Source organism: Pseudonocardia sp. ZF1 (assembly GCF_056835605.1).
Map to the genome: position 1 here is coordinate 3,464,891 of NZ_JAJNBY010000001.1, position 115,343 is coordinate 3,580,233.

Sequence of the window (115,343 nt, forward strand, 5' to 3'; positions counted from 1 at the left end):
CGCGCAGGTGGTCGACGGTGCGCGCGGCGGTCGGCAACCGCGGGACCGCGACCGGGGACAGCCGCGCGGCACGGCGGCCGAGCGCGAAGCCGCGCAGGTCGGGCAGCCGGACCAGGTACTCCTCACCGACGAGCAGGTTCAGCACCCGGTAGGTGGTCGCCGGGGGCAGCCGCAGCGCCGCCGAGATCTCCTTGGCGGTGACCCCGGGTCCGGCCGCGACGACCTCCTCGAGCACCGCGAGCGCGGTCCGCACGGCACGTGGCTGGCGTCCGCTGATCGGCGCCGGGTCCACCGTCACCGGGCCCGCCCCCAGACGTCGGAGGCGACGGTCTCGTCGTAGACGCCCAGGCCGTGCAGCCGCCCGCGGCGGCGCAGCACGACGGCCCACACCGCACCGGCCCCGAGCGCCGCGGCGAGCGCGATCCCGGTGGCCGGGGCGGCGACGACGAACGCGACCAGGGCCGCGACCAGCGACGGGACGGCCACCACCGCGGTCGCGACCGCGGCCGGGGTCAGCTCGCCGATGCGGCGCAGGAACGCCGGCGCGGCCAGGCAGACCAGCACGTAGCCGACGAGGAACCCGACCGTCGCGACGCCGAGCAGCGCGGCGAGCACCGTCCCGACGGGGACGCCCAGCGCGACCGGGACGGCGACCGCGAGCGTCGCCGCGGGCGCCCTGAGCCCGACGGCGACGTGCGGGGTCCGGAACCGGCGGTGGGTACGCCCCAGCGGGCGGGGCACGACGCCGTCGCGGGCCAGGGCGAACAGCACCCGCGACAGTGCGGTGGTTGTCGCGACCGCGCAGGCGAGGAAGGACAGGACGAGCGCGGCGTCGAGCAGCGGGGGGATCCAGGACCAGCCGCGGGCGACGGCGAGCACCTGCACCGGCTGGGTCTGCCCGGCGAGCCCGCCCGGGACGGCGGCGAACCCGGCGACCTGCACCGCGGCCGCGAAGACTTAGAGCACCGCGGTCACCGCCGCGGTCGCCGTGACCGCGCGCGGCACCGACCGGAACGGGCGCCGGGCCTCGGCCCCGAGCGAGGTCGCCACCTCGAACCCGATGAACGCCGCGAGCGCGGGCACCACGCCCGCGGCGACCGCTCCCGGGCCGGCGGGCGGGACGGGCGCGCCGGGGCCGGGCAGCGGGCCGCCGACGAGCAGCACCACGAACACCCCGACCAGCACCGCGACCGCGACCGCCTCCACCAGCAGCACCACCCGGGCCGCGGGGCGGACCCCGCGCACGACCAGCGCGGTCACCACCGCGCCGACCGCGACGGCGAGCAGTGCCGACGCGAGCGGCCCGGTCGCCCACGGCCCGCACAGCGGGCCGAGGTAGGCCACGGCACCCGCGATCGCCGCGCCGCACAGCAGCAGGTACCCGGCCAGCGTCGCGATCCCGGCCGCGAACGCCGGTCCGGCGCCGAGGCCCTGCGCGGTCAGCGTGTAGATCCCCCCGGGTGCCGCCATCCGGCGGGTGAACCGGGCGACCGAGGCGGCGACGAGCAGCGCGAGCACACCGGCGACGACGAACGACCACACCGTCCCCGCCCGGCCATTCCCGCGACGATCACCGGGGTGGCCGCCATCGCCGCCGAGGGTGCCGAGCCGGCGATCGACTGCGCCGCGACGTCGGCCGGGCCCACCCGTCGCCGGGCCAGACCGTGCACCGGTGACCGGTCACGCAACGACGTCACGACGCCCCCTCCCGCCCTCACCGGTGATCCTCGCCCGCGGACACTAGCTCCCCGTGTCGACGCCATGACCAGCGACGACGGGTCGAACGAGAAACACTCCGGCGCCGTTCCCGCAGCGCGAGAACACCACCGCCGGTGATTCGCACCACACGGGATCCGGCGTTGTGCACGGTCCGTGGCACCGGCCACCGTCCCGGCACCCGACGTCCGCCTCGACCGCCAGGAGGAACCGTGAGCGCACCCGCGCCCCGCCCGTCACCACCGTCGCCGTCCCCGGAGCCCGCGGACCGGCACCGTCTGCGCGGGACGCTGGGCGCCGGGTCGATCGTGTTCATGGTGGTCGCCGCGGCCGCGCCGCTGACCGTCGTCGCCGGGACGGTGCCGCTGGGACTGGCCGCGGGCAACGGCGCCGCGTTCCCGATGACCTTCGTGCTGTACGCGGTGGTGCTGCTGCTGTTCGCGGTGGGCTTCTGCGCGATGTCGCGGCACGTGCCGGGTGCCGGCGCGTTCTACGCCTACGTCGCCCGCGGGCTCGGCGCCGCGCCGGGCCTGGGCTCGGCCTTCCTCGCGCTGGTCACCTACACCGCGGTGCAGGCCGCGGTGTACGGCTACCTGGGCGCGACCGTCGACGCGCTGGTGCAGCACTACGGCGGGCCCGCCCTGCCCTGGTACCTCTACGCGGCCCTGGCGCTCGTCGTCGCCGGGGTGCTCGGCTACCGCCACATCGAGCTGTCCGGCAGGGTCCTGGGCACGCTGCTGGTCGCCGAGGTCGCGATCGTGCTGGTGTTCGACGCCGTCGTCGCCGCGACCGGCGGGCTCGGCCCCGGCCGCTCGACGGCGCTGTTCGTGCCGTCGCAGTTCCTGTCCGGCTCGCTCGGCATCGCGATCATGTTCGCGATCGCGTCGTTCATCGGGTTCGAGGCCACCGCGGTGTTCCGCGACGAGGCCCGCGACCCCGGGCGCACCATCCCCCGCGCCACCTACCTGGCCCTCGTGCTGATCGGCGCGTTCTACACGCTGTCGTCGTGGGCGGTCGTCTCCGCCTGGGGCGACGACGGCGCCGTGGCCCGCGCGACCGAGGACCCCGGGAACATGATCGTCGCGACGATCACCGCGGTGCTCGGCCCCGTCGGCGGCGACCTGGCCCAGGTCCTGCTGGTCACCAGCCTGTTCGCGGCGCTGCTGTCGTTCCACAACGTGCTCTCGCGCTACCTGTTCGCCCTCGGCAACGCCGGCTCGATGCCCGCCGCGCTGGGCCGCAGCCACGCCCGGCACGCCTCGCCGCACGCCGCCTCGGCGGCCCAGTCGGGCACCGCGCTGGCGCTGATCGCGGTGTTCGCGGTGACCGGGATGGACCCGGTGACCCAGGTGTTCGCCTGGATGGCCGGGACCGCGACCCTCGGGGTGCTCGCCCTGATGGCGCTGACCTGCGCCGCGGTGCTCGTGTTCTTCCGCCGCTCGCGCGTCGACACCCGGTTCTGGCACACCGCCCTGGCCCCGGCGCTGGGGCTGGCCGGTCTGCTGGTCTGCCTGTGGCTGACCGTCGCGAACTTCCCGACGCTCATCGGCGGCTCCCCCGCGCTGGCCACCGCCATCGGCGGGGTCCTGGTCGCCGCGTTCGTGCTCGGGACGGTCCTGACCCGGTTCACGGGTGACCGCCCCGGGACCTTGCCCTCGCCCGACGCGCCCGGAACCGTCACCGGGCACGACACCGGGCACGACACCGCCGGAACCGACCTCCAGGAGGAGACCCGATGACCGCCGTCCAGGAGCCGCGCACCACCGCGAGCCACCCGCTGGCCCCGACCACGGAGGCCGAGGTGACCGTCGTCCGCGAGGTCCTCGCCGCGGCCGGGCTGCTCACCGAGCACGTCCGCTTCGCGTTCTTCGCCCCCGAGGAGCCGCCCAAGTCCGAGGTCCTCGCCCACCCCGAGGGCGCCGACGCCGAGCGCAGCTTCCGCGCGGTGCTGCTGGACCTGGGCACCGGGCGCTCCCACGACACGGTCGTCTCGGTCACCCGTCGTGAGCTGGTGTCCTGCCGCGAGCTGGAGCCCGAGCGGGAGGGGCAGCCGCCGATCATCGACTCGGAGTTCGAGTTCATCGAGGACGTCCTGAACGCCTCGCCGGACTGGCTCGCCGCGCTGGAGAAGCGCGGGCTGGAGCCCGCCTCGGTGCGCGCCGTGCCGCTGTCGGCCGGCGTCTACGACATCCCCGGGGAGAAGGGCCGCCGCCTCGCCCGCGCCTTCGGGTTCCGCCAGGACCACGAGGCCGACCACGCCTGGGCACATCCCGTCGACGGGCTCGTCGCCTACGTCGACCTCACCGCCCGCACGGTCGACCGGGTGATCGACACCGGCGTCGTGCCGGTGCCCGCGACCAGCGGGAACTTCGACGACCCGGCCGTACAGGGCGAGCACATGACCTCGCTCAAGCCGATCGAGATCACGCAGCCCGAGGGGCGCTCGTTCACCGTCACCGACGGCCGGGTCCGCTGGGGCAAGTGGGACCTGCGGGTCGGGTTCAACGAGCGCGAGGGCCTGACCCTGCACCAGATCGCCTTCGACGAGCGCCCGATCTGCTACCGCGCCTCGGTCGCGGAGATGGTCGTGCCCTATGCCGACCCGGCGCCGGTGCGGTTCTGGCAGAACTACTTCGACTGCGGCGAGTACATGTTCGCCCGCTACGCCGACTCCCTGCAGCTGGGCTGCGACTGCCTCGGCGACATCCACTACCTCGACGCGAAGGTCGCCGACGACCTGGGCAACCCGCGCACGATCAGCAACGCCATCTGCATGCACGAGGAGGACCACGGCGTCCTCTGGAAGCACACCGACATCTTCACCGGCGCCCGTGAGGTGCGCCGCCAGCGTCGCCTGGTGATCTCGTTCTTCACCCCGATCGGCAACTACGACTACGGCTTCTACTGGTACCTCTACCTCGACGGCACCATCGAGCTGGAGTGCAAGGCGACCGGCATCGTGTTCACCTCCGGCACGCCCGGCGAGTACGCCACCGAGGTCGCGCCCGGCCTGGGCGCGCCGTTCCACCAGCATCTGTTCTCCGCGCGGCTGGACATGACCGTCGACGGCACGGCCAACGCCGTCGAGGAGGTCGAGGCGGTCCGCGTGCCGATGGGCGAGGGCAACGCCCACGGCAACGCGTTCGCCCGCTCGGCCACCCGGCTGACCCGTGAGTCGCAGGCCCAGCGCGACGCCGACCCGGGGTCCGGGCGGGTCTGGCACGTGGTGAACACCGAGAGGACCAACGCCCTGGGACGGCCGGTCGGCTACGTCCTGCACCCGCACGGGCAGCCCACCCTGCTGGCGGACCCGGCGTCGTCGATCCACGCGCGGGCGACGTTCGCCTAGAAGGCGCTGTGGGTGACCCGCTACGACCCGGCGCAGCGCTACCCGGCCGGTGACTTCGTCAACCAGAACCCGGGTGGGGACGGGCTGCCGTCCTGGGTGGCCGCGGACCGCGACCTCGACGGCCAGGACGTCGTGCTGTGGCACACCTTCGGGCTGACCCACTTCCCGCGGCCGGAGGACTGGCCGGTCATGCCGGTCGACTACACCGGCTTCGTCCTGAAGCCGGCCGGCTTCTTCGATCGCAACCCGGCGCTGGACGTGCCACCGGTGGAGTCGAGCAACTGCCACTGAACGGATCACCACTGAGGGCAGGCTCTGCGGGGGCGACCCCGCGGAGCCGCCTCAGCGGGTCGGGGCGAACGGCCGCAGCGCGTCGGGGACCCGGCCGGTCACGATGTTCTCCGCCACCAGCCGGCCGGTGAGCGGGCCCAGCACCATGCCCCACATCCCCAGCCCGCCCGCGACGAACACCCGCGGTGAACGGGTCGGCCCGGCCAACGGGAGTCCGTCCGGGGTGCACGGCCGGGAACCGACCCACTCGTCGGCCCGGTCGGTGAGATCGGCACCCCGCAGGAACGGCTCCACCGCGCGGGTGATCGCGGCGATCCGGCGCGGGTCGAGCGGCTCCTGGGGTGCCCGGAACTCCATCATCCCCGCGATCCGCAGCCGGTCCCCCAGCGGTGTCATGGCCACCCGCTGGGCCGGGAGAGACACCGGCCCCTCAGGCAGCTCGGTCACCGGTACGGCGAAGCTGTACCCGCGCCCGGCCTGCACCGGGGTCCGCACGCCGAACGGCCGGGACAGCCCGGTGCCGAGCGCGCCGGTGGCGAGCACGACCGCGTCGAACCGGGTCTCGTCGGGCCGGCCCTCCTGGGTCCAGCGGACCGTGACCGCACCGCCGTCGTCGTGCACACCGGTGACGCCGGCGCCCTCCCGCAGCAGCGCACCGCCGGAGGTGACCGCACCGGCCAGGCCGGCCAGGCACCGGGGCGGGTCCACGAACCGCTGGTCGTGCAGGGCGACCGCGCCGGCCACCCGGTCGGAGAGCATCGGGGCCCGGGACCGGGCCTCGTCGCCGTCGAGCACGTCGTGTCCGACCTTCTGACCGGTCTCGGCCATCGCCGCCAGCTCCGCGAGCAGCTCGCCGCGCCCCGCGAGGTCGTCGAAGCAGACCAGGAACTCCCCGGCCGGGCGCATCGCGAGATCGGCACCGCCGGCGGCGATCTCGTCGACGGCGTCCAGCGCCAGCTCGTTGACGTCGCGGTAGGCGGCCAACCCCCGCCGGTGCCGGGCCGGCGTGCTGTTCCGGACGAACCCCGCGAGGAAGCGCCACAGTCGCGGGTTCGCCCGCGGCGGCACGTAGACCGGTGACGACGGGTCCAGCGCGGCCCGGATCCCGACGCGCAGCATCGCGGGCCCCGGCAGCGGTGTGGTCAGGGCCGGGGCCAACCAGCCCGCGTTGCCCCAGGACGCCCCCGATCCCGCCGTGCGCTCCTCGAACACCTCGACGTCGATCCCGTCACGCAGCAGGAACCACGCCGTCGACAGGCCGAGCATTCCCGCACCCACCACCGCGACCCGGCGCGGCACCGGCGCCCGTCCACTCTCCATCACTGCTCCTCCTCCATGATCGCAATCCGAGTCTGGGGCCCATCGGGTCGTGCCGGCACGGTCGTCCCGGGCAGCGTCCGGGACCGCGGGCTTGCCGGGATCCGGCAACGTGGAAGCCGTTTATGGCAGCTCGTGGTAGTTCTGCCTGCGGGGAGTCCGGCACATCGCCGCACACCCGCCGTACGAGGAGTGGACGATGAGCGTGACCCGGGTCTGGCTGACCGAGCGAAGCCACCAGGAACTGCATGCCGAGCTGCGGACGTTGCTGCAGCAGCGGAGGGCCGTGGCCGTGGTCGACGGCCGCGAGCACGACAGTCCGGACGGGCCGGGGGCCGAGGAGCGCGACCGCGAGCAACGGATCCGGCGGCTGCAGGAGCTGCTGCACGATCCTGTGGTCGGCGACCGGCCGCCGGACGACGGCGTCGCCGAGCCCGGCATGGCGGTCACCGTGCGCTACGACGACGGCGAGACCGAGACCTTCCTGCTCTCGCACGACGAGAACCGGATCCGCTCCGACGGGACCATGATCTGCTCGCCGGACTCCCCACTCGGCCGCGCGCTGCACGGCGCGCACCAGGGGGACGTCGTCCGGTACCAGCTCCCGGACGGCGGGTCGGCGGAGTGCACGCTGCTCCGCGCCGTGCCCTTCGAGCACTGACCCGACGCATCGTGTACGGGACGGAACGCGCCGGGGCAACAACGGGATCCGGCAGCCGGACGCGCCGGTCTCGGATGCCTGGCTGCGCCGGGTCGCCGACGAGGCCGGGCGCGGGGCGGGCGGCGTCCCGCCCGAGCTGCTCGGCGGCTTCCTGCGGGTACTGGCCGACGCTGCGGCGACCGGCAGACTGCCCTCGGACGCCGAACTGGACGCGGTGCGGCGCAACGGCGGACGGGCCGCCGAGCTGGGGGTCGGCGCGGGGAACGCGGTACAGCTCTACCTGTCTGCCGCCTGGCGGCTGTGGCGGGAGATCCCGCCGACCGCGCACTTCCGGGACGCCGGGACCACGGCGAACGCAGCGGAGGCGGTCATGCGGGCGGTGGACCTGGCGGTGGCCGGGCTCGCCGACGGCTACACCGCGGCCCGCCGGGACCTGGTACGACACGAGGAGACACTGCGCCGTGAGCTGATCGAGGACCTGCTGCGTGGAGACGGTGACGCCGGCGGGCTGGTCGCGCGGGCCGAACCGTTCGGGATGGACCTGGGCCGGCCGCACCAGGTCGCGCTGGCCGCGCCGGACGGCCGCCCGGCGCGGGTGGACGCCGTGCCGGCGTCCCTGGAACGCACCGTCGTGCGCGGGGTCGGGGACCGGGACGTCCTGGTCGCCACCAAGGACGGCCGGATCGTCGTCATCGCCCCGGCGGGCATCGGTGCCGGCAGCCTCGGCGACCTGCTGCACCGCGAGCTGACCCGCACCGGGCGCCCCACCGGTTGGCGGGTCGCGGTGGGGCGCGCACACTCGGGGTCCTACGGGATCGCCCGTTCCTACGAGGAAGCCAGGGAGGCACTGACGACGGCGGGCAGGCTGCAGCTGCCGGCGCAGGTACTGCGGGCCGAGGACATGCTGGTGTACCGGGTGCTGCTGCGGGACCAGCCGGCGATCACCGACCTGGTGCAGACCGTCGCCGTGCCGCTGGCCGGGGCGCGCGGCGGCGCGGCCCCGCTGCTGGACACCCTGGAGGCCTACTTCGCCACCGGCTGCGTGGTCGCCGGGACCGCGCGGCAGCTGCACCTGTCGGTCCGTGCCGTCTCCTACCGCCTGGAGCGGATCGCCGAGCTGACCGGCCACGATCCGGCCGACCCCGCGCAGCGCTTCACGCTGCACGCCGCCGTGCTCGGGGCCCGGCTGCTCGGCTGGCCCGGCCGTGACCTCCCGCCCGGCGACGCGGGCTGAGCCGGGGACGCCGGCCGCGGTCGTCGGCGCGCAGACGCTGCATCCGGACCCGGCCCGCCCGCTCACGCACGCCGAGGCCGGGGCGCTGATCCGGATCGGGCCGGGCACTAGGGTCGCTACCGATCCGATCGCCGATCCACAGGAGGATCCGTGGCACTCGCCGCAGGGGACACCGTCCCCGACGTCCAGCTCATGACCCCGACCGCCGACGGCCCCAAGCCGGTGCAGAGCGCCACCGCCCTGGGCAGCGGCACCGTCGTGCTGTTCGGCGTTCCCGGGGCCTTCACCCCGGCCTGTTCCGACACCCATCTGCCCGGCTTCGTGCTGCGGGCCGACGAGCTGAAGCAGAAGGGCGTCGACACCGTCGTCTGCACCGCGGCCAACGACGCCTTCGTGCTCGGCGCCTGGGCGGACGCCCGCAACGTCGGCGACGCCGTGCTGATGCTGGCCGACGGCAACGCCGAGTTCGCCACCGCCGCCGGACTGGACATGGACGGCTCGAAGTTCGGCCTCGGCACCCGCTCGAAGCGCTACGCCGCGATCATCAAGGACGGCGTGGTGCAGTGGATCGGCGTCGAGGACGTCCCGTCCTCGGTCGAGGTGTCCGGCGTCGAGTCGGTGCTCGCGCAGCTCTGAGGTTCCGGGCCGACCGGCACGCGGGCCTACACTGGCCCGCGTGCCGAAGGTCCTGGGCTCGCTGGCGACGCACCGCGAGCAGGTACGCGAGCGGGTGTTCGACGCCCTGCGCGTGCAGCTCTACGAACGCGGCTTCGACACGGTGACCCTGTCCGGGGTCGCCGCGGCCGCCGGCGTGGGGCGCTCGGCGCTCTACAACCACTTCCCCGACCGCCAGGCCCTGCTCGTCGCGTTCGTCGAGCACGAGGCGGAGCGCTACGTCGCCGAGCTCGACGCCGCGCTCGCCGAGGCCGCGGACCCCCGCGAACGGCTCGCCGCCTTCGCCCGGCTGCAGCTGCGCCGCCTCGCCGAGTTCCACCTCCCGCCGGGCCAGGCGCTGGCCGGTGCCCTGGACCCGGCCGCCTACCGCCGGATCGCCGCGCACGCCGACCCCATCGGGGACCGGCTGGTGGCGGTGCTGCGCGAGGGCGCGGCGCAGGGCTGCATGGTCGACGACGACCCCCGGGTGCTCGCCGCCGTCGTGGCGGGGGCGCTGTCGAGCAGGCGGATCGTCGACGTCGACCCGGCGGAGCTCGACGCCTCGATCGGGACGGCGGTCGCGGCCGTGCTGCGAGCGGTCTCGACGGTTGCGCGCGACTGAGGCTAGCCTTACCCGCGTCGAGGCCCTACCATCGCGATCTGACACGGTGTCAGATCCGGCGCCGTGCCGTCGCACCAGACGTCACGTCACGGGAGGGCCGATGGACGCCACGACCCCCATCACGGGCACGCTGTCCGCCGATCTCCGCCAGGCCACCTGGCCGGTCCACGAGCGGGCGCACCACTGCACCTACTTCGGGGCACTGTTCGACGGCGCCCTCCCGCTGGACGGCTACACCCTGCTCGCCGAGCAGTACATCGCGATCTACACCGCGCTGGAGGAGGCCGGGGACGCGCTGGCCGCCGACCCGGTCGCGGCCCCGTTCGTGATCGACGAGCTGCGCCGGGTGCCCGCGCTGCACGCAGACCTGGACGCCCTCGGCGGGGGTGTCCCCCGGATCCTCCCCGCCACCGCGGCCTACGTCGCCCGGCTGCGCGAGGCGGCGTCGGACCCGGCGTTGTTCGTCGCCCACCACTACGTCCGCTACCTGGGCGACCTGGCGGGCGGCCAGGTCGTCGGCAAGATCCTGCATCGCACCTACGGCATCGAGGGCCCCGGCCGGTTGTTCTACGACTTCAAGGCCCTCGGCAGCCCGTCGGCGTTCCGGACCCGCTACCGCGCACTGCTCGACGACGCGGCCTGGACCCCGGCGCAGCGCGAGCGGCTGCTCGCCGAGGCGGTGCACGCCTTCGAGCTGAACATCGCCGTCCTCACCGAGATGGCCGAGGAGGTCGGGCTCGCGCAGCCGCTGGCGTCCTGAGCGGGGCCGTCACCTGGCGGCGGGATCGTAGCGCATCAGCCCGACCGGGACCCCGGACAGGTCCGCGACGAACGCCAGCTCACCGACACCGGCGATCGTCGTCGGCTCCATCAGCACCCGGCCGCCCGCCGAGACGGCCGCGGCCAGACCGGCCGCCACGTCGTCGACGGCGACGGTGATCTCCACGGGGGCGGCCACGCCACCGTCGAACACCCGCCGGTGCTGCAGGGCCGCGAACGGCCCCGGGTCCCGCCCGCGGTCGGTGTGCACCCGGAAGAACTCCGGCGGGCCCCACGGCTCGAACCGCCAGCCGAGCACGGCCCCGTAGAAGGCGCGGCTCGCGTCGGTGTCGTCGGAGTTGATCGCGATGTGGGCGACCGTGCCGATGGGCGGGGTCGTCGGTGTCGTCGGTGTCGTCATGGATCGGAGTCTGGCCCGGCGGGCACTGGCGCTCCGTCGCCGTCACGACCGATCCTGTCGCGTGTGCGACAGGATCCGCCCGTCCGCAGCTACGCGGTGACCCACCCGGCCGGCACGATCGTGCCCCCGCAGCCGCCGGGCTGGCACCAGGTGCTGCTCACCACCACCGGTGCGATGACCCTCGAGCTGCCCGACGGCTCCTGGTTCGTGCCACCGGGGGCCGCCGTCGAGGTCCCGGCCGGGGTGCCGCACCGGGTCCGGGCGGTCGCGACGGTCCGGCTGCGCACCCTGTACCTGCGCGGGGCCCGGCCCGGTCCGGCGCGAGTGGTCCGGGTGGTCCCCCTGCTGCGCGAGCTGCTGCTGGCCGCGGTCGCCCGCGCGCCGCTGTACCCGGACGGGGACCGGGCCGCCGCGGCCCTGCTGGACCTGACCGAGCGCGAGCTCGCCGCGGCCACGACGATGACCCCGCTGCTGCTGACGCTGCCCACCGACCCGGCGGCGCGCCGGGTCGCGGAGCGCATCCTCGCCGCGCCGGGCGACCCGGCCAGGGTCGACGCGCTGTGCCGGGGCTGCGGGGCCGGCCGGCGGACCGTGGAGCGCTGGTTCCGTGAGGGCACCGGGCTCGGCGTGGCGGCCTGGCGGCGCCGGGCCCGGCTGGTCGCGGCCCTGGCCGAGCTCGCCGACGGCCGTCCGCTCGCCGGTGTGGCGCACGCCGCGGGGTACGCCACACCCAGCGCGTTCGGTGCGATGGTCAAGGCCGAGCTGGGGTCGAGCCCCGGAGCACTCGTACGGGCTCCCTAGACTCGACGCCCGTCCCCCGACCACCGATCCCAGGAGTGTCCCGGTGTCCAGCCCCGGCATCGACCCGGACGAGCTCGCGACCGCGCTGAAGGTACTGGCCGAGGTCGACGAGCTGCCACCCGAACACCCCGACGCCGTGGTCGTCCGACGGGCGACCGCGGGGATCTGGAAGTCGGTGCGGCTGCGGCGCCGCGCCGAGAAGCGGCAGGCCGAGAAGTCCTCCGACGAGGCCGTCACCGCCGCCACCGCGACCGGCGCGGCCGGGCGCATCGACGACGAGACCGCCGGCATCCCGCTGGTGTCGACCACCCCCGGCGCGACCGCGGGGACGCTGCACCGCGCCCGCGGGTGCTACGTCTGCAAGACGCGCTACACCGTCGTCGACGCCTTCTACCACCAGCTGTGCCCGGACTGCGCCGCCGCGCACCGTGCCCACCGCGACGCCCGTACCGACCTGTCCGGGCGCCGCGCGCTGCTCACCGGCGGCCGCGCCAAGATCGGGATGTACATTGCGCTGCGGCTGCTGCGCGACGGTGCCCACCTCACCATCACCACCCGTTTCCCGCGCGACGCCGCGCGCCGCTTCGCCGCGCTGCCCGACTCGGCGCAGTGGCTGCACCGGCTGCGGGTGATCGGGGTGGACCTGCGTGACCCGGGCCAGGTCATCGCCGTCGCCGACGAGGTCGCCGCCGCGGGACCGCTGGACATCCTGGTCAACAACGCCGCGCAGACGGTGCGCCGCTCCCCCGGCTCCTACTCCGCGCTGGAGGCCGCCGAGCACGAGGAGCTGCCAGCGGGCGAGCTGCCGGAGATCGTGTCGTTCACCAGCGGCTCGCGCGAGCACCCGCTCCTGCTGGCCGGGGCGGTCCCGGGCGGGCGCGACCTGGCCGCGCTGGCGACGACGGCCCGGTCGGCGTCGCCGGAGCGGATGGCCGCCGGCACCGCGGTCGACGCGGGCGGGCTGCTGCCCGACACCGCGGCGGTCAACAGCTGGGTCGACCACGTCCAGCACGTGGACCCGCTCGAGCTGCTCGAGGTGCAGCTGTGCAACCAGACGGCGCCGTTCGTGCTGGTGTCGCGGCTGCGCCCGGCGATGGCGGCGTCGAGCGCGCGCAACAAGTACGTCGTGAACGTCTCGGCGATGGAGGGCGTGTTCGGGCGCGGCTACAAGGGCCCCGGGCACCCGCACACCAACATGGCGAAGGCCGCGCTGAACATGCTGACCCGCACCAGCGCGGGCGAGATGTTCGCGACCGACCGGATCCTGATGACCGCGGTGGACACCGGCTGGATCACCGACGAGCGCCCGCACCCGATGAAGCTGCGCCTGGCCGAGGAGGGGTTCCACGCCCCGCTCGACCTCGCCGACGGCGCCGCCCGCGTCTACCACCCGATCGTCGCCGGGGAGGCCGGCGAGGACCTGCACGGAGTGTTCCTGAAGAACTACCGCGTGTCCTCCTGGTAGAGGGGTCTCACCCGGCACTGTCGGGGGTCGCCGCTACCGTGCGGTCCGTGCTGGAGATCCATCGGGCCGAACGCGCCGACACCCTCGTCGAGGCGCTCGCCGGCGTCCTGGCGGCCGGCTCGGACGACCCGTTCGCGGCCGAGACCGTCGCGGTCCCCGAGCGCGGGGTGGAGCGCTGGCTGGCCCAGCGGCTCGCGCACCGGCTCGGTGCGGGGACGGGCGGCGGCGGGGTCTGCGCGAACGTCCGGTTCCCGGCGCCGGCCGCGCTGCTCGGCGGGGTCGTCGCGCACGTCACCGGCACCGACCCGGCGACCGACCCGTGGTCGCCCGGCCGGTCGGTGTGGCCGCTGCTGGAGCTGATCGACGAGGCCGTCGCCGAACCCGGGGACGACCGGTTCACCGCCCTCGCCGCGCACCTGGAGCGTGGTGGGCACGGCCGCCGCTACGCGCTCGCCCGCACGCTGGCCGGGCTGTTCGGCTCCTACGCCACGCACCGTCCCGAGCTGCTGCGCCGCTGGCGCGCCGGGGAGGACGCGGTGCACGCCGACCTGGTGTGGCAGCCGGAGCTGTGGCGCCGCCTGCACGCCGCACTCGGGGTCCCCGGTCCCGCCGAGCGCCTCGACGACGCGGTGGCCCGCCTGCGCGGGGGCGCCGACCCGGGCCCCGAGGTCGGGCCGCGGCTGTCGCTGTTCGGCCCGACCCGGCTGGCCGCCGAGCACCTGACCGTCCTGGAGGCCCTCGCGGCACACCGGGAGGTCCACCTCTGGCTGCCGCACCCGTCGCCGGCGATGTGGGACGCGGTGCGCGCCGCGCGGACACCGGGGGTGCCCTCGCGCGCCGCCGACACCAGTGCCGGGGCCGTGCGTCATCCGCTGCTGCGCTCGCTCGGCCGGGACACCCGGGAGCTGGCCCTGCGGCTCCCCGCGGCCGGGCCCGGCGTGACCGACACCCACCACCCGGCCCCCGCCGGGAGCGGCGCGCCGACCCTGCTGAGCCGCCTGCAGACCGCCCTGCGCGACGACGCCGTGCCGCCCGCCCCGGAGGACCGTCCCCTGCTCGACGCGGACGACCGCAGCGTCGCGCTGCACTCCTGCCACGGCCCGGACCGGCAGGTGGAGGTGCTGCGCGAGGTGCTGCTCGGCCTGCTCGCCGCCGCCCCGGACCTGGAGCCGCGCGACATCATCGTCATGTGCCCGGACATCGAGGTGTTCGCGCCGCTGATCACGGCCTCGTTCGGCCTCGCCCCGGAGGCGGACTCCCCCGACGGCGCGGGCCCCTCCCGCGAGGAGCTCCACCCCGGGCACCGGCTCCGGGTGCGCCTGGCCGACCGGGCCCTGCGCCAGGCGAACCCGCTGCTGGGCACCGTGTCGTCGCTGCTGGAGCTGGCCGGGTCCCGGGTCAGCGCCTCCCAGGTGCTCGACCTGGTCGCCTCCGCCCCCGTGCGCCGCCGCTTCCGCTTCGACGACGACGCGCTGGAGCGGCTGTCCGAGCTGGTCACCGCGGCCGGGGTCCGGTGGGGGCTCGACGCCGCGCACCGGCGGCCCTACCGGCTCGACGGGATCGAGCAGAACACCTGGCGGGCCGGGCTGGACCGGATGCTCGTCGGCGTCGCGATGGCCGAGACGCCGGGCGCCCCGGCCTGGCTGGGCACCGCGCTGCCGCTGGACGAGGTCGACTCCTCCGACGTGGACCTCGTCGGGCGGCTCGCCGAGTTCGTCGACCGGCTCGCGACCGTGCTCGGTGCACTGCGCGGCCCGCAGCCGCTGTCGGTCTGGGTGGACGCGCTCGTCGAGGGGCTGTCCGCACTGACCGACACCACCCCGACCGACGCCTGGCAGGCCGGGCAGGCCCGGGCGGAGCTGGCCGACGTCGTCGCCTCCGCGGGGCCGCAGGCCGCCACCGTCGACCTCGACCTGCCCGACGTGCGCGGCCTGCTCGCCGAGCGGCTGCGCGGGCGGCCCAGCCGGGCGAACTTCCGGACCGGCACGCTGACCGTCGCGACGCTGGTGCCGATGCGGGCCGTCCCGCACAAGGTCGTGTGCCTGCTGGGCTGCGACGACGGGGTGTTCCCCCGCGCCGGCGCCCCCGACGGCGACGACGTGCTGGCCCGCGACCCGGTCGTCGGCGAGCGGGACCCGCGCGGGGAGGACCGCCAGCTGCTGCTCGACGCGCTCTGCTCCGCCACCCGGCACCTGGTCGTGGTGTCCTCCGGCGCCGACGAGCGCACCGGCGCCGACCGGCCGCCGTCGGTGCCGGTCGGGGAGCTGTGCGACGCGATCGACGCCTGCGTGCGGACCCGGACCGGCACGCCCGCGTCGCAGGCCCTGCGGGCCCGGCACCCGCTGCAGCCCTTCGACCGGCGCAACTTCACCTCCGGCGCGCTGCTGGCCGCCGGACCGTTCAGCTTCGACCGGGCCGCGCTGCGCGGCGCCGAGGCCGCGGCCGGGCCGCGCACCGTGACCCCGCTGTTCGGCGCGGACCCGCTGCCTCCGCCGGAGGACCCGCCGGACGGGGTGGTCGAGCTCGACGAGCTGGTCGCCTTCGTCGAGCACCCGGTGCGGGCGTTCCTGCGCCAGCGGGTGCGGGTGCTGCCGCCGGAGGAGAACGTCGAGCCCGACGACGCGCTGCCGGTCGAGCTCGACGGCCTGGCCACCTGGAAGATCGGGGACCGGCTGCTGACCGACCGGCTCGCCGGGGCCGCACCGCAGGCCGTCGCGCGGGCCGAGACGCTGCGCGGTGACCTCCCGCCGGGCGGGATCGGGCACCGGGTGCTCACCGAGGTCGGCGGGCAGGTCGAGCCGCTGGTCGCCGTCGCCGCGGCGGTCGCGACCGGTGAGGCGGGCTCGCAGGACCTCGTCGCGCAGCTCACCGGCACACCCGAGGACGGCCGCGCCGTCGCGGGGACGGTGCCGGGCCTGCACGGCGACGTCGTGGTGCGCGTCGAGTACTCGCGGCTCAAGGCCAAGCACCGGCTGCGGGCGTGGGTCCAGCTGCTCGCGCTCAGCGCCGCGCACCCCGGCCGGTCCTGGACGGCGGTGACCGTCGGGCGCGGCCCCGGCGGCGCCGCCCGCTCGGTGCTCGGCCCGGTCGACCCGGGCCTCGCCCGCCGCACCCTGGCCGACCTGGTCGCGCTGCGCCGTGAGGGCCTGCGGGCACCGCTGCCGCTGCCCACCGACGCCGCCGCCGTCTACGCCCGCAACCGCGCCCGCGGGGTGGTCCCGGCCAACGCGTTCGCCGCTGCGGAGAGCGAGTGGTCGCGCTTCGAGCACGCCGAGGCCCCGCACGTCTACGTCCGGGGGTCCGCGGGCGGCCCGCTGGTCACCCGTCCCGAGCCCGGGTCCGGCGGGGAGCCCACCCGCTTCGGGGAGCTCGCCGTCCGGCTGTGGGCACCGCTGCTCGACCACGAGAGGCAGGACGCGCCGTGACCACCACCAGCGTGTTGTCGGCACCGACCTTCGAGGTCGACGGGCCGCTGCCGTCCGGCACCGTCGTGCTGGAGGCGAGCGCGGGGACGGGGAAGACCTACACGATCGCCGCGCTGGCGACCCGCTACGTCGCCGAGGGCGTCGCGGACCTGGATCGGCTGATGCTGGTCACCTTCGGCCGCGACGCCACCCAGGAGCTGCGCGAGCGGGTCCGGGAGCGGCTGGTGGGCACCGAGCGGGCGCTCGCCGCCGTACTCGCCGGCGCCACCCCGCCGACGCCGGAGGCCGACCCCGTGGTCGCGCACCTGGCCGCCACCGACCCGGCCGAGCTGGAGCGGCGGCGGGCCCGGCTGGCGACGGCGTCGGCGTCGTTCGACGCGGCGACGATCGCCACCACCCACCAGTTCTGCATGCAGATGCTGGCCGGCCTGGGCGTGGCCGGGGACAACGACCCGGACGCCGAGTTCGTCGACCACGTCGACGACGTCGTCACCGAGGTCGTCGACGACTTCTACGTGCGCAAGTACGCCGCCCCGAACGCCGGCCGCCCGGCGTTCGACCGGGCCGCGGCCCTGGCGCTGGCCCGCCGCGCCGTCGGCGACCCGCAGGCCGAGCTGGAGCCCCGCGACGCCGACCCGGCCACCCCGGCCGCCACCCGGTACGGCTTCGCCTCCGCGGTGCGCCGCGAGGTCGACGCCCGCAAGCGGCGCTCGCGCATCTACAGCTACGACGACATGCTCACCCGCCTCGCCGCGGCGCTGCGCGACCCGGTCCGCGGCCCCGCCGCCCGGGACCGGCTGCGGTCGCGGTTCTCGGTGGTGCTCGTCGACGAGTTCCAGGACACCGACCCGCTGCAGTGGGAGATCCTCTCCCTGGCGTTCCACTCCGCCCCCGACACCACGTTGGTGCTCATCGGCGACCCGAAGCAGGCGATCTACGCCTTCCGCGGCGCCGACGTGCACAGCTACCTGCGGGCCGCCGACGCGGCGGCGACCCGGCGCACCCTCTCGACCAACCGCCGCAGCGACGCGGCCCTGCTCACCGCGCTGGACGGGGTGTTCGGCGAGGCCGCCCTCGGGGACTCCGGGATCGTCGTGCACCCGGTCCGGGCCCACCACACCGGGCGGCGGCTGACCGCCCGCCAGGACGCCCCCCTGCGGCTGCGGCTGGTCGACCGGGACCGGCTCGACCTGACCGGGCGCGGGCTGGCCCGGGCCAAGGGCGCCCGCGCCGTGGTGGCGCGCGACGTCGCCGTCGACCTGTCGCAGCTGCTCGACGGCACCGCCCGCTTCGCGGGGGGACGACTGCGCCCCGGGCAGGTCGCGGTGCTGGTGCGCACCAACGCCCAGGGCCTGCTGGTGCGCGACGCCTGCGCCGAGGCCGGGGTGCCCGCCGTGCTCACCGGCTCCACCAGCGTGTTCACCACGCCGGTCGCCGCGGAGTGGCTGACGCTGCTGGAGGCCGTCGAGCAGCCGCAGCGCTCGATGCGGCTGCGCGCCGCAGCGCTGACCCGGTTCGTCGGCCACACCGTCGCCGACCTGTGCGGGCCCGACGCCGAGAGGCTGGTCGACCAGCTCGGCGCGGACCTGCGGGCCTGGCACCAGGTCCTCGCCGAGCGCGGGGTCGCCGCCCTGCAGGAGGCCGTGTTCGCCCGCTACGCCCCGGCCGAGCGCCTGCTGCGCAGCCCCGACGGCGAACGCGACCTCACCGACGTGCGCCACGTCGGCCAGGTTCTGCACTCCGCGGCGCTGGAACGCCACCTGGGCCCGACGGCGCTCACCGAGTGGCTGCGGCACCGGATCGGCGAGGCCGCCCGCGACACCTCCGCCGAGCGGAGCCGGCGGCTGGAGTCCGACGCCGACGCCGTCCAGATCGTGACGGTGCACCGGTCCAAGGGGCTCGAGTTCCCGGTGGTGTACCTGCCGTTCGCGTGGGACCGCTGGGTCGACGACCGGCCCGAGACGCTGCTTTACCACGACACCCCGGCCGGTGCCGACGGCCAGCGCCGGCTGCTCGACGTCGGCGGGTCCACCGGGCCGGACCGCACCCGGCGCACCGCGCTGCACCAGGCCGAGGAGGCGGGCGAGGACCTGCGGCTGCTGTACGTGGCGCTCACCCGCGCCTGCAGCCAGGTCGTCGCCTGGTGGGTCCCGGGGACGACGACCGCGGCGGCGTCGCTGCACCGGGTGCTGTTCGGGCACGCCGGGCCCGGCGCGGAGCCGGAACCGACCGCGAAGGTCCCCGGCGACGCGAACGCGCTGGCGTTCCTGCGGGAGCGGCTCGCCCCGGCCGGCGCGTCGGTGGAGACCCTGCACGACCGCGACCCCGCCGACCGCACCCCGGTCCCGCCCGACGCGGGGCTGGCCGTCGCGACGTTCACCCGCACGCTGGACACCGCGTGGCGGCGCACGTCCTACACCGCGCTGACCGCGGCCGCGCACGCCGCGCACCACCCGCACCCGGCCGTCGACGCCGACCCGGAGCCGGCCGCGACCGCGCCCGGGGTGCTGACCGAGCCCGAGGACGAGGGCATCGTCGACGAGCCCGACCCCGCCCCGCTGCCCGGTGCCGGCCCCAGCGGGGACGCCACGGCGGGTGCAGTCGGCCCCGCGGGGTTCCCCTCCCCCATGGCCGACCTGCCCTCGGGCACCGGGTTCGGCACCCTGGTGCACGCCGTGCTGGAGCACCTCGACACCCGCACGGCCGCCCAGGGCGACGCCGCGCTGCGGGCCGAGGTCGTCGCCCACGTCACCGAGGAGCTGCGCCACCAGCCGGCCGACCTCGATCCCGACGAGCTCGCCGACGCGCTCGTCCCGGTGCTGCGGACCCCGCTCGGGCCGATCGCGTCCGGGCTGGCACTGGCCGACGTCGCGCCGGGCGACCGGCTGTCGGAGCTGGACTTCGAGCTGCCGCTGTGCGGCGGGGACACCCCGACGGGGCGGCTCACCCTGGCCGGGCTGGCCGCCGCCGTCCGCAGGCACCTCGGGCCCGGTGACCCGCTGCACGGCTACGCCGACCTCCTCGACTCCCCCGACCTCGCCGGACAGCAGCTGCGCGGCTACCTGACGGGCAGCATCGACTCGGTGCTGCGGGTCCGTGACGGGGCCGGGGAGCGGTTCCTCGTCGTGGACTACAAGACGAACTGGCTGGGCCCGGTCGGCCCGTCCGGGCGCGACCCGCTGACCGCGGCGCACTACACCGCCGACCGGCTGGCCACGGCGATGGCCGACGCGCACTACCCGCTCCAGGCGCTGCTCTACGCCGTCGCGCTGCACCGCTACCTGCGCTGGCGGCTGCCCGGCTACGACCCGGACACCCACCTCGGCGGGGTCGGCTACCTGTTCCTGCGCGGTATGTGCGGGCCGGACACCCCGGTCACCGGGTCCGGGCCGCTGGCCGCGCCGTGCGGCGTCTTCGCCTGGCGGCCACCCGCCGCCCTGGTCGAGGAGCTGTCGGACCTGCTGGACGGAGGCACCCCGTGACGACGACCGCACCGCGACCGGGGTGCTCGCCGCGTTCAACGAGGCCGAGATCCTCGCGCCGGGCGACGTGCACGTCGCGCGGCGGCTCGCCGCCCTCGGCGGGCGCGGCGACCCGACCGCCGCCGACGACCCGGCCGCCGCCGAGCCCGAACCGGTGGTGCTCGCCGCCGCGCTGGCCGTGCGCGCGATCCGCAACGGGTCGGTCTGCGTGGACCTGGCGAGCGCCGCGGCCACGACCGCGGGCGAGGGCGAAGTCGCCGTCGACGTGTCCGGGCTGCCCTGGCCGGAGCCTGCGACGTGGCGCGCGGCCTGCGCGGACAGCCCGCTGGTCGCCGTCGGCGAGGACGGCCCCGCCGGGCGGCCGCTGCGCCTGCTCGGGAACCTGCTCTACCTGGAGCGCTACTGGCAGGAGGAGGAGCTGGTCCGCCGCGAGTTCACCGCGCGCGCCGGGCCGGTCGCGACCGTCGACCCGGACCGGCTGTGCGCGGCGCTGGACCGGCTGCTCGGCGACCCCGGCGCCGAACGGCAGCGCCTCGCCGCCGCGGTCGCCGCGCTGCGGCCGGTCGCCGTGATCGCCGGCGGCCCCGGCACGGGCAAGACGACGACGGTCGCGGCCCTGCTCGCCGTCCTGCACGACCTGCACCGCGCGACCGCCCCGCCCGGGGCGCCGGGTCTGCGGGTGGCGCTCGCCGCGCCGACCGGGAAGGCCGCGGCCCGGCTGACCCAGTCCGTCGCCGAGGCCCACGGGCGGCTGCCGGAGACCGACCGGGCCGCCGTCGCGGGGGCGACGGCGTCGACGCTGCACCGGCTGCTGGGCTCGCGGGGCACCTCGGGCCGGTTCCGCCACCACCGGGGCAACCGGCTGCCGCACGACGTCGTGGTCGTCGACGAGACGTCGATGGTGTCGCTGACGATGATGGCGCGGCTGCTGGAGGCCGTCCGGCCGGACGCCCGGCTGGTGCTGGTCGGGGACCCGGACCAGCTCGCGTCGGTGGAGGCCGGTGCGGTGCTCGGCGACCTCGCCGCCGCGGGCGGCCGGGCCGAGCCCGCGCTGCAGGACGCGCTGAGCGCCTGCGGGGCGTTCCGCGTGGACCGGCCCGTGCCGGCCTCCGGCGCCGCGGGCACCCCCGCGCCCGCCGAGCCGGGCCCGCCCGCCGTGGTGCGCAACGGGGTGGTGCGGCTGGAGCGCAATTGGCGCTTCGGCGGCACGATCGCGGACTTCGCGGCGGCCGTGCAGGGCGACGACCCCGACGCCGCTGTCGCGCTGCTGCGCCGCGGCGCGGCCGACCTGTCCTTCGTCGACGGCGACGCGGCCGAGCTCGAGCCGCGCCGGCTGGACACGTTCCGCCAGGACGTGACCCGGGCCGCGGTGGACGTGATCGGGGCCGCCGAGGCCGGGGACGCCGAGCAGGCCTTGCGGGTGCTCGACGACCACCGCGTCCTCTGCGCGCACCGCCGCGGCCCGCACGGGGTGACCCGGTGGACCGCGGAGATCGAGCGGTGGATCGAGACCGAGCGTCCCGGCTTCGCCGCCGAGGCCCCCTGGTACCCGGGCCGCCCGCTGCTGGTCACCACGAACGACTACGACCTGGGCCTGTTCAACGGTGACACCGGCGTCGTGGTCCGGGCCGCGTCGGGGCGCCGCGCGGTGTTCGCCCGGGACAACGCCCCGGTCGCGTTCGAACCGGCACGCCTCGGCGGCGTCGGCACCGTCCACGCGATGACGGTGCACCGCAGCCAGGGCAGCCAGTTCAAGCGGATCACCGTGGTGCTGCCGCCCGCGGACTCGCCGCTGATGACCCGCGAGCTGCTCTACACCGCCGTCACCCGGGCCAAGGAGTCCGTGCGGATCATCGGCACCGAGGAGGCGGTACGCGCCGCGATCGGCCGCCCGGCCGGGCGCGCGAGCGGCCTGCAGCAGCGGCTCGGGACCTGAGGTCCCGAGCCGGCGCGGGCACCGTCACGCGGCGGGCGGGGCCTGCTGCTTCTGCCTGCGGCCCGCCTGGACCGACACGAACACGACCAGCGCCAGGCTGATCCACAACGCGTACCTGTCGACGGCGAGCACCACGTCGACGGCGTCCTGTCCGAGGCCGAACCCGAGCCCGGCGACGAGCCCGGTGATCAGCGCGGCGCCGATCGCGTCGAAGAGCAGGAACGTCGCGAGCCGCATCCTCCCCAGTCCGGCGACCGCGAACACCGCGGCGGCCGGGATGCCGGGCAGCGCGGCCGCGACGACGGCGATCGGCATCGCCCAGCGCGGCCAGCTGCGGATCCGGCCGACGAACCGCTTCGCGAGGTCACCGGGCGCCCACAGCGCGACGATCTTCTCGCCCCACCGGCGCCCGGCCAGCCAGAACAGCCAGTCGAACTTGATCATTCCGAACACCCCGGCGGTGATGACGACCCACAGGTCCGCCTCGCCGATGCGGGCGAACGCCGCGCCCGCCCCGACCGCGGAGAGGCTGCCGGTGACCGCGGCGAGCCACACCGGGTGCGACGCCAGCAGGAACGGCCGCAGCGGCATCGTCACCAGCATGAACACGAGCAGGCCGAGCGTGGAGAAGACGAGCACCTTGTCGCCGCGCGACATCGGGTGGTCCCAGGGCATCGCGTCGCGCCAGGCCTGCTTGCCCGCCTCGATCTCCTCCGGGCTGTAGTCGCGCCGCCACCACCGGGTCCGTGCGGGAGCCGCTCCGGGGTCGGCCGGGGCGGATCCGCCCCCGCGGTCCGCGGCGGGCCCACCGTCCCCCGCCGGTGCGGCCGCCCGGGTGTGGTCGCTCGTCATCGTCGTCCCCCTCGTCCGATGGCGTTCCATCGGAACACGACCCTAGGCGGGCCGGGGTCCGGCCGGATCCGCAGCGAGGACGAGATGCCCACCGTCCCCGTCCTCGTCCGGGCGGAGGAGGAAACCGTTCGGCGGCGGGCCGCGGCGCGGCTACGCTCCGGCCCGTGCCGCCGTCCGTCACACCGGCCGACGGGCCGTCGCTCGACGCCCCCGTCACCCTGCGCCCGTTGGTGCGGGCCGACCTGGCCCTCCTGCGGCGCTGGCTGGCCGCGCCGCACGTGCACCGGTGGTGGTTCCACGAGACCACCGACGAGGCGCTCGAACGCGACTTCGGGGCGGGGCTGCGCGGCGAGGAACCGGGCGAGGACCTCGTCGCCGAGCTCGGTGGTGTCCCGGTCGGGCTGGTCCAGCGCGCCCGCTGGCACGACTACCCCGAGGAGGTCGCCGCGATCGCGCCGATCCTGACGATCCCGGACGGTGCGCTGACCGTCGACTACCTCATCGGGCCGGTGGAGCTGACCGGGCGCGGGCTGGGCCCGCGGATCATCGCCGCCGCCGTCGCCGAGGGCTGGGAGCGCTACCCGGAGGCGACGGCGGTGGTCGTCCCGGTCGCGGCGGGCAACCGGGCGTCGTGCCGGGCGCTGGAGAAGGCCGGGTTCCGCCGGGTCGCGACCGGGGAGCTGCCCCCGGACAACCCGGCCGACCCCCCGCTGGCCCACGTGCACCGGCTCGACCGTCCCGCCCGTCTGGGATGATCCCCGCGTGCCTCCCGTGACCAGCGCCGGACTCCTGCTGCACCGGCCCGGGCCGGGCGGCCCGGAGGTGCTGCTCGGCCACATGGGTGGACCGTTCTGGGCCCGCAAGGACGACCACGCCTGGTCGATGCCCAAGGGCGAGCACGGCCCCGACGAGAGCCCGCTCGACGCCGCCCGACGCGAGTTCACCGAGGAGATCGGCGCCCCGCCGCCCGACGGCGAGCCGGTCGGGCTCGGCACGGTCCGCCAGTCCCGCAAGACCGTCACCGCCTTCGCACTGGACGGGTCCGGCTTCACCGGCGCCGACGCCGTCGCCGGCCGTCCCGACGACGGCAGCTGGGTCGAGATGGAGTGGCCGCCCCGCTCCGGGCGCACCCTCCGCTTCCCCGAGCTGGACCGCGCCGCGTGGTTCGACCTCGCCACCGCCCGGGAGAAGATCGTGAAGGGTCAGGTGCCCTTGCTCGACAGGTTGGCCGACCTGCTCGGCGGGTAGTCGACCGCCATGGCGAGCAGCATCAAGGACGACGAGATGTACGAGCGCCTCCGCGAGGAGGGCAACTCCAAGGAGAAGTCCGCGCGGATCGCGAACGCCGCGGCCGCCGAGGGGCGCGGCACCGTCGGCAGGCGCGGCGGCGAGCACGGCGACTACGAGAACCAGACCAAGGACGAGCTCTACGCCCAGGCGCAGAAGGTCGGCATCCCCGGTCGCTCGGACATGACCAAGGACGAGCTGATCCGGGCCCTGCGCGAGCACTGACATCATCGGGGCATGAGCCGCCGTCACGACCACGACGCCGGGGGCGACCCCGGGACCCTCGCCCGCAAGGCGGAGCTGCGCGAGGAGGTCTGGACCGCGCTGACCGAGCAGAAGGCCTCCCGGTTCCCGGGGGCGCGGAACCGGATCTCGAACTTCGTCGGTGCCGAGGCCGCGGCCCGGCGGCTGCGCGAGCTCGACGTGTGGCGCACCGCCCGCACCGTGAAGTCCAACCCGGACTCCGCCCAGCTCCCGGTGCGCCGGTACGCGCTGGAGGACGGCAAGACCGTGTACATGGCCGTCCCGAGGCTGGCCGAGGACGACCCGTTCTTCCTGCTGGACCCCGACCACCTCGCCGACCCGCCCCACCGCGCCGTGTCGATCAAGAACGCCACGCGGTCGGCCCGCCGGGTCGCCGTCGACGAGCTGGAGCCGGTGGACCTCGTCGTCACCGGCTGTGTGGCCGTCGGCGCGGACGGGGCGCGGCTGGGCAAGGGCGGCGGATTCGCCGACCTGGAGTTCGCGCTGGCCCGCGCGGCGGGACTGATCTCCGACGACACCCTCGTCGTCACCACCGTGCACGAGCTGCAGCTGCGCGACGCCGGCGTCATCCCGTGGGCGGACCACGACGCGCCGGTCGACCTGATCGTCACCCCGGACCGCGTCGTCGACTGCCGGGAGCACCGGCGGAACCGCCCCGAGGGGGGCATCGTGTGGGAGTCCCTGACCGAGGACAAGATCGCGGCCATCCCGCTGCTGGGACGGCTGCGCGAGGAGGCACGCGCGTGAGGATCGTCTGCGAGCGCGGGGACATCACCGAGGCCCGGGTCGACGCCGTCGTCAACGCCGCCAACTCCGGTCTGCGTGGTGGGGGCGGCGTCGACGGCGCCATCCACCGGCGTGGCGGGCCCGCGATCCTCGCCGAGTGCGAGCGGCTGCGCGCCGGCGACCTGCCCGACGGGCTCCCCACCGGACAGGCCGTCGCGACGACCGCCGGGAACCTGCCCGCCCGCTGGGTGATCCACACCGTCGGGCCGGTGTACGCGAAGCGGGAGGACCGCTCGGCGCTGCTGGCGAGCGCCTACCGCGAGTCGCTGCGGGTCGCCGACTCCCTCGGCGCCCGGACCGTCGCGTTCCCCGCTGTCTCGGCCGGGGTCTACGGGTGGCCGGTCGCCGACGCCGCCCGGATCGCCGTCGCCACCGTCCGGGAGGTCGCCGAGACGGGCACCGCGGTGACCGAGGTCCGGTTCGTCCTGTTCAGCGACGACGTCCTCGCCGCGTTCGAGACCGCCCTAGGCTGACCCCATGATCACCGTGAACGGCCACACCCCGCAGGTCCACGAGCAGGCCTGGGTGGCGCCCGGCGCCGTGCTCGCCGGCGAGGTGAGCGTCGGTCCGGAGACCGGGATCTGGTACACGTGCGTGATCCGGGCCGACCTCGCCCCGATCACCCTCGGCGCCCGCACCAACGTCCAGGACGGCTCCGTCCTGCACGCCGACCCCGGCTCCCCCGCAACCATCGGCGACGGCGTCACCATCGGCCACCGCGCCGTCGTGCACGGCTGCACCGTCGAGGACGACGTGCTGATCGGCATGGGCGCGGTACTCATGAACGGGGTGCGCGTCGGCGCCGGGTCGCTGATCGCCGCGGGCGCGGTGCTCACCCAGGGCACGGTGGTGCCGCCCGGGTCGCTGGTCGCCGGGGTCCCGGGGAAGGTGCGTCGCGAGCTCGGCGAGGCCGAACGGAACTCGATCCCGCTGTCGGCCGCCGCCTACGTCCACCTGCTGGGCCTGCACCGCGACGCGAACACCTGACACACCCGTCGCCGGTCCCCCGGCCCCCCGGTCACCGGCCCGCCGGGCCACGCGCGGCCCCGCACACCGGTCCGCTCGCCGGGCCGGAGAACGCGCGCCCGATCGCGCGCGCGTTCTCCGGTTCGGCGCGCATGAACGGGACGCGGGACCGGCGCCCGGACCGGCCGCGGGAGCGACGCGTGAACTGAGCAACGCGTCGACCCGGCGACGGACGCGGGATGACCAGAGGACTGCGGCGTCAGCGGCCGGTCAGCCGGGCGGCGAGCGTCGCGACGCCGTCCCCCGTCAGCCGGTCCAGCACGGCCGGGCGCCCACAGGCGGCCAGCAGCACGTCGACGCCGCGTCCCCGGACCTCCGCGCCCTCGCCCCGCGCGAACCCGGCGTCGTCGGCGACGAACCGCAGGCCCGCCAGCCGGCGCCGTGTGGTGAACGCGAGCGGGACCGTCCCGACCACGAAGTCGAGCGCGATGCGCACGTCGACGGGGTCGGGGTCGAACGGCAGCCCGAGCGGGACGGTGACGTCGGCGGTGTGCACGATCGCGTCGGTCATCGGGCCCCGCGCCCCGATGCCGGGCGGGGCGAAGGAGCTGTCGGCCCGCTCCCGCAGCACCGCGACCATCTCGGCGACCGGCCGGCCCGCAGCCCGCCGGGCGTCCCGGTCGACCGCCCGGTCCAGGTTCCCCCGTGCCCGCAGCACCTGCACCAGGAACGACGGCACCGACGTCGTCAGTGCGGACACCAGGTGCCCGGCGACGGTCCGCACGTCCCACCCGGCGCACAGGCTCGGCGCCGCGAGCTGCGCGGCGTCGAGTGAGGAGACGAGGTCGGCGAACCCGCGACGGTACTGGGCGGACACCGCGACGACGGCGGCGTCGGGCAGGTCGGAGGTGGTCACGGCGCTGAGCCTAGGCAGGTCCGACCCGGCCGTGGAAGGCGCGGATGTGCGCCTCGATACGGTCCGCGGCCAGCGTCCCGTCGCCGTCGGCGAGCGCCGCGTGGATCTCCCGATGCTCGGCCCGCAGCCGCTCGCGCAGCGCGGGCCAGTCCCCCTGGGCCTGCATCGCGTCGAGCAGCACCCCGCGTACCGACTCCCGGATCGCCCGGGTCAGCTCCCCCACCAGGCGGTTCCCGGCCGCCGCGGCGATCGCGACGTGGAAGGCGATGTCGGCGTCGCTGAAGGCGGCCGGGTCGAGGTCGTCGTCCATGACGTCCAGCGCGGCCGTCCACTCCAGCAGGTCCGACGCCGAGCGCCGGCGCGCGGCCAGACCGGCGGAGAACCGTTCGAACATGACCCGGGCCGCGGTGACGTCGTCCACCGGGAACGAGTCGACCGCGAGGTGCAGGGCCAGCACCCGGCCGAGTGCCCGCGCCGGGGCGGGCACGACGACCGTCCCGGAGTCCGCGCCGGTGCCCACCTGCGAGCGGATCACACCCTGGGCCTGCAGCACCCGCAGTGCCTCGCGGACCGCCTGGCGGGACGCGCCCAGCGTCGCGGCGAGCTCGCGCTCCGGCGGCAGCCGGTCCCCCGGGCGCCACTCGCCACTCGTCAGGCGCTCCTCGACGTGGGCGAGCACCATCTCGTGGGCGGCGGGAACACGCACGTCGTCCTCCTGCTTGTGTGTGGTCCGACCATACCGCTACCTTGGTCGGACCACACCCTCCGTCCCACCACTTCACCGGAGGCGCCATGCCGATCTCCCGGCCCCGCGTCGGCCTCATGGTCACGTGTCTCAACGACGCCCTGTTCCCGGACACCGGCAGGGCCGTCGTCTCCCTGCTGCGCCGGCTCGGTGTCGACGTCGAGTTCCCCGCCGCGCAGACCTGCTGCGGGCAACCGATGGTCAACACCGGCTACCTCGACGAGGCCGTCCCGCTCGTCCGCAACCACCTCGACGCCTTCGCCGGGTACGACGCGATCCTCGCCCCGTCCGGGTCGTGCGCGGGCTCGGTGCGCCACCAGCACGGCCTGGTCGCCCACCGCTCCGGCGACCCGGGTCTGGTCCGCGGCGTCGAGTCCGCACCGCCGGTGTACGAGCTGAGCGAGTACCTGGTCGACGTGCTCGGCGTCGTCGACGTCGGGGCCTACTTCCCGCACCGCGTCACCTACCACCCGACCTGCCACTCGCTGCGGATGCTGGGGGTCGGCGACCGGCCGACCCGGCTGCTGCGCGCGGTCCGCGGGCTGACCCTGCTCGACCTGCCGGGCTCGGGCGAGTGCTGCGGGTTCGGCGGGACGTTCGCGGTGAAGAACTCCGAGACCTCGATCGCGATGGGCAACGACAAGGCCCGCCACGTCCGCTCGACGGGCGCGGAGGTGCTGGTCGCCGGGGACAACTCCTGCCTGATGCACGTGGGCGGGCTGCTGTCGCGGCAGCGGTCGGGGATGCGCGTGATGCACCTGGCCGAGGTCCTGGCCTCGACCGAGCCGGTGATCGAGGCGCGCGACGAGCGCGCCGCGACCCCGCGCTCGGCGGGCAGCGCGGGGGTGCCGGCATGAGCGGCACGTTCCTCGGCACCCCGGCGTTCCCGGCGGCGGCGCGCGCCGCGCTGGAGGACTCCCAGCTGCGCCGCAACCTGGCCCATGCCACGTCCACCATCCGCACCAAGCGCGGCAGCGTCGTCGGCGAGGTCGACGACTGGGAGCAGCTGCGCCTGGCCGGTGAGGCCATCAAGAACCGGGTGCTGCGGCACCTGCCCGACTACCTGGAGCAGCTGGAACGGTCGCTGACGGCGGCCGGCGCTACCGTGCACTGGGCGCGCGACGCGGCCGAGGCGAACGCGGTCGTCGTCGACATCGCGCGGCGGCACGGCACCGACGAGGTCGTCAAGGTCAAGTCGATGGCCACCCAGGAGATCGACCTGAACTCGGCGCTGGAGGCCGCGGGCATCCACGCCTGGGAGACCGACCTCGCCGAGCTGATCGTGCAGCTCGGGGACGACCTGCCCAGCCACATCCTGGTCCCGGCGATCCACCGCAACCGCGCGGAGATCCGGGAGATCTTCCTGCGCGAGATGGGCCGCGCCGGGCGCGCCGCCCCGGCGGACCTGACCGACGAACCGGCGCGCCTGGCCGCCGCGGCCCGGGAGCACCTGCGGGAGAAGTTCCTGCGGGCGAAGGTGGCGGTGTCGGGGGCGAACTTCGCCGTCGCCGAGACCGGGACGCTCACCGTCGTCGAGTCCGAGGGCAACGGCCGGATGTGCCTGACCCTGCCCGAGGTGCTGGTGTCGGTGGTCGGGATCGAGAAGGTCCTGCCGACCTTCCAGGACCTGGACGTGATGCTACAGCTGCTCCCCCGGTCCTCGACCGGGGAGCGGATGAACCCCTACACCTCCACCTGGACCGGGGTCACCCCCGGCGACGGGCCGCAGGAGGTGCACGTGGTGCTGCTGGACAACGGCCGCACCGACGTGCTCGCCGACCCGACCGGGCGGCAGGCGCTGCGCTGCATCCGCTGCTCGGCCTGTCTGAACGTGTGCCCGGTCTACGAGCGCACCGGCGGACACGCCTACGGCTCGGTCTACCCGGGCCCGATCGGCGCGATCCTCACCCCGCAGCTGCGGGGGGTGGGCACCGACCCGCAGACCGACTCGCTGCCGTACGCCTCCAGCCTGTGCGGGGCGTGTTTCGAGGTCTGCCCGGTCCGCATCGACATCCCCGAGGTGCTGGTGCACCTGCGCGCCGAGGTCGTCGACGCCCACCGGCGGGCGAGCCGGGTGCCGTCGGTGCAGGACGTCGCGATGCGGGCGGCGTCGTGGACGCTGTCCTCGGCCACGCGCACCGGCGCCGCGGAACGTGTCGCCGGGATCGGCGGGAGGCTGGCCGGGCGGCTGGGCCGCACCGCGCCCGGCGGGCGCAGCATCCTCGGCGCGGTGCCCGGCCCGGCGAGCGCCTGGTCGGACTCGCGCGACGTGCCGGTACCGGCAGCCGAGTCCTTCCGGGAGTGGTGGACCAGGACCGACGGCGGGCGGAGCCGGAGCGACAACACCGACGGCGGGCGGAGCCGGAGCGACAACACCGACGGCGGGCGGAGCCGGAGCGACGACACCGACGGCGGGCGCAGGAACGGGGACGGGGCATGAGCGCGCGCGAGGCGATCCTGGCGAAGGCCCGGCGGGCCCTGACCGACGTGCCCGACGTCGAGCCGGTGCTCGACGTCGAGGTGGTCCGGCCGGTCCCCGACCGGTCGCTGCCGCACGCGCAGGTCGTCGACCTGTTCGACGAGCGGGTCGCGGACTACCGCGCCGTCGTCGAGCGGGCGGACCCGGACACCGCGGCGGCGCGGGTCGCCGGTGCCCTGGCCGGCCGGCCCCCGCTCGCGGGCTCCGGCCCGCTGCGGATCCTGGTGCCGCCGGGCTTCCCGGCCGGCCTGGTGCCCGACGACGTCGAGGTCGTCCCGGACGGGCCGGACGTCGCGGTGTCGGAGCTGGACCGCTGCGACGGCGTGCTGTCGACGGCCGCGGTCGGCATCGCCGAGACCGGCACGATCATCCTCGACCACGGTCCGGGCCAGGGCCGGCGCGCCGCGACGCTGGTCCCCGACCTGCACGTCTGCGTGATCCGCGCCGACCAGGTCGTGGCCGGTGTGCCGGAGGCGGTGGCGGCGCTGGACCCGGCGCGGCCGCACACCTGGATCAGCGGGCCGAGCGCGACCAGCGACATCGAGCTGGACCGGGTGGAGGGTGTGCACGGGCCGCGGACACTGCACGTGGTGATCGTCAGCTGACGGTTCCGGCGGGCCGGCGCTGGTGGTGGCGCCGGACGTGCCGCGGCTGCCCCGCGGGGCGGGCGACGCCGTCCGGAGCTAGGCGTCGCCGAGCGTCCGCACCACCACCGTCGCGATGTCCTCCGCCGAGCGCGCGGCCGGGCCCGTGGGCAGCACCATGTGGCTGACGGTGAGCCGGGCGGCGGTCTCGGCGGCGAGCCGGACGTCGTGCTCGCGGGCCCCGGGCCGGACCCGGCGCAGATAGCCCGCGGACCGCTCGGCCGCGGCCGCGATGATCGGACCGGAGTCGGCGCCGAACGCGGACGGGACCGCCGCGTCGCCGCTGAGCAGGGCCTTGATCAGCGGGTTCTCCCCCGCCTCGGTGAGGGCGGCGTCGACCGCGGCGACCCAGGCCGAGTACAGGTCGGACTCTCCGTCGAGGGCGGCCTCGATCCGGTCGAGGAACCGGTCGGTGGCGCGCAGCATCAGGGCCGCGGCGAGGCCGTCACGGTCGCCGAACTCGCTGTAGAGGGTCTGCCTGCTGACCCCGACCCGGCGGGCGAGCTCGGGCATCGACGGGCGTTCCCCCGCGACCGCGAGGCGTTCGGCGACGTCGAGGACCTCACCGCGCAGCTCGTCGCGGGCCCGCCGCGCCATCGTCCGCCGCTCGCTCATGGGAGACATCATGACACGACCCGTCCACCATCTGGACAGTTCTGCCGTATGTGTCTAACTTCGGCGGGGACACCGACGTCGAGGCCCGAGGAGCAATGCCGTGAAGCTGGTGCAGCAGGCGCGTGAGCGCTGGTCGTCCGTCCTCACCCTGCCCGCACCCGACCGGCTCGACGACGCGCTGCTCGCCACCGGCGCCCGGAGCCACCGCCCCGTGCCGTTCGGCCCGGCACCGCACGGGCTGGCCGAGGTCCCCGGTGACGAGGGCATGCCGCTGCTCGGCCACGCGCTGGCCTACATCCGGTTCGGGCACCGCTTCACCCGCGCCCGCACCGAGGCACTCGGCCCGGTGTGGTGGATGCGGTCCCCGGTCGGCCGGGCGATCGTCGTGACCGGCCCGGCCGCGACCCGGGAGGTGCTCACCAACCGGGACAAGGCGTTCTCCCAGGAGGGGTGGCGCGCGACGGTCGACGCGTTCTTCCACCGCGGCCTGATGCTGCTCGACTTCGACGAGCACCGCGCGCACCGGCGGATCATGCAGGAGGCCTTCACCGCTGACCGGATCTCCAGCTACGTCGCCGCGACCACCCCCGTCGTGCGCGAGGTGCTGCCGACCTGGCCGGAGCGGCTGCGGCTCTACCCGGCGCTCAAACGGCTCACCCTGGACGTCGCGCAGGCGGTGTTCATGGACGCCCGCTCCGGGCCGGAGGCCGAGGCGGTGAACCGGGCGTTCGTCGACTGCGTCCGGGCCGCGAACTCCTTCGTCCGCAAGGACCTGCCCGGTACCCGGTGGCGGCGCGGGCTGCGCGGGCGGGTGGTGCTGGAGAACTGGTTCCGGGAGAACCTGGCGGCCAAGCGTGCGGGTGAGGGCACCGACCTGTTCTCCGCGCTGTGCCACGCCCGCACCGACGACGGCGAGACGTTCTCCGACGACGACGTCGTCAACCACATGATCTTCCTGATGATGGCCGCGCACGACACGTCGACCACCACGACGGCGTCGGCGGCGCACCACCTCGCGCGCAACCCGGTCTGGCAGGAGCGCTGCCGCGCCGAGTCCGACGCGCTCGCCGAGCGGATCTCCGACCGCGCCCCGACCGTGGCCGAGCTGCGCGAGCTGACCTCGCTGGACCTGGTGATCCGGGAGGCCCTGCGGCTCGACGCGCCGGTACCGCTGGTCATGCGGACGGCGGTGAAGGACACCGCGGTCGCCGGGCACCACGTGCCTGCGGCGACGCGGGTCGTCGTCGCGCAGGCGGTGAACCACTACGACCGGTCCTGCTGGACCGACCCGGAGCGCTTCGACCCCGAGCGGTTCGGGTCCGGCCGGCGGGAGGACCGCTCCGACCGCGACGCGTGGATCCCGTTCGGCGGTGGTGTGCACAAGTGCATCGGGCTGCATTTCGGGACCTTGGAGGTCACCGCGATCCTGCACGAGATGCTGCGCCGCTACCGGTGGAGCGTCGAGCCCTCCTACCGGCTGCGCTGGGACAACACCTCGCTGCCGGTGCCGGTGGGCGGCATCCCGGTGCGGCTCACCCCGCGCTGACGGCCCACTCGTCGCGGGCGATCCGCACGGCCAGCTCCAGCAGCGCGACGGCCGCGCCGTGCAGCCGCTCCCCCACCGCGCGGTCCGCCTCGCCCGCGGCGACCCGCGCCCAGGTGCCCTCCAGCACGACGCCGAGCTTGAACGCGGCCAGCCCCGCGTACCAGGTGATGCCGGTGGTGTCGCGGCCGCCGGCGTCGGCGTAGGCGGCGACGAGCTCGGCCCGGGTGGGGAGCCCGCCGTACCCGGCGAGCTCGGTCCCGGCGCCGAACCCGACCGGGTCGACCGGCCACGTGACCAGCAGCCAGCCGAGGTCGAGCAGCGGGTCACCGACGGTGCACATCTCCCAGTCGACCAGCGGCCACCCGCGGCCGGGTCCGGTCCAGCAGCACGTTGTTCAGGTGCAGGTCCCCGTGCGCGACGCCCGGTTCCGGCTCGGGCGGCCGGTGCCGGGTCAGCCAGTCCGCGGCGACGGCCACGTCGGGCAGGTCGCCCGGGTCGTAGCCGGGCACCTCGGAGTAGGACGCCAGCTGCCCGGTCCAGCGCGGCACCTGCCGTTCCAGGAACGGGCCGGGGCGGCGCAGCCCGTCGAGCCCGACGGCGGCCGGGTCGAGACGTCCCAGCCGGGCCGCGGCCCGGGCCACGTCGAGCACCGCGCCGTGCCGCAGCGCCGGGGTCGCGGCCTGCTCGGGCGAGACCCGCTCGCCGGGGTTGACGCCGTCCACGTCGGACATCAGGTAGAACGGCCTGCCGAGCACCCCGGCGTCGGTGCACGCGGCGACGAGCTCCGGGTGCGGCACGTCGGTGCCGCGCAGCGCGCCGAGCACCGTGATCTCGCGGGCGATGGTGCGGGCCGACCCCGGCCGCGGGTGCACCGGCGGGGAGCGCAGGACCAGCGGCCTGCCGTCGACGACGGTGCGCAGCACCACGTTCTGGGTGCCGCCGCCGACCGGTTCCAGCTCGCCGGACCAGTCGCCGAGGCCCCGGTCGCGCAGCCAGGCCCCGAGCGCGGCACGGTCGACGACGTCGGCCGGGGACCTCACGTCGACCACGCCATCCCGCCGTCGACCTTGATCGTCGCGCCGGTGGTGTAGCCGGCGTCCGGCCCGGTCAGATAGAGGATGGCACCGACGACCTCGGCGGCCTCCCCCACCCGTCCGGCGGGGACCGTGCCGGCGATCCGCGTGCGGAACTCCTCGGTCCAGTGCTCGGCGATGTCGGTCCGGACCGGACCGGGCATCACCGTGTTGACCCGCACCGACGGCGCGTAGGCGCGGGCGAGCCCGACGGTCAGGGCGTTGAGCCCGGCCTTGGCCAGCGCGTAGGGCAGCTCGCCGGGGCCCGGCATCACCGCCGCGACCGAGGAGACGTTCACGATCGCGCCGCCGCCCGCCGCGGCCATGAGCTCCCCGCAGCGGGCCCCGAGCCGGTAGGCGCCGCGCAGGTTCACGGCGAGGACCTTGTCGAACAGTTCCTCGGTGACCTCGGTGAGCGACCCGTAGAGCGGGGACATGCCGGCGTTGTTGACCAGCACGTCGATCCGGCCGTACTCGGCGAGCACCCGGTCCACCAGGGCGTCGCAGTCCGCCCAGCGGCCCACGTGGCAGCCGACGCCCAGTGCCGGCGTGCCGTGCTCCGCGGTCAGCTCCGCGGCCAGCGCGGTGCACGCCTCGGCCCTGCGGCTGGCGACGACGACCGTGTCGCCGCGGGCCGCGTACGCCGCGCACGCCGCCCGCCCGATCCCCCGGCTCCCGCCGGTGACGACGACGACCCGTCCTCCGTCGCTCGACGCGCTCATCTCAGGACGCCCCGGAGCCCCCGGCGTTCCACTCACGGTCCTTGCGGTCCTCGGACTCGGTGCGCTCCTTGGCGATCTCCAGCGCGCGGGCCGCGGTGGCCTTGTCCGGGTACGGGCCGAGCCGGTCGGCCGACCGGCAGCCCTCGGCGGTCTCCACGGTGCCGTGCTTGAGGCAGTAGAACCATTGCTCGTCACTCATGGGACCACCCTGGCACCGATCCACCCCGCCTGTCTCCCGCCGCGCCGGTCCGGCGATGGCAGGCTGGGGGCATGGCACTGGTGCTCGGGGTGGACTCCTCCACCCAGTCCTGCAAGGTCGTGGTCCGCGACGCCGACACCGGCGAGCTCGTCCGTTCCGGGCGCGCCGCACACCCGGACGGCACGGAGATCGCGCCCCGGCTCTGGTGGGAGGCGCTGGAGGCCGCGATCGACGACGCGGGCGGCCTCGACGGCGTCGCGGCGCTGTCGGTCGCGGGCCAGCAGCACGGCATGGTCTGCCTCGACGAGCGCGGCGAGGTCGTCCGCGACGCACTGCTGTGGAACGACACCCGCTCGGCCGCCGCCGCCGGCGAGCTCGTCGAGGAGTTCGGCGCGCAGCAGTGGGCGGAGACGACCGGCGTCGTCCCGGTGGCCTCGATCACCCTGGCCAAGCTGCGCTGGCTCGCCGCGCACGAGCCCGACCACGCCGCCCGCACCGCGGCGGTGTGCCTGCCGCACGACTGGCTGACCTGGAAGCTCCGCGGTGGCGGGGTCCCCGGCGGCGCGGGTCTCGACGAACTGGTCACCGACCGGTCCGACGCCTCGGGCACCGGCTGGTTCGACGGCGTCGACTACCGCCCCGAGCTGCTGGAACGCTTCTTCGGGTCGACGCCGGCGCTGCCGCGGCTGCTCGGCCCGGCCGAGTCCGTCGACGGGCCGGGCGGGATCCGGGTCGGCGCCGGGGCGGGCGACAACGCGGCCGCCGGGCTGGGTGTCGACGCCGGCGACGACGTCGTCGTCTCGCTGGGCACCTCCGGCACGGTGTTCGCCCGCTCGGAGCGTCGAGCCCAGGACCCCTCCGGGATCGTCGCCGGGTTCTCCGACGCCACCGGCGCCTACCTGCCGCTGGTGTGCACGCTCAACGCCTCCCGGGTGCTGGATGCGACCCGGCGGCTGCTCGGCGTGGACCACGACGAGCTGGGCCGCCTCGCGCTGTCCGCCGAGCCGGGCGCGGGCGGCCTGGTCGTGGTGCCCTACCTGGAGGGCGAGCGGACCCCGAACCTGCCCGACGCCACCGGCGCACTGCACGGCTGGACGCTGGCGTCGGGGACCCGGGAGAACCTGGCCCGGGCCGCGGTCGAGGGCATGCTGTCCGCGCAGCGGGTCGGGCTGGAGGCGCTGCGCGAGCAGGGTGTCACCGTGTCCGGGGTGACCCTGGTCGGCGGGGCGGCCCGCTCCGAGGCGGTCTGCCGGATCGCCGCGCAGGTCTTCGAGGTGCCGGTGCGGGTGCCCGAGCCCGGCGAGTACGTGGCCGACGGCGCCGCCCGCCAGGCCGCGTGGGCGCTGCACGGCGGCGCGACGCCGCCGTCGTGGAGCGCCGGTGCCGAACCGGCACGCTACGAGGCCGACCCGGCACCGGCGGCCTGGGAGCGCTACCGCGAGGCGGCGGGGGCCTTCCTGGACCGGGTCGCGGGATGACCAGCGAGGGCCCGAAGCGGCTCCTGGTCCTCGGCAAGATCACCGACATCCTGGACGCCTTCACCCTGCAGCGCCCCGTGCTCGGGCTGGGCGAGATCCAGCAGGCGACCGGCATCCCGACCTCGACGGTGCAGCGGCTGGTGTCCAACATGGTCGCCGAGGGGCTGCTGGACCGGGTCGGGGACCGGGTCCGGATCGGGATCCGGATGGCCTACTGGGCCGGGGCCGCGGCCCGCGGGGTGGACCTGCTGGAGCTGGCCGGGCCGCTGCTGCGCGAGCTGCGCGACACCACCGGGGAGACCGCGTCGCTGTTCCGGGCCGAGGGCAGGCACCGGGTGTGCGTCGCCGTCGCCGAGACGCGGCACGCACTGCGCCGGGAGATGCACGTCGGCAAGGTAATCCCGCTGCACACCGGCTCGGCGGGCCGGGTCCTGCTCGCCTGGGCCCCCGAGCTGGCCGCGGAGGTGCTGGCCGGCCCGCTGCCGTCGCTGACCGAGTACACCGTGACCGACCCGGAGACGCTGCGCGCGCTGCTGGACGACACCCGCCGCGACGGGTTCGCGATCACCGTCGCCGAGCGCGACGACGGCGGCTCCGGACTGTCCGTGCCGGTGTTCGACCACGCCGGGGAGGTGACCGCGGCGCTCACGGTCAGCGGACCGACCATCCGGTTCGGCCGCTCGGAGTGCGAGAAGTGCGTGGACCTGCTGGTCGGGGCCGCGGAGCGACTGACCCGCACCCTCGGCGGGCGCCCGCCGGGCTGACCCGGCGGCCGGCTCAGCGACCGCAGCCGGGGTCCCGGCCGGTCAGCGCCACGATGCGCTCGATCGGCGTCGCCCCGGGGCCCGGTTCGACGGCGGGCGCGAAAACACCCATGCCCCGCCCCTGCTCCGCCATGGCCGACACCGCGGTGAGCGTGGCGTCGAGGACCTCCGCGGGCCACTGCGGATCGATTCCCACCGCACGGCCGAGGTCCCATCCGTGCACCACGAGCTCACCCAGCACCATCCCGCCGATGACGGCGGCCGGGACCTGTTCGCCCATGGTCACCGTGCCGTCCCAGGCCGCCGGTTCCGACCACACGACCACCAGGTCCTCCCGGGCGGCGTGGAGCCGGACGGGCCAGTCCCCGGTGACCGGAGCGGTCGGTTCGGGTCCGTCGGCCGGTCCGTGCCCGGAGCGCCGCCCCACCTCGGCGAGCACAGGGGTCCAGTACAGGAGGTGGCCGAGCAGGTCCTGCAGGTCCCACTCCGAGCACGGCGTGGGACGGGTCAGCGGGAGCCGGGCCGCGGCCGCGACGAGCGGGACGTGTGCGGCCGCGGCGGCGGCGATGTGACGGTGCATGACGGCGACGCTAGGGCCCGGGCGCGCCCGGGGTCTTGGACGAACGCGACGGTTCCGCCGGATCCCGGCATACTCGCCCACCGTGGACGAGGACCCCCGCCGCCTCCCGCCGGCCCGGGCCCGTCACCAGCGGGTGCGCACCGTGCTCCCACCGGCCGACCTGGCGGGCTTCGTCGAGCGGTTCTGGATCGTCGACTGGCACTACGACCGGCCCTACCGGCAGAAGGTCGTCCCCTACCCGCAGGTGCACCTGACCGTTCAGCCGGGGGCCGCCGCGATGCTGGCCGGGCCGGCGACCCGGTACGTCCACCGCGAGTTGACCGGGACCGGCCGGGTGGTCGGGGCGGCATTGCGGGCGGGCACGGCCCGGGCGCTGGTCGGCGCACCCGTCTCGACCGTCACCGACCGCCGATGCCCGGTCGCCGGAGTCGTCACCGCGGACGTGAACGGGCTGACCGACCACCTGCGCGCGAGGCTCCCCGCCGACGGGCCGGACCGGGCCGCGGCACAGGCACGGGACCTCGTGGCCACCGTGGCCGGGGACCGGTCGCTGGTCCGGGTCGACGATCTGGCCCGCGACACCGCGACCAGCGTCCGTTCGCTGCAACGGCTGTTCCACGACCACGTCGGGGTCGGTCCGAAGTGGGTCATCCGCCGCTACCGGCTGCACGAGGTGACCGAGCTGATGGCGGCGGGCGTGCCGGTCCGGTGGGCCGAGGTCGCCGCCGACCTCGGCTACGCCGACCAGGCCCACCTGAGCCGGGATTTCACCAGGATGTTCGGCGAGCCCCCGACGTCCTACGCGCGGCGCTACTGACCGTCGTCCGTGCGGTCCCGGCGCGGCCCCGCCGTCCACGGGAAGGCCTGGGCGTTCGAGCGGACCCCGCGGGCGGTCGCCGAGCGCATCGGCTCCCCCAGCTCGGCGAGCAGGTCCTCCGACCACGTCACGAGGTCGGCCAGCACCGCGGGGGTCAGCCAGTCCGGGCGCAGCGCGAACAGCAGGTCCTCGCTGGCGGTGTTGCCGCTGGCACCGGGCGCGAACGGGCAGCCGCCCAGCCCACCCAGCGCGCCGTCGAGGACGGTCGCACCGTTCTGCACCGCGGCGAGTGCGTTCGCGACGCCCTGGCCCCAGGTGTCGTGGCCGTGGAAGGCGATGCGACGGCCGTCGGCGACCGCGGCGACGCGCCCGACCAGCGACCCGACCTCGGCCGGGTTCGCCTGACCGAGGGTGTCGCAGACGACGACGTCGCAGGAGCCCGCGGTGCGCGGGTCGGCGACGATCCCGACCACCCGGTCCGGATCGACCGGTCCGTCGAACGGGCAGGTGAACGCCGTCGCGAGACACAGCTGGATGCGTCCGCCCGCGGCACGCGCGTACTCGACGGCCTGCGGCATCGCGTCGAGGGAGACGGCGGTGTCACGGCCGATGTTGGCGTTGTTGTGCGCGTCGGACACCGAGAAGCAGTACTGGACGTTGCGGGCCCCGGCGGCCACCGCCTTCTGCACGTGCCGCGGCGTCGCCACCCACACCCAGCAGCGCTCCAGCTCCTCCGGTGTCAGCGCGGCGACGACGTCGAGGGTGTCCGCCAGCGGCGGCACCAGGTCGCCGCGGGCCAGCGACCCGATCTCCAGCTCCGGCACGCCCGCGCCGAGCAGCGCGCGGACCAGCCCGACCTTGCGGTCGGTGGGCAGCGGCTTGCCGGTGAGCTGGAGCCCGTCGCGCAGCGTGACGTCCCGCAGGACGACCCCGTCGGTGCTCATGCGTCCTCCCCCGATGCGGCCCGGATCGTGTCCGGGGTGTACCCGAGCAGGCCGCCGAGGACGTCGGCGGTGTCGGCGCCCAGGTCCGGCCCGACCGAGCGGACCGGGACCGACCGGCCGTCGAGCACCGGCACGATGCCGGGGAACCCGACCCGTGCGGGTTCGGCGCCGCCGGTGTCGACGTCGAAGTACTGGACCATGTCGCGGGCGCGGAACTGCTCGTCGGCGACGATGTCGGCGGCGGAGTGGATCGGCCCGGCCGGGACGCCGGCCTCCTCCAGCTTCGCGAGGACCTCGTCGCGGGGCAGCGAGCGGGTCCAGGCCTCGATGGCGCCGTCGAGCTCGTCGCGGCGCGCCCAGCGGCCCGCGTTGGAGGCCAGCTCCGGGTCGGCGCCCAGGTCCGCGCGGCCGATGACGGTCATGAACCGGCCGTAGATGGAGTCGCCGTTGCCGGCGATCACGACGCTGCCCCCGTCCGCGCAGACGTAGGCGTTGGACGGGGCGATGCCCTCCATCCGCCCGCCGACGCGGCGCCGCTCGACGCCGTAGGCGAGGTGGTCGGGGACGAGGGACTCCATCATCGAGAACACCGCCTCGTTGAGCGCGACGTCCATGCAGCGCCGGTCCAGCGCGGGCCGGTCCGTGCGGCTCTCGCGCTGGTAGAGACCCATCATCGCGGAGAACGCGCCGTAGAGCCCGGCGATCGAGTCCCCGATCGACACCCCGGTCCGCGACGGCGGCCGGTCGGCCTCCCCGACGAGGGCGCGCAGCCCGCCCATCGCCTCGGCGACGGCGGCGAACCCCGGCCGCGACGACAGCGGCCCGGTCTGCCCGAACGCCGAGATCCGCACGAGCACGACGTCGGGGTTGACGGCGTCGAGCTCGGCCGGGCCCAGCCCCCACTTCTCCAGCGTGCCGGGCCGGAAGTTCTCCAGCACCACGTCGGAGCGGGCGGCCAGGTCCAGCACGGCCTGCTTCCCCGCGGCCGAGCGCATGTCGAGGGTGATGGAGCGCTTGTTGCGGTTCAGCGTCCGGTACAGCATCGAGGTGTCCCCGGCGTAGAGCCGCCAGTTGCGGATCTCGTCGCCGGTACCGGGGCGCTCGACCTTGATCACCTCGGCGCCGAAGTCGGCGAGCAGGCGTCCGGCGGTGGGGGCGGCGATGTAGTTGCCGAGCTCGAGCACCCGGACTCCGGACAGCGGAAGTTGCGACACGACTCTCCCTAGACGACGAGCGACAGCGGCAGGATCACCAGGATCGCGACGACGGAGGCGATGGAGACCCCGACCGAGCAGGTCTTGAGCGTCCCGCGCACGGACTGCCCGAGCAGCGACTGCAGCAGCCAGAACGTGTTCGAGGTGACGTGGACGGCGAACAGCGCACCGGCGCCGGCGGCCAGCGCGATCAGGACCGGGGCCAGACCGATCACCGGGGCGACCGGGGCGAGCACCCCGGCCGCGGTGATCGCCGAGATCGTCACCGACCCGATCGCGACGTGCAGCACGGCGGCGATCAGCCACACCATGAGCAGCGGTGCGGCGGTACTCGCGGAGAAGAAGCGGCCGAGGATCTCGCCGAGGCCCGCCTCGGAGATCGTCGTGGCGAGCGAGCCGCCGACGCCGGTGAGGATCAGGATCTGCCCGCTCTCGCGGAACCCGTCGGAGACCGCGGCCTCGACCATGCCGCGCCCGTGGGCGACCCCGACGACGGCCGTGGTCCCGATCAGCGCGAGCAGCAGCGCGATCACCGGCTCGCCCAGGAACGCGATGACGGGGTGGGTGATCCCGGCCGCGTCGAGGACGGCGCCCGCGGCGATGAGCAGCAGGCCCACCAGCAGCGGCCCGAACAGCACGGCCAGCGGTAGCTCGCGACGCGCGGTGCCGGACACCGCGGTACCGACGGCGGCCGGGACCGCGCCCCCGCCGGGCCCGGCTCCGTCTCCCCCGTGCGTGCCCCCGCCGTCCGGGGAACCGGTACCGGTGGGCCGTCCCCCGGCGCTCCCGGCGCCGGGTGCGGCGGTGTCCGGCGAGTCGGCCTCCGCACCGGCGGGCACGCCCGCGGCGACCGGCTCCTGCTCGTCGCGGGCCGGGTCCCACCAGCCGCGGCGCAGCAGCACGGACATGATCCCGGTCGCGATGAGCACGGTCGGCAAAACGACGACCAGGCCCAGGATCAGCATCTGGCCCAGCGGCACCCCGAGCACACCGGCGAGTGCGACCGCACCGACACCGGGGACCATGAACACGATCCCGCACTCCAGGCCGATCGCGAGCGCGGCCGCCATCCGCGGCAGCCCCTTGTCCCCGATGCGCGGAGCGATCCGACGGGCCAGCGGTGCGGAGATGACCAGCAGCACGTCGACGAAGATCGACTGGAGTGCGGTGGAGACGGTGACGGCGGTGGCGTAGGGCATCCCGCGCGGGCCGCAGGCCGTCAGCAGCGCGGAGACCAGCCGTTCGATGGCGCCCGCGTGGTGCAGCATCGCGCCGGTCAGGACACCGAAGGCGATGAGCAGCCCGACGTCGGCCAGGATGTCGCCGAACCCGCCGGTGACCGCGTCGACCGTCCCCGTCACCCCCAGGCCGGCGGTCAGGCCCAGGTAGACGGCGCCGATGACGAGGGAGATCACCGGGTTGAGCCGGAACCTCACGATCAGCACGACGACGGCGAGCACGGCGACGGCCGTGTTCACCACGATGACGGTGTCCGACACGATGACCCCCCCTGGCATCGACGACGATGTCGTACCCACATCATGAACTCAAACCCACCATGCGGGCAACCCCGCAGGTCAGGCGGCGGCCAGCGCCCCACCGAACCCGATCAGCGCGACCCCGGCGACGACGTCACCGGCGCGGCGCACGCGGCGCCGGGTGAAGAAGGCCCGCGCCCGGTGCACGGCGAGGACCAGGCCGACCCCGTAGACGCCGCCGAGCACCGCCACCGACAGCGCCAGCAGCAGCGCGTCGGCCGTGGTCGTCACCCCGGGCACGAGGAACTGCGGCAGCACCGACAGGTACATGACCAGCACCTTCGGGTTGGTGATGTTCGAGCCGAAGCCGACCAGGAACGACCGCCGCGCCGGCAGCCGCGGACCGCCGTCGGGGACGACGGGGTAGTCCCCGCGGCGCGCGGCCCGCAGCGCCTGCACCCCGAGCACGCAGAGGTAGACCACCCCGGCCCAGCGGATCACGGTGAACGCGGTGTGCGAGCTCGCGACGAGCACACCGAGCCCGAACGCCGCGGCGCCGCCCTGCAGGGCGTTGCCGGTGAACACCCCGGCCAGCGTCGAGAGTCCGCCCGCGCGCCCGCCGACCAGCGAGGCGCGCAGCATCACGAAGGTGTCCGGGCCGGGCATCAGCACCAGCCCGACGACGATCAACAGGTAGGCACCGTAGGACGTCCAGCTCACGAGGGGCCATCGTAGGCTGCTGCCCCGTGAGATCCCGCCGGCGCCGCACGTCCCGGGAGGCGTCCCCGCTTCCGACGGTCGACGGCCTCGCGCCGGCCCGCGTCCGCACCCCGGCGACCGGCGGGTGGGCGACGATGCGCGACCACCTCGTCGACCGGTTCCCGCACGTCGCGGAGCGGATCGACGCACGGCTGGCGGCCGGGGAGATCGTGACCGCGGACGGCCCGGTCACCCCGGCCACGCCGTACACGCCGTCGACGACGCTGTGGCTCTACCGCGACGAGCCCGACGAGGTACCGGTGCCGTTCGGGCTGCCGGTGCTGCACGCGGACGACGACGTGGTGGTCGTCGACAAGCCGCACCTGCTCGCGACGATCCCGCGGGGCAGCCACGTCCGCCAGACCGTGCTGGTGCGGCTGCGCCACGAGCTGGGGCTGCCCGCGCTCAGCCCGGCGCACCGGCTCGACCGCGCCACCGCGGGGGTCCTGCTGCTGGTGGTGCGCCCCGAGCTGCGCGGCGCCTACCAGACGTTGTTCGCCCGCGGCCGGGTCACGAAGACCTACGAGGCGCTCGCCCGGTTCGACCCGGACCTGGAGCTGCCGCGCACCGAGGTGTCGCGGATCGTGAAGCGGCCCGGGGTGTTCGCCGCCGTCACCGAGGACGGCGAGCCGAACGCCGAGACCCGCGTCGAGGTCGCCGGGCTGCGGGGCGAGCGGGCCCTGTACCGGCTGACCCCGCGCACCGGGCGGACCCACCAGCTGCGGGTGCACCTGAACGGGCTCGGCGTGCCGATCCTCGGCGACGACGTCTACCCCGAGCTGCACCGGCGGGCGCCGGAGGACTTCACCCGCCCGCTGCAGCTGCTCTCGCGTGCCCTGGAGTTCGACGACCCGGTGACCGGGGCGCGGCGGCGCTTCGTCAGCGGCCGCACCCTGCAGGCGTGGGACGACCCGGACGGCTGGGCCGCCGGGACGCCGCACGAGTGGTGATCAGCCGACGCTGCGGTCGTCGCCGTCGTCGAGGTGGTGGCCGTTGCGGTGCCCGCCGGGCACCGGCGCGCCGTTGACGGCGCCGTTCAGTGCACCACCGGCCGGTCCGTGCGGGCCGTGGTCCTCCGCGGCGCGGTGGCGGCCCTCGCGCAGACCCCGCTGGTAGCTGGCCAGCCGGTTGCGCACCCGGTCGGGCTGGCGCTCCCGCGACCCGGTCGGCGCGAGGCCGTTCGGGGTGTCCCGCCACGACGGCGGCACCATCGCCTGCCCGGGCAGACGCTGCGGCAGGCCCTGTGCGGTGGTCGGCAGGTCGACGACCCGGTCGGCCCGGATCCGGGCGGCGTCGAACTCGGCGTCGCCCGCGGTGCGCCAGTTGTCGTTCTGCGTGACCGGGAGCGCCGTCGTCTCGGTCGATCCCGGCTCACGGAACCAGGCCGAGGCGACCGCCGCGAAGATCGGCGTGTCGTCCGCGTCGTCCACGGGCACCGGCACCTCCGAGTCGAACGGTCCGAACAGCTCCACCGGCGGGGTCGCCCCCGCCGCGCCGGTGACGGGCAGTGCCTCGGTGGCCGGGGGGTCCTCAGGCGCGGGCGGCGGTGGCGGGGCGCCGTTGCGCGCCGGGCCCGTGGCCGGTGACGGCGGCCCGTACGGCGGGCGCGGGCCCGGGCCGGGCGTACCGGACCCGGACCCGTTCGGTCCGGGACCGGCCGGGCCGGGGGCCTGCGGACGGGCAGCCGGGGCACCGGAGCCGGCGAAGGGGGCCGCGGCCGCGATCCCGCCGGCCGGGCGGGGGGCACGGCGGGGCAGCCCGGCGGAGGCCGCGGGCTCGACCCGTTCGGGGGCGACCGGCGGCCAGCTGCGCTCGGGCTCCGCCGCCGGGTTCTCCCGGGGCGGCCACGGCACGTCTGCCGCCACGGCCGGGGCGGGATCGGGTGCCGGGCGGCGCAGCGACCCCGTCGTCCCAGTCCCGGCCTGCTCGACGGACCCGGCCGGCTGCGGCTCCGCGGCGGGCGCGGCGGACTCGGAGCGGCCACCGCCGAGGACCGAGGACGGCAGGTGGAGCACGGCGATCGGGGCGATCGCGGAGTTCCCGGCGGGGGCGCGGACGCCGAGCCGGGCGCCGATGGCGCGGGCCAGCCGCGCGGCCACGTGCAGGCCGATCTCCTGCGGGGCGACCGGGCCACCGGGCGTCGCCGAGCCCAGCGCGCGGTCCAACTCCTCGACCGGGGTGCGGTGGCGCGGGGACTGGGTGCCCTGCAGCTCGACGACGATCCCGCCGTCGGGACCCCAGCGGGTCAGCAGCTCGATGCGCTCCCCGGCCGGGGTGGCGCTCGCGGCGTGGGCGAGCAGCTCGGCCAGGATCTGGCCCAGGACGGGCTCGGCGGTGGCGTCGACCGAGACGCTCGGGGTCGGCGGGACGATCGTGCGCGAGGCCGCCTCACTCGCGGAGACGACGGTGTTGAGCGCCTGACCGAGCGGGGTCGACGGGGCCGCGAGCCGGGGCCCGCGGGGGGCACCGGCGAGAACGAGGATGTGGTCGCCGTCGCGGGCCCCCCGACGGGCGGCCGCGGCGAGCTCGGCGAGGTCGGCCAGCGCACCCGGGCGCAGCTCACCGGCACGCAGCCGTTCGGTCAGCAGCTGCTGGCGCTCCGAACGGGCCCGCAACCGGTGCGCGATCGCGGCCAGCACCGCGTCCCCGGCCGAGGCACCCGCCGGGCCGGACGGGTGGGGCGGCGGGTCGTCTCGCGCCACGCGATCGTCCTCCGAACCGTTCGGACGGCGCCCGGGATCGGACGCCACGTCAGTACCCGCTCGGGTAGCGGGCGGGACGGTTGCGAAGCCTACTCGTCGGTCCGCCCAGCGCTCGCTCTGATGCGGTGGGCGGTGGATCGTGGACGGGCGGGCGGCGCGACCCCCGCAGGCGGGTCACCGGGGGCACCCGGACGGGCACGACGGGCGGCCGGGCGGCCGCGCCGGAGGGGTCCTCACTCGAACCGCGACGGGTCCCCCGCGCCGTGCCGCACGATCTCCGGCTCGTCGCCGGACAGGTCGACGACGGTGGTCGGCTCGGTGCCGCAGTCCCCGGAGTCGATGACCGCGTCGACCTGGTTCTCCAGCTCCTCCTTGATCTCCCAGCCCTGCGTCATCGGCTCGTCGTGGCCGGGTAGCAGCAGCGTCGAGGACAGCAGCGGCTCCCCCAGCTCGGCGAGCAGCGCCTGGGTGGTGGCGTGGTCGGGGATGCGCACGCCGACGGTCTTCTTCTTCGGGTGCAGCAGCTGCTTGGGCACCTCCTTGGTGGCCGGGAGGATGAAGGTGTAGCTGCCCGGGGTGGACGCCTTCACCGCGCGGAACACGGAGTTGGAGATCTGCACGAACTGCCCGAGCTGCGCGAACTCCGCGCACACGAGGGTGAAGTGGTGCCGGTCGTCGAGCTTGCGGATCTGCCGGATCCGCTCCAGGCCGTCGCGGTTGCCCAGCGAGCAGCCCAGCGCGAAGCACGAGTCGGTCGGGTAGGCGATCAGGCCGCCGGAGCGCACGAGGTCCACGACCTGTCCGATGCTGCGCGGCTGCGGGTTCTGCGGGTGCACGTCGAAGTACCGGGCCATCGCGGCAACGTACCGGCTCGGCGGCCCACCCGGGGAGTTCGACGACCGGGTGGTCTCGGTGCGGCGGGAAACCGTTGCCCGCGACGCGCGGAGGGGGCCAGGATGCGATCCATGCACGTCGTGGAATACCGGCCGGAACGGCACGAGTTCGCCTGGACCTTCGGTGGCGTGCCCCCGGTGCGCCGGGTCGCGCCCGGGACCTGCCTGCGGCTGTGGACCGAGGACGCGTTCTCCGGGCGGCTCACGTCCACCTCGGACCGTCCGAGCGCGGTGCTCGACATGAGCGAGGTGAACCCGCAGACCGGGCCGTTCCACGTCGAGGGCGCCGAGCCGGGCGACACCCTGGCCATCCACCTCGTGGAGCTGACCCCGGCCCGGGACTGGGGTGCCTCCACCCTGATCCCGCTGTTCGGGGCGCTGTCGACGACCGACCGCACGGCGCTGCTGCACGAGCCGCTCCCCGAGCGGACCTGGATCTACCAGCTCGACCGGGCCGCGGGGACGGTGCTGTTCGAGGCGACGAGCGCGGACCTGCGCCTGGAGCTGCCGTGCAACCCGATGCTCGGCACCGTCGGCGTCGCCCCGCCCGGGCGGGAGGTGCGCAGCTCGCTGGTGCCCGACGTGTTCGGCGGGAACATGGACACCCCGGAGATGCGCGCCGGGGCGACCTGCTACCTGCAGGTCAACGTGCCCGGTGCGCTGTTCTCGGTCGGCGACGGCCACTACCGACAGGGCGAGGGCGAGAGCTGCGGCACGGCCGTCGAGGGCGCGATGGACGTCGTGCTGATCGTCGAGCTGATCAAGAACGCCCCGGTCCCGGCGTGGCCGCGGATCGAGACCGACACCCACTACCTCGTCGTCGGGTCCTCCCGTCCGCTGGAGGACGCGTGGCGGGCCAGCCAGGTCGGGATGATCGCCTGGCTGGGCGAGCTGTACGGGCTGGACCGGCTGGACGCCTACCAGCTGCTCACCCAGGCCGCGGAGTCACCGCTGGCCAACGTCGTCGACACCAACTACAGCGCCGTCACCAAGATCGCGAAGGCGCTGCTCCCGGCCGCCGCGGCCTACGGCGGCGTCCACCGTCACCTGTGCGAGCAGGCCCGCTCCCTGTAAGAGAGGCCCTTTCCATGGACATGCTGCTGAACGGACGTGTCGTGCTCGTGACCGGAGGGTCGCGCGGGATCGGGCGCGCGGTCGTCGCCGGGCTGGCGGCGGAGGGCGCGCGGGTCGCGTTCTGCGCCCGCGACGCCGACGGGGTCGCCGCCGCCGAGCAGGAGCTGCGCGCCGCGGGTGCCGGCGAGGTGGCCGGGACCGCCGTCGACGTCGCCGACGGCGAGGCCCTCGGCCGCTGGGTCGCCGACAGCGCCGAGCGGTTCGGGGCGGTGGACGCGGTCGTCGCGAACGTGAGCGCGCTGGCGATCGGCCCGGGCGAGCAGAACTGGCGCTCGAGCTTCGAGGTCGACCTGCTGCACACCGTGCGCCTGGTGGAGGCCGCGCTGCCGCACCTGGAGCGCAGCGACGCCGCCTCGGTCACCGCGGTGTCCAGCGTGTCCGGCCGCGAGATCGACTTCGCCGACGGCTCCTACGGCGTCATGAAGGCCGCGCTCGTGCATTACGTCTCCGGCCTGGCGTTCGACCTCGCGCCGAAGGGCATCCGGGCCAACGCGGTCTCCCCCGGCAACGTCTACTTCCCCGGCGGGGTGTGGGCGAACGTCGAGCAGCACGACCCCGCGCTGTACGCGGACGCGATGGGGCTCAACCCGACCGGCCGGATGGGCACCCCGGAGGAGACCGCCTACGCGGTGGTTTCGCTGGTCAGCCCGCGGGCGAGCCGGATCAGCGGCACCAACCTGGTGGTCGACGGGGCGCTGACCCGCGGGGTGCAGCTCTGACCCCTCACCCCAGCGCCTCGCGCACCACGCGCTCGGCGGGCGCGGTCCCGGCCGGCAGGTCGAACGCCGGCTCGCTCGCGGGCTCCAGCGGTGGCTGGGCGATCACCCGGGGCCGCCGGGCCGCCGGGGACATCGCCTGGGCGCGGTGCACGACGAACGGGTGCACCAGGTAGACGTCGCCGGCCCGGCCGCAGGCGGCGACCTCCGGGCGTCGCGCCGTCGCGGGAACGGCCTCGCCGCAGAACGGCAGCCAGTCCGCACCGGCCGCACCGTGGGGCGCGAGCAGTGGCGCGACGTCGCGGTGGGATCCGGAGCGCAGCAGCGTCGGGGCGTCGTCCGGGCCGACGTCGGAGTAGAGGAACAGCATCAGCAGGGACCGGCCCCGCGAGTCCACCGACAGCCGCGGTCCGCCGTCGGGCCCGGTGAAGGAGGACTCGACGTGCCATCCGTCGTCGCCGGGTGCACGACAGCGGGCGGCCGCCGCCGTCGTGAACGCGCCCGGGACGTGCACCCAGCCCTCACGGACGAACTGCTCGATCATCGCGCCACAGGGTGCCCCGGTGACGCGCTCGCGGCGACCGGTTTCCCGTCGAACCGGACACTCCATCCCGAACCGGTCCCGGGTTAGGGTCACCTCACCTGACCGAAGGAGACCGTCCGTGACGCCGCCCCGGGCCGCGGTGGCCCTCGCCGCCCTGCTCACCCTGTTCCTCGCCGCGTGCTCCGCGCCCGGCTCGGGCCCCACCGACGGCGGGGAGACCCGCACGGTCGCCACCGCGCGCGGCGAGGTCGCGGTCCCGGCCGCGCCGCGGCGGGTCGTCGTGCTGGAGCCGGTGCAGCTCGACACCACCGTCGCCCTCGACGCACCGCCGGTCGGGGCCGGGGTCCTGTCCGAGGGCACCGGGGTGCCCGCCTACCTCGGCGACGCCGGTGCGCAGGTGGCGGTCGTCGGGACCGTCGCCGAGCCCGACCTGGAACGGGTCGCGGCCCAGCGACCCGACCTGATCCTGGGCACCGAGTCCCGGCACGCCGCGCTGTACGACCGGCTGACCGCGATCGCGCCGACGGCGTTCATGGCCTCGCAGGCCGACCCGTGGCAGGACAACGTCCGCTTCGTCGGCCGGGCGCTCGGCCGCGAGGACGACACCGAGCAGCTGCTCACCCGCTACCGGGACCGCTGCGCCGAGGTGGCGCGCACCCACGACACGGCCGGGCGGACCGCGCAGATGATCCGCCCCCGCGACGGTCTGCTCACCCTGTACGGGCCGACGTCGTTCGCGGGCAGCACCCTGGAGTGCGCCGGGTTCACCATCCCGCCCCGGGACTGGGAGAACTCGATCTCGGTGGACCTCTCCCCCGAGCTGGTCCAGCAGGCCCGCGCCGACGAGGTGTTCCTGACCGCGACCGACCCGGCGTCGCCGTCGGCGGTGCCGCCGGCCGTCCAGGCGGTGCGCGCGCAGGTCTTCCCGCGGCTGCACCCGGTCGACCAGTCGGTCTGGATCACCGGCGTCGGGCCGCTCGGCGGGCAGAGGGTGCTCGACGACATCGAGCGGACGCTGGGCCGGTGAGCCCCCTGTCGGGGTCGCCGAACGTCCTGTTCGCCGCCCGGGTGCTCGCCGTCGGCGTGCCCTCCCCCGGGTTCCGGCGGATCGTCCTGGGCGGTCCGGAGCTGTCGCGGTTCGCCCCGCACGGCCGGGACCAGCGGGTCAAGCTGCTGGTCCCGCCGGACGACGGCTATCCCGCCTCGCTCACCTCCGGCCTGCCGGAACGCGAGTGGCGGGCCCGGCTGCGGAAGCTGCCCGCCGGCACGCGGCCGGTGCTGCGCAGCTACACCCCGGCCGCGGTCCGGCCGGGGCGCGGTGAGGTCGACCTCGACGTGTTCCGCCACTCCCGGCCGGGCCCGGCGAGCGCGTGGGCCGCGGTCGCCCGGCCCGGCGACCCCGTCCTGCTCTCCGGGCCGGACGTGCGGCGCGGCAACCCCGGTCACGGCGTGCAGTGGGACCCGGGCCCCGCCACCGAGGTACTGATCACCGGCGACGAGACCGCGCTGCCCGCCGTGCGCGGCATCCTCGCCGCGCTCCCGCCGCACCACCGGGGCCGGGTGCTCGTCGAGGTCGGCGACCCGGCCGACGCCGTCGGGCTCACCGACGTCCATCCGGGGGTGACGGTGGAGGTCTGCCGGCGGCCCGGGCGCCCGCTGCTCGACGCCGTCGCCGACTGGGCCGACGCCCACGGTGCCGCGGCCGCCCGCCTCGGCGAGCACTTCTACGCCTGGAACGCCACCGAGAGCACGCGGGTGGCGCGGGTGCGGGCGCTGCTGCACGAGGCGGGCGTCGCCCCGGACCGGGTCCACGCGCAGGGCTACTGGCACGACCGGCCCCGTCCCGCTGCCCGCTGATCACCCGGCCGTCATCCGGGTGTGGCCCTGCGGCCATGACCGGCGCGCAGCGTTGCCACACGTGGACGAGACCCCGGTCGAGCCTCAGGCCGACGCCCCCGACCCCCTGATCCCGCACCCCGCCGCGGCCGACCCCGGGCACTTCCGGGTCGACGACTCCGACGACGACGACCCGACTCTCGTCGGTCCCGAGGGCAGCCCGGTCGACACCTGGCGCCAGGGCTACCCCTACGACGACCGTCTGTCCCGCCTGGAGTACGAGCGCCAGAAGCGGCTGCTGCAGATCGAGCTGCTGAAGCTGCAGAACTGGGTCAAGGACACCGGCAACCGGATCGTCGTGCTGTTCGAGGGCCGCGACGCCGCGGGCAAGGGCGGGACGATCAAGCGGTTCACCGAGCACCTCAACCCCCGCGGCTGCCGGGTGGTGGCGCTGGAGAAGCCGACCGAGCGCGAGGCGGGCCAGTGGTACTTCCAGCGCTACGTGCAGCATCTGCCCTCGGCCGGGGAGATCGTGCTGTTCGACCGGTCCTGGTACAACCGGGCCGGCGTCGAGCGGGTCATGGGCTTCACCGACCCCCGCTCCTACATGGAGTTCCTGCGGGCCACCCCGGAGCTGGAGCGGATGCTCGTGCGGTCCGGGGTCCACCTGGTGAAGCTGTGGTTCTCGGTGTCACGCGACGAGCAGCGCACCCGCTTCCTGATCCGTCAGGTCGACCCGGTGCGCCAGTGGAAGCTGTCCCCGATGGACCTCGCCTCACTGGACAAGTGGGAGGCCTACACCGAGGCCAAGGAGGCGATGTTCTTCTACACCGACACCAAGGACGCTCCCTGGACGGTGATCAAGAGCAACGACAAGAAGCGCGCACGGCTCGAGGCGATGCGTCACGTCCTGGGCCTGTTCGACTACCCCGGCAAGGACTCCGGGGTGGCGTCCCCGCCGGACCGGCTCATCGTCGGGCCCGCCGCGGAGATGTTCGAGCAGGACGAGGGCCCGAACCGCTTCCCGCCGCTGACCGACAAGCACCACTGACCCGCGGGGGCGACGCTCAGGCGGGCTCGGCTACCAGCGTCATGGTCAGCGAGTGGCCGAGGCCCAGGCCGGGTCCCGCGGCCCGTTCGAGTCCGAGCAGGGTCCCGGCGAGCCGGTCGGCGTCGGCGTCGGCGAGCGGACCCGCCCCCCGGTACGGCTCCAGGGCGCCGTTCCAGCGGTCGGCGAACCCGCGCAGCCAGGACAGCACCTCCTCCGGGGCGCCTCCGGTCGCGGGGGTGAACCGGAGGTCGTCGGGGTCGACCCGGGACGGGTCGCGGACCAGGTCGTTCACCAGGGTCCGGAAGCGCGGCACCGCCGGGTGGAAGGTGCCGGTGGCGGTGTGCCGTCCCACCAGGACCGACCGGTCGACGGCGGTGCGCGACACCAGCCGCGCACCGCTGCCGGCCAGCGCGGCGTCGACGGTGGCGTCGAGTTCGGCGCGGCCGTAGAAGGTCATCGGCTCGGAGATCGCCCCGCCGCCGCCGGCGAAGAAGCTCATCGCGTAGTCCCAGCGCTCGGTGCTCCAGCGGGGCTGCCACTCCACCGAGTACCGGCCGAGGACGTCGACGACGACCGCGGCGCGCCGCCCCCGGGCCGCGACGGCCGTCAGCACCGATCCCAGTGCGGCGACGAGCTCGTCGCGGGTGAGGTGGGAGTACGGCACCCCGCAGGACAGGTAGAGGTCGAACGCGCCGTCGGGCAGCGCGTCGCGCACGTCGCCGAGCACGAACGACGCCGACGGCGAACCGACGGTGTCCCGCGCGGTGGCGACCATCTCCGGATCGACGTCGAGACCGACGTAGCGCAGCCGGTCCTCCGCGACGATCGGCGCGGCGTCCGGTGCCGGGCGGGTGAGGAGGGCGAACCCGTCGGCGGTGCCGGACCCGACGTCGAGCACGGCGACCGGGGACCCGGGCCGCAGGTGCAGCGCGGCCAGCGCACCCGCGATGACCCGCCGGGTGACCGGCTCCTCGGAGCCGACCTTGACGGGGTCCCGTCGCGACGGGGACAGGTAGTGGGCGCTCGCGCCGCGGTAGGACGGGGCCTGCTCGGAACGGCTCACCGTTCCTTCCTACACCGAGAAGATCATTCTCGGCTCACCGCGGGCGGCCGGGGTCGGGCCGGCCGCCCGCGGGAGGTCAGCGGGGACGGCTCAGGCGAGGTCGTCCAGCTCGCCGTTCCTGATCGAGGCCAGGAAGGCGGCCATCTCGGTCGCCGGGAAGGCGAGCACGGTGCCGTGCGGGTCCCGCGAGTTGCGGACCGCCACGGTCCCCCCGGTCACGACGGCGAGCTCGACGCAGTTGCCCTGGTAGCCGCTGCGCACGCTCTTGCGCCACGCCAGCGAATCGATCGCCGCGGGGCCGCTCAGGTGCATCTGTTCCATGCGAATGCTCACCTCATCTGCACGTGCATTCTCCGTTGCGGAGAAGCTAGCAGGGGGCAAGCAGTTCGGTCGTGCAAAACAGGACGGACGCGCCCGGCGGTCGTCCGGCCGCGCCCGAGTGCGCCGCACCGGCCGTGGGCGGTCGGCATCGGACGGTGTCCCCCACTACCGGGGACAGTGGTGCCGTTCGTCGCCCGGGAGCGACGTCGGTGCAGGTCAGCGCTCGGCGCGCAGCTTGCTCAGGGCCTGCTTGGTCTGCTCCGGGCTGAGCGCGTCGACGGTGAGCCGGTCCATCGACCGGCCGTAGCGCTCGACGTCGGCCCGCTTGTCCAGATAGGAGGACCCGGTCATCTCCTCGAGGTAGACCAGGTCGGGCAGCTCGGGCTCCGCGAAGCGCAGCATGGTGAAGGCGTGCTCGGCGCCGTAGCCGGACAGGTCCCAGGGCAGCAGCTGGACGATGACGTTCGGCAGCGACGACAGCTCGACCAGATGGTCGAGCTGGGCGCGGAAGACCGCCTCCCCGCCGACCGGCCGGTGCAGCACGGCCTCGTCGAGCACGGTCCAGAAGGTCGGGGCGTCCTTGCGGTGCAGCACGCGCTGGCGCCGCAGCCGCACCTCCAGGCGCTTCTCGACGTCGGCCCGCTCGGCGGGCGGCAGATCGGTGTGGCCGCCGCTGACGACCGCGCGGGCGTAGTCCTCGGTCTGCAGCAGGCCGGGGACGAACAGCAGCTCGTAGGACGAGATCCGCGACGCCGAGGCCTCCAGACCCACGAAGTCCTCGAACCAGCCGGGGACGACGTCGTTGTACCGCGCCCACCAGCCGCTGGCGTTGCTCTCCTCGGCCATCGACAGCACCTGGTCGCGCTCGGGGCCCTCGGCGACGCCGTACATCGTCAGCAGGTCGGCCACGTCGCGCTGCTTGAACCCGACCTTGCCGGACTCCAGCCTGCTCATCTTCGAGTCCGAGCCGCGGATCGCGTACGCCGCGTCGGCCCGGGAGATGCCCGCGCGCTCCCGCAACCGGCGCAGGTGGGAACCGAGGACGATGCGCCGCGCGGTCGGGCCGCGGTCGGCACCGGGCGGGGTGGGGCTGTTCGGGCTGGGGACCACCGGGACGGGCTCCTGCGGGTTGCGGGGACTGCCGATCGGGTGACCCAGCCTACACAGCGGGTCCGCAGGTCGTCAGCGGTCTCGATCACCGGGCACGTCCGGACGGTGACGGTGCGTGCCCGTCGGGCCGGTCCGCTACGGTGGCCCGCACCGGTGATCGGCGCCACGACGGGCGCCGCCCGGGCACCGACCGACGACCCGGCGCGACGGCGCCGACGACGCAGTGAGGACTCCGCCGATGGCCCAGCCGACCGAGGGTCGCGCTCCCGCGTACATCGACACGACCAAGGCCAGCATCGCCCGGGTCTACGACTACGCGCTCGGTGGGAAGGACAACTACGAGGTCGACCGGGAGACCATCGAACGGGTCCGGCAGGTGGCCCCCGAGGTCAACATGCTCGCGATCGACAACCGGGCGTTCCTCATCCGGGCGGCGCGCTTCATCGCCACCCAGACCTCCATCACCCAGTACCTGGACTGCGGCTCCGGCCTGCCGACCGCGGAGAACACCCACCAGGTGGTGCAGCGGCTGCAGCCCGAGGCCCGGGTCGCCTACGTCGACAACGACCCGACCGTCATCGCGCACGGCCAGGCGCTGCTGGAGGACAACGAGTTCACCCGCTTCTCCGCCGCGGACATCCGCGAGCCGGAGACGGTGCTGGCCGACCCGTCGGTCCAGGGCTTCCTCGACCTGGACCAGCCGCTCGCGCTGTTCCAGGTCGGCACCATCCACCACTTCGACGACGCCGTGGACCCGCAGGCGATCATGGCGCGCTACATCGAGCGGCTCGCCCCCGGCAGCGTCGTCGCGATCGCGCACTTCTTCGACCCGGAGAACGCCGACAGCGAGCTGGCCCGCCGGATGGAGCAGGTCTTCGTCCACAGCCCGATGGGCAGCGGCCGGTTCCGCACGCACGCCGAGATCAGCGGCCTGTTCCCCGGGCTCGAGCTGGTCGACCCGGGCATCGTCCCCTGCTACCGGTGGTGGCCCGACGGCCCGCAGCTGCGCACCGAGGACCCGGTGCAGCGCTGCATCGTCGGCGGGGTCGGCATCAAGCGATGAGTTCGCGGGGCCGCCGCGGTCGGAACGGGTGAGACCCACCGACCCCGGGAGGCCCCCGTGCCCGTCACCCTGGACCGCACCGCCGCGCTCCTGCACGACGCCGTCGACGCCGGGCGCGTGCCGGGGCTGGTCGCCGCCGTCGACGACCCCCGGCACGGCACCGCGGTGCACGTCCTCGGCGACGACGGCGCCGGACACCCGCTGCGCCGCGACACGGTCGTGCGGATCGCCTCGATCACCAAGCCCGTCGTCGCGGTCGCCGCGCTCGCACTCGTCGAGGACGGGATGCTGGACCTCGACGGGCCGGTCGCGGCGTGGCTCCCGGAGCTGGCCGCGCCGCGGGTGCTGCGCCACGAGGCGGCCGAGCTCGACGACACCGTCCCCGCGCGCCGGCCGATCACCCTCTACGACCTGTTGACCTACCGCTGCGGGATCGGAATGCTCCCCCGGCCCGGCGCCGATCTGCCCGTGCAGCGCGCCACCGCCGGGCTCGGCAGCGACGGGCCGCCGGGCAGCTACCCGCTGCCCGACCCCGACACCTGGACCGCACGGCTCGCCGCGGTGCCGCTCGTCGCGCAGCCGGGATCGCGCTGGCTCTACCAGACCAGCGGCGACCTGCTCGGCGTCCTGCTCGCCCGCCGCTGCGGCACCGACCTGCAGACCGTGCTGGCCGAGCGGGTGTTCACCCCGCTCGGCATGCGCGACACCGGTTTCTCGGTACCCGTCGCCGACCGGGACCGGTTCGTCCCGCTGCTGACCGCCGCACCCGGCGGGGGCTTCACCGTGACCGACCCGGTCGACGGCGCGTGGGCGGCCCCGCCGGTGTTCCCGTCCGGGGGCGGCGGCCTGGTCTCCACCCTGGACGACCTGCTCGCGTTCACCCGGGCACTGCGCGGGGGCGGCAGCCCGGTCCTGTCCCCCGGCGCCGTCGCCGAGCTGACCACCGACCGGCTGAGCGCCGCACAGCGGGCCGGCGCCGCACCGTTCCTCGACGACGGCTGCGGCTGGGGCCTGGGCCTGGCCGTCGAGGACGGCGGCCGCCACGGCTGGGACGGCGGCCTGGGCACCGGGTGGCGCTCCGACCCGTCGACCGGGGTGATCTCGCTGCTGCTGACCCAGGTCGCGTGGGACGACCCCGGGGGCCCCGCACTCCTGCGCTCCTTCCGCGCCGCGGCGCACTCCTGAGCGGACCCACCGTGGGCCGGACGCTCGAGGTCGTCGTGCACGGGTCCGCTTCGGCGGCCGAGCACACCCGGTCACACCAATTGCGTGACGGTGCCCGGGGAGCGCATACTCATCGTAATTCAACATCAGTTGAAATGAGGTGGGTGCGATGTCGGAGCGGACGACGTGCTGCGTGGTCGGGGGCGGCCCGGCCGGGATGATGCTGGGGCTGCTGCTGGCCCGGGCCGGGGTCGAGGTGACCGTGCTGGAGAAGCACGGCGACTTCCTGCGGGACTTCCGCGGGGACACCGTGCACCCCACCACCCTGGACCTGCTCGACGACCTGGGGCTGGGCGAGCGGTTCGCCGCGCTGCCGCAGAGCCGGGTCGACGAGGTCGTGATCCCGGATGAGCGGGGCGGTGCGCAGCGGATCGGGGACATGTCCCTGCTGCGCCGGGTCGGGGTGCGTCACCCCTATGTCGCGCTCGTGCCGCAGTGGGACCTGCTGAACCTGCTCGCCGATGTCGCCGCCGACGAGCCCGCCTTCCACCTGCGGCTCGACACCCGGGCCACGTCGCTGGTCCGGGAGAACGGGCGGGTCGTCGGCGTCCGGTACGCGACGACGACCGCGCCCGGCGAGGAGACCACCGGCGAGATCCGGGCCGACCTCACCGTCGCCTGCGACGGCAGGCACTCGGTCCTGCGTGCCGGGTCCGGCCTGCCCGTGACCGAGTACGACGTCCCGTTCGACACCTGGTGGTTCCGGCTGCCGCGGCACCCCGAGGAGCAGCGGGCCACCCTGCGCCCGCGGATCGGGAAGGGGCGCTTCGCGGTGGTGATCCCGCGCGAGGGCTACTACCAGATCGGCTACCTCGCCCCCAAGGGCACCGACGCGCGGCTGCGCGCCGCGGGCGTCGAGGCGTTCCGGGCCGACATCGCCGACCTGATGCCGGAGTACGCCGACCGGGTCGACCGGATCGCGTCGATGGACGAGGTGAAGCACCTCGACGTGAAGCTCAACCGGCTGCGCCGCTGGCACGTCGACGGCCTGCTCTGCATCGGCGACGCCGCGCACGCGATGTCCCCCATCGGCGGCGTCGGGATCAACCTCGCGATCCAGGACGCGGTCGCCGCCGCGACCCTGCTCGCAGCCCCGCTGCAGCGGGGCACCCTCACCGAGCGGGACCTCGGCCGGGTCCGCAACCGCAGGCTGCTCCCGACGGTGCTGGTCCAGGGCCTGCAGCGGATCATGCACCGGAACATCGCCGGCCCGGCGCTGGCGGGACGGCTCGACGGTCCCCCGGCTCCGCTGCTGCGGCTGATGCGCGCGGTCCCGGCCGCCCAGATCGTGCCCGCCTACCTGGTGGGCGTGGGCTTCCGGCCGGAGCGGGCCCCGGACTTCGCCCGTCGCGAGCCCGTCCCGGCCGGCTGAGCCGCGGCTAGGCTCGCCGGGTGCTGCCCCTGGACGCCCTCGACGTCGACCTGCTCGCCGCGCTGCGCGACCGGCCGCGGGCCGGGGTGCTGGAGCTCTCGCGCACCCTGCGGGTCGCCCGCGGGACGGTGCAGGCGCGACTGGACCGGCTGGAGCGTGCCGGGGTCGTCACCGGGTACGGGCCGGACGTCGACCTCCCGGCGGCCGGGTACGGCGTGCAGGCGTTCGTGACGCTGGAGATCGCGCAGGGCGAGCTGGGCGACGTCGCCGCCGAGCTCGCCGCGCTGCCCGCGGTCACCGAGGCGTACGCGACGACCGGCTCGTCGGACGTGATGTGCCGGCTCGCGGCGTCGTCGCACGAGGACCTGCAGGACACCCTGCTCGCGCTCGGCCGCTCACCGCTGGTGGCCCGCTCCACCAGCGTGGTGGTGCTGTCCACCCTGGTCGCGCCGCGCTGGCGGCCGCTGCTGGAGCGCGACCACCGCGAGGGCCCGAGCCGGGCGCCCGCCTACCGGGACTGACCGGACCCGTGGCTCGACGGTGCCGGCGCCCCGCGACGGCCGGGTCAGCCGAGGTGGTGCGCCGCCCGGTGCGCGCCGAGCACGTCCAGGCCGAAGTCCGTCGACGGGTCGCGCCACACCGAGTGCGCGTGGTTGGCGTCGCGCTGGGTGTTGTCCCACTCGATGAGCAGGCGCGGACCCTGCACCCGGTAGTAGTTCGGGGCGCCGTCCTCCAGCGGCCCCGCCCAGGCGAGGTGCACGGCGTCGAGCTCGGCGTCGTCGTCGTAGCGGGAGATCGGCTGCAGCGGCTCGGCGACCCGCTTCAGGTAGGTGCCCAGCAACGCGCGCAGCATCTCGCGACCCCCGGCGTCCAGGTCGGACGCCGGCACGCCGACCGGGGTGCGCGACAGCGCGACGGTCTCCTTCTGCGCGTCGGTGAACGCGGCCCGCTCCTCGATGGCCTCGCTCATGTCGTCGAGCTTGCGCTGCTGCTCGGGGTCGGCGAAGGACTCGGTGCGCCAGATCCCGGCCAGCGGGATCCAGTTGTCGCCCTCCTGCGGCTCGGTGCGGTTCGCGGCGACGAGGTCCGGCGGGGCCTTGTCCAGCAGCACCGCACGCCCGCGCAGCTCGGCGGGCAGCGAGCGGACGAGGTCACGGGCGAGGTCCTCGACCCGTCCGAGCGGGCGGAGCACGGCGTCGCCGAGCAGCTCGGAGGTCGCGGGATCGGCGCCCAGGAAGCACGGGGTCGAGGCGACCACGACACCGTCCACGACGAGGAAGTTGACCGACACGTGGTGCCCACCGAAGCGCCAGCCCCAGGTGCCGGTGTCCCCCGGCTCGCCGAAGACGCGCAGGTGGTACATCTGCGGGTCCCGGCCGCGGGTCCGGTCGAACAGGGTCACGAAGCCCTCGGTGTGGTCGAGGACGTTCTCCAGCCCCATCACGGTCGCGACGGTGACGTAGGCGGCCCGCGACAGCCCGGACGCGACCAGCTTCATCGCAGCGCGCTGCTGCGGCGGGAGCTGGTCGTGGAAGGTGAGCCCGCCGTGGTCGGTGGGGGTGTAGAACCAGCGGCGTCGCTCGGCGTCGGCGTCGCCGTCACCGGTCGGGGCGTGCCCGACGGCGACCTCCCGCTGCGCCGGGTCGAGGGTGTCCAGCCAGGCCGACGCGGCCCCGGCCATCGCGTCCGCCGTCTCCCGGGTGTCCGCCGCACCGATCATCCTGCCGACGGTAGCGACTGCGGGCAGACTCCACCGGGCGAGATGCGCCATACTCGTTGTGCACAATCAATCGAGCCGGAGGCAACGATGCCCACTCCCACCGACGACAACCGCGACCTGCTCACCGTGATCGCCCGGATGCGGGCGAAGCCGGGCAAGGAGGAGGAGCTGAAGGCGGAGCTCGAGAAGCTGATCGAGCCGACGTCGCAGGAGGACGGCTACGTCAACTACGACCTCCACCAGGGCTGGGACGACCCCGCGGTGTTCTTCTTCTACGAGAACTGGGAGTCCGAGGCGAAGCTCGACGCGCACCTGCAGACCCCGCACCTGGTGCACTTCGTCGGGATCATGGGCGACCTGCTCGACGGCGAGCTCGTGATCCAGAAGCTGCGCCGCATCGCCTGAGCTCAGCCCTGCCGGTACCCGGCCGCCAGCTCCGCGAAGGCGGCCGGGTCCACCAGCGAGGTCGTGTCGCCGGGCTCCCGCCCGGCGGTCACGTCGAGCAGCAGCCGTCGCATGATCTTGCCCGAGCGGGTCTTCGGCAGCTCCGCGACGAGCACGACCTCACGGGGCCGGGCGACCGGCCCCATCTCGCGCGCCACGTGTGCCCGCAGCTGGTCGGCGAGGCCCTCGGTCGGGCCGTCGGTGACCGTCACGAACGCGACGACGGCCTGCCCGGTCGTCGCGTCCGGTGCCCCGACCACGCCCGCCTCGGCGACCCGCGGGTGCGACACCAGCGCCGACTCCAGCTCGATCGAGCCGAGCCGGTGCCCGGACACGTTCATGACGTCGTCGATCCGGCCCTGCAGCGTCACGTACCCGTGCTCGTCGACGACGGCGCCGTCGCCCGCCTTGTACCAGCCCTGCTCGGCGTAGTCGGCGAAGTACGACGCGCGGAACCGCTCCGGGTCGCCCCACACGGTCCGTGCCATCGACGGCCACGGCCGGTCGATCACGAGGATGCCGCCCTCGCCGGGGTCGCAGGTCCGCCCGTCGCGGTCGACGACCCGCACCGACAGGCCCGGTAGCGGCCGGGTCGCCGAGCCCGGGACCAGCGGCGTCACCCCGGGCAGCGGCGCGCAGATCGCCGCGCCGGTCTCGGACTGCCACCAGGTGTCGACGATCGGGCAGCGGCCGCCGCCGATCTCGGTGTGGAACCAGCGCCACGCCTCGGGGTTGATCGCCTCACCGACCGTGCCGAGCAGCCGCAGCGACGACAGGTCGTGTGCCGCGGGCACCTGCGGGCCCCACTTCATGTACGTCCGGACCAGGGTTGGCGCGGTGTAGTACACGGTGACGCCGTACCGGGCGATGATCTCGAAGTGCCGGCCCGGCTCGGGGGTGTCCGGGGTGCCCTCGTAGATCACCTGCGTGACGCCGTTGGACAGCGGCCCGTAGACCTCGTAGGTGTGCGCGGTCACCCAGGCGAGGTCGGCGGTGCACCAGTAGACGTCGTCGGGCTTGTGGTCGAAGCAGGCCCACGCCGTCCACGACGCCTGGGTGAGGTAGCCGCCCATGGTGTGCAGCAGGCCCTTGGGCGTCCCGGTGGTGCCGGAGGTGTAGACGAGCATGAGCGGGCTCTCGGCGGGGTGCGCCTGCGCCTCGTGGACCTCGGGCGCGGTGTCGACGACGTCGTGCCACCACACGTCGCGGCCGGGGGTCCAGTCGACCTCCGAGCCGGTCCGCCGGATGACCAGCACGTGCTCCAGCGAGTCCACCCCGGACGCGGCCTCGTCGGCGTTGACCTTGACCGGGACGGCCTTCCCGCGCCGGTACTGGCCGTCGGTGGTGACGAGCAGCTTCGCCGACCCGTCGGTGAGCCGGAACCGCAGTGCCGAGGCGGAGAACCCGCCGAAGACCAGCGAGTGGACCGCCCCGATCCGGGCGCAGGCCAGCATCACGACGACGGTCTCGACCAGCACCGGCAGGTACACGACGACGACGTCGCCGCGCCCCACCCCGAGCGCGGTGAGCGCATGCGCGCAGCGGGCGACCTCGCGCTGCAGGTCGGCGTAGGTGACGGTGCGCCGGTCCCCCGGCTCGCCCTCCCAGTGCAGGGCGACCTTCTCCCCGGCACCGGCCTCGACGTGCCGGTCGACGCAGTTGCGCGCGACGTTCAGCGTGCCGTCGGCGAACCAGGTGACCTCGGGCCAGCGGCTGCCGTCGTAGCCCTGCGCGGGGGCGCGGTCCCACTCCAGGCGCCGGGCCTGCGCGCACCAGAACGCCTCCGGGTCGGCGGCGGCCTCGTCGTAGGCCGCAGCGGTGACGTTGGCGTGCGCGGCGAGCTCGGGCGGGGGCGGGTACATGCCCCGATCCTCGCCGCCGGATCCCCCGCGGCGCAGGTCGTCGTGAGGGGACTCACCGGTGGGCGAAGGCCCGGTGGTGGTCGTCGAGCAGGTCCACGCCGAAGTCGTTCTCCGGGTCGCGCCACACCGAGTGGGCGTGGTCCGCGCCGTCCTGGGTGTTGTCCCACTCCAGCAGCAGCCGCGGCCCCTGCAGACGGTGGTAGTGCGGCTCCCCCGCCTCCAGCGACCCCGCCCAGGCCAGGTGCACCTCGTCGAGGGCGGCGTCGTCGTCGTAGCGGCCGGCGGGTGAGACCCCGGCCGGTGCCCGGTCCAGGTAGGCCGAGAGCAGGCGGCGCAGCAGGTCGCGGCCGCGGTCGTCGAGCGCGCTCGCCGGGACACCGCGCGGCGCGCCGGTGAGCGCGACGGCCTCGGTGCCCTCGACCGGGTCCACCGGCCCGGGCGGGCTCTCCCGCCGGATCGCCGAGGTCGGCAGCGGCCGATCGCCCGGCGCGACCAGCGGCCGGTTCGCCGTCACCAGGTCCGGCGGCGCCCCGGCGGAGAGGACCGCGACCCCGGCGAGCTCGGGCGGGAGCCCGCGGACGATCTCGCGGGCCAGGTCCTCGGTCGGCCCGAGCGGGCGCGCGACACCCCCGCCGAGCAGCGGCGTCGTCGCGGGGTTCGCGCCGAGGAAGCACGGCGTGGCCGCGGCCACCCGCCCGTCGACGACGAGTGCGTTCACCGACACGTGGTGCCCGCCGAAGCGCCAGCCCCAGGTGCACACGCCCGGGTCACCGAAGATCCGCAGGTGGTAGAGCGCCGGGTCCCGGAACCGCTCCCGGTGCGGCCGGGTGGGCCAGTCCTGCGCCCGGTCCAGGACGTTCTCCAGCCCCATGACCGTCGCCACGGTGGCGTAGCCGGCCTCGGACAGCCCCGAGGCGACCAGCCGCATCGCGCGCTGCTGGACCGGGGTCTGCGCGTGCAGCGTCAGCCCGCCGTGGTCGGTGGGGGTGTAGAACCAGCGACGACGCTCGGCGTCGGACCCGGCGTCGCCGGACGGGCCGTCGCCGCGGGCGGTCGCGAGCCGGTCGTCGTCCAGGGTGTCCAGCCAGGCCGCGGCCGCGTCCGCCATCGCCGCGGCGACCGTCTCGCTCGTCGTCACACCGGCCACGCTAGTCCGCCGGGCGGGTCAGTCCGCCGCGTCGCGGACCAGCAGCGCGATCTGCACCCGGTTGTCCAGGCCCAGCTCCCGCAGCAGCCGGGACACGTAGGACTTCACCGTCGCCACCGACATGTGCAGCTCGGCGGCGATGTCGGCGTTGGAGCCGCCGCGGGCGACGGCCTCGGCGACGTCGCGCTCGCGGTCGGCGAGCCGGTCGAGCCGGGCCCGGGCGGCGCGCCGGCGGTCGACCGGCCCGGCGCCGTCGCCGCGGACGATGCCGATCAGCCGCCGGGTGATCGCCGGGGACAGCACGGCGTCGCCGTCGGCGGCGGCGCGGACGGCCTCGACGATCCCCTCGGGCGCGGCGTCCTTGAGCAGGAACCCGCTCGCCCCGGCGCGCAGCGCCCGCACGACGTGCTCGTCGGCGTCGAACGTGGTCAGCACGACGACGGTCGGGGCGTCGGGCCGCGAGGTCACCTCCCGGGTCGCGGCGACGCCGTCGACGCGGCGCATCCGCAGGTCCATCAGCACCACGTGCGGCCGCCCCGCGGCGACGGCGGCGGGCACCTCGTCACCGTCACCGGCGTCGCCGACCACCTGGATGCGCCGTACCGGTCCGGTGCCGTCGCCGGGCAGCGCGTGCCCGTCGAGCATCACCCGCAGCCCGGAGCGGACGAGCGGGTCGTCGTCGACGAGCAGCACCCGGATCGCGGTCGCGGTCATCCCGTCTCCTCCCGCCACGGCAGCACCGCGCGCAGCAGGTGCCCCGACGGCGTCGGGCCGTGGGTCAGCGTCCCGCCGGCGAGGGTCTCGACCCGCTCGCGCAGCCCGACCAGGCCGGTCCCGGCACCCTCGGGCGTCGGACCGGCCGCGGACGGCCCGGAGGTGACGGTGACGGTGAGGTCCCGGCCGGGCCGCCCGTCGAGGGCGACCTCGACCCGGGCCCCGGGTGCGTGCCGGGCGGCGTTGGTCAGGCCCTCGCGCACCACCCGGTGCACGACGCCGGCCAGCGGACGCCCCGGCGGGGACACCGTCAACAGCGCCGTCGACCGGAGGCGGACGTCCGCGCCGACTGCGCGGGCCTCGGCGACGAGCTCCTCGACCGCACCGAGGTCGTCGACCTCGTCGGGTACGTCGCCGGTGGGCTCGTGCAGCACCTGGACGATCGTGCGCAGGTCCTCCATCGCGCGGTGGGTGGTGTCGCGCAGCACCCGCGCGGTCTCGCGGACGGTGCGGGCGGGCAGGTCCCCGCGCAGCGCCAGCGCCCCGGCGTGCACCGACAGCAACGACAGCCGGTGCCCGAGCCGGTCGTGCATCTCCCCGGCGATCCTCCGCCGCTCGTCGGCGCGGGCCTGCTCCTCGCGCACCACGCGCTCGGCCTCGGCGCGGGCGAGCCGCTCGCGCAGGTCGTCGACCATCGCGCGGCGGATCCCGGTCAGCAGGCCCGCCGTCACCGAGATGGCCTGGAACGCGACGGCCCCGCCGAGCAGCACGAGCACCGTCGGCCCGTCGGGGACGTTGCGGTACAGCGTGACCGCGGCGGTCCCGACCGCCAGGGCCAGCACCGGCAGCGTCTCGACCGCGCGGCGCCGGGTCGCGATCACGAACACCCCGACCAGCGGCAGGTAGGTGGCGACGGGCGAGACGAGCGGGCCGAGTACGGCCAGCACCGCGAACACCCGCGGCGCCCGGTAGCGCACCGCGATCGAACCGATCATCGCGAGCCCGACGACGAGCAGCGTCCACTGCAGCACCCCGGCGGTGGCGTGGGTCTCGGCGACGGTGAGCCCGGCGGCGAGCACCGCGACCACCAGCACGGCGGAGATCACGGCGGGGCGGACCGGCACACGTCGACCATAGGGGGCGGACCGGCGCCGTCCAGCAGGTTTCCGCTCGAACGGGACGGCCACCGGTCCCCTCCCGTCTCCCGACCCCCGGGATCGACCGTCAGCCTGCCGGGCGGCGCGACGGTGGCGCACCCGCCGAAGGTCGTGCGCACCGCGACCGAAGTCGCCGGGCCGCGTCACCCGGAACGATTACGATTCGGACATGCCGGAACCGCACAGCCACCGCGAGAGCGGGCAGCACGTCATCGAGCACGCGCTCGACCTCCTCGAGGCGGCCGACAAGGCGCAGGACTACCCCCAGGCGACCGACGGCCACACCGCCGCCACCGCCTACGCGGTGAGCGCGCTCTACCAGGAGATGCGCCACGGCGACGACCAGCTCGCGGTGCTGATCTCCGCGGTGCAGGAACAGACCGCGGTGCTGCGCGAGATCCGGGACGCGTTGGGGAACGGGGCACGCACCGGGGGCTGATCCCGGACGGCCCGATCCGTTCGCGAGCTGGCCCGCGGGCCACTCCCGGTCCGGCCGGGTGCGGCCGAGGACTGGTGCACCAGGCCGAGCTCCATCGGCCGCACCCCGGGGCGGACCAGCACCGCGACCTCGTGCCGCGGGGTGTCCTCAGGCGCCGACATAGGCCGCCAGGTGCTCGCCCGTCAGCGTCGACCGGTCCGCGACGAGCTCGGCGGGCGTCCCCTCGAAGACGACCGCGCCGCCGTCGTGCCCGGCACCGGGGCCCAGGTCGATGATCCGGTCGGCGTGGGCCATCACGGCCTGGTGGTGCTCGATGACGATCACCGAGCGGCCGCCGTCGACGATCCGGTCGAGCAGCGCGAGGAGCTGCTCGACGTCGGCCAGGTGCAGCCCGGTCGTCGGCTCGTCGAGGACGAACGTCCCGCCGGACTCCCCCAGGTGCACCGCCAGCTTGAGCCGCTGGCGCTCGCCGCCGGACAGGGTGGTCAGCGGCTGGCCCAGGGTGAGGTAGCCCAGCCCGACGTCGGCGAGGCGCTCCAGGATCCTGTGCGCCGCCGGGGTGCGGGCCTCGCCCGCACCGAAGAACTTCTCCGCCTCGGCCACCGGCATGGCGAGGACCTCGCTGATGTCGCGCCCGCCGAAGGTGTAGCCGAGCACCGAGGCGTCGAAGCGGCGGCCGTCGCAGACGTCGCAGGTGGTGGCGACGCCGGCCATCATCGCCAGGTCGGTGTAGACGACGCCGGCGCCGTTGCAGTTCGGGCAGGCGCCCTCGCTGTTGGCGCTGAACAGGGCCGGCTTGACGCCGTTGGCCTTGGCGAAGGCCTTGCGGATCGGTTCGAGCAGCCCGGTGTAGGTGGCGGGGTTGCTGCGCCGCGACCCCTTGATCGCCCCCTGGTCGACGACGACCACGCCGTCGCGTCCGGCGATCGAGCCGTGGATCAGCGAGCTCTTGCCCGACCCGGCGACCCCGGTGACGACGGTGAGCACCCCGAGCGGGACGTCGACGTCGACTCCGCGCAGGTTGTGCCGGTCCGCCCCGCGGATCTCCAGGTACCCGCTCGGGGTCCGCACCGACGGCTTGAGCGACGCCCGGTACTCCAGGTGCCGGCCGGTCAGCGTGCCCGAGGTCCGCAGCCCGTCGAGGTCGCCGGTGTAGACGACGTGCCCGCCGTCGGCGCCCGCCCGCGGCCCCAGGTCGACGACGTGGTCGGCGATCGCGATCGTCTCCGGCTTGTGCTCGACGACGAGCACGGTGTTGCCCTTGTCGCGCAGGCGCAGCAGCAGGTCGTTCATGCGGGCGATGTCGTGCGGGTGCAGGCCGATGGTCGGCTCGTCGAAGACGTAGGTGACGTCGGTCAGCGACGACCCCAGATGCTTGATCATCTTGGTGCGCTGGGCCTCGCCGCCGGACAGCGACCCGGACGGCCGGTCCAGCGACAGGTAGCCGAGCCCGATCTCGACGAACGAGTCGAGTGTGTGGCGCAGCGAGCCGAGCAAGGGCGCGACCGAGGGCTCGTCGAGCTGCCGGACCCAGTCGGCGAGGTCGGAGATCTGCATCGCGCAGGCGTCGGCGATGGAGATGCCCCGGACCTTCGAGGAGCGGGCGAGCTCGGACAGCCGCGTCCCGTCGCAGTCCGGGCAGCGCCGGAACACGATGGCCCGGTCGACGAACGCCCGGATGTGCGGCTGCATCGCCTCGCGCTCCTTGGCCAGGAACGACTTCTGGATCCGCGGGATCAGCCCCTCGAAGGTGACGTTGATGCCGTCGACCTTGATCCGGGTGGGCTCCTTGTGGAGCAGTGCGTTCAGCTGGGGCTTCGTGAAGCTGCTGATCGGCTTGTCGCCGGGGAAGAAGCCGGAGTTGGCGAAGATCCGGCCGTACCAGCCGTCGACGGAGTAGTTCGGGATCGTCAGGGCGCCCTCGACGATCGACTTCGACTCGTCGTACAGGGCCGTGAGGTCGAAGTCGGACACCGAGCCGCGGCCCTCGCACCGCGGGCAGGCACCGCCGACGATCTCGAACTCGCGCCGCTCCTTGACCTGCTGGCCGTTCTTGCGGACGGTCACTGCGCCGGAGCCACTGATCGTCGCGACGTTGAACGAGAACGCCTTCGCCGGGCCGGCGTAGGGCTTCCCGAGCCGGCTGAACAGGATCCGCAGCAGCGCCCCGACGTCGGTGGCGGTGCCGACGGTGGAGCGCACGTCCCCGCCCATGCGCTCCTGGTCGACGATGATCGCGGTGGTGAGGCCGTCGAGGACGTCGACGTCGGGGCGGCCGAGGTTCGGCATGAAGCCCTGGACGAACGCGCTGTAGGTCTCGTTGATCATCCGCTGGGACTCGGCGGCGATCGTCGAGAACACCAGGGAGCTCTTGCCCGAGCCGGACACCCCGGTGAACACCGTGAGCCGCCGTTTGGGCAGCTCGACGAAGATGTCGCGCAGGTTGTTCTCGCGCGCACCGTGCACGCGGATGAGATCGTGGCTGTCGGCTGCGTGCATGGTGGATCCCCCGTCCGGCCCGTCTCAGGGCCGCTGCTGGATGCGGACCATCGTGCCCGCAGGGTCGCGGAAGGCACAGTCGCGCACCCCGTACGGCTGGTCGACCGGTTCCTGGACGACCTCGGCCCCGCTCGCCTGGAGCCTGTCGAACGCGGCGTCGAGGTCGTTACTGGCGAGCAGCACGGCGGTGTAGGTGCCCTTGGCCATCATCTCGGTGATGGTGCGACGCTCGTCGTCGGTGACGCCGGGGTCCACCGCGGGCGGGGCGAGGACGATCGAGACGTCGGGCTGCCCGGGCGGACCGACGGTGAGCCAGCGCATGGTGCCCTGGCCGACGTCGAGGCGGACCTCGAAGCCCAGGCCGTCGCGGTAGAAGGCGAGGGAGGCCTCGGGGTCGGTGTGCGGGAGGAATCCGGCGTGGATGGTGATGGCGGGTTCGGTCATGACGCTCACGCTAGGGAGGTCGCGGGTCCCGGTGCTTCTCGATTCCTGACCGGTCGGGTGACCTGTTTGGCGACGCACGCCGGGAGCCCCGGTGTGCCGTCCCGGGCGGCGCGCTTGTACGCCGACGGCGGCATCCCGACGAGCTCGGTGAAGCGGGTGCTGAACGTGCCGAGCGAGGAGCAGCCGACGGCGAAGCAGACCTCGGTGACGGTGAGGTCGCCGCGTCGCAGCAGCGCCATCGCACGTTCGATCCGCCGGGTCATGAGGTAGCTGTAGGGCGACTCGCCGTAGGCCCTGCGGAACGCCCGCGACAGGTGCCCGGCCGACACGTGCTCGGCGCGGGCGAGCTCGGCGACGTCGAGCGGACGCGCGTACTCGCGGTCGATCCGGTCCCGGACCCGGCGGAGCCGGACGAGCTCGCGCAGGTGCCCGTCGTCGCGGTCGCTCACCCGAGGAACTCCCGCAGCAGCGCCGCCACCTCGGCCGGGCGTTCCAGGTAGACCATGTGGCCCGCGTCGACGGGGGCGACGGTCAGGTCCGCGCCGAGCGCGGCGCGGCAGGCGGCGAGCCAGTCGTCGGAGACGTAGTCGGCCCGGCCGGCGGGGACGACCAGCGTCGGCAGACCCGCCGGTGGGACGACCGCCGGGCGCGCCATCTCCGCCCACGCGGCCACCAGGGACGCCTGGCTCAGGCGCCAGCGCCAGGCGCCGTCGCGGTGTTCGAGATGCTCGTCCACCTCGGCGTCGACGAGCGCGCCGGGGACGTCGGCCCAGCTCCCGGCCTTGGCCGCGCGTGCGGCGTCGCGGGTCGGGAACGTGACGTCGGCGCGGGTGTACTCGGCCGCGTCGAGCATGTCCTGCGGGTCCAGCCCGAGTGCGGGGTCGAGCAGCGCGAGCCGGTCGACGCGGCCGGGAGCGGTGCGCGCGAGGTGCGTGGCGACGGCGCCGCCGAAGGAGTGCCCGACGACGGCGGCGCGCCCGACGCCCTCGGCGTCCAGCACCTCCACCAGGTCGGCGACGTGGCGTTCCAGGTTCCACGGCGGCGCCCACGGCGACCGCCCGTGCCCGCGGACGTCGACGGCGATCCAGCGCAGCCGGGGCAGCGCCGCGAACAGCGGCCGCCAGCGCAGACCGTGGCCGGTCACGCCGTGGACCGCGAGGACCGGCGGCCCGGCGGGGTCGCCGGCGTGGTGCACGTACAGGGACATGCACCCATTCTGCACGTTTGCCGGTTCGGCAAGGGAACTTGCCGTCGCGTGCGGTCGCTCGCCAGTCTGGGGACATGGACACAGCACAGCGCCACGACGTCGTCGTGATCGGCGGCGGCCCGGCCGGACTCAACGGGGCCATGATGCTCGCCCGCTCCCTGCGGTCGGTGGTCGTCGTCGACTCCGGCTCGCCCCGCAACGCCCCGGCCGCCGCCGCGCACGGCCTGTTCGCCCGCGACGGCGTCGCCCCGGCCGAGCTGCTCGCGACCGGCCGCGGGGAGGTCCGCCGCTACGGCGGCACGCTCGTCGACGGCGAGGTCGTCGGCGCCCGCCGCACCGGCGACGGCTTCACCGTGACCCTCGCCGACGGCACCACCCTCGACGCCCGGCGACTGCTCGTCACGACCGGACTGGTCGACGTGCTGCCCGACGTGCCGGGACTCGCGCAGGGGTGGGGCGCCGACGTCGTCCACTGCCCCTACTGCCACGGCTACGAGGTGCGCGACCGCCCGATCGCGGTGCTCGGGACCTCCCCCGGCTCCGCGCACCAGGCGCTGCTGTTCCGGCAGCTCAGCGCGGACGTGGTCTACGTGTCGCACTCGACGGGACCGACCACGGAGCAGCGGGAACGCTTCGACGCGCTCGGCATCGCTGTCGTCGACGGGCCGGTGAGCGAGGTCGTGCGGTCCGGCGGCGCGATCACCGGGCTGGTCACGCCGACCGGCGTGCTGGCGCGCGAGGTCGTCGCGGTGGCGCCCCGGATGGAGGCCCGCGCCGGCTTCCTCGCCGAGCTGGGCCTGGTCCCGGCCGAGCACCCGAGCGGGATGGGGCAGCACCTCGTCGCCGACGCGACGGGCCGCAGCACGGTCGAGGGCGTGTGGGTCGCGGGCAACATCACCGACCTGAGCGCGCAGGTGGGGGCCGCGGCGGCCGCGGGGGCGTTCGCGGGGGCCGCGATCAACGCCGACCTCGTCGAGGCCGGGGCGCTCGCCGCGCTGCGGGAGGTGGCACGCCTCTAACCTGGGGGCGTGCTGGTCATCTTCGGGCTGTCCCGCAAGGAGCGCCCGCTGGGCCTGGTCGCGCTGGGCTGCGGGACCTGCGGTCACGCGGGTCCGCAGCCCGCGGTGCACCGGAGGACCCGGTTCACGCTGTTCTTCGTGCCGGTGCTGCCGCTGCGCAGCCGCTACGAGATGCGGTGTCCCGTGTGCGGGGCGGGACGGACCCTGTCCCGCGACGACGCCCGTCGGCACGGCGCGCGGGTCTGAGGAGCGCCCTCCCCCGCGGAAGTGCGGCACTCCTCTACCGCCATGCCGCTCCGCATCCGGCCGCACGGGTGGACGCACCGGTCGACACGCTGTCCGCCGGTCACACGCGCCTCACGCCGGCGGTCCACGTCCGAGGCGACAGCGAGGGGCCCGTCGACCGGTAGGCGAGACGCAGCACCACTCGCCCACCTGGACCCGGCAGCGGTCCCGTTGCGAGATCCGCGGGCCGGCCCGGTCGTCAGCCGTCCACACCGAGGCCGCAACCCGAGGCAGGACCGTCGTCGCAGCTCGGGAGTTCGCAATTGCGAACGGAAACTTGGTGCTCGAACATCAGTTCGAGTACCATGGGTGGCGTGACCGCGATTCAGGAGCCACCCGCCCATGCCACCGGCGTGCCCGGCGACGGGTTCCCCTCCGGTGACCTCACCCTGCTCCGGTTCCACGTCGAACAAGCCCTCAGCGCCGACACCTGCGCGTTGTCCGAGTCGGAGTTGATCGACCAGATCCAGGAGGTCGAGTCGCTCCAGGCCTCCCTCTCCGCACTGCAGTCAACGCGGATCCGTGGCTTCGCCCAGGCGCATGTCGACAGCCACCGCGTCGACGACCGGACCGACTTCGACAAGATCCACCGCAGCGTCGTCGCCCAGATCCAGCTCGCCTGCCGGGTCTCCACCACCGAGGCCCGCACCCGGGTGGCCGACGCCCGCGACCTGCACTCCGGGCTCGACCGGATCCGCGGCCTGCACATCGCCGGTGAACTCAGCGCAGCGAAGGTCTCCGCGATCGCTGTCGAGTGCCGCGACCTCAACACAGCTCAGCGGGCGCGGGTCGACTCCCGGCTCGCCGCCGTCCGCGACCTGACCCGGTACGGGATCGGGCGCCTGCGGGCGATGACGCGGCGTCTGGTCGCCGAGGTCGCCCCCGACCGATTCCGCGTCCGCGTCCACGCCGCCAAGGCCGAACGCCGGGTCACCCTGCGCCCGGCGCCGGATGCGATGAGCTATCTGACCGCCTACGTGCCGGTCGAACAGGGCGCCGCGTGCCTGGCCGCGCTGCAGAAGACCTTCGTCGAGATCCAGATCGACCCCGAACCCCTGCCCCGCACCCGCGGACAGGTCATGGCCGACACCCTCGTCGAGCGGGTCACCGGCCAGGCCACCGCGACCGCGGTGAACCTCGAAGTCCAGGTCACCGTGCCCGTGCAGGCACTGCTCAACCCCACCTCCCCGCTCCCCGCCGAGATCCCTGGCCTCGGACCGGTCCCGGCCGACCTGCTCGCCACCTCCGAGGGCACCAAGTCCCTGCGCAGACTGCTCACCGACCAGGGCATCGTCATCGGCGGCGACTCCCGACAGCGCACCTTCACCGGCCTGCTCGCCACCCTGGTCAAGGCACGCGCCGGGAACCGGTGCACCGAGCCCTACTGTGACGCTCCCGTCCGCCACCTCGACCACATCCAGCGAGATGCCGACGGCGGGCGCACCGAACTGGACAACGGGCGCGGGGTGTGCGAGTTCCACAACCACGTCCGCGAACAACCCGGCTGGCACGTGGCTCGGGCCCCCGACGGGGCCGTCGTCACCACCACTCCGACCGGGCACACCTACCGCGGTCCGGGCTGATCGCGGCGTACCCGGTGCCGGCCCGGTGTCCGCGGCACCGGGCGGACACGAGGCGCCTCAGGTCGGCAGCAGGTACTCCTCGCTGGCGTGGTGGCACGCGCTCGGATGGTGCCCACCCGGCCGCGTCACCAGGGGCGGCTCCTCGGTCGCGCAGATGTCGGTGGCCTTCCAGCAGCGCGTCCGGAACCGGCAGCCGCTCGGCGGGTCCACCGGGCTCGGGACGTCACCGGTGAGCCGGATCCGCTTGCGTCCCTCCCGGACCGACGGGTCGGGCACCGGCACCGCGGAGAGCAGCGCCTGGGTGTACGGGTGCGACGCCCGGGTGTAGATCTCCTGCTCGGTCCCGAGCTCCACCATCTTGCCCAGGTACATCACGCCGACCCGGTCCGACAGGTGCCGCACGACGGACAGGTCGTGGGCGATGAAGATGTAGGACAGCCCGAACTCGCGCTGCAGGTTCCCGAGCAGGTTCATCACCTGCGCCTGGATGGACACGTCGAGCGCGGACACCGGCTCGTCGCACACGATGATCTCCGGGCGCAGCGCGAGCGCGCGGGCGATCCCGATGCGCTGCCGCTGCCCGCCGGAGAACTGGTGCGGGTAGCGGTTGACGAAGTCGGGGTTGAGCCCGACGACGTCGAGCAGCTCCTGCACCTTCGCCCGTCGCTCCCCCTTCGGCGCGACCTCGGGGTGGATCTCGAACGGCTCCCCGACGATGTCGGCGACCGTCATCCGCGGGTTCAGCGACGTGTACGGGTCCTGCAGCACGATCTGCATCTGCCGGCGCAGCGCCCGCAGCTCCGCCCCGCGGCGGGCGAAGATGTCCTCGCCGTGGAAGCGCACCGAGCCCGACGTCGGCGGCTCCAGCCGCATCAGCACCTGGGCCAGGGTCGACTTCCCGCAGCCGGACTCGCCGACGATGCCCAGCGTCTCGCCCTTGTTCAGCGCGAACGAGACGCCGTCGACGGCGCGCACGTGGCCGACGGTGCGCTTGACGACCGCACCGACCTTCACCGGGAAGTGCTTGACGAGGTCGTCGACCTCGAGAACGGGCTCGCTCATACGAGGTCCTCCGCGAACAGGCACGCCGACGCCCGCGCTCCGGGCAGCGGGATCAGCGGCGGGTCGGTCCCGAGGCAGCGCTCCACCGCGCGCGGGCAACGCGGGTGGAACGGGCAGCCGTCGGGGATGGCGGTGAGCGTCGGCGGGAGCCCGGTGATCGCGCGCAGCTCGGTGCCCTTGCTGTCGAGCCGCGGGATCGACGCGAGCAGCGCCTCGGTGTACGGGTGGGCCGGGTTCGCGAAGAGCTGGTGCACGTCGCCCTGCTCGACGATGCGGCCCGCGTACATCACCGCGATCCGGTCGGCGACCTCCGCGACGACGCCGAGGTCGTGGGTGATGAGGACCAGCCCCATCTCCCGTTCGCGCTGGATCTCGGCGAGCAGGTCCATGATCTGGGCCTGCACGGTGACGTCGAGCGCGGTCGTGGGCTCGTCGGCGATGAGCACGTCCGGGTCCAGCGCCAGCGACATCGCGATCATGACGCGCTGGCGCATCCCGCCGGAGAACTCGTGCGGGAAGTTCGTGACCCGCTGCGCCGCCCCGGGGATCCCGACGAGGTCGAGCAGCTCGACGGCGCGGGCCCGCGCGTCGCGCTTGCTCATCCCACGCCGCGTCCGCAGCTGCTCGCCGATCTGGAACCCGACGGTGAACACCGGGTTCAACGCCGACAGCGCGTCCTGGAAGATCATCGCGACGTTCTCGCCGCGCAGCTCACGGCGCCGTTCCTCGGTCGCGGTGAGCAGCTCCTCGCCGCGGTAGCGGACCGAGCCCGCGCTGACGGTCGCGGGCGGGGTCGGCAGGATGCCCATCACCGTGTTCGCGGTGACCGACTTCCCCGACCCCGACTCCCCCAGGACGGCGAGGGTCTCCCCCGCGTGCACCTGGTAGCCGACGCCGTTCAGCACCCGGGCGACGCCGTCGCGGGTGCGGAACTCGACGTGCAGGTCCTCCACCTCGAGCAGCGGGGTCATGACCGGCCCTTCGGGTCGAACGCGTCGCGCACGGCGTCGCCGAGCAGCACGAAGGCCAGCACGGTGACGACGAGGAACGCGCCGGGGAACAGGAGCAGGTGCGGCGAGGTCCGCAGGTAGCTCTGCGCCTCGCTGATCATCACACCCCACGAGACGACGGGGTCGCGCAGGCCGACGCCGAGGAACGACAGCGTGGCCTCGGCCCCGATGAACGCACCGAGCGCGATCGTCGCGTACACCATCACCGGGGCGATGGTGTTGGGCAGCATGTGCCGCCGGATGATCCGCCACGGGCTCGCACCGAGCGCGCGGGCGGCCTTGACGTAGTCCTGGTTGCGGGCGGCGATCGCGGCGGACCGCATGATCCGCATGACGATCGGCCAGGACAGCAGCCCGATCGTGCCGATCACCAGGCCGCTGATGCCGATCACGCTCTGCCCGACCGACGCCCGGAAGGTGGAGAGCACGACGATCGCGCCGAGGATGAACGGCACGCCGAAGAAGACGTCGGCGACGCGGGCGAGCAGCGAGTCGACCCAGCCGCCGGCGAACCCGGCGATCAGGCCCATGACGGCGCCGACTCCCACGACCGCCGTCGTCGCCAGCACCCCGACGACGATCGAGACGCGGGTGCCGTAGACGGTGCGCGCGTAGACGTCGCGACCGAGGTGGTCGTAGCCGAACCAGGCCTGGGCCGACGGGTCCTCGCGGGCCCGGGACAGGTCGCCGAGGGTGGGGTCGACCGAGGTGAACAGCTGCGGGAACGCGGCCATGACCAGCAGGAACGTGATGAGGCCCGCCGCGACGAGGAACAGCGGGCGACGACGCAGGTCGTGCCAGGCGTCGCCACTGAGGCTGCGGGTGCGGGCCGTCGCCTCGGCGCGGCCGGCGGCGGCGACGGGCGTGTCGGCGGTGGCGGTGGTGGGGTCAGTCAAGGCGGATCCTCGGGTCGAGCAGCGCGTAGGTGACGTCCACGACGAGGTTCGCGAGCAGGTAGACGATCACCAGCAGGACGACGACGCCGGTGACGACCACCCCGTCGAGCCGTTGGATGGAGCCGAAGATGAGCCCACCGATCCCGCGGATGTTGAAGATGCCCTCGGTGACGATCGCCCCGCCCATGAGCGTGCCGAAGTCCGCGCCGAGGAAGGTGATCACCGGGATCGCCGAGTTGCGGGTCAGGTGGACCCCGACGACACGACGCCGGGTCAGGCCCTTCGCGGTCGCGGTGCGGACATAGTCGGCGCGCAGGTTCTCCGCGATCGACGTCCGGGTCAGCCGGGCCACGTAGGCCAGCGACAGGCTGCCGAGCACGTAGCCGGGCACGACCAGGTCCAGGAACCCGGGGTTCGCCGGGACGGTCGGCGGGATCAGGCCCAGCCGCAGCCCGAGGACGGACTGCAGCACGTAGCCGGTGACGAAGACGGGCACGGCGACCAGGAACAGGGTCGCGGTGAGCACGACGTTGTCGAGGAACCCGCCGGGCCGCAGCCCGGTGAGCACGCCCGCGGTCAGGCCGATGATCGCCTGGATGACCAGCGCGACGACCGCGAGCTTGATCGTGACCGGGTAGGCGTTCGCGATCAGCGTCGCGACCTCCTGGCCGCGGAAGTTCTCCCCGAAGTCGCCCCGCAGCAGGTTGCCCAGGTACGTGACGTACTGGACGAAGATCGACCGGTCGAGCCCGTACTCCTCGCGCATGCGCTCGATGAACGCGGGCGGGCAGGCCTGGTCACCGCACTTGCCCGCGAGCGGGTCGCCGGGCAGCGCCCAGACCATGAAGTAGATGAGGAACGTGGTGCCGAGGAACACCGGCACCAGTTGCAGGAGTCGTCGCAGGACATAGCGCCCCACGGGTCACCTCCGGGTTCGGGTGCCCGGCGGTTCGCGCCGGGCACGTGCACCGGCGGCCGGGTGGTCACCCGGCCGCCGGCGTGTGGTGGTGGGGCGGCGTCACTCCTGGACGGTCACGGTCTCCAGGTCCAGCTCACGGCCGTAGGTCATCTCGACGTTCTGCAGACGCGGCGACCAGCCGAACTGCGCGGACTGGTCGTTGATCGCGACGGCCGGCATGTCCTGGATGAGGACGCGCTCGGCCTCGGCCCACAGCGCGTAGGCCTCCTCGGCGGTGGCCGCGGTCGAACCCTGGTTCACCAGCGCGTCGAAGCGCGGGTTGGTGTAGCCGCTGTTGTTGTTCGCCGCATCCGTCGTGTACTGCGGGCGCAGGACGTAGTCCATGGTCGGGGTCGAGGCGACCCAGCCGGAGCGGAAGATCCCGGTCAGGTTCTCGGCCCGGCGCTGGTCCAGGAACTCCGAGAAGGTCGGGACCGGCACGAAGTTGCAGGGCACGCCGAGGGTGTTGCTGATGCTGACACAGGCGGCCTGCATCCACTCGCGGTTGATCGCGGAGTCGACGTTGGAGATCAGCTCGATCGGGCCGGTGAAGCCGGAGGCGTCGAACTGCTGCTTGGCCCGCTCCGGGGAGAAGGTGCACAGCTCGCCGCACTGGTCGTCGACCTTGCCGGGCACGCCCTCGGGGATGAACCCGGTGGCCGGCTGGACGAGTCCGTTGTAGACGTTGTCGATGATCGCCTGCCGGTCGACGGCCATGGAGATCGCCTGCCGCAGCTGCGGGTCGGCGTAGCGCTGGTCGTAGATCGGGAAGGTCATCGTGTTGATGCCGGCGTAGGGCTGGTTGCCGTTCCGGTCGGCCAGGTCCTGCTGGTACAGGTTGTCGATCAGGAACGAGCCCGGGATCGACTCGAGGAAGTCCAGGTTGCCGCTGACGACGTCCTGGTAGGCGGCCTCGCTGTCGGCGTAGAAGCGGAACTCGACGCCGCCGACGGAGACCGGCTGCTCGCCGCCCCACTGCTCGTAGCGAGTGACGGTGACGTTCTGGTCGGGGACGCGGGCCTCGTAGCGGAACGGGCCGTTGCCGACGGGGTTCGCCTCGAAGGCCGCAGGGTCGGCGAAGAACGACTCGGGCATCGGGTAGAACGCCACGTCGCCGAGGGTGTTCACGAAGATCGGCGACGGCGCGGTCAGCGCGACGGTGAAGGTGCGGTCGTCGACGACCTGCAGACCCGACATCGCCTGCGCCGTGGGCTCACCCTCGTCCGGGTTGACCTGGTCGAACCCGGCGATGTTGGAGAAGAACTCCGAGCTGGACTGCGCGTTGGTCTTCAGGGCGACATAGTTCCACGCGTCGACGAAGCTCTTCGCCGTGACGGGCGTGCCGTCGTGGAAGGTCCAGCCCTCCTTCAGGCGGATCGTCCAGTTCTGCGAGTCGGTCGACTCGATGGACTCGGCGACCTTGTTCTCCGGCTCGCCCTGCTGGTTGTAGTCGACCAGGCCGGACCACAGCGCGTCGAGGATCTTGCTGCCGCCGACCTCACGGGTGTTGCCCGGCAGCAGTGCGTTCTCCGGCTCGGTGCCGTAGACCGAGATCGTGGGGGCGCCCTGGGCGTCGCCCGTGGTGCCGCCTCCCCCGCCGCCACAGGCGCTGAGCACCAGCGCGGAGGTCAGGGAGAGCGCGAGCAGCGCCGCGACTCGAGGTGATCGCATCAGAGTCCTGTCTGTCCGGGACGGCCGCTCCCCGCGTGGTGTGCAGGCGGCCGGTGCGGTTCGGTGGTGGGTCGCACGGTAACCACAGCATCGCGGTTCTCCGGTTACGAATCCATTGCGTCCGCCGCCATTGCGCCGAGCAACACGGAATTGCGCGCGACGGTCGGTGAGCGGATCGCGACGTCCCGTCCGGCCCGATCCTCACGGAAAACACATCGGCGCAGGTCGGACGCATTCCGGTGCATTCTTCCGCTATGCAACATTGCATTGCGCATCGCAATTACCTGGTCGGTCGTGCGACCAGTGCCACATCGAGTGGTCAGTCCGAGCCCGTGAGCAGCGACGGCACCTGCCACAGGGGCACCGACACCGGACGACGAGACGCGCGCCGTCCCACGACGTGGAACCCGCTCCCCACGTCGCGGGAGCACTCGTCGGGCGAGAAACCGCCCTCCGCACACCATTCCCGAAGGCTTTCCCGCAGAATTGCCGTCGCGATCACGACGGTCACCGACCGAGTCCCGGCACACCCACTCCGGCACCGCGCCGACCCATTGTCCGGCAATTCCGGACAAGGGACCGGAACCGCATCGGAATTGGGGCACGGACGCCGCCGGCGTGCGCTCCACCTGCGGGACCGCGGGATCGCGGCCCGACCGTCCCCGCCTCCGGCGACGACGGCACACTTCCCCGCGACGTCAAACGCTCGACGTGTGCATTTCAGGAAGATCGCCTGAAACGGTCATTCGAGTACGGCCGTACCAATCGTGGGCGGTCAGCGCGGCGACGCCTGCGTGAACAGATCACCCTTCAGATAGATGTTCCAGTCGGCCGCCTTGAGGCCGTGCCCACCGGAACGCAGGTGGTAGCTCATCGCCGGCCCGGAGAAGGCCGTGTCGGTGGCGGGCTTCCAGCCCGTCGTGCCCAGTCCGTTGTCGCCGAGGCCGTAGAGGTCGTAGATCTCGCTCGCCGCCTCGTAGGCGAGGAACTCACCCTCGGGGTCGGCGTTGGAGTCGTCGCTGGCGCTGGCGATCACCAGCTTGCGCGGCGCGACCAGCCCCATCAGCTCGTGCTGGTCGACGGGCAGCTCGTCGACCTTGTTGCCGTAGGCCTGGTAGGTCTTCGGGAACCAGTACGGGAAGGAGCTGTTGACCCGCGACACCGTCTCGGCACCCACTCCCCCGTCGCCGCGGCGGGCGAGCTTCGCGCCGGTCGACCCCGAGTTGTTGGAGATGACCGCGGCGAAGCGCGGGTCCTGGGCGCCCGCCCAGAGCGCGGCCTTGCCGCTGCGGGAGTGCCCGATGACCGCGACCTTCGAGGGGTCGATGTCCTTGTCGGTCTGGAGATAGTCCATCGCCCGGCTCGCGCCCCAGGCCCAGGCGGCGACGGCCCGGCCGGCGTCGTCGGGCAGGTCGCTCCCGGACGGGTGGAACAGGTTGATCATCTTGCTGCGGTAGCTGCCGCTGTCGTCCGGGGCGATGTCGTTGGCGTCGATCTGGGCGAAGGCGTACCCGGCCTTCGTGATCGTCGAGACCGGTGCGTAGTCCGAGGACTGCCCCGGGTCGTCGGAGACCGAGCCCCGGTGGTCGATCATCAGGAAGGTGCCGCGCGGGGTCTGGCCCTTCGGGACGAACAGCCGCAGCGTGAACTTCCCGGTGCCCTCCGGCCCGGTGATGCCGATCGTGACCTTCTTGAGGGTGACGTCGCCGTCGTCGCTGGTCCGCACGTCGAAGGTCTGCTTGGTCGGCTTGGGCAGCGGCTGGCCGTAGACGTTCTCGCGGAACGCCGCCAGCAGCTCCGCGCGCCGGGTCCCCTCCCACTGGGCGACGTCGGTGACGCCGGTGCCGTCGAGCATGCGCAGCGGGTTCGGGTACTGCGTACCGTCGATGGTCACCGTCGCCGCGACGGACAGGCCCGCCGCCGGGACCGACGTGTAGGCGGCGGGTGCGACCGGCGTGGCCGTGGCCCCCACCGCACCCACGCACCCGGCCGCGGCGACCGCGCCGACGACGAACAGCGACGTCGCCGTCCTCGCCACGGGGTGCAGGACGCGACGACGGCTGCGCGGGCTGATCGGAGTGGACACGGTCCGAACGCTACCGAGGCGGGGACCCTCTGCAACCGCCGTTGCCGGTATCACGTCGATCGGGGGACATGATCACACACCTAACGTGTGACTCCTGTCGCCACAGGTGACGACGGGGTACGGCGGGTCCGCGCGGCGCCCCGGGAGGGGTCTGCCGCCGTTCGCGGCCGCGAACCGTCGGGGCCGCAGCGCGGTGTCGCGCGGGTCCCCGACCACCGACAGCGACCGCGGCATCCCGACGGTCCTACCGTGCGCGCCACGCCCGCAACCACGGATCGACGATCCGTGGTTACCGCGCCACGACCCGGCCAGGCTGGACCCATGCCACGCACCCCTGACCTCATCCTCCCCGACCTGACCGGGCGCCGCGCCGTCGTCACCGGCGGCAGCGACGGCGTCGGGCTCGGCATCGCCGACCGGCTCGCCGCCGCCGGTGCCGAGGTCGTGCTGCCCGTCCGCAACGCCGCGAAGGGCGCCGCCGCCGCCGACCGGATCCGCGACCGGCACCCCGGTGCCGCCGTCTCGCTGCGCGAGCTCGACCTGTCCTCGCTGTCCTCGGTCGCCGCGCTCGGGGAGACCCTGCGCGCGGAGGGACGCCCCGTCCACCTGCTGATCAACAACGCCGGTGTGATGACCCCGCCGGAGCGGCGCAGCACCGCCGACGGGTTCGAGCTGCAGTTCGGCACCAACCACCTCGGTCACGTCGCGCTCGTCGCGCACCTGCTGCCGCTGCTGCGCGAGGGCCGCGCCCGGGTGGTCTGCCAGATCAGCGTCGCCGCGGCCCGCGGCACGGTCCTGTGGGACGACCCGGACTCCGAGCGGTCCTACGACGGCATGGCCGCCTACCGGCACTCGAAGATCGCGTTCGGGCTGTTCGGCCTGGAGCTGGACCGGCGCAGCCGCGCCGCGGGCTGGGGCATCACCGCGAACCTGTCGCACCCGGGAGTCGCGCCGACCAACCTCCTGAACGCTCGGCCCGATCTCGGCCGCGAACGGCGGTCCGCCGGTCGACGGGTGATCGGGGCGCTGTCCCGGGCCGGTCTGCTGGTCGGGACCGCCGACTCGGCGGGGCTGCCCGCGCTGCTCGCCGCGACCGCCCCGGACGCCGGGCACGCCGTGTTCTACGGGCCGAAGGGTCCGGGCCGGGTGGGCGGACCACCCGCCGAGCAGGAGCTCTACCGCCCACTGCGCGACGCCGACGCCGCCCGCCGGGTGTGGGAGCTGTCTCAGCAGCGGGCCCGGGTGTCGTTCGACGGCGCGGCCACCCCCTGACAGCCCCCCTCGCCGACGCCTCCAGGACACCGGCGGGCCCCACCGCCGGGGGCCCGTCCGGAGGGGATCATGGAGACGTCGACGTACGGAGGTGCCCAGTGGCGGACCAGTCCCCCCAGGAGCGCGAGATCCTGCTGCACGGACAGCGTGTGAGCTACCGCGAGACCGGCCGCGGCGAGGGCCCGACGGTCCTGCTCGTGCACGGTCTCGCCGCGAGCTCACGCACCTGGGCCCCGGTGTTCGACGCGCTGGGCGGCGGGCTGCACGTGATCGCGCCGGATCTGCTCGGCCACGGCGCCAGCGAGGCCCCGCGCAGCGGCGACTACTCCCTCGGCGGGTACGCGACCGGGCTGCGGGACCTGCTGGCCGCGCTCGACGTCGAGCGGGCGACGATCGTGGGGCACTCGTTCGGCGGCGGCGTCGCGATGCAGTTCGCGCACCAGTTCCCCGAGTTCACCGAGCGGGTCGTGCTCGTGTCCTCCGGCGGTCTCGGCCACGACCTGACCCTCGCGCTGCGCGCGGCGAGCCTGCCGGGCACCGAGCTGGTGCTCCGCTCGGCGGCGTCGCTGACCCCGCCGTGGATGCGGCGCGCCGCGCACCGGCTCGCCCACCGCGTCGGTCGTGTGCCGCGCTCGGACATCGACGGTGTGCACACCGCGCTGGAGACCTTCGCCGACCGCGGCACCCGCGGCGCGTTCGTCCAGACCGCGCGGGGTGCGCTGGAGCCGTCCGGTCAGCGGCTCGACGGGGCGCAGCGCCTGCACCTGCTCGAAGAGGTGCCCGTGCTGCTGGTCGGTGGGAACCGCGACCGGGTCATCCCGCTCGCCCACACCCTCGCCGCGCACGACCGGCTGCCCGACAGCCGGCTGGAGGTGTTCGACGGCGCGGGGCACTTCCCGCACGCCGAGCAGCCGGAGCGGTTCGTGGGACTGCTGCGGGACTTCGTCGACGGGACGGCACCGGCGGAGGGTGACCGGGACGCGCTGCGCCGCCGGATCCTGGGGATCCCCCGGGTCGGCTGAGGCCGGTCCGGATCAGGAACGGGCCCGGGCGAGGGCGTCGAGTACCGCGTCGTCGGTGTGGCCGTACTCGCGGGCCGCTTCGCGCAGCCGGGACACCGCCTCCCCCAGCTCTCGGTGGTAGGCCCAGTGCTTGTCCAGGATTGCATCGATCTTGCGCTGGAACGCATCCCGGGCATCGCGCGAGACCGGATCGTCCGCTGCGGCCGGGATGTCGCGTAGAGCTCCGGCCCGGTCCAACACGGCGAAGACCTCGTCGGCACGAACGGCCAGCCGTGCGTGCACGGCGAGCACGGAGTCCACCGTTACCTGCGTCATCATCGTGTCCGAGGAGGTGCCGCGGGGATCGCCCGCCGGGATGCGCACCGTGCGGAGGTTAGGGATACGCCGCCGCGACCGGTCCGGGACAGGTCGATGCCGTCGCGATCGCGAACGTCACGACGCCGCGCGGAGGGTGGTGATGGCGTCAGCCGCCAGGCGGTCAGCCTCCCCGCACGTGCGGTCGATCGATGGCGAGGCTCCACTCCGGTCGACACCCACCGCTTGGACCTGCAGGCGCATCAGCGCATCGTCGGCGATGTCGACCAGGATCTCGCACAGCGGCGACGCCTGCTCCCGCTCGGTGAGTCGCACGGTCCCGTACCCGGCGACCTGACCCACCACCGCCCCGTCCGTCCCGACGGCCGGGGCCGCACTCTGCGGGATCATCTGGACCGCGTAGGAGAAGTCGACGGTGGACAGGTCCCGCCAGCTGCACCGATGCGACGTTCCGGCACTCAACTCGGGATCGAACCGCTCCACACGGGCGTCCTGCAGGCCGCGGGCGGCCAGCTGCTCCGCGGTCAGCGCGCGACACGGATCGAGCCGCATCACCTCGATGGCGGCCGGACGGACCGGGAACGGGCCCGTCGGCTGCGCCGGGGCCGACGTGCACCCGGCGAGTGCCACCGTCATCAGAAACGCCGCCCAGGCACCGGACCACGCCCTCATGTACCCCTCCCGCGCAGCGTGGAACGACCGTACCGGACCCGTAGACGATGATCGGGCGAACTCGTCCACGAGTGGCGTCCACCAAGATGGTGTGGAATGGCAACGTCGAACCGCCGCTGCGTTGGAGAACGGCGTGCTCGCCGCCGTCGGCGGACGTGATCGACCGGACGACCGCCGGTTACCACCTAAAGTCTCAGACGCTCCCGCTCAGCGGCTACGACCTGCCGTTCCACTGAGCTGGGGTCGATCGCGCGAGCGTCGCGCTCCTTGGCCTCGCTGCGGCGTGCGAAGGCGTCGAACAGCTGAGTCTTACCCTGCTGGATCTCGGCGATCCGCTCGTCGATGGAGTCCTTGGCCAGGATGCGGTGGACCTGGACAGGCCGTACCTGGCCCATGCGGTGGGCGCGCGCGATCGCCTGTTCCTCCACGCTCGGCTTCCAGTGCGGCTCCGCCAGGATGACGACGGAGGCGGCCTGGATGTTCAGTCCGACCCCACCAGCCTCGATCTGGCTGAGCAGGACGGCATGGTCCGCGCGGTCGGCGAAATCCTGGACGAGCTCCTGGCGCGCTGCAGGCGCCACCGAGCCGTCGATACGCCCGGACACCGCGGGCAGCTCCCGGGCCAGCAGGTCCAGGACCGAGAGGAACGTGCTGAACACGAGGACCTTCATCTCGTCCCCGGCTGCCTCGGACACGATCTCCTTGATCCGCTCCAGCTTCGCCGAGTCGGCCGACTCCAGCGCCGCCCGCCGCATTGCCATCACGTTGCCCGCGGCGACCGCTGCCCGGTAGCGCGCGGCGTCCTCCCCGGTCAGCTGCACCCACGCCTCCGTCTCGATGCGCTCCGGAAGCTCGTCGAGAACGTCGTCCTGGTTGCGCCGGAGATAGACGTCCGCGACTGCGCGACGGAACGCCGTGGCACCGGCGAGCGCGTCCCGCGCGTCGATCCGTGCGGCCAGCCACGGCTGCAGGTGCCCGACGAGCGCCCGGAACTCCTCGACCCGGTTCTCCATCGGGGTGCCGGTGAGGAACAGGGCTCGCTGGGCACGCCCTGCGGCGGCCGCGATCGCCTTGGTGCGCGCCGCGGCCGGGTTCTTCGCGTAGTGCGCCTCGTCGACCACCAGCAAGGCGGTCTCGGCGTCCCGGACAGCCTCGGGCAGCCGGGCAAGGGTGCCGAACGTGGTGACACCGACCCCGCCGTCTCGCAGCCAGCGAGCACCCGCGTCCTCCCGCTCGGTCCCGTGCAGGACGTGCGCGGAGAGCATCGTGAATCGCTCGGTCTCCTTGAGCCAGTTGACCAGCACACTGGCCGGACAGACGACCAGGAACCGCCGCTGCCCGTTCGCAGCGAGGTGGCACATCGTCGTGAGGGCCTGCAACGTCTTCCCGAGGCCCATCTCGTCGCCGAGCATCGACCGCTCCTGGTGCAGGGCGTACTGGGCGCCGAACTGCTGGTAGCCGCGCAGGGTCGCACGCAGGAGCGAGGTGTCCAGCGGCACCGCGACGATCCGCTGCCGCAGCTCGTCCGGAACGAACCCCTGCGCCGACTCCTCGTCCACCCGGTCGTCCACCGTGGACAGGAGGGCATTGATGGCGGCGGCGTCCCGGCCGTAGTCCGCCCACAGCTGCTGCTGCCGGTAGGCGCCCGGATCCACACGCTGCTCGTAGTCCGCGATGCCCGCGACCACCGCGCTCGTCGAGGGTTCGGCGAGGAGGCCCGCCAGGTCGTCGAGCGCACGCTGGGCCTCGGCGCGCCTGCGCCGCCCGACCAGGTTCCGCTTCCACCAGCTGCCGAGCACCGAGGCCTGGTCGGCGAGCGACTCGGTGAGGTCCAACAGCCGGCCCAGGTGCGGCCGGAGGGCCTCCGCATCCTCGGCGGCCCTCAACGCGGCGAGGGTGGCGAGGAGCTCGGCCTGCGCGCGCGTGGCCCGGTCGGGATCGAATCGGAATCGGGTCTCACCCCGGACCGCGACCGCCGCGGCCCGCGCGGCACGCGTCACCTGCTCCGCGGACCGCTCCCCCACACCGGGCACCCCGACGAGCCGGCGCGTGTTCTGCACGTCGGCGACGCTCCGCAGCCCGGCCTGCTCGATAGCGGCCCACCGCACGCCCCGCCCGGCCGCCTCCTTGAGCGCGGACACCGGCATGGCCTGCAGCCGACGCTGCACCTCGTCCGCTTTCAGGGCGTCGAGTTGGCGCGAGGCGCGAGCGCGAAGCTCCTCGACCCGTCCGAGCAGAGCGGTGCCGCGGGCGGCGAGGTCACGGGCGGCCGCCACCGTGTCCCGAGCGTCCGCCATCAGCTCCCCCTCAGACGATCACCGACCCCTCGATCTTCGCAGAACTCGGGTCATTGCTGCTGCCACCGGGTTCGGTACTCGGCCACGATCTCGTCCAGCCGCCGCTCCAGCAGCTCGGTGAGCTCCTGCTTCGTCCGGTCCTTCGCCAGCGCCCGGAAACACGGGCAGGAGAGAACCTCCCCGTTCCCCACCAGGCACACGAAGACCCCCGTCACCCGCAGCCCGTGGGCGACCGCGTCCGCCTGCTCGTCCCCGGGGAGCGGGATCCGGCGGGCGAACGCCGCCAAGATCTGCTGTTCGAGCGAGCGTCGACCCAGTCGCTCCGCCGCTCGCGCAGCGACCTTCCCGACGGCGTCGTGGACGGTCCTCTTCGCCGCGTCCACCTCGTTCGCGAGCTCGGCGAGGACCGAGCAGTCGACGCGGCCGGTCCGCCACTGCGGGGCGGACCGCCACACGTCGTCGTTCAGCGCCGTGGCGAGCTGCTCAGCGACCGTCCGCCGCCAGCCGACGGTGAGCACGGACCGCGCGATCTCGGCCTTCTGCCGCTCCGTCAGCCGACCGGTCGGCGCGGGCTCCCGCGGTCGAGGAATGCGAGCGACGGCCGCTCGCTCACGCCGCCGAGCGGCCTGCCACGTCCGGTACCGGCCGACTCCCCACGACCATGCGTTCTGGTGCTGGTAGCACCGATCCCAGGACTCCACAACCGGCCTACTGCAGTACCCCCGGGTGGTTTTGTTTTTCGCCCCACAATGATGTCCGCTTCCCCCCATCCATCGAGAATTCGGGCCGTAGCTGGGGAAGTCACTCCGCTCGACGAGTGGACTTCACCCGATCGTGAGCCCACGTGAGCATCACGTGACGACCCCACTAAGTTGGACACGCACGATCCAGGAGGGATTCGGTGGTGCATCCAGCCAGAAGTCTCTCCGCACGAAGGGGGAGCCGCCATCACAGCGACCAGTGAGTCCCAGGCCCGGCAGGCGCTCGCGCCCGGTTCCGTGGTGGTCGTGCGGGACGAGGACTGGTTCGTCCAGTCCACCGAGCAGACGGCGGACGGGCTGCTGGTCCACGTCCGCGGGCTCACCGAGCTGGTGCGGGACACCACCGCCAGCTTCTACGCGAGCCTCGACACGATCGGTCCGCTGGACCCCGCCCATGCCCGGGTCGTGGCGGACGCAAGCCCGCACTACCGCACCGCGCGGCTGTGGGTGGAGTCCACCTTCCGCAAGACCCCGATCCCGCTCGGCGACCGCTCCCTGACCGTCGCGACGCAGGGCCTGGCGGATGCGCTCAGCTACCAGCAGGCCGCGGTGCGCCGCGCCCTCGACCCGGAGAACCTCCGCCCGCGCATCCTACTGGCGGACGCCGTCGGGCTCGGGAAGACCCTCGAGATCGGGATGATTCTCTCCGAGCTGGTCCGACGCGGGCGGGGCGAGCGGATCCTGATCGTCACGCCGCGGCACGTGCTGGAGCAGATGCAGCACGAAATGTGGACGCGGTTCGCGCTGCCCTTTGTCCGCCTCGACTCCGCGGGCATCCAGCGGGTGCGCCAGAAGCTGCCCGCCACGCGCAACCCGTTCACCTACTTCAAGCGCGTGATCATCTCCATCGACACGCTCAAGTCGGACCGCTACCTAGCGAGCCTCAAGAAGCAGCGCTGGGACGCCGTCGTGATCGACGAGTCCCACAACCTCGCCAACAACGCGACGCAGAACAACAAGCTCGCGCGCATCCTGGCCCGCAACGCCGAGGCGCTGATCCTGGCGTCTGCCACGCCGCACAATGGGAAGAAGGAGTCGTTCGCCGAGCTCATCCGCCTGCTGGACCCGTCCGCGGTGCCGCCGTCCGGCGAGCTGAACGCCAAGGAGATCGAGCACCTCGTCATCCGACGCCACCGGCACAGCCCCGAGGTGAAGTCCGTCGTCGGGGCGGACTGGGCCGAGCGGCAACCCCCGCACAACGTCCTGGTGCCGGCAAACCCCGCGGAGAACGCGATCGCCCGCGAGCTCGAAGACGTCTGGCTGTGGCCGCAGGGCGCGAGCCCCTACTCCGGCAAGAACTCCGCGCTGTTCCCCTGGACCCTGGCGAAGGCGTTCCTCTCCTCCCCCGCCGCGCTGCAGGAGTCCATCAAGGAGCGCACCAATCGACTGGGTCCGGACTCCAAAGCCGACGTCGAGCGTGCGGCCCTCCAGCGGCTCATGGACCTCACCCAAGACGCCCTCGTGCAGCCGTCGGCCAAGTACACGGCACTCGTCGAGCACCTGAAGGGCACCGGCGTCGGCAAGAACTCCCCGAAGCGGGCCGTGGTGTTCGCCGAGCGCGTCAAGACCCTCCGCTGGCTCGCCGAGAAGCTGCCGAAGGACCTCGGGCTCGATCCGAGCGCCGTCGAGATCATGCACGGCGGCCTGGCGGACGACGAGCAGCAGCGCGTGGTCCGCGAGTTCAAGCAGGAGAGCGCGAAGGTCCGGATCCTGGTGACCGGGGACGTCGCCTCGGAGGGCGTGAACCTGCACGCCCAGTGCCACGAGCTGGTGCACTACGACATCCCGTGGAGCCTGATCCGCATCGAGCAGCGCAACGGCCGCATCGACCGCTACGGCCAGAAGCACCCGCCGCGCATCACCGCCCTGCTCCTCGACCCCGCGAGCGAGCGCTTCGCCGGGGACGTCCGCATCCTGCGCAGCCTCATGGAGAAGGAGAACGAGGCGCACACCGCCCTCGGGGACGCGGCCTCCCTCATGGGCTCCTACGACGTGAAGGCCGAGGAGGAGCAGATCCGCAGCGTGCTGGCGCGCGAGAAGTCTCTCGACGACGTCGTCCGCACCCCCGCACAGGTCCAGGCCGGGAGCGACCTCTCCAGCCTGTTCGCCCAGCTCAGCAACGCAGCCCCCGCGCCCGAGCCGGCCCCGACGGTCGTGCCCACCGCGGGCACCGGCCTCTTCGAGAGCGACTTCGCCTACCTCGACACCGCCCTCGCCGCTGCGTTCACCGATCCCACCAACCCCGTCTCGAACTACGGCGTGGAGTGGCGGCAGGACACCACCTTCGGCACGGCGTCCCTCGTGCCGCCGGACGACCTCGCCCAACGTCTGGAGGTCCTCCCCCAGACCTACCTCACCGACCGCAAGGTCACCTCGCGGCTCGTGTTGGCGACGACGACCTCCCGCGGGAAGGACCGGCTGGCCGCCGCACTGAAGGACGAGACCGGCTCGAACTGGCCGGACGCCCACTACCTCAGCCCGCTGCACCCCGTCCTCGGCTGGGCCGCGGACCGGGCGCTGTCCTCATTGGGCCGCAACGAGATCTTCGCCGTCCGCGGCGAGGTCGACGACCCGACGGTGCTGCTGCTCGGCACCCTCACCAACCGCGGCGGCGAGATCGTGGCCGCCACCTGGTTGAGCGTGGCGTTCCCGGTCCCGGACTTCGCGCTGCTCACCCCGCACGAGTCCGCGGCGGCGATGCTCGCGGCGGTCGGCTGGGACCGCAGGCGCGACAACCCCGGGGGTGTCGAGAACGTCGCGGACCTGCAGCGACTCGTGACTCCCGCCGTCGAGAAGGCACAGGCACAGATGGGGTCGCTGGTCGCCGCCAACGAGGCGGACGTCGCCCGCTGGGTGGACTCCTGGTCCCAGCGCCTCGACCGCTGGGACGCCGAGGCGGAGAAGGCCACCCAGAACGCAGGACTGCGGCAACGCCGGGTCACGGTGGCGCAGGAGAAGGAACTGGTGGAGGCGATGCGACCGGACCGGCAGCTGGTGCGGCCGCTGCTCGTCGTCGTTCCGGAGATGGGAGCGCAGCAGTGAGCGGCTCGGACGCGATCCTCGTCGGCGAGAGCTGGATCTCCGAGCACTACTTCGGCTCCGAGGCCACCGCCCAGTCGTTCCACGCCGACGTCCTGGCCCGGCGCAAGACGTGGGACGCCGAGGAGAAGGCCGACCGCCCCACCCCGCGCACCCGGTTCACGAAGGTCCGGCAGAAGCTGGAGGTCGACCTCGCCGCGCTGGCCGAGCTCGCCGATCCCGAGGCCGCCGTAATGCACGACGCCGAGACCGTCGCCAAGGCTGCCCGCGAGGTCTACACCGAGATCGTGCAGGTCCTGGAGCTGCGCCAGCACGGCCTCCAGGTCACCGAGACCGGGCCGCTGTGGCGGATCTCCGCGGCGGGCATCACTGAGCGGGCGCCGCTGGCCGTGGTGCTCGCCCGCCCCGCCGTCACGCACGAGGACGCCCTGGCGAAGGACCAGCCCACGCTGCTGGAGCCGCTCGCCCTGACCGACGACGGGCCGGAGTTCACCTCCGCCGCGCGGCTGGTGTCGGCGCTGTTCGTCGACGAGTCCGCCGCCCCGGCCCTCGCCCTGATCCTGGCCGGGCGGTGGATCATCCTCGCCGAGCAGGAGCGCTGGGCCGAGGGCCGCTACCTCGCCGTGGACCTGCAGCTGATCTGCGAGCGCAACGAGGGAAAGCGCGGCGGGGAGATCGACCGCGCGCTGACCTGCTTGTCCGCCGAGTCCGTCGCGCCGGACGCCGCCGGGAAGCTCTGGTGGCTGGAGACCCTCGAGAAGTCGGTCAAGCACACCGTGGGGGTGTCGAAGGATCTCCGCGAGGGTGTGCGGCTGTCCATCGAGATCATCGCGAACGAGGTCGTGGCCCGGCGCAGGGCGCAGGGCCTCGAACCGCTCCCGGGTGCGGACGCCAACGAGCTGGCCAAGCAGTCCCTGCGCTTCCTCTATCGCGTGCTGTTCCTGCTCTACGCCGAGGCGTCCCCCGAGCTGGGCGTGCTGCCCGCCGGTGCCGCGGAGTACGACGCCGGCTACAGCCTCGACCGCCTCCGCGAGCTGGTGCAGGTCGAGCTCGCCACCCCGCGGGCGCAGGCCGGCACGCACCTCTACGAGTCGCTGGCGGTGCTGTTCGGGCTGGTCGACACCGGGCACGCACCCGTGGTGGTCACGTCCGAGTCCGACGACGAGGACGGCGCCGGCCCCTCCGACGGGCTGCATTTCAATGCCCTTCGCGCGGACCTGTTCCTGCCCAAGGCCACGCGGTTCATCGACGCCGTCGGGCTGGGGAACGCGGCGCTGCAGAAGGTGCTCGCCCATCTGCTGCTCAGCAAGGAGCGCAGCGGGAAGGACCGCGGCTTCATCTCCTACGCCGAGCTCGGCATCAACCAGCTCGGCGCGGTGTACGAGGGCCTGATGTCCTACACCGGCTTCTTCGCCGAGACCGATCTCTACGAGGTAGCGAAGGGCGGGGACAGTAGCAAGGGCTCGTGGGTCGTGCCGGTGAGCCGGTCCGAGGGCATCGCCGCCGCCGATTTCGTGAAGGCCGAGGACCCGCGGACGGGCGAGAAGAAGCCGGTCCTGCACCAGGCCGGGTCGTTCGTGTTCCGGCTCGCGGGCCGGGAGCGCCAGCAGTCCGCCTCCTACTACACCCCCGAGGTGCTGACCCGGTTCACCGTCGGCCAAGCCCTAGAAGAGCTGCTCGACCAGGACGGCACGCGCACCAGCGCCGAGGAGATCCTCGGCCTCACGGTCTGCGAGCCCGCGCTGGGCTCCGGTGCCTTCGCCATCGAGGCGGTGCGGCAGCTCGCGGAGCAGTACCTCAAGCGCCGGCAGGAGGAACTGGGCGAGCGCATCGACCCGGACGAGTACCCGCGCCGGTTGCAGGAGGTCAAGGCCTACCTGGCGCTGCACAACGTCTACGGCGTGGACCTCAACGCTACCGCGGTCGAGCTCGCCGAGATCTCGCTGTGGCTGGACACCATGGTCTCCGGGCTCTCCGCCCCGTGGTTCGGCCTGCACCTCAAGCGCGGCAACTCCCTCATCGGCGCCCGCCGGGCGGTGTACCGCCGTAGCCAGGTCGCCGACAAGAGTTGGCTCTCCGCGGTACCGAAGGATTTGCCGCTCACCTCGCTGCCCGCAGACATCGAGGCCGGCCGGATCGCCTCCGATCTCGGCGACGGCATCCACCACTTCCTCCTGCCCGCCGACGGCTGGGGCGCGGCCGCGGATACAACCGAGGCCGCTGGGCTAGTCACCTCTGTCGCGCCGGATGCACTAAAGGCCCTCAAGGCGTGGCGCAGTTCGATAAGAGTCAAGCTGACAAGTGGTCAGGTCGACGCCTTGACTGAGCTGGCGAGTCGAGTAGAGACGCTCTGGCAAATCTCTTACCGCCGCATGCGGATCGCGGAAGACGAGGTTCGTCGATCCATTCCGCTGTGGGGCGCGGGCGATCTACCCTCCGGTGGTTCTATACAGCGTGAGCAGATTGAAACGACGCTTGCGGACCGCAGCGGCGCCTACCAGCGACTACGCAGAGCTATGGATGCATGGGCGGCTCTCTGGTTCTGGCCGTTGACTGATGCCGCGGTTAGCGTTGATGGACAGCACGTCGTCCCCCCAACAATCGACCAATGGATTGCGGGCTTGCGAAGCCTCCTTGGGCGAAACCCTGACCTCGCAGGAGCGCCTGCCAGGGGCACTCGGAGACCTGGGCCCGGACAGATCTCCCTCGGAGAGGCGACAAGCTGGGACGAGCTTGGTCATGCAGAGGCGCTGGAGTTGGATTTCGGGGGGGCGCGGTCAATCGAAGCGACCATGGCTGCCCATCCATGGCTAGTGGTGTGCGAACGTGTGACTGAGAGGCATGGCTTCTTCCACTGGAATCTCGACTTTGTCGCAATCTTTGCGCGCGGGGGTTTCGATCTCCAGGTTGGCAATCCGCCTTGGGTTAGGCCACGTACTGATGCCGCCCCCCTCCTTGCCGAGGGCGACCCGTGGTGGGCCCTCGCGGTGAAGCCCAGCCAGGCAGCGTTATCTAGTAGACAGACGGCAACGCTATCTCTTCCAGGAATCTCAGACCTGACAGTCAATGGCATTTCTGATGCATCTTGCACCATCGCAGCGTTGGGCTCAACTGCGCAGTTTCCACATCTCCGCGGATTACAGCCAGACCTGTATCGCTGCTTTATGGAGCAGGTTTGGCGCCTTTCATCTCCTCGCGGAACCATGGGTCTAATCCACCTTGACACCCATTTCACTGACGAGAAGGCTGGACAATTTCGTTCCGAGACCTATCGCCGCCTTCGGCGACATTGGGAATTTATCAATGAGCTTCAGCTGTTCGATATACAACACCAGAAGCATTACGGGGTGAACGTTTACGGTTCACGGCGGCCGGAAGCCGCATTCCTGAATGCAGTGTCGCTGTATCACCCCGATACGGTTCTAAGATCACTGGCACATGACGGATCGGGGACTGAGCCGGGCTTTAAGGACGAGAAGGCGGACTGGGACCTTCGACCTCACCGCGGCAGAGTCACGCTTGTGACCGAGCAAACCCTGGCCACATGGCACGCAGTCCTCGAAACATCCGAAGTCCCTGTTCAACACACACGCATGATCTATGCGGTGAACAGGGCAGCATCCGCTGTGCTCCGGAAGATCGCACAGGCACCGCGCATTGCCGAGTTCGACCTGAGTTTCTCGCGCGGCTGGGACGAAAGCCGAGACCGAAAGAAGGGGCGATTCGAGACCAAGTGGGGTGCACCCGCGTCCTGGGACGACGCCATCCTTCAAGGGTCACACATCTTCGTGTCAACCCCGTTCTATAAAGTCCCGAACAAGACCCTCCTGCACAACACCGACTGGTCTAGCGTCGACATTGAGGGATTGGCCTCTGAGAGCGTCCCGGTCACCGGATATAGGCCCACGGGCGACCGTTACACATACGACTGTGACTACACCGACTGGGGAGACGAAGAAAATCCCCTGCCAGCCCGGGACTACTATCGGATCGCATGGCGGAAGATGGCCGCTAACACTGGCGAACGGACATTCATACCAGCGCTCATCCCTCCCGGTCCCGCACATATTGATGGCGTATTCTCTGCGGGACTGCCAAATGGAGACCCTCGAGAGCTCGTAGCTCTCGCCGGCTCAATGAGCTCAATAGTATCTGACTTCTCAGTGAGAGTCGCACCCAAATCTGATATTCGATCAAGCACCGCCAACAGACTTCCGTACGTCAGCGGCCCACTCTCAAACGAACTGACTCTACGAACACTTCGACTGAATGTCATCACTGACGCATACGCCGATCTATGGTCCGATTGCTGGATGGCGGAATTTGCGGCAGATACGTGGACCGGCGGGCTTCAGCATCGGCGTCGCCCCGACCTTGGCTCTATCAGCTCCGCATGGAACTACGCTGTTCCGCTTAGGCTCGCCGCTGATCGCCGTCAGGCTCTTCTCGAGATCGACGCCCTCGTCGCACTAAGTCTCGGACTTACCTCCGACGAGCTCTGCACCATCTACCGCACCCAGTTCGCTGTCCTCTACGGCTACGACCGCAACACTTATTTCTACGACGCGAATGGCCGTCTGGTTCCCAACTCCGTGCTGACCGTCTGGCGGAAGAAGGGCGAGCGGATCTCCGAGGAGGAGCGCACCGCCACCAACCAGGCGGGCAACACCTACGTCTACGAACTGCCGTTCCAGACTCTCGACCGTGAGCACGACATGCGGGTCGCGTATGCGGAGTTCGAGCGGCGGCTTGCGGAGCGTTCATGAGTGAGCTCCTCCCCACGATCCAGGCCGGGAGCATCCGGCACAGCCTGGTCGACTACCTGACCACGACGTTCGGCCTCACCGATCCCGGCGCGCGCGATGCCCTCGATCGCTTCCTCGGCGATCCCGAATCCGGGATGTTCAAAGGGCCCTACGCACGGCTGCGGCTGCCGTTCCGGCCAGCCGACGAGGGCTGGCGGCAGAGCCTGGAGTGGTACGAGGGGCACACGCCGTACGGGCATCAGGCGGCGGCGTTCGCGCGGCTCTCCTCGCTCGTCAACGACAGACCGCTGCCCACGCTCGTCACCACCGGCACCGGGTCCGGCAAGACCGAGGCGTTCCTCTACCCGCTCCTCGACCACGTGCTGCGGGCCAAGCGCGAGGGCGTGACCGGGACGAAGGCGCTGATCCTCTACCCGATGAACGCCCTGGCCAACGACCAGGCCGCTCGCCTCACCAGCTTCATCACCCAGAACTCCGCGCTGCGCTCGGTCACCGCCGCGCTCTACACGGGGCAGAACGACGCGCCGCGCACGATGGTCACCGAGGACGGGCTGATCACCGACCGCGGGATCATCCAGGACGAGCCGCCGGACATCCTGCTCACCAACTACAAGATGCTCGACCAGCTGCTGCTGCGGCACGCGGACCGCAACATCTGGCGCGCGTCCTCGACGAGCCTGCGCTACCTCGTCCTCGACGAGTTCCACACCTACGACGGCGCGCAGGGCACGGACGTCGCGATGCTGCTGCGGCGGCTCGGGATGACGCTCAAGAGCTACTGGAGCGACACCGACCCCCGACTGTCCGATGAGGACCGGGCACGACCGCTCGGCCGGATCACCCCCGTCGCCACCTCCGCCACCCTCGGGGGCCGCGCTGATGAGGACGGCACTGGCGATCCCGGCGTGATGCTGGAGTTCGCCGAGACCGTGTTCGGGGAGCCGTTCGGGCCGGACGCGGTGGTCACGGAGTCGCGGCTCACCCAGGACGAGTGGGCCGAGGGCTCGGCGGCGGTGCTCACCGCGATGGGCTACTCCCCCACCCCGATCTCCGAGCTGCGTGTCGCCGAGGTCAACACCGCGCTCGACCTGCTCGGCGAGGATCCCAACGGCGCCGAGCTCGCGCGGGCCGTGTTCGCGCTGCTCTACGGCAAGCTGCCCGGCGACTTCGCCACCGCGGGCGCGGACCTGCTGCTGCGGCTGAGCCAGGCGCATCCACTCGTCGCGGCCATGGCGCGGGAGTCCGGGGACGCACTCAGCCTGAGCGCACTCGTCGAGCGGGTCGTGGGGCCGACGGCGACGCCGAGCCTCGCCGCGACCGGGCGCGACCCAGCGTGGGAGAGCCTGCTGTCCCGCGTCGTCGCCGCGCTCGGGCACGTCCGGGCCGCGATGGGGCGAGACGCGCTGTCCGTCGAGGCGCACCTGTGGGTGCGCGAGCTGACCCGCATCGACCGGGCGGCCGATCCGACCGCCGTGTTCCGCTGGGGAGACGACGGCCCGCCGACCGGGGTGCACGACGCCGAGGACGTCCGGCCGTCGTTCCCCGCGCTGTACTGCCGGCGGTGCGGACGGTCCGGCTGGGGCGTCGGGCTGGCGCCGGTCGGCGGCAGCCTCGCCGCGAACGACGACTCCATCCGCCGCGACCACGCCGGCCGCGAAGGCCGCTTCCGGCCGCTCATGTCCGCGGCCACCGAGGCTGACGCGGTGTTCGGCGGTGAGACCCCGACGTCCGGCCTGGCCTGGTTCTCGGTCCGCACCCGCGAGCTGCTCACCGCCACCCCGGCCGAGGACGATCCCGACCTGCGCGACGGGTGGGTGCTGCCCGTGCTCACCCACGCCGGGCAGGAGGCGGACGAGGACTCCCGCAAGGACACCTGCCCCGCCTGCGGGCAGGAGGACGGGATCCGGTTCCTGGGCAGCGCGATCGCGACGCTGCTGTCGGTGTCGCTGTCCACGCTGTTCGGGTCGGCGCGGGTGGCGCCCGGGGAGAAGAAGGCGCTGGTCTTCACCGACTCCGTGCAGGACGCCGCGCACCGCGCCGGGTTCGTGCAGGCCCGCTCGCACACGTTGACCCTGCGTGCGGTTCTGCGCGAGGCCGTCGCGGACGGGCCGCTCACGCTCGACGGCCTGGTCGACGAGGTGATGCGCAGCGCGGGAGACGACGCCTCGAAGCGCTACCGACTCCTCGCGCCGGACTGCGCGGACCGCGAGTCGTTCACCCCGTTCTGGACGGCGGAGAAGTACCGCCAGATCCCGATCAGCGTGCGGTCGCGGGTGCAGAAGCGGCTCGCGCTCGACGCGATGTTGGAGTTCGGGCTCAACTCCCGCACCGGCCGCACCCTGGAGCTCACCGGCTCCGCTGCCGTCGACGTCGAGGCCGGGCAGCCGCCCAAGATGATCGCCGCGGCGCGGAAGGTGCTCTCTGGCGTCGCGGTGCAGACCCGATCGGACACCGCGGACGGCGAGCAGCCGGACGCCGTGCTGCTGCAGTGGGTGCGCGGGCTGCTGGACCGGATGCGATCGCTCGGCGCCGTCGAGCACCCGTGGTTCGAGCGCTACCGCCAGGAGGACGGCAACCGCTGGTGGGTCTCCGGCGGCCGCCCGCGCGGCGACGGGATGCCCGCCTTCCCCAGGGGCCGCCCGGCGCCCGGCTACCCCCGGATCGGCGGGAGCGGGGACCCCGCGGGCGAGGGGCTGGAGCCGGTCACCACGCCCAAGTCCTGGTACGCGCAGTGGACCTCCCGGGTGCTCGACGTGAGCCCTACCGACGGCGGCAGGTTGGCCCGGCTGCTGCTCGAACAGCTGACCCGCGACGGGGTGCTCACCTCGATCACCAGCACGTCCGGGGCCGCGGTGTTCGCCATCCCGGCGGGCGGCGTCGTCGTCAGCCCGACGACGCCCGAGGACCTGCGCGAGAAGCGGAACCTGCTGGTCTGCGGCACCTGCCGGGCCCCGGTCACCGGCTCGACGACCACGGTGGAGCAGCTCACCGGCGCCCCGTGCATGCTGGTGACCTGCACCGGACGGCTGCAGGCGAGCCCACTCGCGGAGAACTTCTACCAGCGGCTCTACGCCTCCCCGGACATGCGACGAGTCGTCGCTCGGGAGCACACGAGCCTCCTGGAAGATGAGGTCCGGCTGGCCTACGAGAACGGGTTCAAGGGCGCACAGGACAGCCCGGCAACGCCGAACGTCCTCGTCGCCACGCCGACCCTGGAGATGGGCATCGACATCGGCGACCTCTCCGCCGTCGTCCTGGCCTCGCTCCCCCGCACCGTCGCCTCCTACCTGCAGCGCGTCGGCCGCGCGGGGCGGCTCACCGGCAACGCGCTCAACCTGGCGTTCATCACCGGGCGCGGCGAGCAGCTGCCCAAGCTCGGCGACCCGCTCTCGGTGATCAACGGCGAGGTCCGGCCGCCCGCGACCTACCTGCGTGCCGAGGAGATCCTGCGCCGCCAGTACACCGCGCACCTCGCGGACGAGTTCGCCCGCGACGAGACCCGACCTCACCCTCGTCGGGCCCGCAGCGCCATCGGATCTAGTCAGCCCGGGACGTTCCTCGGCGACCTGATCAGCCACGCCGAGACCCACGCGTCGGCGCACCTCGACCGGTTCCTCGGCGCGTTCAGCGCGCTGCCAGCCGACGTCGTCGAGGGGCTGCGAGAGTGGCTGGCCGCGCCCGGCGGGCCCGGGACCAGCGCGTTCGCCGCCCAGGTGCACGCGGCGAGCGGGCGCTGGCAGGGCACCGTCGAGGAGCTGAGGCACCGGCAGCAGGCGATCGACGACGCCTTGCCCGCCCTCATCGCGCAGGCCCAGTCCACCGCTGCCACCGAGGACGATCGTCGTGCCCAGCGCTCCGCCGAGACCGCGCGGAAGCTCACCTCCGGGCAGCTCGCGCACCTGCAGGGCGATTACTGGATCGGGGTGCTCGAGGAGTACGGGCTGCTGCCCAACTACACGTTGCTCGACGACAACGTCACCCTCGACGTCGGGCTGAGCTGGATGAACCCGGACTCGAAGGAGTTCCAGACCGACCACGCCCGGATCCAGCGCGGCTCGGCGCAGGCCATCCGGGAGTTCGCGCCCGGCGCCCGTTTCTACGCGCGGGGGCTGGAGATCACCATCGACGCCGTCGACCTCGGGGTGGACGGGGTGGCGATCCGACCGTGGGTGTTCTGCCCGGCCTGCGGCTACGCCGTGGACGTCGACGCGGAGGGCAAGACCAAGTCTGTGCCGACGTGCCCGCGGTGCGGGAGCAGCGGTGTCGGCGACATGGGGCAGCGGCTCGGGGTCGTCGAGCTGTCGCACGTCACCGCGGAGATCCGCCGCGACGAGGCGACGATCACCGACCGGCGCGACCAGCGGGACAACCGCTACTTCCAGGTCGTCACGGCGGCGGACGTGGACCCGGCGGACTTCGGGGACCGGTGGTTCGCTGAGGACATCGGGCTCGGCTGCACGTACCTGAAGGCGCTCACGATCCGGTGGGTCAACCTCGGAACCGCCGGGCACGGCGCCACCCGCACGATCGCCGGGGAGGACATCTCCGGCGCGCTGTTCCGGGTGTGCGAGGGCTGCGGGAAGCTGGACACGGACGCGGGCCAGAACAAGGCCCACGAGCACCGGCCGTGGTGTCGGTACCGGACGTCGACGGACGAGCACACCACCACCGTCGCGCTGTCCCGGACGCTACGGACGCAGGGCCTGCTGCTGCGGCTGCCCAGCGCCGTGACCATCGGAGACGACTTCGCCGCACCCAGCCTGGCCGCCGCGCTGCTGCTCGGGCTGCGGGAGCAGCTCGGCGGGCACCCGGACCACATCCGGGTGGAGCACGTCGTCGACCCGACGCTCAGCGACGGCTCGGACAACCACGAGGCGATCCTGCTGCACGACGCAGTCCCCGGTGGGACCGGTTATCTGGCGGAGCTCGTCCAGTCTGACGTGCTGCGATCGCTGCTGGCGACGGCGTGGGAGCGGGTGCGGGACTGCGGGTGCCGCACCGAGCCTCGTCTGGCCTGCCACCGCTGCCTGCTCCCGTTCGTCGCGCCCGGCCAGGTCCGACGGGCATCCCGGGCGTCGGCGGAACGGCACCTGCGCACGCTGCTCGGGTTCCGGCCTGACGATTCCAGCCTTGACGACGTGCCGGCTTGGACGATCACGGAGGTCCCGCCGACCGAGGACCCCGAGTCCCACCTCGAACAGCGCTTCCGGAAGGTGTTCGTGGAGCGGCTCAAGAAGATCGGCGCAGCGACCCAAGAAGTCCCCGGCCCGTTCGGCAACTCCGTGCGGTTCACGATCCCGGGGCAGCCGCGGCAGTGGACGCTGACGCCGCAGGTGAACGTCGAGAACTCGCGCCCGGACTTCGTGCTGGAGACCAACGACGCCTCGGTGCCCGCGGTCGCAATCTTCACCGACGGGCTCACGTTCCACGCGACGGTGACACACAACCGGCTCGCCGACGACGCCGCCAAGCGGCAGATCCTGCGGGACACCGGGCGGGTGGTGGTCTCGGTGTCGGCGCGGGACGTGGTCGCGGCGGAAGAGGGCTCCGTGACCGCACCGGCCTGGTACTCGGACGCCACCGTCGGACAGCTCATGGCGAACGTGCAGTTCATGGCCTCGCCCGCCGCCTACCAGGCGCTGCGCTCGGGCCCGGTCGACTGGCTGCTCGGCTGGGTGTCCTCCCCCGAGCCCGCACACGTCCGCTCGGTGGCCAGGGCGGTGCCGATGTTCCTGCTGGCCCAGACCGCGGTCGTCCTGCTCCCGGCGGAGGCCGAGCTCTCCGAGGCGGCCCGGAGGGTGCTGCTGGGCACGGACGCGGCGTCGTCGGGTCCGCGCAAGGCGATGGTCTGGCGTTCCGGGTCGTGCGCAGTCGCCATCGAGCTGGACGGCCCGCTCGTCGGTACCGCACTCGTCCTCGACGACCGCCCCGAGGTGCTGGACTCCGCGCACGGCGACTCGTGGCGGGAGTGGCTGCAGCTCTCGAACGCGCTCGCCCTGCGCGACTGGCCGACGGCCGTCTCGACGACGACGCTCGGAGCCACGCCCGTCGCCGTCCCGGTGACTGCGCCCGCGATCTCAGCGGTGGCCGATCCTCCGGAGCTTCCCGAAGACTGGACGCAAGTGGTCGACCAGGCGCGCCCAGGGTCCGAGCGTGAGCTCGTGCTCGCCCTCGCCGCGGCTGGCGCCCCGCTGGCGCCCGCGATCGGCGGGGAGAGCCCTGAGGGGATCATGATCGACGTCGCCTGGCCGAGCCTGAACATCGTCGTCGAGACCCAGGACATGCCCGCCGAGGACCGCACGGACCTGGCGGCAGCCGGTTGGGTCGTCGTCCCGCCCGATCCGGCGGAGATCATCGCGCAGCTCAGCAAGGCCGGGGAGGCGTAAGTGCCCACGCTCATCATGACTAAATGGCCGAAGAAGCTCGACGGCTCGGTGCGATCGAAGGCGATGGCCTTCCTGCAGAAGCTGTCGGCGGACGACACCGTCCCGGGGCTGCACGTCGAGCCGATCCAGGGGGCCGCAGACCCGCGGGTGCGCACCGGCCGGGTCGACGACTTCTGGCGCGCGGTCATGTTCCGCCTCGACGGCGACGGGGAGCGGCACTACGTCATTCACGGGGTCTGGCCGCATGACGAGGCAAACAAGGTCGCCGAACGCGTCCGGCTGAAGGTCAACCCGATCAACGGGCTGCCCCAGATCGAGGAGACGCCCGAGGGGCCGGACGCACCCGCTGTGCCCGAACCGACGGTGCCGGAGCCGGGCGCCACTGTCGTCGCGGAACCGGACGCCGTCGTGCAGGCGGACGAACCGGTCGTCGATAAGCCGCTGCTGGTCCGGCGCGGGCGGACGCGGACCGCGCTCGTCGACCGGCTCGGCCTGCCCGAGGAGATCGCCGACGCGGCCCTCGCCGCGCCGGACGAGGACGCCGTCCTCACCCTCGCGCAGCGGCACGAGGGCTGGATTGGGCTCCTACTCGTTGATCTGACCAGCACGGACTCGATCGACGAGATCCACGACAAGCTCCAGTTGGACGGCCCGGCGCCGACGATCGGCACCGAGGACGACCAGCTCCTCGTCTCGCTCCGCAAGCCGGCCGCCGCCGCGCAGTTCGCCTTCATCGACGACCAGGACGAGCTGCGCCGGGTCATCGAGGACGGGGACTTCGGCGCGTGGCGAGTGTTCCTGCATCCCGAGCAGCGCACCTACGTCACGAAGGACTACAACGGTCCGTTCCGGCTGTCCGGCGGCGCGGGGACCGGCAAGACGGTCGTGCTCGTCCACCGCGCGCGGCGGGTGGCCCGGCAGAACCCGCAGGCCCGCATCGTTCTCACGACGTTCACCACGAACCTGGCCGACGCCCTCCGCGAGAGCCTGGCGCAGCTCGACCCGCGGGTGCCACAGGCCGCGAAGCTCGGCGATCCCGGTGTGTTCATCGCGGGCGTCGATGCTCTCGCCGCCGCAGTGATCCGCGGCGGCGACGTGGCGAAGGCCGTGCAGTCGGTGCTGGGCGAGGAGCGGTCGAGCCCGAACGGCCGCGTCTCCGGCACCCGCTGGCGGGCCGTCCTCGACACGGCGGGCACCGACCTGCCGCCCGAGATCGCCAACGAGACGTTCCTGGCCACCGAGTACTCGATGATCGTCCTGCCCCACGCCGTGGGTACCGAGGCCGAGTACCTCCGCGTGCGGCGCCCCGGCCGCGGCGTCGCACTCGACCGGGGCAAGCGCGCCGCCGTGTGGGCGTTGATCTCCGCCTACCGAGCCCAGAACCGCATCGACGGGACGCTGGACTTCGGCGAGGCCGCCGCCGTCGCCGCCGCGCGGTTGCGGGAGACCGGCCCACTCGCCGACCACGTCCTGGTCGACGAGGGCCAGGACCTCTCCCCCTCCCACTGGCAGCTGCTCCGCGCCCTGGCAGCGGAGGGTACGGACGACCTGTTCATTGCCGAGGACTCCCACCAGCGCATTTACGGCCCCCGGACCGTGCTGAGCCGCTACGGCATCAAGATCGTCGGCCGCTCCCGGCGACTCACCCTCAACTACCGCACCACCGCCCAGAACCTGCACTACGCGCTCTCGATCCTCGAGGGTGGCTCCTATGTGGATCTGGAGGAGGAGCCTGAGGCGACGGGCTACCGGTCCGCCCGCTCCGGCCCGAACCCGAGGATCGACCAGGTCACGTCGCTGACCGGCGAGCTCGACACGATCGCCGCCCGGCTGACGGGCTGGCTCGAGGCCGGCGAGGCCCCCGAGACCATCGCGGTCCTCGTCCAGGACCGCTTCCAGCGCGAACGCGTGGTCACTGGCCTGACCGAACGCGGCGTCCCGGTCCGCGCTGTGGATCGCGAGCAGCCCACCACGGGAAAGCCGCTGGTCATGACCATGCACCGGGCCAAGGGCATGGAGTTCACCAAGGTCGTCCTCGCGGACGTCGGGCAGCGCACTGCCGCCGAGACCGCCCGCCTCGCCGTCCTCGACGAGTCCGGCCGCCACGACGCCGAACTCCGCACGCGCTCCCTGACCTACGTCGCCGCCACCCGAGCCCGTGACGAGCTGTCGGTGATCCAGCGCGGGGTCTAGCAGCAGCGCTCTGCTACGAGCAGGCCCGCCACACCCGTTCTCGTGGCGGGCGTTCATACCGCCAACAGAAGCAGGACTGAGCTCACCAGCACCTTCGGCGCGACGCGGCGCTGGCTTGCAACGGGTGCTCTACCGGGGCTATCACACCGGAAGCGGCGCAGCGGGGCTTCGCCCGAAGACGAGCGCGACCGTCATCGAAAGTGATGAACAGAGAAACGGGCAAACGGTATCGCGCGACACGAGGGTGAACCGGCCATTCGGCCGCAGCACGTCCGGCCGCCAGGCCTAAGGAGCACGGGATGTCCGAGACCACCCAGCAGCCTTCCACCGACTCGTTCGTCACAGGGTACGTCGCGCCGACAGTCCCCCCGCAGAATTCGGGGCCCGACGAGCCGGCGGCGCTCGCCGCCCCGATTCGTCCACGCCGGTGGCCTCTGCTGCTCGGCGGCATGGTGCTCGGCGGAGTGATCGCTACCGTGCCGGCGGTGATCGTCGCCCTGGCTCTGGCGCCTGCCGGCACACCAGCAGCAGGTCCCACGGCGTCCGCCCCGACGGTGTCGGCCTCGTCCCCGACCGGCGGAGGAGAAACTCCGGTCGCGTCCGCCCCCGCGGCACAGGGTGAGGTGGGCGACCAGCTGACCGATGGGGGCATCACTGTGACCGTGACCTCCGCGGAGTTCGTGCCGGACGTCATGGTGTCCGACAATGCAGGGTCGACCTCGGCGACCTACGCACCTCAGGGACCGGGCGACGACGCCCGCTACTTCGCCGTCCGGACTCATGTCGTTAATGACGGGCAGAAGAGCATTGACCTCACCTGCAGTTCTCCGATCGCTAATGCGCTCATCGACGACCGTGGACGGAAGTTCGACCCGCTTGACAGCCTCTACAAGATCCAGGGCAACCCCATATGCAACGACGCCCTGCAGCCCGGCTTCGAGGCCGACATGACCTACGTCTACCGCGTTCCGTCGTCGGTCACGATCACCTCGTGGTCCTTCGCCGACGCAGCCGATCCGACCTCGTTCAGCCGTCCCGGCACCATCGTGCAGGTCGACTGACGACAACCCACTCGCTCGGGATCGCTCCCGACGTCCGGCTACCAGTGCAAAAAGCGGCCGCGGATCGTCTCGATGCCCGCGAACGGGTGCCAGTTCGGCTCAACACGAAACAGTAGGACGCGGTCCTTCGACGAAGGCTCGCCGATCCCGTGTGACCCCTGCGCACTACCGTGACCCATAGGGGTGAAACGATCGCACTCTGCCGCATCCGCGCTGAGTCGATCATGCTTGGCGCGGTAGGGGTAAGGGCAAGGGGGACGGGCATGGAGCTACTGACGCTTCGCGATCACAAAGCCCCCGCGTCCGCGTCCGTTCGGCCTCGTGACCTGCTCGACGACTCCGAGCGCCTGTACGACGGGAATCTCGTCGACGCGATCGGCGCCGACCCCGACCCGGGCGAAGCCCACCGCCGTGAGCTTCTCCTCCAAGCGCTCGCGGCGTACGAGCGGCTCCGTCTCCGCGAGGCGCCCGATTCCGATCCTGGCACGGTCTTCGCCAAGTGGCCCGCCTGCACCCTCATCGCGACGGCGTGGCTGGCCCGGCGCGCTGAGGATCTCACGGCCTCCCTGGCGGCGGTGCTCGGCGGTCCGGCGACCGGTTGGCTCGCAGGATGGGCTCACGCATGGGCCATGCACCCGGAACTGCGAGGCCACATTCGCTCACCGGGCCTGACCGCTGCTGTGCGGGCCAGCGGCGCCGTCGGGTCGGTGGTGGCTGCTCCACTCCTGCGGCTCGATCTCGAACGAGGTGCACTCGTCGTCGCCTTCCCCGACGAACGCCACGGGGCTTCCGTCCTGGTGGGCGGGGGCGAGTGTCCTCGCGCCGGTAACGGGTTCCTGCTAGCGCGGCCTTCGCGGATCGCGACCTGCACGGACGTGCTCGGTGGCGTCCACGTCGTCGACGTCGTCGACATCACGGACCCGCTCATCGTCTTCGACGAGACCGGAGCCCGGCTGCCCGCCGGTGCCGCCCTACCCGCAGGCGAGGTGTGGGTTCTCCACCTCGGTACCCCCACGGCGGACGCGGTCGACGGGACCTGGCAGGTCCTGGAGCACGCGACGCCGCCCGTCGGGTGGTCCCGGTGGTGGCTCGCGCGGGTGTCGCTCGCCGGCGCGGCTGCCATCCGCTCGGCGGTGGACTTCGGGCCGCCGCCGGGTCCTTGGCGGCCGGTGCAGAGCACCGCACAAGCCGACCTGCTGCTCGGCGAACCCATCGAGGGGCTCCTGGGGCCGGACGGCGAGCCGGTCCACGGGGAGCCCCCGCGGCTCCGTCTGCCCGGAGGCGCGAGCCAGACCTGGACCGTCGAGCTGCTACGCGACGGCGCGGCGCTCCCCCGGCGGTGGACCGCCTTCGGTGGTGCCGTCGTCTCACTCGCGGACGGGTCGACGGGGCCGTTGGTGGGGCGGTTCCGTGTCGCCGCCTCGGCGCCGGGGCATTCGCCGGTGCGGGCATCGGTAACCCTCGCCCAGGGCGTCTCGCTGACGGCGAGGCGCCGGCTGCGGCTGCTTCGTGAGAGCGGCGGACTCACCTCCGCCGACGTCAGGCTCAGCGCCCCCGCCGGGGTGCTGGTCCCCTCCGTCGTGTCGCTGAAGTCGATCGAGATGCGGACATCGGTGACGATCCGTGCCGCGGACTCGACGCACCGCCTGGACGCCGTAGTCGAACTCCCCCACTGCGCGCTGCGGCGCCGGTTGGCGGGCGAGAACGGAGTCTGGGGCATCCGGCCCGAGGCCTTCACCCTCGACGACCTTGCCCACGGCGCATGCCTCGACGTGCAGCTGCCCGCCCGCCTCCGCGAAGCGCTCGGTCACGTCCCCGCGCTGGTCGCCACCGATCCCGCGGGCGGCCGTGACCAGCTGGTCCGCGGAGCCCGAGTGGCCGACGGCGTGTACCGGTACCGGCTCGCCGAGCTGCTCGACTCTGTGCGCTCCGACGGCAGCCTCGCGCTCTCGCTCGTGCTCGGCGACGGCTTCACCGCGCAGGTCGCCCGGATCCGCGGTTCCGCCGTGGCCGAGGCGGTGCTCCGCCGCGGCGACGAGCTGCGTCTGGTCGACCGGGACCCCGCACCGGAGCTCGTCGTGCGGGTGACGTCGCCGCTCACGCCATGGCTCCGGCCGTGGGAGGTCACCGTCGCGCCCGGCGAGTCCGCCGTGCCGCTCGGCCCGGGTTATGTCCACGGTGGGCTGCTGGACGTCCGGGTTGGCGCACCCCACCTCGCCAGCCGGACAGACCGGTCCTTCCGCATCGGCGACCCGAACCGGGTGCCGACCGCCCTGTCCGGAGTGGAATTCCAGGCGGCTGCTTACCTGGCCGGCCAGGCGCCCCCGCCCACCGGGATCGCCGCCTACCGCCTCCTCTGGGCGGCCGCGGACGCAGGCGGACCCGCGACCGACGCGGGCAGCCGAGCGCTCGTCACCCAGGAGTGCGCCGCGGTCCTCGGCGAGCGTCCGTACGCCGCGCTGGTCGCCGGGGCCCGTACGGCGATGCCCGCGCACCGAACCGTGCCCATCCTGGTCCGCTCCGGGCTCGCCGCCCACCGGTTCGCCCGGGTCGACCGGCCCGAGGCGATCACGCTGCTCTGGGAGAGCAGCCCCCTGCTGTCGCTGCTCCTCACCTCACCGCTGCTGCCCTACCGCAGCGGAGCCGTGGACTGGTCTCCCGCTGAGCTGAGCACGGAGGAGGCCCTGCTCCTCGACGCCGCGGAACGATATGCCAGTCCCGCGGGGTTGGACATCCTGACCGGCGAGCGACGGTGGGACGGGCCCGTGCCCCCGAAGCCGCTTCTCGACGTGACGGACGCTCCATCTCCTGCCGCCACCACCGCGCTCACCGGTCTGGACGAGCTGCGCGCGTTCGCGCACGCCTCAGCGTTCGGCGAGCTGTTCTCGGTGCTCACGCACGTGCGCGCACCCAGAGCCTCCTCCCCACGGGAGGTCTCGCTCGGATTCGCGATCGTCGCCCGGCTCGCCGCGCACGGGGACCCGGACGCGGCGGAGGCCGAGCCCGGCCTGCGTGTCGCCTGGCTCGCCGTCGTCGCCGCCGACCCCGGCACGGCCGCCTCCGACCTCGCCCTGGCCGAGTACCTCGTCTCCCACTGGCACGCCCACCGTGCCTAACACCGCGAAGGAGCAACGGTGACGTTCGATCCGCTGGAGTCCAGCCGGGAGATCACCCTCGGCTACCGCCGATACCTGCGTTCCCTGCTTCCCCTGCGCGACGCCTCCCTGGCCTCGGCGCTGGAGCACATGATCGACACGAGCCCGCTGCTGACCAAGGGACCGCTGCTGGAGGCGACGCCCGCCTATATGCCCGGCGCGACCCTCGCGGAGCTCGTGGCCGAGGGAGTGCTCCCGGAGAGGTTCCTATCCCTCACCGGGCCCGAGCTCCCCGCGGACCGCCCGCTCTACCGGCATCAGGAGCAGGCGATCCGCAAGGTCCGGGCCGGACGCAACGTCGTGGTCGCCACCGGCACCGGCTCGGGCAAAACCGAGAGCTTCCTGCTGCCGATCCTCGGCCACCTCGCCGAGGAGTCCGCCGCCGGTCGGCTCGGGCCGGGTGTGCGAGCGCTGCTGCTCTACCCCATGAACGCGCTGGCCAACGACCAGATGAAGCGGCTCCGGCACCTGCTCGCGGACTCGCCGGAGATCACCTTCGGCCGCTACACCGGCGAGACCCGTGACTCCGTGCGGGACGCGGAGGCGACCTTCGCCCAGCTCCATCCACACGAACGCCGGCTGCCCAACGAGCTGCTCAGCCGCGCCGAGATGCGCGCCACGCCGCCGCACATCCTGCTGACCAACTACGCGATGCTCGAGTACCTCCTGCTCCGGCCGAAGGACCTCGATCTCTTCGAGGGCGACCACGCCGGGCAGTGGCGGTTCGTCGTCGTCGACGAGGCCCACGTCTACGACGGAGCCAAGGGGGCGGAGCTCGCGATGCTCCTGCGCAGGCTCCGCGACCGGGTGTCGTCGGGCCGGGACCTGCAGGCGATCGCGACGAGCGCGACGGTCGGGGCCAAGGACTCCCCGGCCGCGGTGACCCGCTTCGCGACCGACCTCTTCGACCTGCCCTTCGAGTGGAACGACGACACACCGGGCAGGCAGGACCTCGTGACCTCGACCGTCGTCGCGGCCCCGGACCGACCGACGTGGGGGCCGCTCCCCGCCGGCGACTACGCCCGGCTGGGTGCGCACGTCGATCACACCGACGTGCTGAAGGCCGCCCGCGACCACGGCTGGGACGGGCCCGATGACGCGGTCGCCGCCCTCCGCTCGGAGTCCCGGCTGACGGCGTTCCGCACCGCGCTGTCCACGGGACCACGCCCGTTCGCCGACGTCGCCCGCACGGTCTTCGGTGAGGACGTCGAGCAGGAGCGGCACCTGACCGACCTCGTCCGCCTGGCGGGGGCGCTACGGGCCCCCGACCGGTCCCCGGCGCTCTCGTCGCGGTTCCACCTCTTCGTACGCGCCACCGAGGGCGCATTCAGTTGCCTCGGCCCGGACGGCCCCCACCTCGGGTTGAGCCGTCGGGAACGCTGCGAGACGTGCGAGCGGGTCGTCTTCGAGCTCGGTGGCTGCCAGCGCTGCGGTGCCGCCCACCTGCACGGCGCGCTCGACGACAGCGGCCCGGTCCCCCGCCACGTCCCGTGGAAGGCGGGCGGGCACCGACGCCACGCCTGGCTGCTGCTGGAGGACGGCGACAGCACCGATCGCACGCCCCACGACGAGGACGACGCCGCACTCGAGGAGGAGAAGGCCACCGAGGGCGACCGGCGTTACCTCTGCACCGGCTGCGGAGCCGTGCACCTCGACCAGCCGCTGAACTGCGGTGCGGGCGACTGCACCGCCGCCGACTTCCGGACGGTCCAGCTGCTGTCGTCCGAGTCCGCGGCCCTCGGCTCCTGTGCTGCGTGCGGGGCGCGGGGCACCCGGTTGATCCGGCTCCTGGAGAGCGGCGGCGAGGCCTCGGCGTCGGTACTCGGCTCCGCGCTCTATCAGGCACTCCCCGCCGCGGACGGGCCCTCGTCGGATCTGCCCGGCAACGGTCGGAAGCTCCTGTTCTTCAGCGACAGCAGGCAGACGGCCGCGTACTTCGCGCCCTACCTGGAGGACACCCACCGCAAACTCGCACAGCGCCGGATCCTCACGATGGCGCTGGCCGACCACCAGCGGATGGAGCGAGAACCGGCGAAGCTCGATGGCCTCGCCCACTACGCCTACCTGGCTGCCAAGCGGGAGGGAGTCTTCGACGAGGACGCCTCCTCCGTCGTCGCCCGCCGCGAGGCCCTCGAGTGGACGGTCCACGAGGCGATCAGCTTCGACGACCGCCAGTCGCTCGAAGGCGTCGGGCTGATGCGCGTCGAGATGGTCCGCAAGGCCTCTTGGGCGCTGCCGGGCTGTCTGGCCGACCTCGGCCTGCCCGACGAGGAGGGCTGGGACCTCCTGCAGGAGCTCGTCCGCACCCTACGGTTCCAGGGCGCCATCGACATGCCCGAGGAGGTACCGCCCAACTCGCCGATCTTCGAACCGCGCACCGGCCCCATCTACGTCCGCGGCGACGGCTCCGACGCCAAGCGGAAGGTGCTGAGCTGGCTCCCGACGACGGGGACCAACCGGCGGATCGACTACCTCACCCGTGTGCTGGAGTCCGTGGGATCGACGGCGGCGCCGCGCGCGCTGCTCGACGCGGTTTGGATGGCGCTCGACCCCGTCGGCACACCGGGCAAGGAGGGCCCGCACAGCTGGTTCTCGGTCGTCTCGCCCAAGGACCTCGGCCCCGTGCGCAGGCTCAACCACCTACGGTTCCGAATCCGACCGGTCGAGGAACAGGAGCAGCTCTTCCGGTGCGAACGGTGCCGTCGGATGGCCGGCGTGTCCGTGCGCGGGGTCTGCCCCACGCTGCGCTGCGACGGCATGCTCGAGCCGTGGGTCCGGCCCCGCGCCGCGGAGGAGCGCGACCACTACCGGCACCTCTACCTCGACGCCAAGCCGGTGCCCATGAAGGTCATGGAGCACACCGCCCAATGGACGAGCCAGAAGGCCGCCGAGATCCAGGGGCAGTTCGTCCGGGGCGAGGTCAACGCGCTCTCCTGCTCGACGACCTTCGAGCTCGGCGTGGACGTCGGCGAGCTGCAGGCGGTGGTGCTGCGCAACATGCCGCCGTCGACCGCCAACTATGTCCAGCGCGCCGGTCGGGCGGGCCGACGCTCCGACTCCGCCGCTCTCGTGCTGACCTACGCTCAGCGCCGGTCGCACGACCTCACCCGGTTCGCCGAACCGGAGAAGATGATCGCGGGTGAGATGCGTCCACCGATCGTGCCGCTGGCGAACGTGCGCATCGACCGGAGGCACGCCCACTCCGTGGCAATCGCCGCGTTCTTCGGCACGATGAAACGGCAGTTGGCCCGCGAGTGGACCACCGCGGGCGAGTTCTTCCTGCCGCCTGTTCCCACACCGCCCGACTGGGTCGGCCCGGTCGCCCAGCTGCGGCGGTTCCTCACCCCCGTCCCCCGCCGGGTCCGGGACAGCCTGCTGGAGGTCCTGCCCGCGGACGTCGCCGCTGAAATCGACGTCGAGTCCGGCGCCTGGGCCGAGGTCCTCCTGGACCTCGTCGAACAGGCGGGGCAACAGCTCGCGCAGGATGTCGAGGACTTCACCGAACGCGAACGCACCGCCGCGGCCGAGGCGAACTACGCCCTCGCGGGCCAGTGCAAGCGGGTCATCGCCACCCTGCGCAGCCGCCAGCTGATCGGATACCTGGCCAACCGGAACGTGCTGCCCAAGTACGGCTTCCCGGTCGACACGGTGGAGCTGCGCACCGACCGGCTGCAGGGTGGCATCGACAAGCCGCTGGAGCTGACCCGGGACCTCACCATGGCGATCAACGAGTACGCTCCGGGTGCCCAGGTGATCGCGGGCGGGTACCGATGGACCTCGGGCGGGGTTTACCGGCTCCCTGGGAAGGACCTCTTCCGGCAGTACTACACCGTCTGCGAGACCTGCGGGCACTACCGGCAGGATGCCTCACCGCCCGCAGCCGAGTGTCCCGCCTGCGAGACCGTCCAGACCAAGGCCGCAAAGGCGTACGTGGTGCCGGAGTTCGGGTTCGTCGCCTCGGAGAGCGTCCGTCAAGGATCGGGGCAGGCACCTCGTCGTTCCTGGTCGGGGGCCACCTACATCATCGACTCCCACGCCGACGTCGAGGAGGACGTCGTCCGGTTTCCCACCGGAGCGGAGCTGCGCTGGCGCTCCGGTGCTCGCGGTGAGTTCGTCGTGGTCAACGAGGGCCCGAACCGGGGCGGGTACCAGCTGTGCGACTGGTGCGGGTTCGGCACCTCGATGGTCGCCGGGCGCAAGAAGGCGAAGAGCCACAAGCACCTGCTCAAGGGGACCGAGTGCGCCGGCCCGATGCGATCGCAGAGTCTGGCGCACCAGTACCAGACGGACTTCGTGGAGCTGGAGCTGCCGACCGGCACGGCGACCGTCGTCCCCGAGTCGGCGCTGCGGTCCACCGTGTACGCCCTCCTGGAGGGTGCCGCCGCCGAACTCGAGATCAGCCGGGACGACATCGACGGCACCGTGCACCACGGCGGTGACGGGTTCCCGTCGTTAATCCTCTTCGACACGACTCCGGGCGGGGCGGGGAACACCCCTCGGATCGCGCGGCAGCTGGCCACCGTGCTGGAGGCGGCCGTCCGGCGGGTGGCCTCGTGCGAGTGCGGGCCGGAGACCAGCTGCTATGGCTGCTTGCGCGCCTTCCGCAACGAGCGCTATCACGAGCAGCTCAGCCGAGCGGGTGCCCTCAGCCTGCTGGGCAGGTTCGTCCCGGTCCCCGAGGTCTGAGGGATGCCCGACGCCCGATCCACCCTCGTCCCGAGCGCGGTCGACCTCGCGCTCAGCGCGCTCCGGGCCCGTGAACTCACGGTCGTGGCGATTTCGACGATGGCGCGCGATCACGGGCTAAGCGAGGCCGACCTGGCCGTCCTTCTCCGGCGGCTCGTCGACGACGGTGCCCGGGTACCGAGGCCGCTCCGTCCGTTGGTCGTCCCGGTTCCGGTCCCGGTCCCGGCCGCTTTGACTGAGGCGTTCTCGGAGCACACGACCCTCGATCTCGACTCGATCTCGCTGGCCGACCTCGGGCTGGTTGCCACACGGGACGGGGCCCCCCTCCCCCGAGAGGCGGTGTGGGATCCGCCCGTCGAGCGGCTGCCGGCGCCCCCGGTGGTCGAGGCCACCGAGGAGCCGGACGAGTCCGTCCCGGACCTCGACGACGACGCGGAGGCCACGGACTCGTTCTGGCGGTACCGGCTGGAGACCGGCCGCGCACGGCTGCTCGACGCGGCCGAGGAGGTCGCGCTGGCGCGGGCGATCGAGGTCGGTCTCCTCGCCGCCGAACGCCTCGAGAACAGCGATGAGACGACACCGGCCGCTCTCCCGCTGCGGTTGCTGATCGCGGCCGGCGAGGGCGCGTACCAGCGTTTCGTCACGGCCAACCTTCGACTCGTGCTCTCCATCGCGAGCGGGTACGGAGCTCCGGGTCTGGACGCCCTCGACCTCGTACAGGAGGGCGCTCTCGGCCTGATCAGGGCCGTGCAGAAGTTCGACATCGCCCAGGGCACGAAGTTCTCGACGTACGCGACCTGGTGGATCCGGCAGGCCATCACCCGCGCCATCGCCGACCAGTCGCGCACCATCCGTTACCCGGTACACATCGTCGAGCGCCTGAACACCTTCGCTCGCCGCGCCCACCCGGACGACGATCCCGCCACGGCCGAGCTGGCCGCCACGCTGCCGACGACGGTGCCGTACGAGAGTGCACAGAACGCCCTCGGTGAGGAGAGCCTGCAGGGCGTCGCAGAACGCCACCTCGACCCACCCACCCCGGACCTGCGGGGATTCGACGCCGAGGACATCGCAGCCGCCCTCTCGATCCTGTCCGAGCGCGAGCGAACGATCATCGACCGTCGCTTCGGGTTCGTCGGCGACGCCTCCACGTTGGACACCATCGGCGGCGAGCTCGGGGTGACCCGCGAGCGCATCCGACAGATCCAGAGCAAGGCACTCGGGAAGCTGGAAACCGAGCTGCGCGCGACCCGCCGTCGTCAAGCCCGGGCGGCCTCGTAGTCGAACTCGCCCAGCCGAGCACGCGCCGTGGCCCGCTCCTCGTCAGTGAACAGATCGTGGAAACGCTCGTCCAGCATGACGGCCTCGACGCTGAGATCGAGCCGCCTGCGCTCCCAGAGGAACGAGAACGTGTCGTTGGCGGGCTTCCGGAGAGCCCGACGCACCGCGTCGACCGGACCGTATTCGACGAGCAGCCCCACGAACGGTCGCGGGTTGTGCTTCAGCTCGCCCTTGCAGACGTCGAGCACCTCGACGAGGCGCGCTTCCAGAAGGGCCTCGGCCTGCGTGGTCTCCGGCGCGACGACGGGCTCCGGCTCGACGCTCGGCGCGGGGACGTGGACCGGGGCAGCGGGCTCCGGCGTGGCCGCAGCCGCGGGCGTCTCCGCGGGAGCCTGTTGCTCGACCTCCGGGAGCTCGAGCTGCGCGACCTCGGGTTCGATGAGCTCCAACTGCCGAGCCGGGCCTACGACGGGCTCGGCCTCGGGTGCGGGTTCCACGAGTGCGACGCCGGGGGCGCCCGTGCCCTCGTCGTCCCGATCCCCCGCCGCAATCTCGTTGCGGCGCTGGACGAAGCCGCGCAGAGCGTCGACCGAGGTGAAGACCTCGAAGCCCAGCTCGGCGAGCCGGGGCAGGTCCGCCTCGTCCGGGTCCAGCTCCAGCACCACGGGCGAGCCCTGCCCGGCCTGCAGTCCCTCGGGCCAGTACGCCTCCGCCACGGCTAGCGCCCGGCTCGTCTCGGGGTCGGCGATCTCCGCATCCAACGCCGGGTTCGCGTACCCGGCCACCCCCAGCTCGGTGAGCAGGTCGCGGATCTGCACCGCGCGGGCGTCCCGCTCGTCGGTGTCCTCGGCGACCCGTACCTGCGGCAAGCCCTCTGTCCACGCGACCTCGGCGCCGACGAGGCGCCCGAGGAACGCGTTCGCATCCGCCGCAGCCAGCCTGCGACGGGCGTCGAGGAAGGCGCGATAGTTCTCGACGCGCCACAGCTCGGGGTCGGCCGGGATCCACTGGCTCGCCAACGCCTCCGCCGAGCAGAACATCAGGTACTCGTGGGGGCTACGGCGGTTCAAGGTGGTCGCGGTGCCGGGCACCGCAAAGGCCAGGTTCCCGACGGCGTTCGCCTCGGACCGGGAGTAGCCGTGCCGGTAAAGAGCGTCCTTCGGGAAAATCTCGTGCACCCGCAGCTCGCCGCTCTCGCCGTCGAGCAGGCCGCCGGTTCCGAGGTCCCGCCCACCGCTGACCCGGGTGAGCATGTAGAGCAACGCGTAGGCGCGCGCCCCGCGGCCGACCCCCTCGAGATCCTGCGGCTCGACGGTCAGGCCGCCCCGACGGGAGCGTTCGAGCGCAGTGATCAGTCCATCCACACCGGACCTGTCGACGATGTCGAGGTCCTTAGCCAGCGCGGTCTCGGCGGAGCCCGCGAACCGGCCGCGCAGGGCGGCATGGACGAACCAGTAGAGAGCCTTATCCGCCTCCGCACCGTCCGCGAACCGGCCCTGTCCGTTGTGCAACAGCCGGGTGACGATCGGGAACGCGTAGCGGCCACTGCTGATCACGCGGTCGTGGTCGATGCCCAGCCGCCCACCGACGAGGCCGAGGAAGTGCTCGATGTTCTGCGACGCGTGGTCGAGCGCCGTCCGGAACTCATCCGCGGACACCCCCTCCAACGCGGCGAAGGGCGCCCTTCCCGTGGCCACCGCGTTGACGTTGCGCAGCAGCCAGTCCAGCGAGAACGTGAACTGCCGCGCCCGCCAGCCCTCCAGCACCCGGCGCATCGACGGACGGGCGTCGCCCCACTCCGCGCAGATCCGCGCGAGCGCCAGGTCGCCCTTGGACAGCCTCGTGCCACCCGAGTTGACCCGGTTGAAGATGTCGACGACGACGTCCACCGTCTTGTCCGCACCGGTGATCCGGTCGACGAAGAAGTCTCGCTCGAGGATGCTC

The 115,343-nt window shown here is 73.6% G+C and carries 94 protein-coding genes and 2 pseudogenes (2 of these 96 running past the window's edge); 50 read left to right on the plus strand and 46 right to left on the minus strand.

The window, feature by feature from the left end; translation table 11 throughout:
- Positions 1–253, minus strand: the beginning of a protein-coding gene (locus tag ZF1_RS16690; protein ID WP_482637730.1) for an IclR family transcriptional regulator. 437 nt of this gene lie to the left of the window's left edge; the window shows 253 of its 690 coding nt (coding positions 1–253); the start codon lies at positions 251–253; its stop codon lies off the left edge, out of view.
- Positions 254–294: 41 nt separating this feature from the next.
- Positions 295–1,542 (minus strand): annotated as a pseudogene (locus ZF1_RS16695) (APC family permease).
- A 386-nt stretch (positions 1,543–1,928) separates the two neighbouring features.
- Here ZF1_RS16695 and ZF1_RS16700 point away from each other — a divergent pair.
- Entirely contained in the window at positions 1,929–3,455 is a 1,527-nt protein-coding gene (locus ZF1_RS16700; RefSeq protein ID WP_482637731.1) for an APC family permease, read from the plus strand.
- Positions 3,452–5,356 (plus strand): annotated as a pseudogene (locus ZF1_RS16705) (primary-amine oxidase). Before ZF1_RS16700 ends, ZF1_RS16705 begins: the two are co-directional and overlap by 4 nt.
- Before the next feature lie 51 nt (positions 5,357–5,407).
- On the opposite strand, the gene ZF1_RS16710 reads toward ZF1_RS16705, so the two are convergent.
- Entirely contained in the window at positions 5,408–6,676 is a 1,269-nt protein-coding gene (locus tag ZF1_RS16710; RefSeq protein ID WP_482637732.1) for an NAD(P)/FAD-dependent oxidoreductase, read from the minus strand.
- A gap of 196 nt (positions 6,677–6,872) precedes the next feature.
- On the opposite strand from ZF1_RS16710, the gene ZF1_RS16715 reads away from it, so the two are divergent.
- The 5 genes from ZF1_RS16715 to ZF1_RS16735 all read left to right on the plus strand — a co-directional run bounded on the left by ZF1_RS16715 (position 6,873) and on the right by ZF1_RS16735 (position 10,604).
- On the plus strand, positions 6,873–7,334 hold the full coding sequence (locus ZF1_RS16715) for a GreA/GreB family elongation factor (protein WP_476651742.1): 462 nt from the start codon (positions 6,873–6,875) through the stop codon (positions 7,332–7,334).
- 46 nt (positions 7,335–7,380) lie between these two features.
- A complete protein-coding gene (locus ZF1_RS16720; protein WP_482638716.1) occupies positions 7,381–8,568 on the plus strand; it encodes a PucR family transcriptional regulator in 1,188 nt (395 codons plus the stop codon).
- Between the two features lie 150 nt (positions 8,569–8,718).
- The gene (locus ZF1_RS16725) at positions 8,719–9,204 is read left to right on the plus strand and encodes a peroxiredoxin (RefSeq protein WP_405416657.1); all 486 of its coding nucleotides are present in this window, start codon (positions 8,719–8,721) and stop codon (positions 9,202–9,204) included.
- 40 nt (positions 9,205–9,244) lie between these two features.
- On the plus strand, positions 9,245–9,844 hold the full coding sequence (locus tag ZF1_RS16730) for a TetR/AcrR family transcriptional regulator (protein WP_226357570.1): 600 nt from the start codon (positions 9,245–9,247) through the stop codon (positions 9,842–9,844).
- 100 nt (positions 9,845–9,944) lie between these two features.
- On the plus strand, positions 9,945–10,604 hold the full coding sequence (locus ZF1_RS16735) for a biliverdin-producing heme oxygenase (protein ID WP_482637733.1): 660 nt from the start codon (positions 9,945–9,947) through the stop codon (positions 10,602–10,604).
- Between the two features lie 9 nt (positions 10,605–10,613).
- Here the strand turns inward: ZF1_RS16735 and ZF1_RS16740 are convergent, their stop codons facing one another.
- A complete protein-coding gene (locus tag ZF1_RS16740) occupies positions 10,614–11,024 on the minus strand; it encodes a VOC family protein (protein WP_482637734.1) in 411 nt (136 codons plus the stop codon).
- Between the two features lie 63 nt (positions 11,025–11,087).
- Here ZF1_RS16740 and ZF1_RS16745 point away from each other — a divergent pair, with 63 nt between their 5' ends.
- The 5 genes from ZF1_RS16745 to recD are packed head-to-tail and all read left to right on the plus strand — an operon-like array spanning position 11,088 to position 22,133.
- Complete coding sequence (locus tag ZF1_RS16745; RefSeq protein WP_482637735.1) at positions 11,088–11,825, plus strand: AraC family transcriptional regulator; 738 nt, start codon at positions 11,088–11,090, stop codon at positions 11,823–11,825.
- A 43-nt stretch (positions 11,826–11,868) separates the two neighbouring features.
- Positions 11,869–13,290 (plus strand): SDR family NAD(P)-dependent oxidoreductase, encoded by a 1,422-nt coding sequence (locus ZF1_RS16750; protein ID WP_482637736.1) that lies wholly within the window; start codon positions 11,869–11,871, stop codon positions 13,288–13,290.
- 47 nt (positions 13,291–13,337) lie between these two features.
- Positions 13,338–16,715 (plus strand): exodeoxyribonuclease V subunit gamma, encoded by a 3,378-nt coding sequence (recC, locus tag ZF1_RS16755; RefSeq protein WP_482637737.1) that lies wholly within the window; start codon positions 13,338–13,340, stop codon positions 16,713–16,715.
- Positions 16,712–20,197 carry a UvrD-helicase domain-containing protein gene (locus ZF1_RS16760; protein ID WP_405416650.1) on the plus strand — a complete coding sequence of 1,162 codons (3,486 nt, stop codon included), beginning with the start codon at positions 16,712–16,714 and terminating at the stop codon, positions 20,195–20,197. The genes recC and ZF1_RS16760 overlap by 4 nt, the downstream gene beginning before the upstream one ends.
- A 22-nt stretch (positions 20,198–20,219) precedes the next feature.
- Positions 20,220–22,133, plus strand: coding sequence for an exodeoxyribonuclease V subunit alpha (recD, locus tag ZF1_RS16765; RefSeq protein ID WP_208820121.1), 1,914 nt, complete (start codon positions 20,220–20,222; stop codon positions 22,131–22,133).
- Between the two features lie 24 nt (positions 22,134–22,157).
- On the opposite strand, the gene ZF1_RS16770 is transcribed toward recD, so the two are convergent.
- On the minus strand, positions 22,158–22,985 hold the full coding sequence (locus ZF1_RS16770; protein ID WP_405416647.1) for a DedA family protein: 828 nt from the start codon (positions 22,983–22,985) through the stop codon (positions 22,158–22,160).
- Between the two features lie 164 nt (positions 22,986–23,149).
- On the opposite strand from ZF1_RS16770, the gene ZF1_RS16775 reads away from it, so the two are divergent.
- Genes ZF1_RS16775 through ZF1_RS16800 form a run of 6 tightly spaced genes read left to right on the plus strand, consistent with a single transcriptional unit; the run spans position 23,150 to position 26,309 of the window.
- On the plus strand, positions 23,150–23,740 hold the full coding sequence (locus ZF1_RS16775) for a GNAT family N-acetyltransferase (protein WP_073574529.1): 591 nt from the start codon (positions 23,150–23,152) through the stop codon (positions 23,738–23,740).
- A gap of 16 nt (positions 23,741–23,756) precedes the next feature.
- A complete protein-coding gene (locus ZF1_RS16780; protein WP_482638717.1) occupies positions 23,757–24,233 on the plus strand; it encodes an NUDIX hydrolase in 477 nt (158 codons plus the stop codon).
- A gap of 9 nt (positions 24,234–24,242) precedes the next feature.
- Positions 24,243–24,497, plus strand: a complete 255-nt coding sequence (locus ZF1_RS16785; RefSeq protein WP_062395855.1) for a DUF7218 family protein — start codon at positions 24,243–24,245, stop codon at positions 24,495–24,497.
- Between the two features lie 12 nt (positions 24,498–24,509).
- A complete protein-coding gene (locus ZF1_RS16790; protein WP_405416644.1) occupies positions 24,510–25,283 on the plus strand; it encodes a 5-formyltetrahydrofolate cyclo-ligase in 774 nt (257 codons plus the stop codon).
- The gene (locus ZF1_RS16795) at positions 25,280–25,795 is read left to right on the plus strand and encodes an O-acetyl-ADP-ribose deacetylase (protein WP_482637738.1); all 516 of its coding nucleotides are present in this window, start codon (positions 25,280–25,282) and stop codon (positions 25,793–25,795) included. The genes ZF1_RS16790 and ZF1_RS16795 overlap by 4 nt, the downstream gene beginning before the upstream one ends.
- A gap of 4 nt (positions 25,796–25,799) precedes the next feature.
- Positions 25,800–26,309 carry a gamma carbonic anhydrase family protein gene (locus tag ZF1_RS16800; RefSeq protein ID WP_482637739.1) on the plus strand — a complete coding sequence of 170 codons (510 nt, stop codon included), beginning with the start codon at positions 25,800–25,802 and terminating at the stop codon, positions 26,307–26,309.
- Positions 26,310–26,547: 238 nt separating this feature from the next.
- Here the strand turns inward: ZF1_RS16800 and ZF1_RS16805 are convergent, their stop codons facing one another.
- On the minus strand, positions 26,548–27,204 hold the full coding sequence (locus ZF1_RS16805) for a maleylpyruvate isomerase family mycothiol-dependent enzyme (RefSeq protein ID WP_482637740.1): 657 nt from the start codon (positions 27,202–27,204) through the stop codon (positions 26,548–26,550).
- A 10-nt stretch (positions 27,205–27,214) separates the two neighbouring features.
- Entirely contained in the window at positions 27,215–27,910 is a 696-nt protein-coding gene (locus tag ZF1_RS16810; RefSeq protein ID WP_482637741.1) for a FadR/GntR family transcriptional regulator, read from the minus strand.
- Between the two features lie 86 nt (positions 27,911–27,996).
- Between ZF1_RS16810 and ZF1_RS16815 the strand changes: the two genes are divergently transcribed.
- Genes ZF1_RS16815 through ZF1_RS16825 form a run of 3 tightly spaced genes read left to right on the plus strand, consistent with a single transcriptional unit; the run spans position 27,997 to position 31,033 of the window.
- Positions 27,997–28,806, plus strand: a complete 810-nt coding sequence (locus ZF1_RS16815) for a (Fe-S)-binding protein (RefSeq protein WP_482637742.1) — start codon at positions 27,997–27,999, stop codon at positions 28,804–28,806.
- Positions 28,803–30,389 (plus strand): lactate utilization protein B, encoded by a 1,587-nt coding sequence (locus ZF1_RS16820; RefSeq protein WP_482637743.1) that lies wholly within the window; start codon positions 28,803–28,805, stop codon positions 30,387–30,389. The genes ZF1_RS16815 and ZF1_RS16820 overlap by 4 nt, the downstream gene beginning before the upstream one ends.
- Complete coding sequence (locus ZF1_RS16825) at positions 30,386–31,033, plus strand: LutC/YkgG family protein (protein WP_476651758.1); 648 nt, start codon at positions 30,386–30,388, stop codon at positions 31,031–31,033. The genes ZF1_RS16820 and ZF1_RS16825 overlap by 4 nt, the downstream gene beginning before the upstream one ends.
- A gap of 78 nt (positions 31,034–31,111) precedes the next feature.
- On the opposite strand, the gene ZF1_RS16830 is transcribed toward ZF1_RS16825, so the two are convergent.
- Positions 31,112–31,687 (minus strand): TetR/AcrR family transcriptional regulator, encoded by a 576-nt coding sequence (locus ZF1_RS16830; RefSeq protein WP_482637744.1) that lies wholly within the window; start codon positions 31,685–31,687, stop codon positions 31,112–31,114.
- Positions 31,688–31,787: 100 nt separating this feature from the next.
- Between ZF1_RS16830 and ZF1_RS16835 the strand changes: the two genes are divergently transcribed.
- Positions 31,788–33,233, plus strand: coding sequence for a cytochrome P450 (locus ZF1_RS16835; protein WP_482637745.1), 1,446 nt, complete (start codon positions 31,788–31,790; stop codon positions 33,231–33,233).
- Here the strand turns inward: ZF1_RS16835 and ZF1_RS16840 are convergent.
- From ZF1_RS16840 to ZF1_RS16855, 4 genes are read right to left on the minus strand one after another with little or no spacing between them, the layout of a single operon-like run.
- A complete protein-coding gene (locus ZF1_RS16840) occupies positions 33,220–33,573 on the minus strand; it encodes a hypothetical protein (RefSeq protein ID WP_482637746.1) in 354 nt (117 codons plus the stop codon). The genes ZF1_RS16835 and ZF1_RS16840 overlap by 14 nt on opposite strands.
- Positions 33,557–34,273, minus strand: a complete 717-nt coding sequence (locus ZF1_RS16845; RefSeq protein ID WP_482637747.1) for a phosphotransferase family protein — start codon at positions 34,271–34,273, stop codon at positions 33,557–33,559. Before ZF1_RS16845 ends, ZF1_RS16840 begins: the two co-directional genes overlap by 17 nt.
- The gene (locus tag ZF1_RS16850; protein ID WP_251784926.1) at positions 34,270–35,028 is read right to left on the minus strand and encodes an SDR family NAD(P)-dependent oxidoreductase; all 759 of its coding nucleotides are present in this window, start codon (positions 35,026–35,028) and stop codon (positions 34,270–34,272) included. The genes ZF1_RS16845 and ZF1_RS16850 overlap by 4 nt, the downstream gene beginning before the upstream one ends.
- 1 nt (position 35,029) lies before the next feature.
- Entirely contained in the window at positions 35,030–35,227 is a 198-nt protein-coding gene (locus tag ZF1_RS16855) for a hypothetical protein (protein ID WP_062395865.1), read from the minus strand.
- A 71-nt stretch (positions 35,228–35,298) separates the two neighbouring features.
- Here ZF1_RS16855 and ZF1_RS16860 point away from each other — a divergent pair, with 71 nt between their 5' ends.
- Together ZF1_RS16860 and ZF1_RS16865 are read left to right on the plus strand one after the other, a co-directional pair.
- Positions 35,299–36,705, plus strand: a complete 1,407-nt coding sequence (locus tag ZF1_RS16860; protein ID WP_476651763.1) for a xylulokinase — start codon at positions 35,299–35,301, stop codon at positions 36,703–36,705.
- Positions 36,702–37,469 (plus strand): IclR family transcriptional regulator, encoded by a 768-nt coding sequence (locus ZF1_RS16865; RefSeq protein WP_345648838.1) that lies wholly within the window; start codon positions 36,702–36,704, stop codon positions 37,467–37,469. The genes ZF1_RS16860 and ZF1_RS16865 overlap by 4 nt, the downstream gene beginning before the upstream one ends.
- Before the next feature lie 13 nt (positions 37,470–37,482).
- Here ZF1_RS16865 and ZF1_RS16870 read toward each other — a convergent pair whose 3' ends face one another.
- Positions 37,483–38,049, minus strand: coding sequence for a TIGR03086 family metal-binding protein (locus tag ZF1_RS16870; RefSeq protein ID WP_476651765.1), 567 nt, complete (start codon positions 38,047–38,049; stop codon positions 37,483–37,485).
- Positions 38,050–38,131: 82 nt separating this feature from the next.
- Here ZF1_RS16870 and ZF1_RS16875 point away from each other — a divergent pair, with 82 nt between their 5' ends.
- Positions 38,132–38,866: a DUF6597 domain-containing transcriptional factor gene (locus tag ZF1_RS16875; protein ID WP_345648830.1), complete on the plus strand. Its 735-nt coding sequence runs from the start codon at positions 38,132–38,134 to the stop codon at positions 38,864–38,866.
- Here ZF1_RS16875 and ZF1_RS16880 read toward each other — a convergent pair.
- The 4 genes from ZF1_RS16880 to ZF1_RS16895 form a co-directional block, all read right to left on the minus strand.
- Entirely contained in the window at positions 38,860–39,810 is a 951-nt protein-coding gene (locus tag ZF1_RS16880; RefSeq protein WP_346104795.1) for a beta/alpha barrel domain-containing protein, read from the minus strand. The two genes, ZF1_RS16875 and ZF1_RS16880, sit on opposite strands and share 7 nt — an antisense overlap.
- Entirely contained in the window at positions 39,807–41,024 is a 1,218-nt protein-coding gene (locus ZF1_RS16885) for a CaiB/BaiF CoA transferase family protein (RefSeq protein WP_482637748.1), read from the minus strand. The genes ZF1_RS16880 and ZF1_RS16885 overlap by 4 nt, the downstream gene beginning before the upstream one ends.
- A gap of 8 nt (positions 41,025–41,032) precedes the next feature.
- Complete coding sequence (locus ZF1_RS16890; protein WP_482637749.1) at positions 41,033–42,502, minus strand: GntP family permease; 1,470 nt, start codon at positions 42,500–42,502, stop codon at positions 41,033–41,035.
- A gap of 99 nt (positions 42,503–42,601) precedes the next feature.
- The gene (locus ZF1_RS16895; RefSeq protein WP_179762490.1) at positions 42,602–43,222 is read right to left on the minus strand and encodes a LysE family translocator; all 621 of its coding nucleotides are present in this window, start codon (positions 43,220–43,222) and stop codon (positions 42,602–42,604) included.
- A 26-nt stretch (positions 43,223–43,248) separates the two neighbouring features.
- Between ZF1_RS16895 and ZF1_RS16900 the strand changes: the two genes are divergently transcribed.
- Positions 43,249–44,211 carry a pseudouridine synthase gene (locus ZF1_RS16900; protein WP_405416618.1) on the plus strand — a complete coding sequence of 321 codons (963 nt, stop codon included), beginning with the start codon at positions 43,249–43,251 and terminating at the stop codon, positions 44,209–44,211.
- Here ZF1_RS16900 and ZF1_RS16905 read toward each other — a convergent pair whose 3' ends face one another.
- Positions 44,212–45,963 carry a hypothetical protein gene (locus ZF1_RS16905; protein ID WP_482637750.1) on the minus strand — a complete coding sequence of 584 codons (1,752 nt, stop codon included), beginning with the start codon at positions 45,961–45,963 and terminating at the stop codon, positions 44,212–44,214.
- 233 nt (positions 45,964–46,196) lie between these two features.
- Positions 46,197–46,817 carry an L-threonylcarbamoyladenylate synthase gene (locus tag ZF1_RS16910; protein ID WP_062395872.1) on the minus strand — a complete coding sequence of 207 codons (621 nt, stop codon included), beginning with the start codon at positions 46,815–46,817 and terminating at the stop codon, positions 46,197–46,199.
- Between the two features lie 111 nt (positions 46,818–46,928).
- Here ZF1_RS16910 and ZF1_RS16915 point away from each other — a divergent pair, with 111 nt between their 5' ends.
- Positions 46,929–47,930 carry an acetamidase/formamidase family protein gene (locus ZF1_RS16915; RefSeq protein WP_482637751.1) on the plus strand — a complete coding sequence of 334 codons (1,002 nt, stop codon included), beginning with the start codon at positions 46,929–46,931 and terminating at the stop codon, positions 47,928–47,930.
- 14 nt (positions 47,931–47,944) lie between these two features.
- Positions 47,945–48,709 (plus strand): SDR family NAD(P)-dependent oxidoreductase, encoded by a 765-nt coding sequence (locus tag ZF1_RS16920; RefSeq protein WP_482637752.1) that lies wholly within the window; start codon positions 47,945–47,947, stop codon positions 48,707–48,709.
- A 4-nt stretch (positions 48,710–48,713) separates the two neighbouring features.
- Here the strand turns inward: ZF1_RS16920 and ZF1_RS16925 are convergent, their stop codons facing one another.
- On the minus strand, positions 48,714–49,250 hold the full coding sequence (locus ZF1_RS16925; RefSeq protein ID WP_482637753.1) for a phytanoyl-CoA dioxygenase family protein: 537 nt from the start codon (positions 49,248–49,250) through the stop codon (positions 48,714–48,716).
- 118 nt (positions 49,251–49,368) lie between these two features.
- Here ZF1_RS16925 and ZF1_RS16930 point away from each other — a divergent pair, with 118 nt between their 5' ends.
- The 3 genes from ZF1_RS16930 (at position 49,369) to ppk2 (ending at position 52,137) form a co-directional block, all read left to right on the plus strand.
- A complete protein-coding gene (locus ZF1_RS16930) occupies positions 49,369–50,277 on the plus strand; it encodes an ABC transporter substrate-binding protein (RefSeq protein WP_482637754.1) in 909 nt (302 codons plus the stop codon).
- A complete protein-coding gene (locus tag ZF1_RS16935; protein WP_482637755.1) occupies positions 50,274–51,107 on the plus strand; it encodes a siderophore-interacting protein in 834 nt (277 codons plus the stop codon). Before ZF1_RS16930 ends, ZF1_RS16935 begins: the two co-directional genes overlap by 4 nt.
- Before the next feature lie 61 nt (positions 51,108–51,168).
- Entirely contained in the window at positions 51,169–52,137 is a 969-nt protein-coding gene (gene ppk2, locus ZF1_RS16940; protein ID WP_482637756.1) for a polyphosphate kinase 2, read from the plus strand.
- A 16-nt stretch (positions 52,138–52,153) separates the two neighbouring features.
- Here the strand turns inward: ppk2 and ZF1_RS16945 are convergent, their stop codons facing one another.
- The 3 genes from ZF1_RS16945 to ZF1_RS16955 form a co-directional block, all read right to left on the minus strand.
- Entirely contained in the window at positions 52,154–53,200 is a 1,047-nt protein-coding gene (locus tag ZF1_RS16945) for a class I SAM-dependent methyltransferase (RefSeq protein ID WP_476651777.1), read from the minus strand.
- Between the two features lie 90 nt (positions 53,201–53,290).
- Positions 53,291–53,521 carry a DUF397 domain-containing protein gene (locus ZF1_RS16950; RefSeq protein WP_179762484.1) on the minus strand — a complete coding sequence of 77 codons (231 nt, stop codon included), beginning with the start codon at positions 53,519–53,521 and terminating at the stop codon, positions 53,291–53,293.
- A gap of 216 nt (positions 53,522–53,737) precedes the next feature.
- Positions 53,738–54,631 carry a helix-turn-helix domain-containing protein gene (locus ZF1_RS16955; RefSeq protein WP_482637757.1) on the minus strand — a complete coding sequence of 298 codons (894 nt, stop codon included), beginning with the start codon at positions 54,629–54,631 and terminating at the stop codon, positions 53,738–53,740.
- 238 nt (positions 54,632–54,869) lie between these two features.
- On the opposite strand from ZF1_RS16955, the gene ZF1_RS16960 reads away from it, so the two are divergent.
- From ZF1_RS16960 to ZF1_RS16975, 4 genes are all read left to right on the plus strand, one after another.
- Positions 54,870–55,694, plus strand: a complete 825-nt coding sequence (locus ZF1_RS16960; RefSeq protein WP_482637758.1) for an SAM-dependent methyltransferase — start codon at positions 54,870–54,872, stop codon at positions 55,692–55,694.
- Between the two features lie 57 nt (positions 55,695–55,751).
- Positions 55,752–56,879: a serine hydrolase domain-containing protein gene (locus tag ZF1_RS16965; RefSeq protein WP_482637759.1), complete on the plus strand. Its 1,128-nt coding sequence runs from the start codon at positions 55,752–55,754 to the stop codon at positions 56,877–56,879.
- A gap of 148 nt (positions 56,880–57,027) precedes the next feature.
- On the plus strand, positions 57,028–58,290 hold the full coding sequence (locus ZF1_RS16970; RefSeq protein WP_482637760.1) for an FAD-dependent oxidoreductase: 1,263 nt from the start codon (positions 57,028–57,030) through the stop codon (positions 58,288–58,290).
- Positions 58,291–58,310: 20 nt separating this feature from the next.
- Complete coding sequence (locus tag ZF1_RS16975) at positions 58,311–58,811, plus strand: Lrp/AsnC family transcriptional regulator (RefSeq protein ID WP_179762481.1); 501 nt, start codon at positions 58,311–58,313, stop codon at positions 58,809–58,811.
- 44 nt (positions 58,812–58,855) lie between these two features.
- Here ZF1_RS16975 and ZF1_RS16980 read toward each other — a convergent pair whose 3' ends face one another.
- The gene (locus ZF1_RS16980) at positions 58,856–60,010 is read right to left on the minus strand and encodes a DUF3500 domain-containing protein (RefSeq protein ID WP_405416603.1); all 1,155 of its coding nucleotides are present in this window, start codon (positions 60,008–60,010) and stop codon (positions 58,856–58,858) included.
- Positions 60,011–60,097: 87 nt separating this feature from the next.
- Between ZF1_RS16980 and ZF1_RS16985 the strand changes: the two genes are divergently transcribed.
- Entirely contained in the window at positions 60,098–60,415 is a 318-nt protein-coding gene (locus tag ZF1_RS16985) for a putative quinol monooxygenase (RefSeq protein WP_224402185.1), read from the plus strand.
- 2 nt (positions 60,416–60,417) lie between these two features.
- On the opposite strand, the gene acs is transcribed toward ZF1_RS16985, so the two are convergent.
- From acs to ZF1_RS17005, 4 genes are read right to left on the minus strand one after another with little or no spacing between them, the layout of a single operon-like run.
- Positions 60,418–62,316, minus strand: coding sequence for an acetate--CoA ligase (acs, locus tag ZF1_RS16990; protein WP_208820044.1), 1,899 nt, complete (start codon positions 62,314–62,316; stop codon positions 60,418–60,420).
- Positions 62,317–62,368: 52 nt separating this feature from the next.
- Positions 62,369–63,454 carry a DUF3500 domain-containing protein gene (locus ZF1_RS16995; protein ID WP_482637761.1) on the minus strand — a complete coding sequence of 362 codons (1,086 nt, stop codon included), beginning with the start codon at positions 63,452–63,454 and terminating at the stop codon, positions 62,369–62,371.
- A gap of 27 nt (positions 63,455–63,481) precedes the next feature.
- Positions 63,482–64,177 carry a response regulator gene (locus ZF1_RS17000; protein WP_062395884.1) on the minus strand — a complete coding sequence of 232 codons (696 nt, stop codon included), beginning with the start codon at positions 64,175–64,177 and terminating at the stop codon, positions 63,482–63,484.
- The gene (locus tag ZF1_RS17005; RefSeq protein WP_405416598.1) at positions 64,174–65,301 is read right to left on the minus strand and encodes a sensor histidine kinase; all 1,128 of its coding nucleotides are present in this window, start codon (positions 65,299–65,301) and stop codon (positions 64,174–64,176) included. Before ZF1_RS17005 ends, ZF1_RS17000 begins: the two co-directional genes overlap by 4 nt.
- A 202-nt stretch (positions 65,302–65,503) precedes the next feature.
- Here ZF1_RS17005 and ZF1_RS17010 point away from each other — a divergent pair, with 202 nt between their 5' ends.
- The gene (locus ZF1_RS17010) at positions 65,504–65,773 is read left to right on the plus strand and encodes a hypothetical protein (protein ID WP_073574478.1); all 270 of its coding nucleotides are present in this window, start codon (positions 65,504–65,506) and stop codon (positions 65,771–65,773) included.
- 147 nt (positions 65,774–65,920) lie between these two features.
- On the opposite strand, the gene ZF1_RS17015 is transcribed toward ZF1_RS17010, so the two are convergent.
- The 4 genes from ZF1_RS17015 to ZF1_RS17030 are packed head-to-tail and all read right to left on the minus strand — an operon-like array spanning position 65,921 to position 69,923.
- Positions 65,921–68,272: an ATP-binding cassette domain-containing protein gene (locus tag ZF1_RS17015; RefSeq protein ID WP_482637762.1), complete on the minus strand. Its 2,352-nt coding sequence runs from the start codon at positions 68,270–68,272 to the stop codon at positions 65,921–65,923.
- A 24-nt stretch (positions 68,273–68,296) separates the two neighbouring features.
- Positions 68,297–68,716: a VOC family protein gene (locus ZF1_RS17020; protein ID WP_208820032.1), complete on the minus strand. Its 420-nt coding sequence runs from the start codon at positions 68,714–68,716 to the stop codon at positions 68,297–68,299.
- Between the two features lie 5 nt (positions 68,717–68,721).
- A complete protein-coding gene (locus tag ZF1_RS17025; protein WP_073574476.1) occupies positions 68,722–69,165 on the minus strand; it encodes a helix-turn-helix transcriptional regulator in 444 nt (147 codons plus the stop codon).
- Positions 69,162–69,923 (minus strand): alpha/beta fold hydrolase, encoded by a 762-nt coding sequence (locus tag ZF1_RS17030; protein ID WP_482637763.1) that lies wholly within the window; start codon positions 69,921–69,923, stop codon positions 69,162–69,164. Before ZF1_RS17030 ends, ZF1_RS17025 begins: the two co-directional genes overlap by 4 nt.
- 74 nt (positions 69,924–69,997) lie before the next feature.
- Between ZF1_RS17030 and ZF1_RS17035 the strand changes: the two genes are divergently transcribed.
- The 3 genes from ZF1_RS17035 to ZF1_RS17045 all read left to right on the plus strand — a co-directional run bounded on the left by ZF1_RS17035 (position 69,998) and on the right by ZF1_RS17045 (position 72,810).
- Positions 69,998–70,942: an NAD(P)/FAD-dependent oxidoreductase gene (locus tag ZF1_RS17035; RefSeq protein WP_482637764.1), complete on the plus strand. Its 945-nt coding sequence runs from the start codon at positions 69,998–70,000 to the stop codon at positions 70,940–70,942.
- Between the two features lie 9 nt (positions 70,943–70,951).
- Positions 70,952–71,188 (plus strand): zinc ribbon domain-containing protein, encoded by a 237-nt coding sequence (locus tag ZF1_RS17040; RefSeq protein WP_178373496.1) that lies wholly within the window; start codon positions 70,952–70,954, stop codon positions 71,186–71,188.
- A 344-nt stretch (positions 71,189–71,532) separates the two neighbouring features.
- On the plus strand, positions 71,533–72,810 hold the full coding sequence (locus ZF1_RS17045) for an HNH endonuclease (RefSeq protein ID WP_482637765.1): 1,278 nt from the start codon (positions 71,533–71,535) through the stop codon (positions 72,808–72,810).
- Between the two features lie 57 nt (positions 72,811–72,867).
- Here ZF1_RS17045 and ZF1_RS17050 read toward each other — a convergent pair whose 3' ends face one another.
- The 7 genes from ZF1_RS17050 to ZF1_RS17080 all read right to left on the minus strand — a co-directional run bounded on the left by ZF1_RS17050 (position 72,868) and on the right by ZF1_RS17080 (position 80,493).
- On the minus strand, positions 72,868–73,872 hold the full coding sequence (locus ZF1_RS17050) for an ABC transporter ATP-binding protein (RefSeq protein WP_062395891.1): 1,005 nt from the start codon (positions 73,870–73,872) through the stop codon (positions 72,868–72,870).
- Positions 73,869–74,843: an ABC transporter ATP-binding protein gene (locus tag ZF1_RS17055; RefSeq protein WP_476651788.1), complete on the minus strand. Its 975-nt coding sequence runs from the start codon at positions 74,841–74,843 to the stop codon at positions 73,869–73,871. Before ZF1_RS17055 ends, ZF1_RS17050 begins: the two co-directional genes overlap by 4 nt.
- Complete coding sequence (locus ZF1_RS17060; RefSeq protein ID WP_405416589.1) at positions 74,840–75,778, minus strand: ABC transporter permease; 939 nt, start codon at positions 75,776–75,778, stop codon at positions 74,840–74,842. Before ZF1_RS17060 ends, ZF1_RS17055 begins: the two co-directional genes overlap by 4 nt.
- On the minus strand, positions 75,771–76,697 hold the full coding sequence (locus ZF1_RS17065) for an ABC transporter permease (protein ID WP_482637766.1): 927 nt from the start codon (positions 76,695–76,697) through the stop codon (positions 75,771–75,773). Before ZF1_RS17065 ends, ZF1_RS17060 begins: the two co-directional genes overlap by 8 nt.
- 99 nt (positions 76,698–76,796) lie before the next feature.
- Positions 76,797–78,407, minus strand: coding sequence for a peptide ABC transporter substrate-binding protein (locus ZF1_RS17070; RefSeq protein ID WP_482637767.1), 1,611 nt, complete (start codon positions 78,405–78,407; stop codon positions 76,797–76,799).
- 319 nt (positions 78,408–78,726) lie between these two features.
- Positions 78,727–78,918, minus strand: coding sequence for a hypothetical protein (locus tag ZF1_RS17075; RefSeq protein WP_482637768.1), 192 nt, complete (start codon positions 78,916–78,918; stop codon positions 78,727–78,729).
- A gap of 264 nt (positions 78,919–79,182) precedes the next feature.
- Positions 79,183–80,493 carry a dienelactone hydrolase family protein gene (locus ZF1_RS17080; RefSeq protein ID WP_251784958.1) on the minus strand — a complete coding sequence of 437 codons (1,311 nt, stop codon included), beginning with the start codon at positions 80,491–80,493 and terminating at the stop codon, positions 79,183–79,185.
- A gap of 321 nt (positions 80,494–80,814) precedes the next feature.
- Here ZF1_RS17080 and ZF1_RS17085 point away from each other — a divergent pair, with 321 nt between their 5' ends.
- A complete protein-coding gene (locus ZF1_RS17085; RefSeq protein WP_482637769.1) occupies positions 80,815–81,765 on the plus strand; it encodes an SDR family oxidoreductase in 951 nt (316 codons plus the stop codon).
- A 98-nt stretch (positions 81,766–81,863) separates the two neighbouring features.
- Positions 81,864–82,787 carry an alpha/beta fold hydrolase gene (locus ZF1_RS17090; RefSeq protein WP_482637770.1) on the plus strand — a complete coding sequence of 308 codons (924 nt, stop codon included), beginning with the start codon at positions 81,864–81,866 and terminating at the stop codon, positions 82,785–82,787.
- A 12-nt stretch (positions 82,788–82,799) separates the two neighbouring features.
- Here the strand turns inward: ZF1_RS17090 and ZF1_RS17095 are convergent, their stop codons facing one another.
- From ZF1_RS17095 to ZF1_RS17110, 4 genes are all read right to left on the minus strand, one after another.
- Positions 82,800–83,150 (minus strand): PE domain-containing protein, encoded by a 351-nt coding sequence (locus tag ZF1_RS17095; protein ID WP_482637771.1) that lies wholly within the window; start codon positions 83,148–83,150, stop codon positions 82,800–82,802.
- Positions 83,151–83,219: 69 nt separating this feature from the next.
- Positions 83,220–83,843, minus strand: a complete 624-nt coding sequence (locus ZF1_RS17100; RefSeq protein WP_482637772.1) for a DUF3558 family protein — start codon at positions 83,841–83,843, stop codon at positions 83,220–83,222.
- A 116-nt stretch (positions 83,844–83,959) separates the two neighbouring features.
- On the minus strand, positions 83,960–86,071 hold the full coding sequence (locus ZF1_RS17105) for a DEAD/DEAH box helicase (RefSeq protein ID WP_482637773.1): 2,112 nt from the start codon (positions 86,069–86,071) through the stop codon (positions 83,960–83,962).
- A gap of 50 nt (positions 86,072–86,121) precedes the next feature.
- The gene (locus ZF1_RS17110) at positions 86,122–86,589 is read right to left on the minus strand and encodes a hypothetical protein (protein WP_482637774.1); all 468 of its coding nucleotides are present in this window, start codon (positions 86,587–86,589) and stop codon (positions 86,122–86,124) included.
- Positions 86,590–87,078: 489 nt separating this feature from the next.
- Here ZF1_RS17110 and ZF1_RS17115 point away from each other — a divergent pair, with 489 nt between their 5' ends.
- From ZF1_RS17115 to ZF1_RS17135, 5 genes are all read left to right on the plus strand, one after another.
- A complete protein-coding gene (locus tag ZF1_RS17115; RefSeq protein WP_482637775.1) occupies positions 87,079–89,874 on the plus strand; it encodes a helicase-related protein in 2,796 nt (931 codons plus the stop codon).
- On the plus strand, positions 89,871–94,637 hold the full coding sequence (locus ZF1_RS17120) for a class I SAM-dependent DNA methyltransferase (RefSeq protein ID WP_482637776.1): 4,767 nt from the start codon (positions 89,871–89,873) through the stop codon (positions 94,635–94,637). The genes ZF1_RS17115 and ZF1_RS17120 overlap by 4 nt, the downstream gene beginning before the upstream one ends.
- Positions 94,634–101,023 carry a DEAD/DEAH box helicase gene (locus ZF1_RS17125; protein WP_482637777.1) on the plus strand — a complete coding sequence of 2,130 codons (6,390 nt, stop codon included), beginning with the start codon at positions 94,634–94,636 and terminating at the stop codon, positions 101,021–101,023. The genes ZF1_RS17120 and ZF1_RS17125 overlap by 4 nt, the downstream gene beginning before the upstream one ends.
- A complete protein-coding gene (locus ZF1_RS17130; RefSeq protein WP_482637778.1) occupies positions 101,024–103,216 on the plus strand; it encodes a UvrD-helicase domain-containing protein in 2,193 nt (730 codons plus the stop codon).
- Between the two features lie 299 nt (positions 103,217–103,515).
- Positions 103,516–104,277: a hypothetical protein gene (locus ZF1_RS17135; RefSeq protein WP_357438711.1), complete on the plus strand. Its 762-nt coding sequence runs from the start codon at positions 103,516–103,518 to the stop codon at positions 104,275–104,277.
- 269 nt (positions 104,278–104,546) lie between these two features.
- Here the strand turns inward: ZF1_RS17135 and ZF1_RS17140 are convergent, their stop codons facing one another.
- Positions 104,547–104,705: a hypothetical protein gene (locus ZF1_RS17140; protein ID WP_357438708.1), complete on the minus strand. Its 159-nt coding sequence runs from the start codon at positions 104,703–104,705 to the stop codon at positions 104,547–104,549.
- Between the two features lie 231 nt (positions 104,706–104,936).
- Positions 104,937–105,059, minus strand: a complete 123-nt coding sequence (locus tag ZF1_RS17145) for a hypothetical protein (protein WP_255497748.1) — start codon at positions 105,057–105,059, stop codon at positions 104,937–104,939.
- A gap of 93 nt (positions 105,060–105,152) precedes the next feature.
- Between ZF1_RS17145 and ZF1_RS17150 the strand changes: the two genes are divergently transcribed.
- The 3 genes from ZF1_RS17150 (at position 105,153) to ZF1_RS17160 (ending at position 113,399) form a co-directional block, all read left to right on the plus strand.
- On the plus strand, positions 105,153–107,393 hold the full coding sequence (locus ZF1_RS17150) for a hypothetical protein (protein WP_482637779.1): 2,241 nt from the start codon (positions 105,153–105,155) through the stop codon (positions 107,391–107,393).
- An 18-nt stretch (positions 107,394–107,411) separates the two neighbouring features.
- Positions 107,412–112,118 (plus strand): DEAD/DEAH box helicase, encoded by a 4,707-nt coding sequence (locus ZF1_RS17155; RefSeq protein ID WP_482637780.1) that lies wholly within the window; start codon positions 107,412–107,414, stop codon positions 112,116–112,118.
- A gap of 339 nt (positions 112,119–112,457) precedes the next feature.
- Entirely contained in the window at positions 112,458–113,399 is a 942-nt protein-coding gene (locus ZF1_RS17160; RefSeq protein ID WP_482637781.1) for a sigma-70 family RNA polymerase sigma factor, read from the plus strand.
- Here the strand turns inward: ZF1_RS17160 and ZF1_RS17165 are convergent.
- Positions 113,378–115,343, minus strand: the 3' portion of a protein-coding gene (locus ZF1_RS17165; RefSeq protein WP_482637782.1) for a GmrSD restriction endonuclease domain-containing protein. The gene runs 500 nt beyond the window's last position; the window shows 1,966 of its 2,466 coding nt (coding positions 501–2,466); the start codon falls outside the window, past its right edge; the stop codon is at positions 113,378–113,380. The genes ZF1_RS17160 and ZF1_RS17165 overlap by 22 nt on opposite strands.

What these genes read in the sequence shown, in the direction of transcription:
- ZF1_RS16710 (WP_482637732.1), bottom strand. Translation starts at nt 6,676, where the DNA reads ATGGAGAGTGGACGGGCGCCGGTGCCGCGCCGGGTCGCGGTGGTGGGT.
- ZF1_RS16715 (WP_476651742.1), top strand. Translation starts at nt 6,873, where the DNA reads ATGAGCGTGACCCGGGTCTGGCTGACCGAGCGAAGCCACCAGGAACTG.
- ZF1_RS16735 (WP_482637733.1), top strand. Translation starts at nt 9,945, where the DNA reads ATGGACGCCACGACCCCCATCACGGGCACGCTGTCCGCCGATCTCCGC.
- ZF1_RS16740 (WP_482637734.1), bottom strand. Translation starts at nt 11,024, where the DNA reads ATGACGACACCGACGACACCGACGACCCCGCCCATCGGCACGGTCGCC.
- ZF1_RS16770 (WP_405416647.1), bottom strand. Translation starts at nt 22,985, where the DNA reads ATGACGAGCGACCACACCCGGGCGGCCGCACCGGCGGGGGACGGTGGG.
- ZF1_RS16785 (WP_062395855.1), top strand. Translation starts at nt 24,243, where the DNA reads ATGGCGAGCAGCATCAAGGACGACGAGATGTACGAGCGCCTCCGCGAG.
- ZF1_RS16790 (WP_405416644.1), top strand. Translation starts at nt 24,510, where the DNA reads ATGAGCCGCCGTCACGACCACGACGCCGGGGGCGACCCCGGGACCCTC.
- ZF1_RS16800 (WP_482637739.1), top strand. Translation starts at nt 25,800, where the DNA reads ATGATCACCGTGAACGGCCACACCCCGCAGGTCCACGAGCAGGCCTGG.
- ZF1_RS16815 (WP_482637742.1), top strand. Translation starts at nt 27,997, where the DNA reads ATGCCGATCTCCCGGCCCCGCGTCGGCCTCATGGTCACGTGTCTCAAC.
- ZF1_RS16820 (WP_482637743.1), top strand. Translation starts at nt 28,803, where the DNA reads ATGAGCGGCACGTTCCTCGGCACCCCGGCGTTCCCGGCGGCGGCGCGC.
- ZF1_RS16825 (WP_476651758.1), top strand. Translation starts at nt 30,386, where the DNA reads ATGAGCGCGCGCGAGGCGATCCTGGCGAAGGCCCGGCGGGCCCTGACC.
- ZF1_RS16830 (WP_482637744.1), bottom strand. Translation starts at nt 31,687, where the DNA reads ATGAGCGAGCGGCGGACGATGGCGCGGCGGGCCCGCGACGAGCTGCGC.
- ZF1_RS16840 (WP_482637746.1), bottom strand. Translation starts at nt 33,573, where the DNA reads ATGTGCACCGTCGGTGACCCGCTGCTCGACCTCGGCTGGCTGCTGGTC.
- ZF1_RS16850 (WP_251784926.1), bottom strand. Translation starts at nt 35,028, where the DNA reads ATGAGCGCGTCGAGCGACGGAGGACGGGTCGTCGTCGTCACCGGCGGG.
- ZF1_RS16855 (WP_062395865.1), bottom strand. Translation starts at nt 35,227, where the DNA reads ATGAGTGACGAGCAATGGTTCTACTGCCTCAAGCACGGCACCGTGGAG.
- ZF1_RS16860 (WP_476651763.1), top strand. Translation starts at nt 35,299, where the DNA reads ATGGCACTGGTGCTCGGGGTGGACTCCTCCACCCAGTCCTGCAAGGTC.
- ZF1_RS16865 (WP_345648838.1), top strand. Translation starts at nt 36,702, where the DNA reads ATGACCAGCGAGGGCCCGAAGCGGCTCCTGGTCCTCGGCAAGATCACC.
- ZF1_RS16870 (WP_476651765.1), bottom strand. Translation starts at nt 38,049, where the DNA reads ATGCACCGTCACATCGCCGCCGCCGCGGCCGCACACGTCCCGCTCGTC.
- ZF1_RS16880 (WP_346104795.1), bottom strand. Translation starts at nt 39,810, where the DNA reads ATGAGCACCGACGGGGTCGTCCTGCGGGACGTCACGCTGCGCGACGGG.
- ZF1_RS16910 (WP_062395872.1), bottom strand. Translation starts at nt 46,817, where the DNA reads ATGGCCCGGTACTTCGACGTGCACCCGCAGAACCCGCAGCCGCGCAGC.
- ZF1_RS16915 (WP_482637751.1), top strand. Translation starts at nt 46,929, where the DNA reads ATGCACGTCGTGGAATACCGGCCGGAACGGCACGAGTTCGCCTGGACC.
- ZF1_RS16920 (WP_482637752.1), top strand. Translation starts at nt 47,945, where the DNA reads ATGGACATGCTGCTGAACGGACGTGTCGTGCTCGTGACCGGAGGGTCG.
- ZF1_RS16925 (WP_482637753.1), bottom strand. Translation starts at nt 49,250, where the DNA reads ATGATCGAGCAGTTCGTCCGTGAGGGCTGGGTGCACGTCCCGGGCGCG.
- ZF1_RS16950 (WP_179762484.1), bottom strand. Translation starts at nt 53,521, where the DNA reads ATGGAACAGATGCACCTGAGCGGCCCCGCGGCGATCGATTCGCTGGCG.
- ZF1_RS16960 (WP_482637758.1), top strand. Translation starts at nt 54,870, where the DNA reads ATGGCCCAGCCGACCGAGGGTCGCGCTCCCGCGTACATCGACACGACC.
- ZF1_RS16970 (WP_482637760.1), top strand. Translation starts at nt 57,028, where the DNA reads ATGTCGGAGCGGACGACGTGCTGCGTGGTCGGGGGCGGCCCGGCCGGG.
- ZF1_RS16980 (WP_405416603.1), bottom strand. Translation starts at nt 60,010, where the DNA reads ATGATCGGTGCGGCGGACACCCGGGAGACGGCGGACGCGATGGCCGGG.
- ZF1_RS16985 (WP_224402185.1), top strand. Translation starts at nt 60,098, where the DNA reads ATGCCCACTCCCACCGACGACAACCGCGACCTGCTCACCGTGATCGCC.
- acs (WP_208820044.1), bottom strand. Translation starts at nt 62,316, where the DNA reads ATGTACCCGCCCCCGCCCGAGCTCGCCGCGCACGCCAACGTCACCGCT.
- ZF1_RS17000 (WP_062395884.1), bottom strand. Translation starts at nt 64,177, where the DNA reads ATGACCGCGACCGCGATCCGGGTGCTGCTCGTCGACGACGACCCGCTC.
- ZF1_RS17010 (WP_073574478.1), top strand. Translation starts at nt 65,504, where the DNA reads ATGCCGGAACCGCACAGCCACCGCGAGAGCGGGCAGCACGTCATCGAG.
- ZF1_RS17015 (WP_482637762.1), bottom strand. Translation starts at nt 68,272, where the DNA reads ATGCACGCAGCCGACAGCCACGATCTCATCCGCGTGCACGGTGCGCGC.
- ZF1_RS17020 (WP_208820032.1), bottom strand. Translation starts at nt 68,716, where the DNA reads ATGACCGAACCCGCCATCACCATCCACGCCGGATTCCTCCCGCACACC.
- ZF1_RS17030 (WP_482637763.1), bottom strand. Translation starts at nt 69,923, where the DNA reads ATGTCCCTGTACGTGCACCACGCCGGCGACCCCGCCGGGCCGCCGGTC.
- ZF1_RS17035 (WP_482637764.1), top strand. Translation starts at nt 69,998, where the DNA reads ATGGACACAGCACAGCGCCACGACGTCGTCGTGATCGGCGGCGGCCCG.
- ZF1_RS17045 (WP_482637765.1), top strand. Translation starts at nt 71,533, where the DNA reads ATGGGTGGCGTGACCGCGATTCAGGAGCCACCCGCCCATGCCACCGGC.
- ZF1_RS17050 (WP_062395891.1), bottom strand. Translation starts at nt 73,872, where the DNA reads ATGAGCGAGCCCGTTCTCGAGGTCGACGACCTCGTCAAGCACTTCCCG.
- ZF1_RS17055 (WP_476651788.1), bottom strand. Translation starts at nt 74,843, where the DNA reads ATGACCCCGCTGCTCGAGGTGGAGGACCTGCACGTCGAGTTCCGCACC.
- ZF1_RS17070 (WP_482637767.1), bottom strand. Translation starts at nt 78,407, where the DNA reads ATGCGATCACCTCGAGTCGCGGCGCTGCTCGCGCTCTCCCTGACCTCC.
- ZF1_RS17085 (WP_482637769.1), top strand. Translation starts at nt 80,815, where the DNA reads ATGCCACGCACCCCTGACCTCATCCTCCCCGACCTGACCGGGCGCCGC.
- ZF1_RS17105 (WP_482637773.1), bottom strand. Translation starts at nt 86,071, where the DNA reads ATGGCGGACGCTCGGGACACGGTGGCGGCCGCCCGTGACCTCGCCGCC.
- ZF1_RS17125 (WP_482637777.1), top strand. Translation starts at nt 94,634, where the DNA reads ATGAGTGAGCTCCTCCCCACGATCCAGGCCGGGAGCATCCGGCACAGC.
- ZF1_RS17135 (WP_357438711.1), top strand. Translation starts at nt 103,516, where the DNA reads ATGTCCGAGACCACCCAGCAGCCTTCCACCGACTCGTTCGTCACAGGG.